The sequence below is a fragment of the Bacillus sp. 22483 genome (assembly GCF_052044605.1).
GTDB lineage: Bacteria > Bacillota > Bacilli > Bacillales > Bacillaceae > Bacillus > Bacillus altitudinis.
In genome coordinates this window covers 115,344-230,686 of the sequence record NZ_JBQENU010000004.1, presented here as the reverse complement: position 1 = coordinate 230,686, position 115,343 = coordinate 115,344, and the positions used below count along the sequence as shown (strand labels likewise).

The following is a 115,343-nucleotide window of genomic DNA, read 5'->3' as shown; positions in this document are numbered from 1 at the left end:
AGTGCCTCATCTACTTGATCTGACAGCATCGTGAGCAGCCCATCTGCTTGAGCCGCTTGTTTTTCTAACTCTTCTCTTGGACACGGCTCATCCTCGCTCGTCCACATGTCAATATGAGCGACTTCTTTTAATGGTGTAAGTGTTGTTTCATCAAGCTTTCTTGTGATATAGACATACGGTTTCGTCAAGAAGAACACTCCTTTGGTTGATTTCTTTAAGCATAACGAAAAACGCCTCAAGAGAAAAGAGACGTTTCGTCTGTTCACTGAAACTTCAAATCAGCGGATTGATGAATCCATCCAACAGGAGGAATGAGATGCCCACCGCTGCGCATGGCACTCAATTCTTGAAACACCTTGAGAAAATATTCGTAGCGATTCGCATCATTTAAAACGTAATCTAATCGTTCTTCATAATAAGATTTTTCATTTTCTCCTGACATATAATAACCTTCGACAATTTCAAAATAATGAAGCGGAAACAGAAGACGGCTGTACAGCAGACGCTTTGAAAATGATGAAAGAGGCGTGACCTGCTCATATTGCTGCAAAAAGGAAAATCCCTCTTCAATTAAATCCTCCTTATGCTGGACAAAGGTTTCTCTTAAATATTCCGCGATATCTCTTGTTGGATGGTCAAATACCCAGTCAACAGGTAAACGAAGCGGCTGCTCATGTGGCCAGGTCATACGTGAAAAGCGCTGATGACAAACAGTACCTGAATCACATTCTTTCGGTTCATCATCAAGCTCTGTATCCACTAAATATTGAATAGCATTTTCCGTTAATCCGAGATAATACGGAAAGGATTCAATAAATTTCTTTTCAAATCGTTCAAGTGGTTTTTGATGCATTTGCTGCATCCAAAAGCCTTCCAGCTGGTCTAACCGTTTTGCCCATAATTCCTTCCAAGCTCCGACACGTTTTGTTTCAGACACCTCATAAGGAAACCCTCTCCCTCTGACATGAAAAGCCGCCAGCTCTGGTGCGTGCTGAAATGAGCGGCTTGTAACCCGCGGTGCTGCCTTTAATAGAGCGTACAGTTCTTTTCCATGGGTAAAAGTCGGTTTCTCTTCGTTTGTTAATTCAAACACGGCAACGTATGGGTCACCGTCATTCAGTAAATACTGACTGATATGATAAAGCTCTGTGAGTTCTTCTTCTCGCAAATGAGAAACGGGAACAATGATGAAGAGAGCTTTCGCCGTTTGAAAGCTCTGATAACTGCCATATGGCATAAATTGACGCACATCAATACCAAATGTGTGATAAATGGTTTCTTTCATGATTTCACCTGCGTTCATAAAATCAGTCTCTTATCATATCGTAGTCGCAGGTTGAGGGATTTATGAATACTATTTATTATCCGAAGCTTTTTCACACGTTGTGGACAAATTACGAGGATTGGGTGAGGAACATGCCGCATCATCATGAGATGAACGAAGTAGAAAAAACAGCAAGACGCCGTTTACAAGAACGAGGCGTAACCATTCAAGATATAGCAGACCTTGTCTTCTTTTTACAGGAAAAATATCATCCTGGCTTAGACATGACAGAGTGCATCCACAATGTGGAACGTGTCATCGCAAAACGTGAAGTCCAAAATGCCATCTTAACAGGCGTTGAACTAGATGTTCTCGCTGAGCAAAAAAAGCTGACAGAACCGCTGCAATCCATTCTTGAAACAGATGAAAGTCTATATGGTGTGGATGAAATTTTATCCTTTGCCATCGTTAATATTTATGGCTCCATCGGCTTTACGAATTACGGATATATCGATAAAGAAAAACCAGGGATTCTCGGGAAACTCAACGATAAATCCTCAGGCGAATGCCACACCTTTTTAGATGACATTGTCGGTGCTATTGCTGCGGCAGCATCAAGCAGACTGGCACATAGTGCGAGAAATGCAGAATAAAGAAAAAGAGGACGCGCGCGTAACGCTTGTCCTCTTTTTTATAGTGAAATTAATGTTATTCAAAATTCCCCCTTTTTAAGCTCTAACATCTAATAGTTTTTAGCGTTTTGTATGTTTCTTAGAATAATCTTTTTAAAATTGAAAACAATTCAAAAACGCACAATAGACTACAAACAGTATTAGTCAACTGTCAAGCTATTACAACATTAAAGAATATTCCTACCTGATATTCTTTAATAATTTATTTTCTTCTGTAAGCCTCTCTATCACAAAGTTATTATATTTTTCTGGATACTTATTTCTACCTGTAGTTAAGATAATTTGAAAAGTCGAGGATTTACCTTCATTAACATTTGCAACTTCATCAATTAATGACATACATTTAATTAAGTTTTCTTCATCTATCCCTAAATTTTCTGGTGTATCAATTAGTAAGAACTTTGGAAATGGAACATTTATAGATTCAAGAGACAATTTTATTAATGTTAAATAGTATAAAAATCTCCGTGGAACATAGGAACTTGCTTGTCTATATGTGCCTCCATTAATAATTGGCATATAATTCTCATCTAACTCCACTCTGTTTACTTGATTATCAGCTTTTTTCATAAGATTACTATAGATAGCTTCGAATTCAGTTTTTTGCTTGCCTATCAGTTCACTTGCAATTTTCTCCATCTTTTTCAACTTCAAATCTAACTTTTCTAGTTTCCCTCTACCCTTAGTATATTCTTTTTTTATTTCGTAATATTGTTTTATTATATTAAGTCTTTGCTCACTAATTTGTAGATTGTTTTTAACTTCTAACAACCTATCATTTACAGTATTTAACTCGATATCATTTGAGGTATTTTTAATATCATCTTTAACCTCTAATAGTTTATCTTTGAGTTTGTCTCTATCTATTTCTAAATTTATTAATTTCTCTTTTGAATATTTAAGCTCTTCTTCACAAGATTTAATCGCTGCTTCAATTGTCTCTACCGATTTTTGCTTTGATTTGAGAATTGCTAGGTATTCATCAGCACTATAAAAAAATTTTTCATATTCACTCTCATCAATTGGATGTCCACAAATACAGTGATTTTCCCTTCTTTGTACATTCCTCAGACAACTTGGACAAGTATTAGGAGAGAAAATATTTAGCTCTTCATGTGCTAGAATAATTTTTTTAATTTGTGTAACTTCCAGTACTAAATCACTTCTTAACTTTTGAAGATTGTTTAGTTCTATTGTAGTCGCCTTAATACTTGATTCCAATTCAGTTATTGAGTTATCTCTATTAAACTTCTTTATTCGGAGCTTTTCAATAAAGCTATCAAATTGAACAAGGTTATATTCTGATTGTTTTAAATTTCTCCTAAATAAATCTAATTTTTCAATTTGTGTTTTTAGTTGAGCAACTTCATTTATAGCATCTTCTAGATTTATCTCTCTAACTCTATACTTCATCCGAGCTGCCATTTCTTCATAATTCTCTAACGTAGTTTTCAAAGTATTTGTCTCACGTTCTGTATGGTTATACTCGCCAATTAAAGCATAATAATCAGAAAACTGATACCCCACTAATAATTCAAATATTACTTTTCTAACAGCAATTGAATCAGATATAAAATTGCTCTCATTCCTATGTTCTTTATAAATCTTTTGGTCACTCGTATCTTGGTCATAATGAATAAGACGAAACAAATCGGAAAAACTAATCTTAAATTTCCTAGTCCCTTGATAAATCTCGCATACCTTAATTCCAAGTTGCTCAAGTATCCAATCAGAGAAAGTTAAATCATCCTTTTTAGAAATCGCTTTCCTATTTAAAACAAAACTTGATTCTGTTCCATTGCCTTTGACAAAAATAATATTATTATTGGATGGATTAAAATACCTTGTGACTTCATAATCAACACCATTTAGAGTAATTATTAGTAAAACATAATTATTTGTGTCGTTGTATATTTCAATATGATTTTCTTTATTGTTCTTAAAATCAAATTGCTTAACGTACATTCCTAACCCATAACTAACCAAAGAACTAAAAGTTGTTTTACCTGCTCCATTTTCTGCTTCTACTATTTGAAGCCCTCTTTTCAACTCTCTAGATGAATAATGATATTTATCTCCTTTATAAATAATCCTCTTTAAAGCTAACTCTCCCATACTCTCACTCCATTTTCCTCGTATAACCTTTCTAATAATGTTAAAGTTTTAAGCATTTTCAGTCGTGGAATTGCTTCCTTAATTTTATTAATGTTAGAAATTTCAACGCTAAAAAGATCAGACCTTAAAAATTTTCTCGAGATATTTTTTTTATTAATCCAAATATCAACCGTACGTCTTTTCTCATTTTTGGACATATTTACATATCCATTAGCTTCAAGAGTAAATAAAATTGAAGCAACAAGTTTCAAGTTTAATCTACTCTTAATATATGTGATTCTCAAAATCTCCAAATCATCTCTTTTTAAGTGTTGTTGACTATTATGATATTTTAAAAAAATCTCTAATATTGAATTATTTGAAATAAAAGGTAACAAATAATTTAGTTTTCGATAGTCAGTCCACTTAGATTTACTATTATTACAATCATATGTATCTAATAGAATTAATATATTATAAGTAATGAAATTATAATCTTCGTCTTTAGCAAACATTATTCTTTTTTTTACGTCCAAATTTTGTTTTTCATAAACATAATTGTTATTTTTGTCTTTTTTCATATTCACATCACCTATCAAAAGAAAGATAACAGCTATCAAAAAGTTCTAAGATAGTGTTTTTTAAAGTATCTTTATTCTTAAAAGGGTAAGCAAAATCTTTTGATTTTTCATCTATATGACCGCTTGCGAAAATAGAAATCTCTTCTACCCAAATATCAACTTGTTCGGGGCTAACAACTTCTGTATCAATTGATTCTAGTATTTCTAATAATTTTTCTTCACAAGCCTCAAATATCCGATACTGATAAGCACTTTTCTCCCTACTATCTATTTTCTCTAACTCAAGTTTTACAGCACCAATTTTCCTTGCATACATATCTAGTTTTTTCGGGTTATATTTTGGAGCGACACCTTCAATTTTTTCTTTCAAATTTCTGTTATCAGAAGGTTCTATTTTTTCCCACTGTGCATACACTGGGTCATTTCTTTTATAATTATGTGTGGCAACTTCAAGTAGAACTCTTCTAACTTCAGAATCAGTAATTAATCGACCTAATAAATCTTTAACATTTTGTCTTTTCTCAAAGAGATCCAATAATGCAGAAATAACATATGATTCCTTTCCATTTAAGTTTGCAGTATTATAAAATCTTTGAGTAGATATATCTTTGATCAGTGTTTTCTCTAACTCTGCTTCATTTTCTTGTTCGAATTTCCAGTCAATTTTATCTAGAAACGCTATCCATAATTCATCTGACATTTCCTTTAATTGAGTTAAAAAACCGCTCTCTTTTTTACCCTCATATTGAATTTTATATTCATGTAATAATACAATTTTCACAATGTTTAATAAATTATCCTCATAATAATTCTTTTCAATAAGCAATTCAATAATCGGCTTTTTAGGCATTTCTAAATTTAATTTCTTAGTATATTGTGAATTATTTTCTTTACCTATTTTTACATTTGTATAAAAACATAAAGTTAATCCTTCTGATTCATATTGAAACCAACAATCTAAAAAGCTTATCATACTATTTTTCACTTCATTTGACATAAAACTAAAAGAGTTTTTAGAATCATAGTTCTTATCTCCTTCTGATATCTCTTCTACAACACCATCATTAATAAACTTCAAATAAACATCATCCAGATACTCTGTTGCAGAATATACTACTGCTTTTTCTGAAACATTCATTTTGTCAAGTAATAATTTTATTGCCCTTAATCGCTGTAGTCTAAACCCTTTCCCTTGAGCACCAACTTCTCTTTTTATAACATTCATCCATTTACACCCTTTAGCGTTAGTTCTTTTTACACTTCGACATTATACACCAATTACCTCCAATTTTTTCAAAAAAATGAAAAATAAAAACACACAGCTACTTTGATTCAGTATAACTGTGTGTTTTTTATTGAAAAAGTATGAGTAATGTAAGGAGATTTCCAAATTATTTCAATATTAGTGTGAATTTCACTCCACTCTTTACGCTTGTCCTCTTTTCATTAAGATAATCGTTCAATCCACTCAGATAATGAATCAATGACATAGGTTGGCTGTTTGTCATATTTCTGAAGCAGCTCTTTTGTCGTGACGCCTGTATGGACAAGCAGTGTATCCATCCCTGCATTCATCCCTGCCATAATATCGGTATCATAGTTATCGCCCACCATGAGCGTCTCTGACACATCTGTCCCGAGCACCCGCATGGCCTGTTCCATAATGATAGACTCTGGCTTTCCGATAAATGTTGGCTGCACTGTTGTTGTAACCGTCAGCACAGATGTTAACGATCCATTTCCAGGTAACAGCCCTCTTTCTGTCGGAATGGCAATATCTCCATTTGTTGAAACAAATTGTGCACCTTGACGGATCGCAATGGCTCCTACCGCTAGTTTTTCATATGTAATACCGCGGTCTATTCCAACGACAACGAAATCAGCGTCTTCTTGACCAAACGACAAGCCTTTTTCTTCGATGGCCTGCTGAATTCCTTCTTCTCCGATCACATACACCGAGGCATCTTTCTTTTGTTCTGCGATATAGTTTGCCGTCGCCATACTTGTTGTAAAGACTTGTTCTTCCGTTGCTGGAATATCGAATGAAACCAGTTTCTCTGCTACTTGCTTCGGCGTGCGTGAAGAGTTATTCGTGACAAACAAATAAGGGATGTTCAACTCATTTAACTTGTGAACAAATTGCCCCGCCTCTTCAATCTTTTCTGTTCCTTTATACATCGTCCCGTCTAAATCAATTAAATAGCCTTTGTATTTCATGCTGCATACAACTCCAATGGTTTATTTAAACGCTGATACTGGTCCAAGCTCCTGCTCCAAGTAAGTGCGAATTCGATTCGGGAAGACTTGCAGCGCCTGTTCTACCTCACTGATGACCTGCAACAAATCGTGATGAACCACTTCTTGGTATTGCTGAACAAGTGTTTTACGGCACGAGACCAGTTTTTTCAGGTGAGTGCCTTCTTCTGTTGGTACAACCTTTTCGTCCACAAGAATATCCATGATGTCGTCATAGCTTCCCGGGTCCCGCATGATAAAGCCGTCAATCATATCATTTCCTGTATCAAGAATACATTCGACGAGCAAATGAACAATTCGTTCCAGCGCTTTTTTTTCTAAAGGGCTTGACCATGTTTGATGACTGCGCATCAAATCATATTGCTCCTCAAAAAAACGTAATGTCTCTTCAATCTTCTTTCTGTCTACGAAATACATCATGACGCTCCCCTTTGCGTTATTTTCTAATCCGCTTTAAGACAAAATAGGCACAGCCAAAATTACAGTATTCATAAATGTATTCATCGAGTGTACTGATTTTTGTATCGAATGTGGCCTTTTGGTTTTGGTCATCAAAAAACCCCTTCAGCCTAAGCTGGTTGTAGCCCCAATCCCCCACAATATAATCATACTTATTTAAAATATCTGAGTACCTTGCTTTAAACGCTTCCTCATCAAAGCCGTCTTTGATTTCTCTGACAAGATCAAAGGTAGCATTCTGAATGACGATCATCTTCTCACCTCTTTTTAAACGATCCATCTTTAATGATAATTCATTGGAACAACTCCATCAATTGCTAAAGCATGTTTTTTCCGATTTAGCCGAAGCTAAAGAAAAAAGGAGGTCACATTTATGATGAAACAACTCACAGCCACTATTCTCCTATGCATGCTTTTAGGCGGGTGCGGCTTTCAATCAGGCATGAACCGGCAAGTGGATGAAGATTCTTCCAGCAAGACAATCCGCCTGTCTGATCGTCATGAAGGAAATAATTCCAACATGCCAGAAGCAGATACGAATCGAGCAGGCTATGTTCGTTATCAGCGCCAGCAAGTAACCGATCAAAAGGAAAGAACCCCTGCTTTAAATCGTGAGCACCTTGCCCACGTGATTACAAGTTTAGCCATCCAGCTGCCAAATATAAAGGATGCAGCAACACTTGTCACAGACGAGGATGCCCTCATTGTGTATCGAACAGGCAACAAAAACCGAGATGAATCAGCCGATCAAGTGAAAAAAACAGCGGTTTCTGTTCTCCCTCGTTATTATCATGTGTACGTCTCTGATAACCCAGAGCACTTTCAATCCATTGCCAATTTTTCACGTCTTCAAACCAATTCACGTGATTTTGATCAAATTTTAACAAAAACGATTCAACAAATGAAATACTCTCCTCAAGGCGGAGATATTTCAACGAAAGAAGATGCCAATGGCATGACGAATTCCGATCGGACCATGAGACGAAACGCACCTTACGGCCAAAATTAATACGAGAAAAAACGCCAGAGAGCTCTGGCGTTTTCTTTGTTATGCTTGCGCCTGACGCTTCTTAGACGCTTCGTTTACTTGTTCGTCTGCATGATAAGAAGAACGGACAAGCGGTCCAGCTTCACAGTGGCTAAAGCCTTTTGACATGGCAATTTCCTTCAGCTCTGCAAACTCATCTGGATGGTAGTATTTTTGCACTTTCAAATGCTTTTTCGACGGTTGTAAATACTGACCAATTGCCATGATGTCAACGTTATTGGCAAGAAGATCATCCATAACTTCAATGATTTCTTCCTTCGTTTCACCAAGTCCAATCATAATGCTTGATTTCGTTGGAATGTCAGGCTGCATTTCTTTTGCACGACGCAAGAATTCCAATGAACGATCGTATGTAGCCCGTGCACGAACTCTTGGTGTTAACCTGCGTACTGTTTCAATATTGTGATTTAAAATATCAGGGCGTGTATCCATTAACGTTTTCAAATTATCATAATTGCCACCCATGTCTGAAGGGAGAACTTCAATTGTTGTGAATGGACTTTTTCTTCTAATGGCACGAACAGTTTCAGCAAATACGCCTGCTCCGCCATCTTTTTGGTCATCCCTTGCAACCGCTGTTATCACAGCGTGCTTTAAATTCATCAAAGCCACTGAATCTGCCACGCGTTCTGGCTCTTGCAAGTCTAATTCAGTAGGAAGTCCGGTTTTCACCGCACAGAAACGGCATGCGCGCGTACAAACAGATCCGAGGATCATAAATGTAGCAGTTCTTCTCACTGCCCAGCATTCGTGAATATTCGGACATTTCGCTTCCTCACAAACGGTATGCAGGTTGTTTTCCCGCATCATTTTTTTCAAACCGGTATAGTTTTCATTCGTATTCAGCTTAATTTTAAGCCAGTCCGGTTTTCTTACGTGCTCTTCCTTCTTTGCCAATTCCATCATCTCCATATGAATTCGTTAAAGGTGCATATACAATCATCTTCCTGCTATATACGATGGATGCAGCTATTGCCGCAAAAAATTGAATCTTCGGCCTAAGGCCTTTTCTTTAGACACTTTAACATAGTACAGATTGAACAACAAGGGAATGAGCTGCAAAAATACCCAAAAGACTCCTAAAATAACAGAAGAAAATTACTAACATTTTCTTCTTATGAAATAACGTGATCAAACCACACTAAACGGTAGAAGAGATGTTCGAAGAAAGGAGATGGACGTTTGTGAAAGTGGTTTTAGCGATCATCATCGCTCTTTCAATGATTCCCGCATCAGTCCAAGCACAAGGGGCAAACAAACAGCCTGATGAATTAAAACAGCGAATGGCACTGTATGAAAAGATCGCCATCACCACACAGGTCCCGTGGTATGTACTTGCTGCGGTTGATCAGTATGAACACAATATACGCAAAAGCAGAAGAGATTTACCCAAACAAACAGGTGTGATTGGTATCTACATTCCCCGGGAAATGTGGATAGGACCAGAAAATCCAAATAAGCAGGATACCTCTCCATTAAGCATTAAAGTTTTTGACGGTATTGGGCTTGATGGAAATGGGGATGGAAAAGCAGAAATCGATAACGATGAAGATGTCCTGTTCACGTTTGCTCAATACTTGCTCCATTACGGCAGCAGCATCGACCAATTAAAAATCGCGCTGTGGGATTATTACGGACGTGATCAAACCGTTGGAATCATTTCATCTTTTATGAAGCTCTATAAGCATTACGGCCATCTTGACCTTGGTAAGCATGCGTTTCCTCTTCCGGTTGGCGCTGACTACAGCTACAGGAGTACATGGGGTGATGCGAGAGGCTTTGGAGGCAGAAGAATTCATGAGGGCACTGATCTTTTTGCTCATTACGGTCTTCCTGTTCGTGCGACATCGTACGGCGTGATTGAAATGAAAGGCTGGAACCGCTTTGGCGGCTGGCGAATCGGCATTCGAGATATTCATAATCATTATCATTATTTTGCCCACTTAAATGGCTTTGCAAAAGGACTCAAAGCTGGGCAGATTGTAGAACCTGGTCAAGTCATTGGATCAGTCGGAAGCTCCGGTTACGGTCCACCTGGCACAGCAGGAAAATTTCCGCCACACCTTCATTACGGCATGTATAAAGACAATGGACGAACTGAATGGTCGTTTGATCCTTACCCTCATTTAAGGGCATGGGAAAGAGCCGAACGGAAACGTCGTTAAATCAAAGGAGAAGTTTAGCGATACCGCTTGCTTCTCCTTTTGATATGTATCAACATTTCCCCGGTCATCACTTGTCTACTGTTACTTCTTATGCTTCTCTTTCAATCCTAAAACTAAAAAAAGAATACCCATGATGAAAAAAAGGAGATACACAACTGTTACTTCGAGTGGAATCATGTCAAACATCCCTCTAAATAAGTCGACACTCAAACTGTCACTCCCAGCTAATAATATCGATGCTGACATATATTTAGCACTAAATACAATGGCAAATACCAAAAAACAAAACCCGCTTACTTGAATTTTCTTCATATCAATCAAATCCTCCTCTCACTTTCATAACTGACGATCGTGAAAAATCAGTCTTCAGGATAGCTTCCACTATTCAGAAAAGGAAAACAATGAACATTTATCATGGCACGTGATCCGTATGGAATCAAGTGGTTAATTAGGATAAGATGAACAGATCACATGAAAAAAAGTCTAAGCATGGCAACCAATGAAAGATTACTTCACAAAGAGTTAGGGGGTTGTTTTTTGAAAAGAGGAATGACCTTTACCATTCCAAATGAATACGGAGTCTTCCTTGGAGAAGTGCTAAAACCGATCGACATCACCAAATTCAGCTGGCGAATCGATACCGAAGACTCGAATATACTAGTTGATGGCGAAAAAGATGAAGAACTTTTTCCTGAAGGTAAAACAGAAATGGACGGTATAGAACTCAAACACCTCATTGAAAACAAGACGTATTATATGATTTTCGCCGATTTACAAGCATATCCAAAAGGGACATTGTCTCATATTAAGACCTATGAAGAATTTATTGAAAGCCAATGCGAGCTTGTTCTTTTAGTGACCGATTGCTCCTATGTCACGATCTATTGCAAAAATAAGGGAACACTCGAATGGCTATACAAGAATGCAGTTGAATGTGGATTTGAAGACGTGACCTATATCACCGATGAAAATGATGCAAGGACAAGACTGTCTGTTTCGTAACAACAAAACGTTCATCACAAAAACACTATATGCAATCACAGCGTATGAAAAAAACAGCCCAATTCGTCCATTGGGCTGTTATTCTTTCTTCTCCTTTTTCTCTGGCAGAACAATCGATGGAGCGCCTGAATTTGTTCCGCTTCCATTATAATAATCTGGGACATCTCCTTGAACGGCTTGGATGGAGACAGGCACGGAATTTTTGACGACGATGGTTTCTGAGGCGAACGGGATGATGACTCTCACCTTCACCTCAATGAGCACACTAATATCAATCAAGGCATTGTTGATGCCATAAGGCTTAATGTTTTTTTCAACGTCCGTATGCGGGTCACCAATGACACTGAAGCGTACAGGTACTTTTGGTCCTAGGTTGGCGATAAGTGCATTTCCGGACGCTTGCCCAAGCGGAATGTTATATATAATGCCGTCATGTCCATCTGTTTGATCCTTTAATGCTTCTTTTGCATCTTTTTGAAAATTCCCCTTTTCAATGTCCTCTAGATTTTTTTGAAGGTGACGTGACAGGTCAGCCATTGCTTTCGATGTTGCTTGCGCATTGAAGTCGATAGTTGTCACTTTTCCGTTCTCACTTGTATTCATCACAACCATATCTTTCATATTCTCCTGATCATCTGCAAAATCCTGAACAGAATATTGGATGAGATGATTGGCGATTCGTTCTGTTTCTAGTTCAGCAATGTGAATCAACGTTGGTTTAATGGAACGATTGATGAAGAATAGACTAATGACAGTTGAGAGCACAAAAAATAATATGGCAAGCAGCATGACATAACGAAATGGCAGAGGGCCCTTTTTATAGGGGCGATAACGGCGGTTCAATCTCAATAAAAAATCCCCCCTTCTCCATTACAAGTGTATGCAGACAGGCGGGGGGATAGGAATCATCTGTTCATTTTATTTCACCATTTTTAATAATGCATCTCTTCCAATTGTGCCAGCATGAATGCCGAGCGACTCAGCGGCATATGTCACAGATTCTAAAGGTGCATCCAGCAATTGCTCGATGGTTCTTACACCGACTGCTCTTCCTGCGATGATTCCTCTATCTGCAAGCTTTTCATTTAGGAGCCCGACATCAAGTGCACCGCACATAATATAACCATGCTCATTTGTCACTGCCATGAAATTGGTCTTTGGCAGTTTGACGGTGACGGCTGTAAAGGAATGGCCATCAATTGTAATAGGTGTTAAATTCACCATATCCCTTCACTCCCTTCAACACAATCTATGTGAAGGGAGGGCAAGTGTTGTTAGGCTGGAGCGGATTTCACTTTGCGTCCTTCAATCGCCAGCTCAGGACATCACGCAAAAATTCCGGCATGAAATATTCAATGTGTTCATGGTCACGTATATGAGGAAAAAGAGAGCCAAGTGTATACATATCCACTGTGCCAACCGTATAGGAATCATCTTCTTTGACGAGTTGATCGTTTACATAGACATCTTTTACTCGTTTGGTTTCGCCCTCTTCTAATGAATAAGTCAGACCGCTGTATAGCATTTTCCCCATCAGTTCGCCTCTAAAGCCAAAGCCTTTGATGCGTAGCTGTTCCATTTTTTCTTCACAGCCACGAGACACTGTTTCGATCAATTGCTTCCCAGTAAGTGTCACCCTGATTGGATTAATGGGATGTGGGCATATCCGGTGAATGTCCTCTCTTGTGACGATGCCAGCCTCTAATGAATCAAGCACCATCCCTGCATTCATCATGCCGATATCTGCCTCGCACCATTCTCTAATGGCATCTGTTAAAAGCTGCGGAAGCTGGGAGTCATCAAACCACTTTGTTTCGAGCTTTGATTCAATGGATGTCACTTTTTCCTGCATGAGTGACTTCGCTCTTCTTTCAGCTTTCTGTAAAGTCGTGATCGCTTCATCGGATTCACTGATCAGCTGGTCGACTGATTGCACCGTCGCTTTTTTCTCGATGAGCTCGCTACTCGCTGTATCAATGGTCAGCTCGACACAGCCAATATAATGCCCATACTTTTCAGCACATGCAAGAAGAACTCCATTGTCCATCTCGCCCTGTTCTAAAAGATGATGCGTATGTGAGCCTAAGATGATGTCGATTTCCGGGAAGTCATGGGCTACCTCTCGATCATGGATGATGCCTAGATGGGAAAGAAGAACAATGACATCGGCTTGTCCTTTCACTTCTTGCAGCATTTCCCGTATGCTCTCAAATGGGTCTGTAATGTCCCAGCCCAGCTTTTCATAGACAGGTGTATACGCAATGGTCACCCCTAAGACGGCAATCTTCAGGCCATTTTTCAATGTGATCACTTCATAAGGCTTTGCCCACGATGGCCTTTTGCCTTTTTCAAATAAATTAGATAAAATCACCGGGAATTGCGCGTCTTTGTACAATTGGTCGAGCTGCTCATGAGGCAGCGTAATGCCTTCATTATTACCAATTGTGACGCCATCATAGCCAAGCTGATTGAGGAGTTTGACATTCACTTTTCCATAATCCGCTTCTGATACAAGGTTTACTCGATCCATATGATCGCCAATATCAAATAAGAGCATCTGATCGTGAACTTGACGCTTTTCTTCAATATAAGCTGCGATTTTTGGCCAATTTTCAAAGTGGCTGTGCAAGTCGTTTGTATGATATAACCATAGCTTCTGCAGCATGTTGATCTCTCCCTCAAGTTGTCACTGAACCGTCTCGTTCAAGTTGAAAGCCGCAGCTCTCGTTTAACTAAATAAATCTAACTGCTTCGGGGATAAGCTTGAATACGTCAAATCCAGCAAATCAATCATTTGCTGGCCATTCGTCGCCGCATCTCCGCCTGAGTTATTATTAAATACGACATATACATCTTTCGACTGCTGATGCAGGATGTCGAGGTTCTTTTTCCATTCCTTTAGTTCAGCTTCATTATATAAATATAAGTAACGAACTTCACGCCAGTTCTCATGATCTGCCGGGTGAAGCCAGCCTTGTTTATTTCTTCCGTGGAAACGGACCAATGTTTTGTCACGGTGTGTGGCTTTTATGACTGGCGGTATAGACCCTTCTCCGACTTGCGGTTCATCACAGACGGAATGAATCCACCCTTCTTTCTCCATAAAGGATAAGGTTTGTTCATAAAACTCGTCTGAAAACCAAGTCCGGTTTCGGAATTCAAGTGCACAAGGAATATCCCCCATCTTCTCCTTACACCATCTTAAATAGTGGACGTGCTCCTTTTTGCAATCAAACCATGGTGGAAATTGAAACAGAACCATCGCCAGTTTCCCTGCTCGAATGAGAGGAGTCAGTGAAAGAATAAAGGCATCAAACATTTCTTCCTTTGAAGCAAACGGGATCTCGCCTCTTTGATGCCCGGTCATTCCTTGATATGCTTTCACGACAAATTGAAAGGCGTCTGGCGTATCTTTTATCCATTTTTCATGGTTGCGCTCAGGCTGAACAGCATAAAAGCTTGCATCCAGTTCCACAATGGGAAACGTTGATGCGTAGTGAAACAGCTTTTGAGAGCTGCCGATTCTCGGCGGGTACAGACTGTCATGATCTCCCCAGCCAGTTAATCCGATATAAATCATCTATCTCACCTCTTGCCACTTGCTTGTCTAAACGGATTTTCCCATTGAAAGTCTTTGTTTCTTGGGATACCCATCTTTCTGAAAGAAATTCTTCTGTCTACAACATATCATATTTACCCATTTTTCTGAATGAAGATGACTGATGTGACGTGATTTTGCCCTGCCATCTTTTTTGTGATATTACATCACAACTTTCTATCTAAATTGAATGGAGCTGATAACATAAAATTGATATCAGAGACTTTGACAGCGATTGTCCATTTTTTTATTCATCTTCACCAAAGGCTTCAGCTCTAAAAAAAAAGGAGAATGTGTGGATATGAACATTGTCGATCATCATGTTGAAGCATTGCAAAAAGTGGCCCAAAAAATTCATCAGCCTGTCTATTTGATCAATCAGTATGGACGTATTCTTTTCACCTCACCCCAAGGTATGACAAATCCAGATTGGATACAAATGTTCCGCTTGTTTCACAGTACGCAACAGCATTATTTTTCTATGGTTCATTCAAAAGAAAGCGTTTCTGTTTTTCCTATCTATATAAACGAACAAGCTTATGATTATTTAGTCGTTCCCGCCTTCATTCATCCTCAAGACGACATGGGGCTGCATTTGATAATTGAACAAGCTGTACATGCCATGTCCATTTCACGCATCAAACAACATGCCAGCAAGCAATCGACAGAGCGAGCCAAAAATGAATGGTTTCGCAAATGGATGGAGGGGACGATTTCCTCAGAGCAAGATGTTGCCTGTCTGGCACGCATGTTTGGATTAAACACAACGATTCCCTATTTATGTATCGTCTCTCAACTTGATCAGAACAGTCATTTCAGTTGTTTCCTTAAGCAGCAAACCCTTGTAGATGATGTGTTTGCTTTACTTGAAAGCACCCTTTCGCACTGTCCATATCCCGCCTTTCTTTTTGTCAAAGGTGATATCGGCATCTTCCTTATAGAAGAGACTGGCGGCTGGCTGGCAATGAACAAATCGATCTGCTCTTTTTTAAAACAAATGCAGATCCTTATTAAACAGCATGTGAATACCACCATTTCCTTTGGTGTAAGCTTAAGCGGTTATCTTATCACCGATCTGCCAAAAGGATTCAGTGAAGCTGCCCATGCTCTGCAATCAGGCCAGCTCTCATTACGAGCTGAATATATTCAGTTCTATCAAGCAAAAGATGTGTCAGATTTACTGAAGCTCATCCCACCAAAAGATTTAACAACATTCTATGAGCGGTACCTCCACCCATTATATGAACAATCACAAGTCGATCCAAACCTTCTCCACACCTTATCTGTTTATGTCGAAACACATTGCCATATTTCAGAAACAGCCAAACGTTTATCTGTTCATCGCAACACCGTGATATATCGACTGGAGAAATGTGAAGAACTGCTCCAGATCAGCCTAAAAGATCCTGATGCAACATTGCGTTTGCGATTAGCTTTGCGGATTCAAAAGCACCTTTCAGCCGATTCCAATTGAATCTTTTTTTCTTACGCCTCATATATTTTGGAGGAGAAATGTGAATGACAAGGAGTGGTGTCAAATGGATGAGGAGATTCGTCACATCCCGCAACCGATTCGAGACGATGGGGCCGGCGCAACCGATTTAGGCCCGCGAGACGTTCTGCGTGATATGGAGAACCCAGATATGTTCGTTCCCCCTAAAACGGATGCGGGGACGATTCCTAATTTAAAATTTTCATATTCTGATACACATATGCACTTGAATCATGGCGGCTGGTCGAGGGAAATTACCGAGCGAGAGCTGCCTGTTTCAACAACGATTGCTGGTGTGAACATGCGGCTTACGCGCGGAGGTGTTCGTGAGCTTCATTGGCATAAGCAGGCGGAATGGGCATATATGATTTTAGGCAAAGCCCGGATCACATCTGTAGATGCAGAAGGACGGAATATGATCGCTGATGTAGAAGAAGGAGACTTGTGGTATTTCCCACCCGGTATTCCGCACTCCATTCAAGGTCTTGAGGATGGCTGTGAGTTTCTCCTTGTGTTTGATGATGGTGCTTTTTCTGAATTTGATACGTTCACCATCACAGACTGGTTTGCTCATACACCAAAAGACATTCTTTCTGCTAATTTCGGCGTGCCAATCAAGCTGTTTGATCACATTCCACATAAACAACGCTATATGTTTCAAGGCTCTTCACCGGCATCCATTGAAAGCCAAACAGTCTCTAATCCATACGGCGGCATCAAACCGCCATTTACCCACCAGCTCCTTCGTCAAAAACCAATCGTGACCTCTGGGGGAACAGTGCGAATCGTCGACTCACGCAATTTTCCAGTATCTAAAACCATTGCTGCTGCACTTGTGGAGGTAAAACCTGGCGGGATGAGAGAAATGCACTGGCACCCGAATAATGATGAGTGGCAATACTATTTAACCGGTACAGCCAAAATGACGGTTTTTGGAGCAGGCGGGACAGCTCGCACCTTTAATTACAGAGCAGGTGATGTTGGTTATGTTCCTTTCGGGATGGGGCATTACATACAAAATATTGGGCAAACGAGCCTTTGGTTTCTAGAAATGTTTAAAAGCGATCGATTTGCTGATATTTCATTGAACCAATGGATGGCCTTAACCCCTCCTCAATTAGTGAAGGAGCATTTGCATGTAGACGATGCATTGATTCATGCGTTGCATAAAGAAAAATCACCAGTCGTGAAGTATGAGCGATAACGAAAAAAACCGATCCATTTGTGCTGATCGTTTTTTTCTATGCTGTCTTTACGATACGGCATGGGAATGTTGCTGCGCTTTTTTCGCCCATAAAATAGAAGCAATGAAACTCATACAAAGCACCAGCGTTCCAAACATAAATGGCAGCTCAATATTCACATCAAATAAAATACCCGCAAGACTTGGCCCGACGATATTCGCAAGGCTCATAAAGGAGGTATTGAGGCCGCCTGCTACCCCCTGCTGATTCCCTGCCATTTTAGATAGTAATGTATTGAGAGCTGGACGAACAAACGAGGTGGCCGATAAAAACAAAATGGAGCCCGTAAAAATCAGCCAAAAGGAAGGGGCAAAGCGGCAGGCGATCAGCATAAACGCCGCAGCTAAAAGGGCATAACGAACGACTCGCATTTCGCCAAATCGTTTCACAAAGGTATTCACTAAAGCACCTTGAACGATGACACCCGCAAGTCCAGCTACCGTAATGACAAATGCAATATCCTTCGGTGTAAAGCCATGTTTTTGGTCCACATATAAGCCAAAGATCGATTCAAAATGAATGATTCCGAAATTCAAAACAAAGGCCAAGATAAACAAAAAACCGTATGGTGTTTTTAAAGCCTGAATCATCTGCGTAAAAGGATTGAAATGAAGCTCTTTATTCAATCGTGCTTCTTCCTGCTTTTGCTTTGTTAAAGTTTCAGGTAAGAACAAGAAAGACAACAGCGTCGACAGGGCTGCAAAGGAACCAGCGATGAGGAAAGGAAAAGCAATCCCAAACTCAACCAAATAGCCGCCTACGCCTGGTCCAATGACAAAGCCTAACGTCATTGCTGCACTAAATAGCCCCATTCCTTTCCCTCGATCCTTCTCACTTGTGATATCAGCGATGTATGCAAACATGGCGGGCATGAGTAAAGCTCCGGCAGCACCACCAAAAAACCGAGACACAAACAGCATCCAAAGCTGATCCGCAAATGCAAAAATAAACTGGGCAATCGTAAAGCCGGCAATCCCGGCAATAATCAATTTTCTGCGTCCAAATCGATCAGTCAGCGCTCCAGCGACGGGTGATAAAGCAAATTGTGTGAGGCCAGTTGCAGCAACGAGGAAACCAAGTGTTTTCCCAGTTGCGCCAAAGGCTTCAATATAACTTGGCATGACAGGAACGATCAGACCAAATCCAAGCATGGCAATAAAAATATTGAGCATCAAAATGTACAATCTGCCCATTTTTTTCATATTAAAACCTCTTTCTTCAAAATAAATGAAAATGATGACAAAAATGATAAGAACTTCTTCAGTATAGCGATATCGCTCTCTATAAGTCTAGTTTTTCAAAAAACAGCGTTTTTTCCCAAATAAAAAATACCCGCTGGTGGCGAGTATTTCGAGAATCCCTTTTTTATTCAGCTTGTTCATAGATGGAAAGAGCCGCCTGTAACCCAGCGCCACAATTGATGGCTGCGCCGTATTTCATCAAGATGGCTTCAAGGCCTGCTAAAACAAATAGAATATTTTCCTTTCGGCAGCTATAGCCCATTGAGCCAATTCTCCATATCCGTCCTGCAAGAGGCCCAAATGAACTCGCAATTTCAATTCCAAAATGATGAAGAAGATCAGCCCGGACCGCTTCTCCGTCGATATCACTTGGAATGACGATACACGTCACGACCGGCATTTTGCAGTCTGGATCACCAAATAATTCAAGCCCCATCGCTTCAAGTCCTGCCATTAAAGCCTTTTCATGAAACAAGTGGCGCTGAAAACGTTCCTCCAGACCTTCCTCTAGCACAAGTCGAACCCCTTCTCTCAGTGCATAAAGCATCGTTGTCGCTTCTGTATGATGATTTAACCGCCTCGGGCTCCAATAATCTTGCAGCTGGCTTAGATCAAAGTAATTGCTTTTGATTGGAGAAATGTCTACCTGTTTTTGCAGTTCGTCCTGTGTTGCAATCCCTTTTTCTACTTTCTTTCTCGATTGTACGACGTCTGCCACTCGTTCATTATATGTGATCGGTGACATCCCTGATGGAACAGACAAGCATTTCTGCGAGCCCCCAATTGCCGCATCGATTTTCCATTCGTCTACCTTGACCTCGACACCACCAATTGTCGCCACAGCGTCTACAATAAAAAGCGCATCAAGCGCTCGGCATGCTTCACCAATTTTCTCAAGCGGCTGTAATCTTCCGGTAGATGTTTCACCATGAACCATCGCAACAATTTTCGGCTTGACTTGATGCATCTCTGCGATGATGTCGTCTTGCTTAAAAACCGTTCCCCATTCACATTCCATTGTATGTACCTCAGCACCATAGCGCTGCCCAATTTCAATCAGCAAATGACCGAAGCGTCCAAAGACCGGAACAAGCATCACATCTCCGGGCTCGATCACACTGGCAAGCACAGCTTCAAGTCCTGAGCGGGACGTCCCATCAATTGGATAAGCCCATTCATTTTCTGTTTGAAAAAGTGATCGTAATAAGGTCATCGTTTCATTCATGATCTCTGTAAATGCAGGATCAAATTGACCAAGAATTGGTGTACTCATCACTCGAAGGACTCTCGGATCTACTTCGACAGGTCCTGGTGTCATAATGGTTCTAGTAGGTGTGTGTAGTTCTTTCACGTTATCCATCCTCTCCCTTGCTGTGTCCATCCTTATATGCCCACTTATACAGCAATGCTGATAAAATAGCAATCTCTTTTCTTACGAATTGGTTACATAAAATTTACGATAAATCCATTTATTTCTTTATGGCAATATGATAGAACTAAAGAGTATACATTCCCTATGAAGGAGGAAATAGAATGAAAAGATCTTTATTTGGAACTGTGGCCGCCGGAATCATGATTTTCGGTACATTTGCCGCTCCGCTGCCTCCCGCTGCAAATGCTCAAGGCTTTACTCTGAATGAACCGAGTCAAACCATCACCTTTTCCCCGTTACAGCTACAAACCGAAACATCTGCTCAACATGCGAAAACAACCGCTTCAAGTCAAATTGATTCCTATTACCAATCTGCTGCTGGCAAATCTGGGCCTGCTCTTAAGAAAGCATTACACGATATTATTGATGATCATACGCAGCTATCCTACAGCCAGGTTTGGGATGCATTAAAGAAAACGGATGAAGATCCAAAAAATCCAAGCAATGTGCTTTTGCTCTATAGCGGTATCTCCAGGTCAAAGCAAGCAAATGGAGGAAACGTGGGACAGTGGAACCGGGAGCATGTGTGGGCTAAATCTCACGGCAATTTTGGGACGAGCCAGGGACCTGGTACAGATCTCCATCACCTTCGGGCAACAGACGTACAAACGAATAGCACACGAGGAAATTTAGATTTTGATATAGGCGGAAATGAATACAAGGGAGCGCCGGGCAACTTCTACGACAGCGACTCATTTGAACCTCATAGCCGGGTGAAAGGAGATGTAGCAAGAATGCTCTTTTATATGGCCGTCCGATATGAAGGCGATGATCGTTTCCCAGATTTAGAATTGAACAACAAAGTGAATAATGGAAGCGCCCCTCTTCACGGCAAAATGTCTGTCCTATTGAAATGGCACAAGCAAGATCCAGTCGATCAAATCGAACGGAATCGTAACGAAATCATCTATCAAACGTACCAGCACAATCGCAATCCTTTTATTGATCACCCTGAATGGGTAAGCGATATTTGGGAATAAAAAAGAGAGGCACTGCTATGAACAAGCAGTGCCTCTTTCCATTACTATCTCTATAAAAGATGATCATACAACATCAAACACACTTCTCATCTTATAAAGATTCTGATCATTATGTTATGTTTATTCCCCAAATTTACTAATAATAATTCTTTCTACATTGCGATCTAAACAGAAAAATTCTATTTTGATATCATGCTTTGAATCCTTATAGCCTAAAATTTCATATCCCTGATCGTCATTTCTACGATAATAGTTTTCACCTAGATAATTATAGATATCTTTTTTAGTTGAATGAATATTTAGTGTGTTGTTTATATTACTTTGATTATTTTCTAAAGAGATTGCCACTATTTCTTTTCTATTATTCACTTTGAAATAATTTGAATTTGAAGTTTTAATCCACTCGTTTTCACTATAGTTTCTCTTTATTAATCCCAACTTCAATTCTCCCACCTTTAATTCAGTAAGATTTGTACTTTTTACTTTAAGAAAAGAGATGTGGTTTTTAAGTGGTTGAATGAAGAACAAGCCAATGATGATGATGAAAATAAAGATGATATATATGATAATTTTTTTCATATCAGTTCCTTCCATAAATGATTATATAATGAAACAATATAACATAAATATCATATTTAAATTTACTGTATAAATATTTAAGAAAAATCTAATCTAATAAAAAAACACCTTGCATAAGGTGTTTTTTTACTTTAGCGGACAGACGAGACAATAATCAAGGCTCTCTGATTTTTTCTCAAGCTTATAATACATACAGCAAGTCTTTCGATTTGATGTGTCTAGCAAACTTTCATCTAAATTTAAGCTGTGCTGAAAAGGATTTTGCTTCACTCCGAAAAGATCACCCGATGCCTTCTTCAGAAACAAATAATCCTCCCGTACGCGCTCTTTCATTTTAGGCTCTTCCGTTTCTCGCATCATGCTACGGTAAAGAGAATTGATACGTACCGCTACATTTTCCCATAAAATCGAATACGGAAGTCTTGAAGTACGTTTCAATACATCTAAAAGAGGTGTGACACACTGCGTAAATAGCATGCGGACGACCTGCTCTCTCCACTCATGACGATCTCCTTCTAACTGAACAAATGAACAGAGCGTTTCATCTAGCTCAATTTTGCGATCTTCTCTAAAGACACACGCCTCTGGTGAAAACCGGTAGACAGCATCATACATCGTCATCAAGTACAAAGTAGAACTAACAGCTAAATAGGCATAGCGTTTTGAAAACATGGACGCCGCCACTGCTATATTCGGTGCATGCATCGCTTCCTTTTCAGCTTCTAATAAACGTCTGATAGATGCTTCTGAAAAAAGCGCAGCAAGTGTGCGATCAGATGTCATTGGTCCATTTGTGATGTGTACCCCGAAATCAAGTAATTCTCTCTCAACCCACTCTGGCTTCATATCAAAACCCCCATCTTTCGTTTAACGATTTCGCTGTTGATATAACAAATAAATAAAGAACGGTGCACCAATTGCCGCCGTAAAAACACCTGCCGGGACATCTAACGGGAGAAAAGCCGTTCTCGCAACTAAGTCTGCCAGCATGACGAGAATACTTCCAACAAGCGCAGATGCTGGAACAAGCGCAATAAAGGAACGACCGATGATCATCCGTGCAACATGCGGCGCCATCAGTCCAACAAATTCAATACCACCTGCGAATGCAACGGCAATACCGGCTAATGTCACACTCATCAGTAGAAAGAATAACCGCTTCGCCTGAACCTTGACCCCGAGACCTGTTGCAAGATCATCTCCAAGCTCCTTCACATTCATCGTTCTTGCCAGCACCATGACAATCGGTAAAATAATCAATACCCAAGGAAGCATTGCGATGACGTCCTTCATTGTAGAACCATATAAACTGCCCGTCAGCCAGATGTATGACTTGGTCGTGGTCATCGTATCGCTGAGCACAAGAGTAAACGTCACACACGCCTTCATAATGGCGGAAATCCCAATCCCCATCAAGACGAGCGTGATCGGCTTGACGCCTTTTTTCCATGAAAGCAAATAAATCAGGCATGATACCGCAAAAGCGCCTGCAATTGCCCACAACGACTGATAAGCAATAGGCACAGTGCCCATCCAAAAGACGATGAACATAATGGCGCCAAACGACGCACCGCTCGTAATTCCTATGATGTCAGGCGATGCAAGCGGATTTCGAATGAGACCTTGTAAAATAAGCCCCGATACCGCAAGTGCCGCTCCCACTAAAACCGCAAGCAGGGTCCTTGGAATCCTCAACGTATTTAATACAAACGTATTTCCCTCACCTTGTCCGAAGATATGCAGCAGCACATCAGTAGGCGGAATAAAGCGGCTGCCCATACAAAGGCTCAGAATAAATAAACCAAAGGCAACGCCTGTCAATAATAGTAAAATCAAAAATGTCCGCTTTGAAAATTGAAATGAAATGCGCCCGCCCTTTGAACGCACTGTATATGTTTTAGCCACCTGTCTTCAACCCCTTGCGCACGAGATAAACAAATAGAGGCGCTCCTGCAATTGCCGTCATGACACCAATCGGTACTTCCTGCGGCATGATCAGAAAACGAGCGGCAAGATCTGCGACAAGTAAAAGCGACGCCCCTACAACGGCACAATACGGCAGTACCCAGCGGTGGTCAGGTCCAACAAGCTTTTTCACAATATGCGGCACAAGAAAACCAACAAATCCAATGGATCCTGCGACAGCGACGGAACCTCCTGCTAAAAAGACGACAAGTACCCCCATCGTCATCTTCAAAAGCAACGTACGTTGGCCAAGCCCTTTCGCAATATCATCACCCGATAAAAGGACATTGATCGAGCGGCCAAGAAGCAGCGCCACCACAGTCGCCCCAAGAATATAAGGCAGCACAGGCAGCAGCATATCTATACTTCTTCCTGACACTGAACCAGCCATCCAGAACAGGATGCTTTGAATGGACTGTTCATTCACGATTAAAAGTCCTTGAGTAAAGGACGCAAACAGAGCAGATATCGCAGCACCTGCGAGTACAATTTTGACCGGTGTCAGTCCGTCTCTTCCAATGGAGCCTAGAAGAAAGACGAGCATACCTGCAATGGCAGCGCCTAAAAAGGCCGTCCACATATAACCTGTTAACGACTCGGTAGAAAAGAAAACAATCGAAATCACAATAAAAAAGAGTCCACCTGCATTAATACCTAAAAGATCTGGTGCAGCCAGCGGATTTCTCGTCAATGCCTGCATGAGTGCACCTGAAATCGCTAGACTTGATCCAACAACCGTCGCAATTAAAGCTCTTGATAATCTGGATGTCATGACAATCACACTGTTTGGATCTGACTCATCAAACTGAAGAAACGCATGGATGGTGGCTTTGAGGGAAATTGAGGTTTGCCCAAGAGAAATACTGAGCATAAAAAAGACCAACATCAACACGATGAATCCAGCAAATAGCAGTGCCTTGCTCGAATCCTTTTTTAATAAACTTCTCATCTGATTCCCGCTTTCAATCTGTTATGGAAAAAGGAGAAAATGGTTTTCCACATTTTCTCCTCTGCTACACTTATTTATCAAGCCCTAGACGATCATAAATATCATCAAGCATCATGTTTGCAGCGGTGATACCGCCAGCCATGTTCCAAGTGATTTCATCGACTTTATGCACTTGTTTCGCTTTCACTGCGTCAAGCTGCTTCCATAAAGGATGACTTGTCCACTCTTTATATGCTTTTTCAACTGCTTTATCCTGATCATCCATGAAGTAATAGATCACATCTGCATCCATTTGTGGAATGCTCTCTTTGTCTGTAAGTGTAATGATATCTTGCTTTTTATCTTTGACATTTTTAGGACCTTCAAAGCCTAGCTCTGTTAAAATTGAACCTGCAAACCCAGTTTGATAGATTCTTGCATGATCTGCACGGAAGTTCACCACAGACACACTCATTGGCCAGTTTTTAATGTCTTTCTTTGCTTTTTCTTTGAAGTCAGCGACACGGTCATCCCACTTCGTCAGCAATTCTTTTGATTTGTCTTGCTTGTTTAACGCTTCACCCATTAAATTCACTGTGTCTTTAAAAGTGAACACTGTTTCTGTTGCAACAGTTGGAGCGATTTCTTTCAGCTGATCAAAAATTTGCTCATGACGGATTTTTGATGCAATGATCAAATCTGGCTTCAGCTTTTCAATTTCTTCTAAGTTTGGTTGTGTTTCCTGCCCAACAATTTTGACACCCTTTAAATCATCTCTTAAATATTTATACGTAGGTGCTTCAAGCCAAGATTCTACAACACCCACTGGTTTAATGCCCATAGCGACGGCTGCATCTGTTGCTCCTTGATACAACGTCACCACACGTTTAGGCGATCCTTTAATTTCAGTTGAACCGATAGCGCTTTCAACGGTTCTTGTTTTCTCATTACTATCTGACTTGCCTTCACTGCTATTACTGCCACAAGCCGCAAGTAATACGATGGAGAGCACAACTAATAGCGACCAAAAAGATTTTTTGAACATGTACCTCACCTATCCATTCTATATGTAGTCATATCGTTTGATAACGATTCTCATTATCACACTATGATTTTATCATAGAAAAGGATGGTGTCAATGTAAATTTTTAAGAAAAAGGTAGAGTGTTGACTAGTTGTTCAGGTTAATTGGAACTTTTCCACATTTGGATGGTACGCCCAATCTTTTTTCCCGATTCTAGTAAAATGGACAAATGAGTATGGTTTTCTATCACTTGGTAAACAGATTGATTTTTCACCTGTTGATTTGGAAGCGCCAGATATGGATGAAATTTGTCTACGTCGTATAACTCATCCTCGCTTCCAACAAACATGCCATAAGGCTGGTCCAGCCTTGCAAATTGTTTTTGAGGTGCAGATGGCGTTAAGGCAAGAGACATATTGATGGTAATGCCTGTTAAAAGAAGTGGATCTTGTGCAATCACCCATGCTGGGTAGTGAAATCGTACAGCTTCTGAATGCCCCATCAGCCTTCCTTTTGTCATCGCAGATAGCACGAATTTCCAAACTTGAACTGTGGCAAAAGGGACTTGATTAGACTTTGCTGTGTCAGATTTGTAGCCAAATTCAGGAGCAATAAAAAAGTAACCGTCTACTTTTCTTTTTTCATCCCAAGATAGATATTGAAGCAGCAATCCAGCTCCAGAGGAATGACCACAAAGATAAAGTGCTCCTTCGTGCTGCTGTTTGATGACATCCACAACTTGCGAAATATCTTGCCACACGTCAGTGACTTTGGGTGTATCCCCCTTCTTTCCTTCAGAATATCCGTGGCCTCTCAAATCCAGCAAAAACACATTCACGTGAAAATCATGTTGCAATGTATAGGCGATATGCTCATAACCAGCCAAGCTGTGAGCGCCTCCGCCATGAATGATGATCACATTGGTCTGCGTGTTTGTTTCTGATAAAAACGGATAATAAGCAAGACGTATGCCGTCATGTGATTGAATGAACTGTCTTTCTGGAATAGCTACAGGAGCTACTTCCTGCATACTTGTAAATGAGAACGGTTCTGTTTCGTTCATAATTAACTTTTGATCCTCCAATTAGACACGAGAATGGCTAGAGCATTGCTGGCCATCCTCATGTTCGCATCCTATTTTGTCATATCCCTCAAAGGGAACGTCTTACTCTCAATAATGGCGACAATTTGTTTTAACGCTTGGTTCGCTTCGGGAATAGGGAAGACAGGAAAGACGTGATTCATTTTTGGGTATTCGATATAGTTGATGGGAACACCCTGCTTGTCTGCCATCTCTTTGAATTTCCGGGCATCTGGGAGAAAGAATTCATGAGTGCCAATAAAAACAGAAATTCGTCCTAACGATTTGATTTCTCCATAGATTGGACTGATCAAATGATGTGTTTCATCTGTATCACCTGCATAGGCTTTGCCCGATTCGATTAGTAAATCTAGGTTGAGCATTGGCTCTTTTGGAACCATTTTAGCGATATCAGGATTACTTAATGTCACATCAAGCCATGGTGATAATAGAAGAATGTTTCCAGGCTGCGGGAGACCTTTTTTCGCTAAGTATTGAGCAAAGGCCAACGATAAACCGCCTCCAGCAGAATCACCCATGATGACGATTTTTTCTGGTGTTCCTTTTTCTAAAAGAGCTTGGTAAACTGGGAGAACACTCTCGATTGCATCCATATATTGATGATTCGGTGCTTTTGGATAAACTGGCACATACACCGTACTATTTAATTGCTTCGTCAATCGATCCAAGAAACGCCAATGCCATACGAGCGGCTGCTCAATATAGCCTCCTCCATGTAAAAATAGCACCTGATGATCATCTGGCTGCACATCTGATTTCAACATGTACGTATCGACTGAAAACGTGCTGCTTTTGGTGATGTGATATTTCTTTTTCAACTTCTCAGGCAGCACATAAGGTAATTGATTCGCCATTCTTCGTTCCTCTAAATACCCCTCAACATTCAGTTTCTTCTTTGTAAGTACAAGTAACCATTCAACAAACAAACTTTGAATACTTCGCATACGATCGACCCCTATAGATAGAATGATGACAATCAATGTCTAGGAAAAGAATGGTTTCTCTTTTTCTAAAGCATAACATAAGAACTTGTGAATCCGTTAACTGCTTTGGACAGAATACTTTTTCTATACATCTATTCATTTATGAACACCTGTCTATTTACATTATATTTTCTAGATCCATCATCATCAATTGTCAATCTTTCAATCATTGTTCATTAATCAACACATATTCAAAAACTGTTCATTTAAACACAAAAAAGACGAGTGTTGACCACTCGTCCTTCTTCTTCCTCACTTCACTTCCTCATGCTCATGAGCAGTATCTCTTTTGCTCGCGATAAAGAGTGCACAGGTCATCGCAAGAATGGCCAATGCCCACCAGAATGTCGATACGGCCTGTTCATGATCAATGATAATCAAACGGATGACAGCTGTGATGCCAATATAAATGAAATAGCGAAGCGGAAAATGAAAGTTGGATTTAAAGTATTTAATAATTAAGGCGATAAATTCAAAATACATAAAGAAGATCAGCAGCTCGCCAAGCATTCCATAATAGCTTTCTCCTTTGTTAAACAATGTTTTATAGACGAATTGCACGATGTACCATGTTTCACTAATTAAGAGTACGCTTAGAGCAATCGCTAGAAAGAACAGGCAGATATTCAGAAGGGCTTGCAGAAGATCAGGTACCTTTTGGAAATTGTTGAATCGTTTCATCAGATTGTTTCCCCATTCCATGATGTTGTTTTTGCTCTCTACATTTTGGTATTCCAAAATCGCAGTACGATGTAGTAGGTATCGTGTTTTTCTACACTTTCAAACTGTCCATGCATTCGGGACATCATCCGCTTGATGCTTCGTTCCCCGAGTCCATTGCTTTCCGGTATGATGTCTGTCTTTTTTATCGCATTGCTCACATGGATTTCAAAGACATCTTGGTCGGATAAAAAAGTGATCTGAATGTCCTTTTCAGGATCTGCGTATTTACGTAAGTTAGACATCACATTATCAAATACTCTGCCAAGCTCCTCGACATTCACATTAATATAGCTATCCGGCATTTCGCCTACAATATGGACCGTGAAATTCTCCTGATGCAGCAGGGCGACCTGATCTGATAGAAGATCATAAATCACTTCTTTCACTGCAACGGTTTCAAGCTCTGACTCGTGATCTTTATCTAGCAGGAAATAGGCAAATAGATTGTCAGACAGATTCTTTAATTGTAGGGCTTTTCCATACGCACTCGCTATATATTGCTCCTTGCGGGTATCCGCTAGAGCCTCCTCTTTTTTCGCAAATTCCAGATTCATGATGAGTGATGTCAGCGGGGTCCTCATATCATGCGACATTTCGGTCACTAAACTGCGGCTCTCTTCCTGCAGATTATCAATGGCATGAAGCTTGTCCAAAAAGGCTGTTCTTAAATCCTCAATGCTCTTTGCAATCATGGCCAATTCATCATGCCCCTTCACTGTCATCTCATAATCGAGCTCACCGCCTTCAAGAATATGAATCTCTTCACGGATCGTTTGCAAGTAACGTAGGCTTCGGCGAATGCCAACAAGCACAATCAGGAGAAAAATGAGTGTTGCACCAAGCAGTTCTAGTGTAAAGGCGAGATCGTGATATCGAGAGGAGTAAAACCCGTCTACCATAACCCTACCTTCTCCGTCGCTAAATTGAACCGGGTAAGAATGACGCTTTGCGTAGTCGGTCTCCTTTTCTTTCCCATAGGCCGATTCGTCAGCGACAGAGTAAATCGAGTCATATTGAAGCACTTCATCTTTGTAAACAGTGAGATTAATATAATCTTCTTTCTTCACCCACTCACCGAATGCTTTTCGATCCGTTGAAGTCAGCTCATGTTCTGAAACGTAGCGGCTGAATGTTTGAATGTATCTAGCAGATTCTTCCTTATAGTACTCATCCGAACTTAAATATCCTTCAATCAGGTGATCAGTGATCTTTTGCAGTGTCAAAAAGACAACACCACTTACGATAGTAGCGACCAAAATGAGCAGTGACAGCTTTTTGGTCAGCGTATATTTACGATGTGCCAAACCGGTATCCTCTCCCCCATTCTGTTTTGATATACACGGGACGAGCCGGGTCATCTTCAATTTTGGCACGCAGCTTTCGGATATGCACCATGACCGTATTGTTTGAACAATAAAAATAAGGCTGGCCCCACACGCTTTCATAAATATTTTGAGCAGAAAATATTTTGTTTCGTTTGTTCATGAGCAGTTTTAATATCCGATATTCTAAATCAGATAACTTGATTTGCTGCCCACTTTTCCACACTTCATTAAATTCCTCACTCACCCTCAGGCTACCACCAACTAAATAGGTTTCTTCCTGTTCCTTTTTTTCCTGATAGATGGTATATCTGCGCAATTGCGCCATGACCCTAGCGTGAAGCTCCTCTTCTGAAAAAGGTTTTGTCATATAATCATCTCCGCCAGCGAGTAATCCTTCTGTTTTATCCAATGTACTTGATCTGGCTGTCAGAAATAAAATGGGAACATTTGAGGAGGCTCTTATTTGCTGGCACGTTTCTATACCGGAGATACCTGGCATCATGACATCCAAAATCACCAAATCCAGCGAATCATCTATAACATGCAATGCCTGCTTGCCATTCATGGCTCTCAGCACCTCATACCCTGCACGTGTCAGAGATTCCTGCAAAAGATCACCGATCTCCTGATCATCCTCTACAACTAATATTCGATGGGTCATGTCTCAATCACCTCATCCTTCATGATGTTCATTTTTATATGTTATTACTATATATCATCTAGCTATGTGAAAAGATACACCATAAATCTTAAGTGTTTATGAATATGATCAATTGCCATCAAGTTGTCACATTTATTTTCAAAAAATTGGATCTTCATAAATGATTAAGAATTGACCTGTATATTGATTCATTGAAGGATTTATCTTTAGATCCAATACACGAAAAGGAGCATTGATATGAATGTAAGCAAGGTAGAACACGGACAACCAATGAGTCTCAAAGAACGGGTGCATTTTTTGGACATTGTACGAGGATTCGCCTTAATGGGGATTATTTTGGTCAACTATTTTTTGATTGTGGATTCGGTCAAGGGATTTGAGATGGAGTCTAATGATGGTTTTCACCACATTGTGAATTGGTTTGCCTCGGGGAAATTCATTACGTTATTTTCTTTTCTATTCGGGGTTGGTTTTATGATATTTATGGATCGAGCCGCTCAAAAGGTGGACAGCCCGAACAAGTTGTTTGCTCGCAGATTAACCATTCTCTTAGGGATCGGTCTTCTGCATGTCACGTTTGTATGGATTGGAGATATTTTAACCTATTATGCTGTCGCGGGCTTTTTACTGCTTTTCTTTTACAAACGCACAGCCAAAACCATCCAGTACTGGCTCATCACACTCTTTGTGATTCAATTGCTCACGCCTCTTTTCACCATGCTGCTCAATACCATCAGTACAGGATCATCAGGCAAGCCTGATTTTGCCGATTTTGAATTGACCAGTCACAACAGTCTGACTTATTTAGCATCGATAGGTGACCGGTGGACGGATATGTTCACGATGGCTTCGAGCTCATTTTCCACCGTCTATTCCATGTTCTTCATGTTTTTACTTGGTGTGTATTTTGTGAAAATGTCGTTTTTCAAAAACATGGAGACGAAAAAAGCGATTTGGAATCGTATTTGGATGATTTGTACAATTGCTTTTCTTATCACACTAGCCAGTACGATTATGACGGCGGTCAACTCTTTTGGAAATACGCCATGGATGAACATTGTCTCTGCACTTGAGCAAAATGGGGGATTGACTGGCAGTATGTTTTATATGAGTTCACTTGCGATGCTGTTTCTGCACATTCCTCAGCTGCGAGGTGCTTTAATGGTGTTCACCAAAGTCGGACGAATGTCCCTGACCTGTTATTTGCTACACTCCATTATTGGCACAATGCTATTTCTCAAGTACGGAGCTGGACTTGCCGATCATCTTTCACCGGCTGGCACGTTCTTCATGGCTATTGGCGTGTATGCCTTCCTTGTCCTTTTCAGTACGTTATGGTTAAAGCGATTTAAGTCTGGACCGATGGAATTTATCTGGCGTCAGCTGACGTATGGAAAGGTCAATGACCAATCGAAAACAAATACATTTCAGGCGGCGAAATAATAAAAAAAGGCGAATTACGACAGTTCGCCTTTTTTCATGTGTTGAGTTTTTTGTGATTCAGATACAATCCGTTCATTTTTAATATTGATCCATCATTTCTTGCAATTGAGTCAAATAACTCTCTTTTAATTCATCTGGGTATTCAATTTTGATATGTTTCCCAAATGAGATCAAATAGTGAGTCATATACGATAATTCTTCTTGGTTGTACCCACCCACTATATAAGGCGTATCATCAATGGTCTCCAATCTCATATTCGGATAATGATTCTTCAAAAACTTCTCTTTCCCTTGTTCCGTTAATCGACATTTAAAAGAGATATCATGATAAGTTTTTTCGTACTCGAGCTGCAGTGCTTTTAATTCTTCCTTCGTAAAGGTGTCTTTCGTTTCTTCTTCGATCATCATGTCCGTCATACAATCACATCTGTAGACGCCCCACTTTTTATTCTGAACATCATATGCTTCGGTGAACCAAATCCCATTTCGATAAAACAACTCAAGAAATTGTAGCCTGATCCTTTTATGTTCATATTGAGTGTATGTCATCTTCACGATTTGATCTTCCATCATTGCCTGCAATATCAAATCCAAATGATTTTGTTCACTCACTGGCGCGACATGATAGTAATGAATCACATCCAAAATCTCCGTGATCCGATGTTTTCTCTCATCAGACATTGTAGCAAACAGTTTTTGGCGAATTTGTGAGTAAGACTTTTTAAACGGTGTTGCTGACAACAGATCTAAGGCTTTAAGAGCGAAAAAAATGGCTTGAACTTCATCTATTTGAAAATAGATCGGAACCAATGGAGATTGATTCACGAGCCGATATCCTCCATGTCTGCCATTTTCAACATAAAAAGCTAAGCCCATGGACTCTAGCTCTTCCATATCTCTTAAAGCCGTACGTTTAGAAATGCCAAATTCGGATTGTAAGTCCTTTAACTGAAAAGAGTGTTTATCGCTTAAAAAAATAAGTTCTTGGTTTAATCGTTCTGATTTTTTCATTTGCCTTCCCTCTTAAAAGGTGACTTCTTTTGTCACCTTTATCATTTATACTCAGCTTATCAAAAGAAAAGGAGCATGTATATGCAAACATTAATCATTAACGCGCACCCAGATTTCACTCATCGAGAAAGTTATTCAAACAAACTGCAAACACTTTTTTTAAAACAGTTTAAAGAAAGATTTCCTCATGAGGAGCCTACCATTTTACATTTATATGGAACTGAAATTCCTCGTATCGAAAAAGACCAGCTGCTAGGACTTTGGGATAAGCAAGCATCTGAACAATCATTAACAGCTGCTGAAGAAAAAATCGCCGCTGCTTCATCTGCTCTATTGGCTCAATTCAAAGCACATCATCGAATTGTGATTGTATCACCTGTTCATAATTTCAATGTGACGTCACGTATGAAAGATTATATAGATAATATCTTCATTGCTAGAGAAACGTTCAAATATACAGAAAATGGTTCAGTTGGTCTGATGACTGACGATTATCGTGTACTTTTGCTTCAAGCAAGTGGCTCAATTTTCACAAATAACGATCGGTACACACCACTGGAATTTTCATATTATTATCTAAAGGAAATATTCCAAAACTTGATGGGCTTTCAACAATTTCATATTGTCCGGGCACAAGGAACAGCGATTTTAGATCAAAGGACTATCTTACAATCTGCATCTGATGATATGACGAAAACCTTAGATGCGTTTTATGCACCTCGTTAACCTTTATTTTTTCAAGACCCAGAACGAAAAATTTTGCTCACTTGTCATCATTCTCATTTTTTCGTTTTGGGGTGACTCCTATCTGCTAGTACAAATATTATTGATGACTAATGCTGCCGTTTCACTCGGATGGCTAAGAGGGAAATGGTGGCCATACGGAACAAAATCAACCTTCCCAAGATGCGATGGCGCAGAATAGCCTCTGTCATACTCCCCCCAAATTATGTGTAAGTTATCCTTTGTGACTTCTTTAAAGTCACCTTGATCGGTTTCCAGTAATAAATGGTTAAGCTGAACCGTCGTATTTAAAATTCTAGGAGAAGTAAAGCTGTTTCTGATTTTTTCAATATAATGTTTAGGGATGCTCTCCGTGCTTTCAAACAAACCATTTCTTAATACATAACGCTCTATCAAATGAGTCGTTGCCAATCTTAATGTCCATTTGTTCAGAAATTGAGGAACATGAAGTGATTTTGCCTTTTGTTTAGCAACAGGCGGCTGAAGTAAAGTGATGGAATACTTCTTATCTATGTACCCTTGCCCCAAAGCTTCTAGAAGAATATACGCACCGAATGAATGGCCGATTAGATGTGCACCATTCGTCGCTTTTTCTATTACTTTTTTCACTACATTCAAATAGATATCTAGAAGATGTTTCTCTCGTTTAAATGGAGAACGCCCCAAACCAGGAAGGTCCAAAATCCATACAGGTTGACCTGTTTTCTCATGAAGCTCTTGTGCTAAAGGAAATAAATCTTCTCCATCACTCAATAAACCATGTAATAAAATAAACGGCTTCCCTGCTCCTTGTAATTGGTAAAGGGTGTTATTATCGCATAATGTTCGTTTAAATAAATGTTGGTGTTCACTATTTTGAGCCATCATTCGATAATCTAGATCAGCTACTACAGCAGGGAAAAATGTCATGACACTCGTCTTCTTAAACCAATCTTCTCCCATTATTTTTTTCACTGAAACATTTGAGAACGTTCGTTTTGTCATAAAATTCAATCCGTCAGAAGGAATGTTTGTGAGTTTACTTACACCACTATTCATGATAGCTTTCATCAGTGGCATTGGGACAGAGATGTTTGGCGTCCTCATATTCATACTTTCTGACATCATACTTAATAGTCCAGCAACATTCCGATCGTGCTCTTTGTCTTCAACAAGTGTATATGTTTGAATAGCCGGCTGCTCCAACTTGAAAACCTGTACAATAAACTTCGCAAACTCATCGTTTGAAATAAGTGGTAACCGATAGTCCTTACCTCCAGGAATCACCGGCATGAGCCCTCTTCGCATACTCTTTACAAGCAAACCCAATCCTGCAATTTGCTCTGTACTCCCTGTTTGACTACTACCAACGACAGTTGGCGGATTAATGACAGAAAGCGGATAACCTACTGCTGATGCCTGTTGACGAATATAAAGATCTGCTAAAAACTTTGTTTTCTCATAAGGATTTTTTATTTTCAAGTACTCGTTTCCTTCTTCAAACACGTCGATGGCAATCTTGCTATTTTGATCATCAAAGGGGCTCATATAACCGACAACATGAATCAATTGCTGCAAGCCCTTCAATTGATGAATACTTTTAGCTAACTCACTAATGTGTTTGGCGCCATTTAAAAAGACAGAAGCTGCCTCTTTACTGGTTGCTTGAATATCCATCGGGCCTCCTGCATGAATGATCACATCCGTCTTCAATACCCTCTCTTTATCTTCAGGACTTAGACCTAAATCTATTTTCGTCAAATCACCTTCAACAAAGTGCATCACTGACTCTTTTAAAATACCTCTTTCTTGAAAAATGCGTGTTGCTTTACTTTTTGACCTTACTAAAAGAAGAATGTTCACATCCTCTTTCGCTAATTCCTCGACTAATTGCTTCCCAATAAAGCCCGTTCCACCCGTTAAAAATACTGTTTTCATGTGAAATCTCCTTTTTAGTACTAATCAGTACTAATTTGATGTAAAAAAAATGCTTCTTTATCGAAGCAAGTTAAATAAATGATCTGCTGTTTTTGTGATGACAGTTGCATCCTTCAATGTTTCTGAAATAAATAACGCTCCTTCAAGATTTGTCATAAAAAGTGATGCCACCTCATCAATCTGAATCGAATCTCTGAATTCCCCGTTCTCTACACCTTGTTTCAGTAATAGAGAAACTTTCTCTTGTAATCCTGTGAAAAAAAGACCTATTTTTTCTTTTATATGTGTGGCCTGTGCAGGACTTTGAATATAAAGAGTAATAAATGGACAGCCACCCTTATACTCTCTCGACTGAACGCCTTGTGATAATTGCTTTAAAAACATTTGGGTACGATCTTCAACTGAAAATTGGGTCTGAGAAATTACGTCGTCTATTGCGGATTGATACATGTCAATCCAATAATCAACGACCCCTTCTAATAATTCTTCCTTATTAGAAAAGTGATAATACACATTAGACTTTGATACTTTGCTTACACGTACCAATTCATCCATACTTGTATAAGCAAACCCTTTTTCCAAAAATAATGTTGCAGCTACTTCAAGCACACGTTTTTGATTCATTAATTTTATCTTTGTCATAATCAGAACTATACAGTACTAATTTGAATGTGGCAAGTATTTATTTTGAATAAAGTTGATCTGAACCTCGAAGTTGTTAGCGGCCTTAAAGGTAAAATCATTTCTCCTTTAAAAGGTTCAAAACAAATGTTGTGAGAGAGTATTTCAGAGAAGTTTATAAAAGACATGCATTGAGCATAGCCATGCTGTAAACGTTTTGAATAAGAACTATGTATGGGAAAGGTTAAGACATTCTAGTATAAAAAACAACCGCAGACACGTATCTCCATGTCACCCAAAAATTGAGGACCAAAGAAATTGTATCTGCGGTATGTTCAATAATTAAATTTTGTGGGCGCTTTGTGGGTGCTTAATATAAATATAACGTCTAAACACCTTTAATCCCCGCTATATCAACGGTTAACCAATCGAACCTTCCATCTCAAACTTAATCAAACGGTTCATTTCAACGGCGTATTCCATTGGCAGTTCTTTTGTGAATGGCTCGATGAAGCCCATGACGATCATTTCTGTTGCTTCTTCTTCAGAAATTCCGCGGCTCATCAAGTAGAATAGCTGCTCTTCTGATACTTTTGATACCTTCGCTTCGTGCTCTAATGAAATGTTGTCGTTTAAGATTTCATTATAAGGAATCGTATCAGATGTTGATTTGTTATCCATGATGAGTGTGTCACACTCGATGTTTGAGCGTGCACCCTCTGCTTTGCGTCCGAAGTGTACGATTCCACGGTATGTGACTTTACCGCCTTGTTTGGAAATCGATTTCGATACGATCGTTGAAGATGTGTTTGGTGCAAGGTGAATCATTTTTGCACCTGCATCTTGGTGCTGACCTTTACCTGCTAGGGCAATACTTAATGTCATACCACGAGCGCCTTCACCTTTTAAGATGACAGCTGGGTATTTCATTGTCAGCTTAGAACCGATGTTTCCATCAATCCATTCCATTGTTGCATTCTCTTCACATACTGTACGTTTTGTCACAAGGTTGAAGACGTTGTTTGCCCAGTTTTGAATCGTTGTATAACGGCAGTAGCCGCCTTTTTTCACGATGATTTCAACAACCGCACTATGAAGTGAGTTTGTTGTGTAAACTGGAGCTGTACAACCTTCTACGTAATGCACGTGTGCGCCTTCATCAACGATGATCAGTGTACGTTCGAACTGACCCATGTTCTCAGAGTTGATTCGGAAGTATGCTTGAAGTGGTGTATCTACTTTTACGCCTTTTGGTACGTAGATGAATGAACCACCAGACCATACAGCCGAGTTAAGCGCAGCAAATTTGTTGTCAGTCGGAGGAATGACTTTTGCCCAGTGCTCACGGAAGATGTCTTCGTTCTCTTTTAATGCACTGTCTGTATCTTTAAACACAATGCCTAGATCTTCAAGATCTTGCTTCATGTTGTGATACACAACTTCAGATTCATACTGAGCAGATACACCAGCTAAGTACTTTTGCTCTGCTTCAGGGATTCCAAGCTTATCAAAGGTTTGTTTGATTTCTTCTGGTACTTCATCCCAAGAACGCTCAGAGCGTTCTGATGGTTTTACGTAGTACGTAATTTCATCAAAGTTTAATGCATTTAAATCTCCGCCCCATTGTGGCATCGGCATGTTGTAAAAGTGCTCAAGAGATTTCAAACGGAAGTCGAGCATCCACTGAGGCTCTTCTTTCATACGAGAAATTTCTTCAACGATCTCTTTTGTCAGTCCGCGCTCTGAACGGAAAATGGAAACGTCTTTATCAGAAAAGCCGTATTTATATTCACCAACATCTGGCATTTTTTTAGCCATCCATTTTCACTCCAATCTTATGATTTGCCGTTATCTTCGGCAGATGCGCCTTTTTCAAGCGCCTTCCAGGATAATGTTGCACATTTGATGCGTGCCGGGAATTTTGCGACTCCCTGCAGCGCCTCAATGTCACCAAGATCAATGGAATCGTCGTATTCTTTTCCTAGCATCATATCGGAGAAAATCTGAGACATTTTCAAAGCTGTTTCAATATCTTTCCCTTTAATCGCCTGCGTCATCATAGAGGCAGATGCCATCGAAATCGAGCATCCTTCTCCTTCAAATTTCGCATCGATGACTTTTTCGTCTTCGATTTTCATCGTGAGACGAATGCGGTCACCACACGTAGGGTTGTTCATATCGACGACAATGCTGTCGTTTAACACACCTTTGTTTCTCGGATTTTTATAATGATCCATAATCACTTGTCTGTACAGTGTGTCTAAGTTTACATTAAAAGACATTCGTAAAATACTCCTTTGTCTTACGGAGCGCTGCCATGAGCTCGTCAATCTCCTCTTCTGTATTGTACAGATAGAAGCTTGCTCTTGCAGTCGCTGATACACCAAGCCATTTCATGAGCGGCTGTGCACAGTGATGTCCAGCACGAATGGCGACACCTTCCGTATCTAGAACAGTTGAGGCATCATGAGGATGGACGTCGTCTAAGTTAAACGTCACAAGTCCAGCTCGGTGCTGCGGTCCGTAAACCGTGGCACCTTCAAGCTCCTTAAAGCGCTCAAGTGCATAAGTCGCAAGCTGATGCTCGTAACGGCTGACTTCCTCCATTCCGATGTCATTTAAGAAATCAATCGCTTTTCCGAGCCCAATTGCTCCTGCAATAATCGGTGTTCCCGCTTCAAATTTCCACGGCAGCTCTTTCCATGTAGAATCATATAGATCCACAAAGTCGATCATTTCACCGCCAAACTCAGCAGGCTCCATATTATTCAAAAGGTCCTTCTTCCCGTAAAGAACACCAATGCCAGTCGGTCCACACATTTTATGCCCAGAGAAGGCGAAAAAGTCGCAATCCAAGTCCTGAACATCAATTTGCATGTGAGGGGTGCTCTGGGCACCATCGACGACGATAATTGCACCGTGATCGTGAGCAATCTTTGCGATGTCTTTAATTGGGTTGATGGTTCCTAATACGTTTGAGACATGTGTGACAGCAACGATTTTCGTTTGATGTGTGATGGTTTGCTTCACATCTTCAAGCGACAGCGTGCCGTCTTCCTGTAACGGAATATATTTCAATGTGGCGCCAGTTGCTTTTGCTGCCTGCTGCCAAGGGATGATATTCGCATGATGTTCCATATGCGTAATGACGATCTCATCGCCTTCTTTGAGGTTTGCTCTTGCATAGCTGATTGCCACTGTGTTTAGTGCGGTTGTTGTACCTCTAGTAAAAATAATCTCCTGGACAGAAGAAGCACCAATGAATGCTCGAACTTTCTCTCTTGCACCCTCGTATGCGTCCGTTGCTTTTGTGCCAAGGGTATGAACACCCCGGTGGACGTTCGAGTTGTAAGACCGGTAATACTCATTCATTGCATCAATGACAACTCGTGGTTTTTGAGATGTCGCTGCACTGTCCAAATACACCAAATCATGTCCGTTCACTTGCTGATGAAGGATTGGAAACTGCTCACGAACGTCTTTGATATTCATTATTTTACTTTCCTTTCAATCACAGAAACGAGCTGCTTTTTAACTCCTTCAATCGGCAGTTCTTTGACGACTGGATTTAAGAAGCCATAAATGACAAGTCTTTCTGCATCTTCTTTGGAAATCCCACGGCTCATGAGGTAATAGAGTTGAATTGGATCAACACGCCCAACAGAAGCAGCGTGTCCTGCTGTTACATCATCTTCATCGATTAAAAGAATTGGGTTAGCGTCACCGCGTGCTTTCTCACTCAGCATGAGAACACGAGATTCTTGCTCCGCATTTGATTTCGTTGCGCCATGCTCGATTTTACCAATCCCGTTAAAGATAGAAGATGCTTGATCCTTCATGACACCATGCTTCAAGATATACCCTTCAGAGTTTTTACCGAAGTGGATGATGCTTGTTGTGAAGTTTTCCGTTTGATTCCCGCGGCCAACAACAACTGATTTTGTATCACCGAATGTACCGTCGCCCATAAGCTTCGTGATGTTTTCAGACACGACATCTCCATCATTCATCAGGCCAAGTGCCCATTCGATTTTACTGTCACGACCATTTGCCATACCACGTCTATTCACATAGACTGTCACACCTTCTGCAAGGTTATCCACTGCACCGTAAGTGACGCGGGCATTTGCACCCGTGAAGACTTCAGACACGATATTGAAGATCGCTTCTTCTGGTGTTGCCGTACTGATGTAGTTTTCGACATATGTCACAGCACTATGATCGTCTGCTACAACGATGACATGGTTGAACAACGTTGTTTCGTCATTTTCATGAAGATAAACGGCTTGAATTGGTGCTTCAAGCTCTACGTTTTTCGGTACATAGAGGAAAGCTCCGCCATTCACTAAAGCAGCATGTAGAGCTGTTAGTTTGTGCTCATCCACTTTCACTGCATCTGTCATGAAATATTTCTTCACTAGGTCTCCATGTTCGCGAATCGCTGTATGGATATCAGTGAAGATCACGCCTTTGTCTTTTGCTTCCGTAGAAAGAGACAAGTATGCTGGCGTTTGATCACGCTGAATGTAGACTGTCTTATCTGTGTCCTCTAAATCAATAAGAGACTTCACTTCTTCAGGAAGCTCTTCTAAAGATCCAAATGGCGCACTTTCGACTGTATGCTGTTTGAAATTGGTTAAATTCCATTTAGAAATATTCGTTTTGTCAGGCTTTGGCATTGGAAGGTCTTCTGCTTTTTCAAGAGCCTGTAAGCGAAGGGAACTCATCCATGCCGGTTCCTGATGCTTCTCGGAGAAGCTTTTGACATAATCTTGATCTACTGATAATTTCGTTTCTAATGTCATCAATAATCCTCCTAACGCTTACGCTTCTTGACCAACAGTTTCGTCTTCAATTCCTAACTCTTTTTTAATCCAGTCATAACCTTCTGCTTCTAGACGCTGCGCGAGTTCTGGTCCGCCAGATTTCACAATACGTCCTTGCATCATGACATGAACGTGATCTGGTGTGATGTAGTTCAATAAACGCTGATAGTGAGTGATCATTAAGCAGCCGAAGCTTTCGCCGCGCATTTTATTAATTCCTTTAGAAACAACTTTCAGCGCATCGATATCAAGACCAGAATCGATTTCGTCAAGAATGGCGATTTTTGGTTCAATCATCATTAATTGAAGAATTTCGTTGCGTTTTTTCTCCCCGCCTGAGAAACCTTCGTTTAGGTAGCGTTGTGCCATATCTGGGTCCATTTCAAGGAATTCCATGTTTTCGTCCATTTTGCGGATGAATTTCATGAGAGAGATTTCATCGCCTTCTTCTCTGCGTGCGTTAATAGCCGAACGAAGGAAGTCTGCATTTGTCACACCACTAATTTCAGATGGATATTGCATTGCAAGGAAAAGACCCGCTTGAGCGCGCTCATCTACTTCCATTTCAAGAACATCTTCGCCATCAAGCAAGATGCTGCCTTTTGTCACTTCATACTTAGGGTGGCCCATGATAGCAGCAGATAAAGTAGATTTACCTGTTCCGTTTGGTCCCATTACTGCGTGGAATTCTCCACCTTTTATTTCTAGGTTTACACCTTTTAAGATTTCTTTCCCTTCAATCTCAACGTGCAAGTCCTTAATTGTTAATGTCGAAGCAGTCATATATCGATACCTCCAAAATAATCATTATTCTCAATTTATTCTCATTCTAATTTTATAACAAATTAAAAGTGAATACAACACATTCACGACAAGCGTGAGAGGATGCTCTCAAAATTCTAACAAAAAATACAGGTAGATAAAAGGATTTATGTCGAAAAGACTGTTTTCATAAAGAAAGGACGGGAAACTATTCTCCCCGTCCCTTAGCTATTTAATAGCCTTGTATATTCATTTTTGCGAGCTGCCTTTTCTCATCTCGATAGGACTGCTCTCGTTTATATTCCACTTTCATCCTTAAGTCATGGTCTCTTTCGTACTCTGCATAGCTCATGCCATGAGATTGATGCATGGCCTTTTCCATCTCGGCGGTATAATCCAATCCCAGTGTACTATGGTCCGAACAAATAATAAACCATTCCCTTCTTTGAGTGTAGCTTTATTGTATCAAAGGCACGCTGCTTCACTCAAAAGGGATATAGCGCGCTATGCTGGCATATTTTCTCACACAATCGGCTGAGAACGACTCAACTCCCTGAGATGGATAAATACCATCTTATCCTTCCCTTAATGCGTCTGTCCTCCAAATTCGTCAATACATTGCTGAACAACTGTGATGCCTTGACTTAGCGCAGCACCGCCGCCAAACGCTGCCGCCACACTGACGACCTCTAGCAAATTCTCTTCTGTTGCGCCTTGATCGAGCGCTCCCTTTGTATGATAGATCATGCAATATTCATCCTGTGCATGAATGCTGATGCCGAGGGCAATCATTTGTTTTTCTTTTTGTGTTAATGAATCGCTCTGGAAGCACTGCTCCGTAAATTCATTGAATTTCTTGCCAAACACCGGCATTTTCTTCTGAAATTCACCCATTGCCGTTTTATAATCCGTCAGTGATTGCTGCATCGATCCGCTCATATGTTGTTCATTCATCTTCATTCCATCCCTTCAGGTCATTTGTTCGTTTTTATTATGAGCGAGATTTGAAAAAATACACAAAAAAACCTCGCTTTCATGAAAGCGAGGTTGCAGATGATTGACAAAGGGCTAAAATGATCTTTATTTTACCCCTTTGTCTTCTTTTTGTTATTCAGATACAGGCAATACTGCACCATCATACTTTTTGTCGATGAATTCTTTGATTTTATCAGAGTGAAGAACTTCCATTAATACCTTGATCTTCTCTGATTTTTCGTCACCTTTGCGAACAGCGACGATGTTTGCATACGGGTTGTTTTTCGTTTGCTCAAGTTCAATTGAATCTTTTTTCGGATTCAATTTATTTTGGATCGCATAGTTAACGTTAATAAATACTGCATCGCCTTCACTGTTTTCATAAGCTTTCGCTGTTAGTTCAGGAGCGATTTTTTTGAATTTTAGGTTCTTCGGGTTTTCTTTGATGTTTTTGACTGTTGCGTTGATTGTATCTACTTTTGGATCAAGCTTGATCACACCAGCATTTTGTAATAGGGCAAGCATACGTCCTTGCTCAGCTACGTTGTTTGTCATGATGATCGTGCCGCCGTTTGGAATATCTTTTACTGATTTGTATTTCTTAGAGTAGATACCGAAAGGCTCAAGGTGAACGGCACCAGCACTCACTAAGTTGTAATCTTTGTTTGATTTATTTTCTTCGTTTAAGTAAGGGATATGTTGGAAAAAGTTCGCATCCACTTCTTTTTCAGCTAATGCTTTGTTGTACATTTTATAATCGCTCAGTACTTTCACTTTTAGATCGTAGCCTTTTTCTTTTAGAAGTGGTTTTGCTTCTTCAAGAATCTCGGCATGTGGTGTTTTTGAAGCGGCAACCGTGATGGTTTTGTTATCGCTTGCGTTATTTGATGAACCGCAAGCAGCTAAAATGCCTGCAAATGCTAGAAATAGTGCACTTAAAATCAATTTCTTCATGAATAATTCCTCCCTTAACGTTTATCAATTTTATTTGTAATCAAATCACCGATTATTTGAATGATAAAGACGATGATTAGAATAAACACAGTGGCTACAAGTGTGACATCTGTATTACCAGATTGGTATCCTTCTACATAAGCAAGGTCACCCAGTCCGCCTGCTCCAATTGCACCTGCAATCGCAGTAGAGCCAATCAGAGCAATCGCTGTTACAGTAATTCCTGAAATAAGGGCTGGCAGTGATTCTGGCAGCAATACTTTGAAAATAATGGTCGACGTTTTTGCTCCCATAGATCGTGCTGCTTCAATGACTCCTTTGTCTACTTCACGCAGTGCAATTTCAACAAGACGTGCGTAGAAAGGAGCTGAGCCAATGACAAGGGCTGGTAATGCTGCATTTGGGCCTAATATCGTGCCCATAATTAGTTTAGTAAATCCTAATAATAGAATGATTAATATGATAAAGGGAATCGATCTGAAAATGTTGACGACTGCGCCGATGACAGCATTAATTGGTTTGTTTTCCCACAAACCGCCTTTACTTGTCAAAAAGAGCAACAGCCCAAGGATGATGCCGATCACAAAAGCAAACGCTAATGCAATGAGTGTCATATAGACCGTTTCACCCGTCGCGTTCCAAATAACCTCTAGATCAACGTTCGGAAACCATTTCTCAAACATGTGTCATCACCTCGATTTCAACCTGTTTGCTTTGGATATAGGCGATGGCTTTTTCAACTTCGTTCTCGTCTCCATTAATATGGATAAAGAGTGTTCCAAACGCGCCTTCCTGCGTTTGAGAAATCTTTCCTTGCAGGATGTTCACATCGACCTTGAAGGATCGAATGATTTCCGTGATCAACGGCTGTTCGGCAGAATCTCCGATAAAGGACAACCGGACGACCTGACCTTCTTTTACTCTCTCTAGGACGTGCTCGATTGTTTCTTTTGCTTCTTCTGGTTCAGCAAGCTGTTTCACGAATCGTTTCGTCATTTCTTCTTTCGGCTGTCTGAAGACACGTAATACTTCGCCTTCTTCGACAATACGGCCATTTTCCATCACCGCCACACGATGACAAATTTTGCGAATGACGTGCATTTCGTGTGTGATCAATACAATGGTGAGTCCTAGTCGTTTATTAATATCGGCTAAAAGCTCAAGGATGGAATCCGTTGTTTGTGGATCAAGCGCAGATGTCGCTTCGTCACATAGCAGAACTTTTGGGTCATTCGCTAATGCTCTCGCAATCCCTACACGCTGCTTTTGTCCGCCGCTGAGCTGAGAAGGATATGCATTTTCTTTTCCTTCTAAACCGACCAATTTAATCAGTTCGTTTGCACGAGCTCTCCGTTTTGACGTTGGTACACCTGCGATCTCGAGCGGGAACATAATATTTTGTCTCACTGTTCTTGACCAGAGCAAGTTAAAGTGCTGGAAAATCATGCTGATTTCTTGTCTTGCTTTCCGAAGTTTCGCATTCGATACTTCATTGATTCGGTTGCCTGCCACTTCAACGATTCCTTCTGTTGGCAGCTCCAGACCGTTTAATAGGCGAATCAGGGAGCTTTTCCCTGCGCCGCTATACCCGATAATTCCGAATATTTCACCTTTATCGATATCCAAGTTGACGTCTTTCACGGCATCAACATTTCCGCTTTTTGAATGATACGTTTTTGATACATTCTGTAAATGGATCACAGTCTGTTCACCTGCTTTCTTGCTGAATCTATAGGTTGCCATCACATACGTTCAATTATTCTTCTGACTGTTATGACGCTAGCCTGACGCAAGGTCAGTAAAAAAGACCTAACTGCAACGCAAGCAGAAAGGCCTTTTATATCAAATACGCCTTTCTCTCATCTTTCAAAGCGTTGCGGCTTTGAGTGAATTGGCACCAATTTCAGCTATGCTGACGGTTGCCGGGTTTCATAGGGCACGTCCCTCCACCTCTCTTAATAAGAGAAAATATGTTGTTTTATGTGATGTTCATGTTTTTACTAACGTAGAATATCATGCTATCTGAGATATGTCAACGCTGTAAATCGCTAATTTCCAAGTAAACGACTACGTTATCATTTTTCGAAAAAAACCGTTCGTCAGCCAAAGTACCGCTTCTAGTCTAAGAAGTGCTCGAAATGAGCCTTTCACTTTCACTTGTCCTCTGCTGATCAGCTGCTGTAAGGACATGTCTCCATCTAATAATTGCAAAATCTCTTTTCGCTCACCATAAAAGATGAGATCCGATAACTCAATTGCAGGTAGTTTCTTCACTTCACCACGTTCATCCACAATCAATGTACAAGAGTCCGTTTCCGCCTCAAATGTAATCTTCAAGGATGATGATGAGAGCAACGGCTTTAACAATAATCGCTGCCCTGCACTTCCATGGGCTTTCACATTTTCCACATGTATAACCTCCCTGTCATTTGGTTATACATAACATTTCTCTACAAACATCGGCTTGTCCTTTATAAATAGCTCGACAAATTTTCAAATGAATTGCTTGAAATATGACAAAAAACCGCTTTATTTAGCGGTTTCAATCATTTCGTGAAGATATGGAACGGAGTGAAAGGCATAGCCTTTTTGCACGATTTCACCCTTTTTAAACAGGAGAAAGCAAGGGACACTTTCGATCTCAAATGCTTTTGCAAAACTTGGCGAGTAATTTAAGTTATTTTCATAAAAAGGAACTTCCGGCTGCATGGCATCAACCACTGCCAGCATCTTCTTTGCCAGCTGGCATGTTCCGCAAAATGGTGTATATAAGTACAAAAGAAATAAATCGCCCTCTATCTCCTTGAATTCATGCTCTTCAATCTCTTTCATATACGTCACCCTTATAAATATTTCGAATGAACATCAATGTTTGCAGCTAATAGAATAGATGCAATGTGGGCTGACGGTGAAGCGGCCACTTCGCGGTACGTTCTGTCGACAAAAAGATGCAGTGCTTCAGGGAATTCTTTTCGGAATTGCTTCCGCAGTTTGTCGCCAGCATCGTCACTGTCTGCTAATATGTAAACGTCTTTCCCGAATAAATCGTCCACAAGCTGATCCAGCTTCGATGTACTGATCGTGCCATTGGTGCAAATGATGGTAACAGGTTCACTTATGACTTCTTTTAGCTTCTGTTTATCTGATTTACCTTCTACAATGATGACCTTTTCTATCTCGACATTCATCACGATCACCCGGCCCTTTTGACGTTGATTCACTTCTTCCTTAGATTACAATCTTTCATTCGGGTTGTAAAGATTGGGCACTTGATCAACAAAAAGGCTGTAGCATTCACTCACTACAGCCTTATCTGTGATTAGCACCAGCCATTTTCATCGTCACAGTCTACATATTTTTCAGTCCCATGGGTCAACGTATCTGACAGACGATAAAAACGGTTTTGATCATAGGAATAACCTGATTTTAATTCATATTGATTTTCACTAATCATCGTGCCAATCTCTTCGTTTTGATGGTAAAGCACCATGCCGCTCTCTTTGAATCGTCCAGTGACATGCTCTGTTATATCCACCTGTTCTTTTTGAAAAGACAAATTGGACACCCCCCATAAAGGTAGAGTGTCCAATTTCACATGAATTAGTCTTCTTTTGTCATTTCTTCATATTGCTCAGCAGTCATTAAGTTCTCGATTTCAGATGCATCCGCTGGCTCTACTACGATCATCCAAGCTTTTTCGTATGGAGAGTCGTTGACGAACTCTGGGCTGTCATCAAGCTCGTCGTTTACTTCAACGATTGTGCCGTTAATCGGTGCGTATAGTTCAGAAACTGTTTTGACTGATTCTACACTTCCGAAAGGCTCGTCCGCTGTGATTTTGTCTCCTACTTCAGGAAGCTCAACGAACACGATATCCCCTAGCTCAGATTGAGCAAAATGCGTAATACCGATACGCACCTTATCTCCTTCTACTTTGACCCATTCGTGTTCTTCTGAATAACGTAAATCTTTTGGTGTGCTCATTTCATACCCCTCCAGTCTTTTCTTACAATCTATATTGAAGATACCACAATCTGAATGAAAGTTACATCATTTCCAGACGCTTTTAAATGTATCTTCATTAAATCCAACTGTCACTCGTTTGCCGTCTGTTGTAATTGGACGCTTGATCAGCATTCCATTAGACGCAAGTAATTCAAGCTGCTCGTCCTCTGACATTGCAGGAAGTTTATCTTTCAGCTGCAGCTCTCTGTATTTCTGACCGCTCGTATTAAAGAATTTCTTCAGCTCTAAACCGCTTTTTTCGTAAAGGGCTTTTAATGTGTCTTTATCAGGCGTCTCTTCGACGATATGTATGCTGTTGATGTCTTTATTGTGTTCTTCCAGCCATTTCTTTGCTTTTCGGCATGTACCGCAAGATGGGTATTCGTAAAAATCTAAAGCCACCATTTTCACCTCCTGCAAATAGTGACAACATTTTATCACAAAACATGTTAAAAACCTAAATGTATGCTTACAAAAAGGTGCGACATGATATCCGCACCTTTTAAGCCGTCTTATACGATATATTTCTCTGCTTCAAAGATTCGTTTCGCCACCTCACGCTTTTTCGCAATGACATTCATTGGTGTGAATCTTGTCAGCTTGCGAAGGGCTGACAGACTCATACGGAGTGAATCTCCTTCTTCCATGGCAATCAATGATTCTTTCGCATGAGCTTCAATCTTTAAAAAGGCTTCCTGTGTGAAAATTTGTGTATACGCAAGCTTTTGTGCATTTTTTTCTGCGCCTGATGCAGCAATTGCTTTTTCCGTACGCAAGACCGCCGACTCAGCAGCAAAGAGTTCATTGACGATATCTGCTATATTCACAAGGATTTCTTGCTCTTTATCTAATGCTTTTCCATACTTCATCGCCGCCATTCCAGATACCATTAAGGCGATCTTTTTCGCATGGGAAAGTAAGTATTTCTCTTGATCAAGCGGCTGATCACCCGGCTCTTCCGGCATCATCATCATCAGCTCTTCCTGCAGGGTTTGCGCTTTTTGAAGAAGCGGAAGCTCTCCTTTCATCGCTTTCTTCAAGAATGTGCCTGGCACAAGCAATCGGTTAATTTCGTTCGTTCCTTCAAAAATACGGTTAATTCGTGAGTCGCGATAGGCTCTTTCGACTTCGTATTCTTGCATGAAACCATATCCGCCGTGAATCTGCACACCTTCATCCACAATGTAATCGAGCGTTTCAGAGCCAAGCACTTTACAAAGAGAGCATTCAATCGCATATTCTGCGATGGATTGCGCAATTTGTTTCCCATCCTTTTGCTCCTCGTCACTTAACAGACCCATTCTTTGTTCAAATAACCCGACTGTGCGGTATACAGCACTTTCCATGGCATAGAGCTTTGCCGACATGTTGGCTGCTTTTTCGCCAATTAAGCTAAATTGAGAAATTGGTGTTTTAAACTGCTTACGCTGATTGGCATACTCTGCCGATAATTGAATGACTCGTTTTGATGCACCGATTGTCCCTACAGCCAGCTTATAGCGTCCAATGTTTAAAATGTTAAAGGCAATGACATGACCTCTGCCTGCTTCACCAAGCAAATTCTCCTTTGGCACTTCGGCATCTTCAAGGATTAACGTTCTCGTCGAGGAGCCTTTAATGCCCATCTTTTTCTCTTCAGGTCCTGTTTTGACTCCAGGAAAATCCTTTTCTACGATGAAAGCAGAGAAGTGTTCACCATCAATCTTCGCATACACGACAAACACATCGGCAAATGCGGAGTTTGTGATCCATTGTTTTTCCCCATTGAGGACATAATGTGTTCCAGCTTCATTCAGGACTGCCGTTGTTTTCGCACCTAGCGCATCAGAACCTGACCCTGGCTCTGTTAGGGCATATGCCGCAATTGTTTCTCCAGAGGCGAGTCCTGGCAGGTACTTTTCCTTTTGCGATTGATTGCCGAACAGCACGATCGGCAAAGAACCGATCCCGACATGGGCGCCGTAAGAAAGAGAGAAGCTGCCTGCTCTTGCAAATTTTTCAGTAATGATGGCTGAGCTGATTTTATCTAGCCCCAGCCCGCCAAATTCCTCAGGAACATCCGCACCAAGCAGGCCAAGCTCTCCAGCCTTTTTCAAGAGACGAACAGAATGCTCGAATTCATGATTTTCAATTTGATCGATGTGCGGAACGACATCTTGTAAAATGTAATCTTCTGTTGTTTTCCCGATCATTTGATGTTCATCAGAGAAATCCTCTGGTGTAAAGATATGCTCATAATTCGTCTCATCAATTAAGAAACTGCCACCCTTTTTTACATCTTCCATTGCTTTCATCCTGTTTTCCCCCTTTAGATCAATTCAAAAATGCCTGCCGCTCCCATGCCCCCGCCGATACACATCGTCACAATACCAAATTGTTCATTTCGCCGTTTCATTTCATGTATGAGTGACAGCGTGAGTTTCGTTCCTGTACAGCCTAGCGGATGTCCTAAGGCAATGGCGCCGCCGTTGACATTTACCTTCTCTTCATCGATCCCTAAATGACGAATGACTTGAATCGCCTGAGAAGCAAATGCTTCATTCAATTCAAACAGCCCGATGTCCTTCAGCTCTAGACCAGCGATTTTCAGTGCACGCGGAATGGCTTCAACCGGCCCAATTCCCATGACTTCAGGTGGTACACCGCCAACAGCAAACGCCCTGAACTTGGCAAGCGGCTGAAGAGAAAGAGAAGATGCTTTTTCGCGATCCATCATCATGACACATGCCGCTCCATCACTCGTCTGCGAAGAGTTTCCTGCAGTCACTGTGCCTTTTGTTGAGAAGGCAGGTCGTAACGTTGAGAGAACCTCCTCTGTTGTGCCCGCTCTGACACCTTCATCTTGTGAGAACGTAAATTGGCGTTCTTCTAGTTGATACTGCTCTCCTACCCGTCTTTCTGTCACATCAACGGGAACAATTTCATCTGAAAATTTCCCTTCTTGAAGTGCCTTTGCTGCCTTTTGATGGCTCCTCACCGCAAAAGCATCTTGATCTTGCCTTGTGACCTGATACTTTTGCGCCACTTGCTCCGCTGTGTGGCCCATGCTCATATAGTATTCGGGCGCTTGCTCTGCCAAAAGAGCGTTTGGACGAATGGAGTGACCCATCATTGGGACTTGCGACATCGATTCGACGCCTCCGGCTAAAATGGTTTCTGCCTGCCCAAGCATAATTCGTTCACCTGCATAAGCAATTGACTGCAGACCAGAAGAGCAATAGCGGTTAATGGTGATAGCAGGTACTGTATATGGCAAACCTGCTAATGCCCCGATATTCCGGGCCACATTCAGCCCTTGCTCTGCTTCTGGTGTCGCACATCCGATGATTAAATCATCGATTGTTCCATCATAATCACCGGCACGCTTTAGCGTTTCTTTTACACACAATGCGCCCATATCATCAGGTCTGACATCTTTTAATGATCCTTTTTTGGCTTTCCCTACTGGTGTTCTTGCGCCAGCTACAATCACTGCTTCTCTCATTTTGACTCCCCCCTAGTTACGTAAAGGTTTTCCTTTAACGAGCATGTGCTGCATGCGTGCCTGAGATTTGACTTCCCCTACAAGACTTAAAAAGGCTTCTCTTTCAAGCTCTAATAAGTATTGTTCATCCACCTCTGTACCAAATGGCAATTTGCCGCCAGAAATGACATGCGCTAGTTTTTTCGCAATGGTCATGTCATGGTCTGAAATGTATCCAGACAATCTCATGTTTTCAGCAGCCAGCACCATTGCTGCGTAGCCTGTTTCCCCCATCACGGGCACCTTTCGCTTCAGAGGTGCACGATAACCCGCTTCATCAAGAGAAAGAACGAGTTGTTTCGCATCATGGATTAAATGATCACCATTCATGCTGATCCGGTCATTCACTCGGAGCATCTTCATATCACGCGCTTCCTCTGCTGATGTAGATACCTTTGCCATCGCAATGGCTTCAAAGGTTTGTAGCGTAGCATCTTGGATCGCAGTTGCTGATGGCTTTTCCGCTCCTTGCAGATGGCGAATATAGAGTTCCTTGTTTCCGCCTCCGCCCGGTATGAGTCCGACCCCCGCTTCGACAAGCCCCATATACGTTTCACTGGACGCTTGGATAGCGGCTGCTGGTAGACAAAGCTCCGTCCCTCCGCCAAGTGTCATACCAAATGGTGCAGCCACAACTGGACGGTCACTATACTTCACCTTCATCATCGCCTGCTGGAACCTGCGAATGACAAAATCAATTTCAAAGAAGTTGTCGTCCTGTGCTTCCATTAAAATTAAGGCGAGATTCGCACCAACACAGAAGTTCTTTCCTTGGTTACCGATGACCAGCCCTTTATAATTCTTTTCCGTTTCATCTACAGCACGATTGATCATATCAATGACATCAAGCCCAATGGCATTACTTTTCGAATGAAATTCAAGCAAGGCAACATCATCCCCGATATCGATCAAGCTTGCACCCGTATTTTTAAAAATGACATCGTGTTTCTTTTTCAATCTAGCTAACGAAATATTCTTGTCGTTTCCCTTTTCCTGTTCATAAGCACCATTCTGATAAAATGCACGGTCTCCTTCGGCATTTTCTTGATAGAACGTGTCATGTCCTTCTGAAAGCATATCTTGCACCCACGACGGGATGCTGTGCCCTTCCGCTTCCATTCGACTGACGGCTTTTTTCACGCCAATCGCATCCCACAGCTCGAACGGACCATGCTGCCAGCCAAATCCCCATTTCATGGCGTTATCGATGGACTGAATATCATCCGCAATGTCGCCTTTTAGATGAGCTGAATAAAGAAGAACAGGTGCGGTCATATTCCAAAGCAATTGCCCAGCACGGCCATCTTGATAAATAAGCGCTTTCAATTTCGCTTTTGTCCCCTTTTGCTGCTTGGCAATGTCAATGCCCGGATCCTTCAGCTTTGTCCGTTCTCCGTATGTGAGTGTGACAGGATCAAGCTCTAAAATGGTCTTTCCGTTTTTTTGATAAAATCCTTGCCCTGCTTTGCTGCCGATCCACCCTTTTTCGAGCATTCTTTCCATAAACTCAGGCAGCTGAAAAATATCTTTTTCCTTTCCTTCTACCTGTTCATACACATTGCGGGCTACATGAGAAAATGTGTCGAGTCCCACCACATCAAGTGTGCGGAAGGTCGCACTTTTCGGTCTGCCAATGAGTGGACCTGTAACAGAATCGACCTCTCCGATCGTGTATTTGTTCTCAAGCATTTCACGCACTGTGACAAGAAGCCCATAAGTGCCAATTCGGTTGGCAATAAAGTTCGGTGTATCTTTTGCTTCGACCACACCCTTGCCAAGTACATCTTCACCAAATGTTTTCATATATGAGAGTACTTCTGGATCTGTTTCTTGAATAGGAATTACTTCTAACAGCTTTAAATAACGAGCTGGGTTAAAAAAGTGAGTGCCTAAAAAGTGGCGTTTAAAATCAGCTGATCGGCCTTCTGCCATTTTTTCAACAGAAATACCGGATGTATTGCTGGATACGATGCTGCCTTCTTTGCGGTGTTCGTCGATGAGAGAGAATACGTGTTGTTTAATGCTGAGCTTTTCAGTGACGACTTCAATGATCCAGTCAGCATCGTGTAATAAGGAAAGGTGATCTGTGAGATTTCCGGGTGTGATGTATGATAGGTTTTTGGCTGAAGTAAGAGGTGCTGGCTTTTGCTTTAACAATTTTTTCATTGCGTCTTGGCTTAATCTATTCCGAACACTAGGGTGATCAAGCGTTAGCTTTTTTGCCGTTTCTTCCTTTGTCAGTTCATGTGGCACAATATCTAGCAATGTTACTGGTATCCCGATATTGGCTAGATGTGCAGCAATGCCTGAGCCCATGACACCTGAACCAATGACAGCCGCCTTGCGAATATGTTTGCCCATAAATATCCCCCTAAACATTTTGAATGAACAGTCATTCATTTTTTGTCCAAAAAAAAGCAATGCCTCTTTCTTTATCTTAAAAGATTTTCCGAAACAGTTCAATAGCAGATTTCAAAAATTTACACATTCTCATGCGTCTTTCTTTACAGCGTATGAATTAAAGACGAGGGGGAATTGTAAGAATGGAGGTGATGTCCACATGTCTCGTTTGCAAAAGAACCCATCAAAAGCAGGCGTAAGTGCTGCAAGTGTGAAAGGAAACGCAGGTCCATCACAAGAAGCAGACCTAGGCGGTAAAAAGACCAGTCAAAATCAGCAATATAAAAAGAAATCGTAAGGAGGAACACATCTTGAACAACCAGCAAATGAATATGCCCCCACAGGTAATTTCAGTAAAGGATTCCTTGTACCTAGAGGATATGCTCAACTGGAATTTGATCGCGATGAAAAAAGCCCACTTTATGGCCGAGCATTGTCAGGATCAAACATTGAAACAAGAACTCAATCAAGTGGGTCAAATGCACCATCAGCATTACACACAAATACTTCAACATTTAGGCAGCTCAGGGCAAGGCCAGTCTTCTGGCTTTATGCAATAGGAGGTAACAGACATGGAACAGCAAAACCAACAAAAAATCGGGAATCCACAAACGCCGGTTCCAACAACAACAAACATGAACGATCGCGACTTTGTCACAGACCTTTTGTCGACTGAAAAATATATGACAAGCGGATATAACACAGCGCTCAATGAATTCAGCCATGAATCTCTTTACCAAGATATTCAGCGAATTGCGCTAGAAACACAAAAAACGCAAAGACATTTATATGATGTCATGTTCAAATATGGCTGGTACTCTGTCGAAGCCGCTGACCAGCAGAAACTCCAGCAGGCACATCAAAAGTTCCAGCAAACACTGACAGATCAATCACCGTACGGATCATCACCCATGTCATAAAGAAAAACTGCCAGCTCATACTGGCAGTTTTTTAACGGTCTTTATTGGCACGATGAGCTTCATTTAATTGCTTGATCCGCTGAATCGTTTCTTTGATGTCTTCTTTTGCCTCTGGATACGTGTCATTAAAATGCTTGGCTAAAGGCGGCATGCTTTTGGCAATATGAGAATAGATGATCCACTGCGAGACATCTCTTTTCAGTTCCTCATTCGTTTCACCAAGCAGCAGCTCTGTATATTTATCAAGCAGGCCTTCGAGCTTTTCATCTAATTCATTTCCCATTTGTATTCCGCTCCTTTTTTCAGAAAAAAGCCTGACTCTGCGTGTAACAGATGTCAGGCTTTTCACATACGATTATCTTGCAGCAAGAAATGTCTCAGCTTGTGCCTGTTGGACAATACAGCGTCCTCTGCCGTGCGGAATACATAACGGTGTTCCGAATAAAGGATCTGTTGTTACTTGGCAGTTCATATCAAAGACATTTTTCACAAGATCACAGTTAATGACAGTTTCCGGTCTTCCTTCTGCATAAATTGACTTGTCTTTAATGGCCACAAGGTGATGCGCATATCTGCAAGCGAGATTGAGGTCATGCAGAACCATGACAATCGTGCGCTGCTCTTTTTCATTTAAATCAAAAAGAAGATCCAGGATTTCAATTTGGTGCGTCATGTCTAAATACGTTGTTGGCTCATCTAATAGAATAATATCCGTCTCCTGTGCCAATGTCATCGCAATCCATGCACGCTGCCTTTGTCCACCTGATAATGAATCAACCGTTCGATCAGCAAGGTCTTCCATCTTCGTTGACTTCAGTGCGCGATTTACCGCTTCTTCATCTTGCTTTGACCATTGCTTCAGCCAATTTTGATAAGGATATCGCCCTTGCTTGACGAGTTGATGTACCGTTAACCCTTCTGGCGCTTCCGGTCCTTGCGGAAGAATGGCGAGCTGTTTCGCCACTTCCTTTGTTGGTAATTTGGCAATGGAATGACCTTCAAGCAGGACAGAACCACCCATTGGCTTCATGAGACGGGCCAAAGAGCGAAGTAGCGTGGATTTACCGCATCCATTGCTGCCAATAAATACTGTGATTTCACCCTTAGGGATTGACACATTTAGTTCGTCTATGATCATTGTTTCTCCGTAGCCTAAGCTTAAACCTTCAGTAGAAATGGCACTCATTCCGCTCAAACGCTCCTTTTCTCATCCAAATTTTTTATATTGAATATCGTCTATGTAGACGTCAAAGATCACTTATCTCAATTTAGTGTATCAGATTTAAGTGATCTTGAAAATCATTTTCAATTAAAAAATGAGAAAGTCTCGTTTACTTTTTCTTTTCGAATGCACGTTTTGTCCCATCTTCGAGCTTGATATCGACTCGTATCCGCTGATAATCATCATCTAAATTAAAAGCAGATAATAATTCATTGACATATGTTTCATTCAGCTTTGCACTAGGAATCGACATATCATTGAGCTTCATCTTCATTTCACGTAAAGCTTCTTCCCCTTCATAGCGGACACCATTCATATGATCTCGAATCAGTGCTTCTTCTCTTCCACCAGCTTGACGATAGGTAGCTTCATATAATTCGCTTTTTTGTCCATATTGTACGTGCAATTGCAAATGCTGAAATGGCAGTTCCTTCATTTGAACAGCTGACAGACTTTCAGCTTCTGCTTCATGTGGATGTTGTATTGGTTCGATTGAACGACAGCCAGACAGCATAAAGAACAGCACTCCTAGCAGTCCCGCCTTCTTCCAGCACATCATGTGTTTCCTCCTATTTCATAGCATCGTTTTTTATTCTTCTCCAAGCCCCTTTTGGTTATTCAATAAAACAGCAGACTATGGTAGATTAAAACAAAAAGGAGAACCGGAAGATGAATAAAACAGCCATTGTGACTGGTGCCAACAGCGGTTTCGGAAAGCTCATCACACTGCGTCTCGCTCAGCAAGGGTACACTGTGATTGCTGGCGTAAGACAGGAAACCAATGCAAAAAAGCTTGCCGAAGAAGTAAAGAACGCCGCTTTATCCGAATCAATACATATTGAAGCATTAGATGTGACAGATACACAGTCCATTCAAGCATTTCAAAAAAGGCTTAATGCCTATGCTCCCATTCACCTGCTTGTGAACAATGCGGGAACGGCCTATGCTGGTTTTGCTGAAGAGGTGCCTGTTGATCAGTACCGAGAGCAATTCGAAGTGAATGTCTTTGGTGTGATGGAAATGACACAAGCAGTCCTTCCGTTGATGACGAGCGGTGCAAAAATATTGAATATGAGCAGTATCAGCGGACTCATGGGAATGCCCGCACTCTCTCCATATGTATCGTCAAAGTTTGCGCTAGAGGGCTATACAGAGAGTTTGCGAATTGAGCTGGCTGCGTTTGGCATTCAGGCCGCTTTGATTGAGCCGGGTTCTTTCCAAACGAACATTTGGAACACCTCCATGAATGAGCAAATGACGCCGCCCGCAGAAGGTTCTAAATACACAGCTATTTATCAAAAGATGATGTCCTATATAGAGGCGCAAAAAAACAACTATGGAGATCCCGGTGAAGTTGCAGAGCTTGTGGTTTCGCTTGCAGAGAAGAAGCGGCTAAAGAAGCTAAGGTATCTTGTGGGGAAAGGTGTTCGGCTTTCATTCATAGCAAAGCAGCTCCTGCCTTGGAATGTATGGGAAAACATTATTTTACGGACACTATCTTCAAAAAAATAGGCACAAAAAAACAGGTGGATCGATTATCCACCTGTTTTCTTTTATTCGTTATCAGACTGCCCAAGGGTAATATCAAGATTTTTGTTCTTTCCATCACGAATGACAGTCATTGTCGTTTTATCGCCAATTTTTGTTTCTTTATAAAGGATTTCTTTCAGCTGTGAGCTGTTCGCCACATCTTTTCCTTTGAACTTGATGATGACATCTCCAGACTTCAAGCCTGCTTTTTGTGCAGGAGATCCTTTTGAAACATCTTTTACATAGATGCCTTTACCGATTTGTTTATCAAATAGGCCAAGTGTATTTTCCTGATACGTTTCAGGCACTTGCTCAAGGTCAATCATTTGTACGCCAAGGTAAGGACGTTCGACTTTTCCATTTTTTAATAGCTGATCTACGATCGGTTTGACATCGTTACTTGGGATCGCAAATCCGAGTGATTCTACTCCGCTTTCGCTAATTTTCAAGCTGTTGATGCCGATGACTTGACCGTCTGTATTGATCAGCGGACCGCCACTGTTTCCAGGGTTAATGGCTGCATCTGTTTGAAGCACATTCATCTCAACAGTTCCAGATGATGTATTGGCTTCAACGGTACGATCGAGACCACTAATAATCCCTTCTGTTACTGTACCAGAGAACTGCGCACCGAGCGGGTTCCCGATTGCAATGACTTTGTCTCCAGCACGAAGCTTAGAAGAATCTCCAAAGCTTGCAACTTTATCAATGCCGTCAGCATTTATTTCCACGACAGCTAAATCTGTCATTACGTCACTGCCGACAAGCTTCGCATCTTTTGTTTTTCCATCGTATAGTGTGACCTTTAATTTATTGGCACCCTCGACTACATGGTTATTTGTGATAATGTATGCTTTTTTGCCATCTTTTTTGAAGATGACACCAGAACCCGTTCCAGCTTCTGCTTCAGTTGAATCACCGCTAAGACCGAACGAGTTTTGTGTAGATTGATAGTTTGAGACCCCTACAATCGTCGGCTCTAAATCTTCTACCATATCAGCAACATTCGTCGCATTGGTGATTTGTTTTGTTGAGAAATTTTCAGATGAAGCCGGTTCGCTTGATGCTGTTTGGGTTTGAGTGTTTGCCGCTGTATCTTGTGACTGCGGTAAAAGCGGTGTAATGCCAAGCACAAGACCGCCACCAATAATCCCTCCAAGAATCGGACTCAGCCATGCAGCCTTCCGTTTTTTCTCCTTTTTAGACGAACGGTCATCAATCACTTGAGGAGACCCGTTTGACACCCTCTCCTGAGAGGCAGATGCTTCGTTTTCATGGTGGTGAAAAACGAGTTCTTTCTCTTTTTCTGGTTCTTCTATTTGTTTCTCATTCTCTTGATGTGCGTGTTCTTGATCATTCATCTTTTTCTCTTCATCTTCTCTTCGGAAATCCATCGCTTGCACTCCTTTGCATCATTTTCATGAAATGCTTCATTCATATGTCTAGACAGGACTCATGTCCTCTTAATGGCAATATCATTGAAAAATTCTTTATGACAATATGTCAAATTATATAATACTTATTCATAGAAAAAAAGCAAGGTGCGCACATTGGTGAAAAGCACCTATTCATTAGCCTTTTGTCTATGCCCTTTTTTCCCTTGAGCTTATCATAAACAAACATTATGGGATAATGATGAGAAGAATATGTGAAATTGTGAAAAAAGCGTGTGATTGTTGACATGCCGCCTTTGTATCCCGTTATAATGACGTTGAGAGGATGTGGAAGACTTTGTCGTACACCATTTATTTAGTTGAAGATGAGCAGAATTTAAATGAACTGTTGACCAAATATTTAGAGAGTGAAAATTGGAATGTTTCCTCTTTTTTAACCGGAGAAGCGGCACGCAAAGCAATGAACAAGCCCCCGCATCTATGGATTTTAGATATTATGCTGCCTGATACAGACGGCTACACACTCATTAAAGAAATCAAAGCAGCCTCGCCTGACGTACCGGTTATTTTTATTTCGGCACGTGATGCAGATATTGATCGTGTGCTTGGCTTAGAACTTGGGAGCAGTGATTATATTGCGAAACCCTTTCTCCCGCGCGAGCTGATCATCCGCGTGCAAAAGCTGCTGGAGCTTGTATATAAAAACAGTGACACACCGCAGCAAAGCGTCACACCCGTTTCTTCCTATATCATTCATGAGGACGTAAGAGAGGTGTATGAAGGAGATCAGCTGATTAACTTAACGTCTAAGGAATTTGATTTGCTGCTCTTATTTACCCATCATCAAGGACATGCCTTTTCCCGGGAAGATATCCTCGTTAAGATCTGGGGGCACGATTACTTCGGGACAGATCGTGTGGTCGATGATCTTGTCAGACGGCTGCGCAAAAAAATGCCTGACTTAAAAGTCGAGACCATTTATGGATTTGGCTATAGGATGCTAAAGGGATGAAGAACAAACCACTCGCTTTTCAAATTTGGGTTGTCATCTCTGGCATTTTACTCACCATCTCGATTGTCCTGATCATTTTATTTTCAAATACATTACGCAGCTTTTTTACGAATGAAATTTATAAAAACATCGAAAACGAGCAGCAAGTGTTAACAGAATACCCTCTGAATCGAGACGGCTCACCAAAGTCGACACCAGAAAACCGATCGGTTCAGCACATTCTGATTCCGTCAGATGAATTAAATCAAATGGCTCAGTTTTTCCCGCATGCCTTTATTGAAAAAGTGCAGTCCTTTGTTAAAAAACAAAAAAGCGCAACAAAACGCTATTCTGAAGAAGTGAATGGTCAGCATATCTTTTTTGTGATCAAAAAAGTCTCAACAGGCAATACACAATATATTCTCTTGTCATATGCACCCGATTCTTATCGAGATGACTTGTCCTTTACACTGTTTAAACAGCTGATTTTCATCTTAGGAACGGTTATTGTACTAAGCTGGATTCCATCGATTTGGCTCGCCCGCTACTTATCACGTCCAATCGTCGCGTTTGAAAAGCACGTCAAGCGCATTGCACAAGAAGACTGGGACGATCCTGTGATTGTTGACCGGCAAGATGAAATTGGCAAACTGGGGCATACGATTGAAGAAATGAGACAAAAGCTCATTCAAAAGGACGAAACAGAACGAACGCTTTTGCAAAATATATCACACGACTTAAAAACACCTGTGATGGTCATCCGCGGTTATACGCAGTCTATTAAAGATGGAATTTTCCCTAAAGGAGATCTTGAACAAACGGTGGAAGTGATTGAAGGCGAAGCGGAAAAGCTTGAGAAGAAAATCAAAGATTTGCTGTATTTAACAAAGCTTGATTATTTATCAAAACAACATCCGGCGCATTCTCCCTTCCTTGTGAGTAATACAATGCTGGAAGTGGTTGACCGTTTACGCTGGTCGAAAAATGAATTGCAGTGGAACGTGGACTTAGATGATGAGGCTGCACTTGAAGGCGATCCAGAACAATGGAGCAAATTATTTGAAAATGTATTAGAAAATCAACTGCGTTACGCAAAAAGTAAAATTGATATTCATATGAAGCAGGAAGAGGATCAAATTCGCATCGTCATTCGTAATGATGGCCCTCCAATTGAAGAACACATGCTATCCAGCCTATACGAACCTTTTAGTAAGGGAAAAAAGGGCGAATTCGGCATTGGATTAAGCATTGTCAAACGAATTCTTTCAATGCATCAAGCGTCCATATCAATTGAAAATGATGAACTAGGTGTACGCTATACGATCACTGTTCCAAAGAAGAGGCTGTAGGTTTTACACCGCAGTCTTTTTTTATATGAATGAATACCCATTGAAATCACGGTATGTGGCTTTGATCTTCTTGCCAGCTTGATACATCCATTTCTTTTCAATGGTTGTCTCTTTCGGCATTTTGACTTTTTCTACTTGAATTCCTTTTGCTTTCAAGCGTCTAATCATATCATCAATTTCTCTCATGGAACATCATCCTTTCACATTTTTTGACCGGTTGGTCACCTTACTTTATAATATAAAGAATTACACTGTAAAAAACAAGTTACAATCTGATTAATTTTTGAAAAGTTTTGTCGTTTATGACCGATAAGTCACATCTCTTTGCGCACGTTTCCTAAGACATTTGTCTCTCGGTAAGAAAGGATGACATTCATATTGAAAAAGAAAGAAAAAATGATTATTGAGGCTGGTATGAAGTTATTTGCCAGCAAAGGCTATAATACAACGTCTGTTCAGGAAATTGCAGATGAATGCCACATGTCAAAGGGTGCGTTTTACCTTTATTTCAAATCGAAAGAAGCACTGCTTATTTCGATCTTGCATTACTATTACGATAAGGTATTTACCCGGATTCATGAGGTTCAAACAGAGGGCGGCACACCAAAAGAGGCCTACCGGAAACAGCTCACTGTCTATTACGATAATATTTTGCAGCAAAAAGATTTTATTAAAATGCAGCTAAGCGACAGGGCGCTCCCATTGAACGAAGAAACACAGCAGCTCGCAAAGCAAATTCGACTTGCGACGATTCAGTTGCACATTGATAACATTAAGCAAGTGTATGGAGATGCAGCCATTCCTTATATGGCTGATCTATGTTTAACGATTGAGGGCATGAGTCACGTTTACTTTGAGCTTGCCATTTTATATGATTTTCAGCTCGAAGCAGAGGAGCTTGCCGCAACAATGATTCACCGTATCGATGATCTAATGGGCGGTATGATGAAGCGCAATGACCATCCACTCATTTCTGTGGACCAAGCAAGCGACTGGTTCGGCCCGATTTATGAACGATCATTTGACCCGCTCACAGAATCACTATTAAAAGAATTAAGAGAACTGGCAGAAGCACATTATGAAGTGAAAGACGAGCCAGATTTATTTGAAGCGCTTGGCATTTTAGAAAATGAGTTAAACAAACAAAAACCAAGACAAGTCATCGTCAAAGGCATGCTTTACCAATTGAAATTATACACACCACTTCAGCCGGTCTCAGGCTCCTTATTACGCATTTTAAAAGAAGATCATTTATAAAACCCAGGGCTTGGTTGCCCTGGGTTTATGATTGTGACAAACAATCAAACTTCTTTTCTGATTTCAGGGAGTTTCCATTAAAAAAACCAGAGGCACAGAGGCCTCTGGTTTTTATTTTGCTTTCGGTGTCACCATTTCTTCTGGTTTCACAAACTCTTCAAACTGCTCTTCTGTTAATAGCTCTAATTGAAGGGCAGCTTCTTTTAACGTTAAACCTTCTTTGTGCGCAAGCTTCGCAATTTTCGCTGCATTTTCATATCCGATGTGCGGGTTCAGTGCCGTCACAAGCATCAATGAATTATTCAGGTTTTTCTCGATTGTTTCTAGGTTTGGTTCAATTCCAACGGCACACTTGTCATGGAATGAGTTCATGCCGTCAGCAAGCAATTCAACTGACTGCAAGAAGTTATAGATGATGACCGGCTTAAATACGTTCAGCTCGAAGTTTCCTTGGCTTGCGGCAAAACCGATCGTTGCATCATTCCCCATGATTTGTGCGGCAACCATTGTTAAAGCTTCACTTTGAGTTGGGTTGACTTTTCCTGGCATAATGGAGCTGCCTGGCTCATTTTCAGGAATGATCAATTCACCAATTCCGCAGCGAGGACCACTTGCAAGCCATCTCACATCATTGGCAATTTTCATTAAGTCAGCTGCAAGAGCTTTAAGCGCACCGTGTGCATATGTGATTTCATCATGGCTTGTGAGCGCATGGAATTTATTTGGTGAAGAATTGAACGTTTGACCTGTTAACTGGCTGATTTCTTCTGCCACGTATTTGCCAAACTCAGGATGTGCGTTAATTCCTGTCCCAACAGCTGTTCCGCCAATCGCAAGTTCTCTCATTTTTTCAGTAGATTCTAAAATCATTTCTTTTGAACGGTCAAGCATGTACACCCAGCCGCTAATCTCTTGGCCAACTGTAAGTGGTGTTGCATCTTGCAAATGCGTACGGCCAATTTTCACGATTTCTTGGTATGCTTTTGCTTTCTCATCAAGCGTCGCTCTTAACTGGTCAATCGCAGGCAATAGCTTTTTGTACACAGCTAAAACAGCTGCCACGTGCATAGCCGTTGGGAATGTATCATTTGAGCTTTGGCTACGGTTGACATCGTCATTCGGGTGAATGCTGAATTCACTATTTTTATCTTTCAAGTAAGCAGTTGCTCTATTTGCAACGACTTCGTTCATGTTCATGTTACTTTGTGTTCCACTTCCTGTTTGCCATACAACAAGCGGGAAATGCTCGTCATATTTTCCACTGATGATGTCATCACATACAGCAGCAATCGCTTCTGCTTTTTCACTTTCTAAGTTGCCAAGACGTTCGTTGGCAATCGCTGTGCTACGTTTCAAAATTGCAAACGCATTCACAACTTCCTTTGGCATTTTCTCAGAACCGATTTTGAAATTTTCTTTGCTTCGTTGTGTTTGTGCACCCCAGAACTTGTCCTTTGGCACCTTGATTTCGCCCATTGTATCTTTTTCGATTCTAAATTCTGTCATTATGTATCCCTCCATAGCTTCATCACTCAACTCTATTCTATACAAAAAACGAAAATCCTTTAAGCGTTTTCAATTAAAATTTTATCTTTATTTTAATTTTAGTTCAATATAAACACGAACATCTTTGGAATATTTGTATTTCGGATTGGTTTTTCCGTAATCTTTTGACGTATAGGTCACCTCATAATGCTTGTCAAACGACTGTAGAATACGGTCGATCTCCTCTTTTGTTCCTGCTAAACGAATTTGCGCCATCTTCTTTCCTCCAACACCGTGATTCTTTCATATACCACAAAATAATAAAACACAGAATATTGTTTTTTCAAGCAGGTAATGCTAAGAAAAAGAAATTGAGGCGGGTGATCCTTTTGAATCAAACTCCATTGAAAGAGCACTTATACGATAATCTCTCTGTCATTCTCCCTCAGTTAAAGGACATGGATGATTTGATCCATGAGAAAAAAACATTGCCTCATGGACAGGTTGTCTACTATTTATACATTAAAGAAATGAACGAAGCGATGCAGATTCAATCCTTCTTAAAGCTGCTATTGCAAGATCATGCCTCTCTAACAAAAGAGAAGCTAGAATCCAATTTATCGATGATGACTACCCGTACGGTAAAAACCTCTGAAGAACTAGTAGATGCTATTTTCCAAGGACATTGTGTCGTACTGATTAACGGATTTCAACATGCTTATATTTTAGAAACACACGGAACGAAGAAACGCAATTTAGGAGATGCTACGTCTGAAACCGTCGTAAGAGGACCAAAAATTGGTTTCATTGAAGATATCAACACGAACTTAGCTCTCGTCAGACAGCGTTTGAAAAACCCTGATCTCAAAACAGTAGACATGAAAATCGGTGAAAAGAAATACACCCAAGTATCGATCATGTACATTGATGGTATCGTTGAGCCCTCTGTTTTAAAAGAGGTAAAAAAGCGTCTCAAACAAGTCACGATTGATGATATTCAAGACTCTGGCATTCTTGAGGAGCTCATTGAAGACAATGTGTATTCTCCTTTTCCGCAAATTCAAAACACAGAACGGCCTGATAAAGTGGCATCTGCTTTAAACAATGGGCGCGTCGCCATCTTTGTTGATCATTCGCCTTTTATCTTAATTGTGCCTGCTTCCCTTGCGATAATTATGCAGTCACCTGATGATTATTATGAAAGATGGATCGCCGCCTCTCTTATTCGTTTGCTGCGTTTTACGTCCATCTTTCTCACATTGTTTTTATCAGCCATTTATATTGCCCTTGTGTCCTTCCATCAAGGTCTTTTGCCCACAACTTTAGCTATTTCCATCTCAAGCACACGAGAGAATGTCCCCTTTCCTCCTATTGTGGAAGCACTCATCATGGAAATGACCATTGAGCTGCTGCGAGAGGCTGGGTTAAGGCTTCCTAATCCACTTGGACAAACAATCGGACTTGTGGGCGGTGTTGTCATTGGGCAGGCAGCCGTACAAGCCCATATCGTTAGCTCCATTATGGTCATTATTGTTAGCGTCATTGCACTTGCATCCTTTACCTTTCCTCAATATGGAATGGGGATATCATTTCGTGTCCTTCGATTTGTATCCATGTTTACTGCAGCTGCATTCGGTTTATATGGACTTGTCCTGTTTATGCTCGTCTTACTCACTCATTTGACAAGACAAAAAAGCTTTGGCACCCCATATTTTTCACCAGATTTTGTTTTCAGTTATAAAAATGAGGACAATTCCATCATCAGATTGCCTTTGAAAAATCAAAAGAAAGGGGAACGACATGGTCAATCATAAAGAGTCGATCACAAGCTATCAGGCAAGTGCCATTATCGCCAATACCACGCTAGGCGCAAGTATGATGATTCTGCCAAGATCAATGGCTCAAGCTGCGCAAACACCTGACGGCTGGATTGCACTCTTACTCATGAGTGTGATATACATTGTGTTCATTTTTGTCAATGTGCTCATGATGAAAAAGGTTTCCTTTTCTTCCTACTATGACTATACAAAAGAAGGGCTTGGGAAATGGATTGGCTCACTTGCCAACCTGTTGATTATTATTTACTTTCTCGGCGTTGCCAGCTATGAAGTACGGGCTATGTCTGAGATGGTGAAATTCTTTCTACTTCAAAACACACCTGTAGCGGTGACGATGATCAGCTTTATTTTGGTTGGTTTTTACCTTGTGATTGGGGGGATTGGTGATTTTGCCCGACTGTGCCCTTTTTTTCTGATTGTCACACTCATCATCTTATTTGTAGCCTACGGACTTAGTGTACAAGAGTTTAAGCTCGATAACCTACGGCCAGTTTTAGGAGAGGGCATTTCCCCTGTTTTCAATTCCTTGAATGCTTCGGCCATTTCGTTTGTCGGCATTGAAATGATGCTTTTCATGCCTGCCTATATGAATACGCAAAAACACACTTTTGCATATGGCTCCATCGGCTTTTTGATTCCTGCGATCATCTATATTTTCACCTATATTCTTGTGGTTGGTGCGCTCACGGTGAAAGAAACGGCGACTCTGACGTGGCCGACCATTGCCTTATTTCAATCATTTGATATTCAGGGGATTTTTATTGAACGGATTGAATCCTTTTTGCTGATTGTTTGGCTTGTCCAGCTTTATACGAGCTTTGTAGGATATACGTTTTTTGCTACGATAGGAGTCATCAAATTGACTAAATTCCCTAAAAAAATCGCGCTCGCCTTGATGGGCATTGTGATCTTCTTTGCCGCTCTTTTCCCAAAAGATGTTGATACGGTCCGAGACTATTTAACCTACGTAAACAACTTGTTCTTTCTTCTATTTGGTATACTCCCGTTTCTTTTATTTATCATCGTATTTTTCAAAAGGAGGCGGAAAACAGCATGAAAAAGAAAGCGGTTCTTGCGCTCTTCTCACTGATTCTATTATGCGGGTGCTGGGATAGTACAAATATCGAGGAGCTCAACATGGCAATTGGATTTGCTGTAGATAAAGGAGATGACGGACATAAATTGAAGCTGTCTATGCAGGTGCTCGTTCCGCAAAAAATTGAGCAAGAATCAAGCGTGAAAGATCCGACGAAGATTATTGAAACAAGCGGTGATTCCATACACCAAATTTTTCGTACGACGGCCCTAAAAACACACCGCATTTTTGCTCAGCAGCTGAGGGTTTATTTGTTTTCTCAAGACCTTATCAATGAAAATAATTTCGATTTGGTCATCAATCAATTCATTCGGGACAATGAAACACGAAGAGGAAGCCTTGTCTTTATGGCTTCTGAGAAGCCTGGAGATATGTTGAAAATCAATGACGACGGCCAGCCTGCCGCTTCCACCTTATACGATATTTCTTCGAATACAAAAACGACCATTCGTATGTTCAAGCCCGTTTCCTTAGGAGATATTTCTTCTGCTATGCAAAACAACGTATCCTTTGCCATTCCGAAAGTCACTGTCAGTCAGGGAAAATTAATGCTGGACGGCGCCTCGATTATTCAGAACAAACGATTTCTCACCAACATTTCTCCTTTAGCAGTGCAGTCTTACAACCTGTTGACTGGAGACGCTAAAGGCGGAGTGATTGAATTCCAATATGAACATAGCATTTATTCTTTTGAGATCTTTAAAATCAAACACAACATCGACACCCATAAAGCAGCCAGTGGCAAATATGAATTTGATGTGTCAGTTGAACTCGATGGAAGATTGTCTGAGGATTGGAATGAACGAGAAAACGCATTTAATGAAAAATATCTCCAAGAAATTGAGAAAGTCGTGGCACATCGACTTGAGGAAAATGTAAAAGATTTTATCGGGGAATTACAGCATGAGATCAAAGCAGATATTTGTGGATTTTATCAAAAAGCGAGTATTGCCTATCCGAAGGAATTCCGAAAAGAAGCAAAACATTGGGATGACATTTTTAGTGAATCCGATATTCGTTACAAGGTAAATGTGAAAATCCGTGACTTCGGGACTAAGGGCGCAACACAATCCTTATAGAGTATGTTAAAATGGTAAGAAAAAAAGGGTGTCAATCATGAAACGAGCTTTACTTTCGGCCGGCATTCTATTTTTGATTCTAGGAATACTTCTGTTAGTCGTGGTATTCATGCAATCAAAAGAAGATTTCTTCATTGAAGCCGACAGCTTTTCAAGCACATTTTTGATCGTGATTTATTATGGACAAACCCCTGCGCTCCTTCTGATTGGAGGCGGTTTATTTGTTGGACTTTCACAGATCATTGATTTGCAAGAGAAAAAAGCGGCAGTGGCAAAGGAAAGCGTCAAACTGCTTTCCGAGTTGAAGAAAACCCTGGAAGACAAATCGGCCGAGGAGCAGGAGGCTTTTCCAGTTCCTGAGCTCCATCAACTATCCGAACGTCCAATCACAGGACAGAAGGACTAATTTTGCGCATGTTCCAGCAGCTTTCATTTGAAAGCTGTTTTTTTATTGAATCAGCTTATGGCGATGTGCATACACGGCTGCTTGTGTGCGGTCTTCTACATCGAGCTTGGAAAGAATGTTGGTAATATGCGTCTTGACTGTTTTGATGGTAATAAACAATTCCTCAGCAATGACCTTATTCGATTTCCCATCGGCAATCAGCTTTAATATTTCCATCTCTCTTGCGGTTAACGAATCGTGCAGAATGGACCCATTTGATGAATGGCGGAGTTTGTTCATGACCTTTCCAGCTACTTTTGATTCAAGTCTTGGTTCGCCGATACTCGCAGACCTGATGGCATCAGCAATTTCTCCTGCTTTCGATGTTTTTAAAAGATAGCTTAATGCACCAGCCTCAATAACTGGATACACTTTATCATCATCAATAAAGCTCGTCAGTACAATAATCCGAGCATCCTCTATTTCTTGACAAATTCTTTTCGTTGCTTCGATGCCATCCATGCCTTCCATAACAAGGTCCATTAAAATCACGTCTGGCTTTAATTCAACCGCTAGTTCTACACCTTTTTGTCCATCTGACGCTTCACCGATGACTTCAATATCCGCCTGTGCCTCTAAAAAAGCAGCAAGACCCATTCTCACCATTTCGTGATCGTCAATTAAAAGCACTCGAATCATCGAACGTTCTCTCCTTTTCCTTCATCAAAAATGGGAACCTTCACATCAATTTGTGTGCCTTTTCCCTCAAATGACATAATCTCTGCGACACCGCCTACTTCACTTGTTCTTTCTCGTATCGATTCAAGTCCGTAGGAAGCAGTCTTCACATGATCTGTTTGAAAACCAATCCCGTTGTCGATAATTTTCAACTGAACTTGACGGTTCCGAATAAGCAGACGTACTGTCACCTTTGTCGCCTTTGCATGCCTAAACACATTGGAAAGGGCTTCTTGCACAATTCGGAACAGATGGTCCTCCACCCCTTTAGACAGCGGAGCATCATCTTCTATTTCCCAATCAATATCAATTGGCTGCTTTGCCTGAAATTCATTGAGTAGCTCAATCAAGCCTTTTTTCAAGTCTTTTCCTTCAAGGGTGATCGGTCTTAAATGCAGGAGGAGTGCACGCATCTCATTTTGTGCATCGCCAGCCATTCGTTCCACAAGACGCATTTGCTTTAAAATCTTTTCATCCTTTTCCTTCATCCCTTCAAGAATCGCAGACGTCATCATCGAAATGGCGAATAGCTGCTGGCTGACTGCATCATGCAGCTCACGCGCTAGACGCTGACGCTCTTCTGAGACAACCGATTTTTTCATTTGAACCTGCCATTCAGCTCGCTCATTTGAAAGCTTTTGTAAGGAGGCTACTTGCCCTTCCACTCGTTTCGCCATTTCATTTAATTGATCTGCCGCCAAACCAATTTCATCATCACCTAGAGAAGGCAGTCTATAGGCAAAATTCCCATTTTCAAACTTCAAAATCGACTCTACAAGCTGATCCAGCCGCTTCTTATGCTGATAGCCAAACACATGCCCCGCTGATACACCAATGGCGAGACTAATAATGAGTAAAATACAAAAAAACGGGATGCCGAACCACCGCGTAGACAGCAAAATCATGGGATCAAGCTGGTAATAAAAAAACATCGGGAGTGTCGTCATGATGACAACACCAAGCGAGATACCGACTGCAAGACGAACAGATTGCCACTGGATGCCTAAATGCAGTTTCCTCATAAGTACCTCACATCCACATCCCCAATCAGGAGAGAAATGGAGATTTTCACTTTTCGCTTACTCTCATCATAATCATTTGTCATGACATACACTTTACTGCCGAACCCGCTTCTTTTTTCATCAATGATTTTCATATCACCAATCGCAGCCGAAGCACTCACACATACTTCAATATCCTGAGGTACATAAATATCGACATCTCCGATGAGCCCACTAATGACGATCGTGCTCTCTTCCTCAGCAATGATTGCCTTTGATAAGTCGATTTTGACATCGCCAATAAAACCTGAAATGGTCAAATCGCTTAATTGAAATGGTTTTTTCATCAGCCTGACTTCACCGATAAAGAAATCATGCTCCTTGCGCGGCTTCGTCTGGCTTTTTGTTTTCTTCTGATCGCCCTCTTTTTCAAGATTGACTTTCAGTGAAGGCTTTCCATCGTCTGATGAATCCTTTTTATCGACATCAAAAACAGGTTTGTTTTTCAATAAACGATAGCCCGCATAGATCAAAAAGGCAGCAAATAAATACCCAGTCAAACTAAACGTGATATTTAGTAGAAACTTCAAGAAGAGAAAGCCTGCAAAAATATAGGAAACCGAACCGAGCCAACGTTTAGATCGAGAGTGCAGCCAATAACCAGCTAGAGCAAAAAACACTGGCCAAAATAGGTCTGCCCCAATCCCAATAATTTTGAGAAAAAGATTTATACCGAAAATCACCACAATGATGCCTAAAATTTGATTTCTAGAAAAACGCAGTTGACTCGCCTCCTTCCTTTTTACGTTTGTTTACCGCAATTTTAAGTTTCCGCTTGTCATCTCAATATCGACTAAGTGTGTCCCTTTCCCATGCGTGCCTGTAAAACCTCGGCCTTCACTATCCGCTTGGTCAAAATCATACGAATGATCAATACGTCCACTCGTTTTTTTCACTTGGACTTTGAAATCTCCCTCATCTGGCAAGTTAAATTTCGCACTGCCTGATGTCATGTGAAAGTCGACTGGTGAATCAATTGTATCAAAGCTTGCTGTCAGCCTGCCGCTTGTCATGCCTAATTGCAGCTTTCCTTTTACATCTTGAATATCAGCACGACCAGAAGTGGCACCAATATCACTTTCCTTCGCATCAATATGAGACACTGAAAGTCTGCCAGAAGTCGCTTTGATTTCCACACGATTTGCTGAGAAATTCTCAGCTGTGAGGTTTCCGCTCGTTGATTTGAGCGTCACATCTTGAAGAGACAGCTTTCCTTCGCCATTTACTTCGCTCACGCCGATTCCACCTGTTATTTTCACATCTTTATGATAATCTGTTGGAATTTTGACTAAGAGTTCTCCTTTTTCAAATGCAGAGAAAAACAAAAATCCTTTATTTTCAGCACGGACTTTGAATGTTCCGCCTGTTTGTTCCGCATACATTTTCCCTTTTCCATTCACAACCATCACAGAAATATCCGAACGATCTTCCGGCTTCACCTTGATGCGAAATCCAGAAAGAGAGATATCTAATTGTTCAACCTCATCCTTTTTCGCTGAAGCTGTTGTGACCGCTTTATCACGAGAAAAGCTCAAATGAAAGAGATCTCCATTTTTGAAAAGCATCCCAATCATCAAAAAAACACCAACAAGTATACAAATTAGACCAATGAACCGTTTCATTTATATCATCCCTTTATCCTTTGACCTTTTTATTATAAGGAAAAGCGAAACAGAAAGAAATCAAATAACGGAAGAAAAATCCTGTTTTTCTTCCGTTTTGACACATTTCCATTAGTTTGCCGGCTGTTTCTCAAGCTGCTTTGATCGCTTAAGCTTTTGCCATTCCTTTTCAACCTCATCAGCGTAATCAAGATGAGCATATGCACCCTGATCGCCAAATTGTGCATAACTGCCCGCTTTTGTCTCCATTTCCTCTATACGGTTCTCCATGCGTAGAAATTCTTTATAAGCACTTTCACTATCAACCTTATTCATAGATTCATTCATATGCTGCTTTGCCTGTGCGGCATTGGCTCTTGCAATCAGCGCTTGCTTCTTGTCTTTAACATCACGCAGCTTTGTTTCTAGATGCTGCAACTGTTCTTTCAGCTCTTTCAGCTGTTTAACAGATTGCTGATAGGCTTCTTGATATTCGTTGTGCTTTTCTTCAAAATACTTCATTTCAGTCAGTGCTTTCCGTGCAAGTTCTTCTTCTCCTGCATGAAACGCCAGCTCCGCCTGTTTCTTTCGCTTATCAGCAAATGCTTCTGTTTCTTCTGCTTTTCTCAAGAAACCTTGCTGAATGGTTTGCTGTTTAATGATCGCATGTTTCGCTTTGGCAATATCGTCCTCCATATCACGAACATATTGATTCAGCATGACACGCGGATTCTCCAGTTTATCTAAGCCTTCATTGACTGTTGCAACAATCATATCACGTACTCTTCTTAATACCATTTCATATTCCTCCCTTTATTTTTTCTTTAAAAAGTCTTCCCATTCTTGATCAAATGACGTGTGCATAGATTCTTCCATGTTCGGTGCCGTGTTTGGCTCCATATATGTTGTTCTGCCGGATGATTCCTTTGCAGATTCACCATTGATCATCTTCCAGCCAAAGTAGAGAAGTACTCCAGCAAACGCGATTCCGAGTAAAAATGGCAGCGACTGTGCGACGAGCAATACACCGATAATAGAGAGTATGACCCCTGTTGTTTTACTGCCTTTATCATATTTTTTGACACCTACATAAATGAGCCACGCCCCAATCAAAGTCGGGATCAGCCCGCCCAATGAACCACCAAAGAAGATGGATAAACCGATAAACATCAGGATTGAACCGATGATGGTTTTACTTGTGATTTTCATCTTCATGCCTCCTTTCTTGCTCCTTGCTTTAACTATAGTCAAAAAAGGAAGCCGACAAAACGTGTCGTAGATTGATCTTTGATTGCGACCAGAGTCGTAACATGGCTCAGACTGAACGGTTGAATCTATAGAAAAAGCACTCTTCGACTAGAAGAGTGCTCAGATTATTGACAAAGGGCTAAAATGAACTTGATTTTAGCCCTTTGTCTTCTTTTCAACGTGATAGAAAACCTTTGCAGTCTAGGAAGAACGAGTACTGGCGCAGAGCGAATTGGACATTCGTGAGCACCGGCACGCAGGACTGACAAAGAATGCGAGGGTTTGTCTACACGCTGAACACTCTTCGACTAGAAGAGTGCTTTTCCTCATTAAGAACGAAACACATCTGCACTTCGTTCATATTCAACATCTGCTTCACCGAGCCGATGATTCACAATACGGGCGGCAGCAAATAAATAATCGGATAGACGGTTCACATATGTGAGCGTAACTGCTGGAATTTCCTCCTGCTTTGCGAGTGTCACAATATGCCGCTCGGCTCTCCTGACGACTGTTCGCGCTACATGTAAGAGGGCAGCACCTTCCTGGCCCCCAGGTAAAATAAATTTAGTCAGTGGCGCGGCTTCTTCTACATACACGTCCATTCGCTTTTCAAGGACTGTGACAGATTCTTCTTTTAACTTGCCTTCTTTCGGTGGTTTCACCGCTGCTAAATCACCGCCGCAGTCAAACAGTTCATGCTGAATGACCATCAGCTCAGATAGAATATCTTGAAACAATTCGCCATGCTGCCTTAAGTTTGCATGGGCTAGTCCAATCAAACTATTCGCCTCATCTAATGTACCGTACGCTTCTACTCTTGCGTCATCTTTATCAGCCCGCCCGCCAATCAAGCCTGTTTGACCTTGATCTCCGGTTTTTGTATAAAGTTTCATTGAGGTTCCCCCTTATCCGTTGCTTATTCCTTTTAGTATACCCTGAAGTGGAAAAAATGTATTTGTTTTACTAAAGTCACTGTGATTTAAATATAAAATCATGAATCCCTAAAAAAAAGTGAACCAACCGGTTCACTTTTTCATGGCATTCAATGTATGAAGAAGATGCTTCACTTTCAGTCTGACTCTTTCATGTAAATGAGCAGTATGCTCCTTTTCGTCTGCATTGGCAGCAGCGATACAAAGATGATGTACCTGGATACTTGTCTCTTGTTTAATGAAGTGCATCAGCTCGCCCATTAGCTGGACAGACGCACCATCTGATATCGTTCCTTTCAGCACAAGCCAAACGGACAGCTCTCCTTCTTGATGCATCCCATAAAGAAGGACATCGTCCTCGTCATCTTCAGCGGCGTATTGCTTTGGCCCATCAGATTGACCAAGAAATAAGTACCCTTCCTCATCATCCAGCATGTCATGGAGTGCTTCAGTTCCCGTGCCAAGGGACCGTGTCCAAAAGAAACCCCCGCTTTTCTCATGTGATGAAAGGATGCGCAATGGCTGATGAGTAGAAAATGTCATTCCGTTTGCGCCATATGTTTTCCACCCATCCGCTAAGTTCAGCCTTGAATGTTCAGAGATGGACGCAGGTTCAATTACCAGCTGAGGGTTTGCCCGCAGTGGATGTTGGAGAGGTGTTACATTTGTTTCATACACCCGGTTCACCCGTTCGGTGGTCAACACATGATGCGGTTCTCCCAGCATGTCCGTCTTTCCTTCATTCAGCAAAAGCAGACGGTCACAATACAAACTGGCAATGTTCACATCATGAAACACACCGATCACCGTTAAGTTAGAGGAAACCGTCTCTTGTTTAATCAAATCGAGTAACTCTTTTTGATAAGCTAAATCAAGAAAACTGGTTGGTTCATCCAGCAATAAATAGTCAGGGCACTGAGCCAGCGCTTGAGCTAAGTAAACCCGCTGCTGTTCTCCACCGCTTAACTCATGGATGGATTGATCCTTAAATTGAGCAATATCTGTTTGGTCCATCACCTTGCTGACAATCTCGATATCTTCTTTTGTAACAGATTGTAGCCACCCTTTCTGATAAGGATAACGCCCAAACTGGACCGTTTCTTCCACTGTAAATGAAAAGGCTTGATCGGTCTTCTGGGGAAGAACCGCCAATTTTTGCGCAAGTGCCTTTGGCCGGTAGGATTGAACTGGATGGCCATCTAGTGTTACTTGGCCGCTCTCAGGTGCTAAAATACATGCGATCATTTTAAGTAGCGTTGTCTTACCGCTCCCATTCGGACCAAGGATGCCGAGGAATTCCCCTCGCTCCACTTCAAAACTCACGCCGTGAATGACCTCTTTTTCACCATATCCTCCTCTAACTTCCTTCACTTGAATCATAGATGCGTCCCTCCTCTATATCTGCGGATGAGGATGATGCCAAAGACAGGAGCACCAATTAACGCCGTAATGATGCCAATAGGCAATTCAGTCGGTTCAATGATCGTACGGGAGAGCACATCTGCTAGAACGAGAAAAGAAGCACCATTCAGCATCGACAAAGGCAGCAAATGACGATGATCCGTAATGGATAAAAGACGGATAAAATGTGGAATCACCAGTCCTACAAATCCGATCGTTCCTGACACAGCCACCGCACTTCCAGTCAGAATCGAACCAGCAAGCAACACCACATATTTGCTCCGTTTCACATGAACCCCTAACAGTTTTGCCTTTTCTTCGCCATATGTCATCACATTTAAATCTCTTCCCATCAAGATCAATGCAAATGTACCAATGAGGAAAAAAGGAAGGAAAAGAGCAATATATCGCCAGCCTCTCATAGACACACTGCCTAGAAGCCAATGAATAATCTCTTTTAAATCATCACCTGTTAACGCAATCATTAATGAAATGAGGGCTCCTAAAAAAGAGCTAAAGATGACCCCCGTCAAAATTAAAGAAGAAATGCTCATTCCTCGGTGAACCATACGGGCAAAAAAGAGGACGAGACATAGTGTGACAAGCGCTGTTGTCATACTCAAAAAAGGCAGTGTAAAACTGCCAAGCAAAGGAAACTGCAAACTGAAAAACAATGTGGCTACAGCCCCCACAGATGCCCCTTGAGATACCCCAAGTGTATAAGGGTCAGCGAGAGGATTTTTTAATAAACCTTGAAAGGCTGCACCAGATAACGCCAGAGCTGCTCCGACTAACGCCGCTAATATCACTCTCGGCAGTCGGATATTCATCATAATATTGCGGTCAATTACATCAATGGTTCCGGCCTGAATTCCAAATACTTCATGAACAAAGATCCGAAGTATAGAAGGAATGGGAATCCCTAAACTGCCAAATGAGATTCCCATTCCAATACTCACGACAAGAAGTAAAGCACTTGCTGTGTATGCGATGATGATTTTATTTGAACGTGTCAGGATAGATGCTTTTCGCAAGAGCCTCCACTCCTTCAACCAATCGCGGTCCCGGTCGTGATGCCAGATCCGTATTCAATTGAAAGACTTGTTTTTCTTTGACTGCTTTGATCGCCTTCCAGCCGTCTCTTTTTTTCAGATCAGCTAAACTTGCGCCATCAATCGTAACGATGGCATCAGGATTTCGTTTAATAATTGATTCTTCCGTCATTTGCACCCAGCCTGTTTGGTCGCCAGCAGCATTTTTTGCATGAATGACAGACAACATTTCGTCCATAAACGTTTGTTTACCTGTTGTATAAATTTCAGGCGCACCTGATACTTCGACAAAAACTGTTTTTTGTTTGTCTTTGGAGATGGATTCTGCTTGTTTTTTGATGTCATTCAGTTTTGATTTCATCTCGTCTACAAGCTTCGTTGATGCCTCTTTTACGCCAGCTGCTTCACCAATCATATTAATAGACTTATACACATCTTTGAAGGAAGCTGCATCATTAACAGTCAGCACTTGAATACCTGCATCTTCAAGCTGTTTAAATCCGTCTTTTGAACTCATTTGTGATGCATGTGCTAAGACAAGATCAGGTTTTAAGGAAATAACCTTCTCTACATTGAAATCAAGACCGCCAATCTTCTCCACCTTTTCTACTTCCTTTGGATAGTTGTCAAAGTCTGATCTACCTACGATTTTATCTCCAAGGCCAAGGGCATAGGCAACCTCTGTATTACTTGGAATTAACGAAACAATTCGTTTAGGCTGTTCTTTGATTTCAACGGTTTTACCAGCTGCATCTTTGATGGATACAGGAAATGCCGTAGCCGCTGTCTCTTTAGGCTTTGAACTGTTTGTTTTTTGGTCCGTTTCCGCACCTGCACACCCTGCTAAAACACCGATCACAAGTAACAATGATAGCCAAATACCAGTTAACTTCTTCATCAATAAACCCCCTGCTTTATGTACTGCTTGACGTCATCTCTTTCGTCAATTCTTTTCTAATTTCGGGAATATTATACTACAGAGCAGATAGGTTGTATATGTGATTCAGAATACGTCTTGTCTGTCCTTATAAAAGAAAAACAGCCTTTGACGTGGCTGTTTTCACTTCCGCTATTGGTTGATATGTTCACCATTAATGACAACTTTCTGAAATGAAGGAGATACTGCATGTTCCAATGAAAGAGGGTACGTGACATCGTCAATGACACAGTCTTTCATTTTAAAGTGTGTGACCGGGGAATGTGAGTATGCGACGATCTTGACACCATATCGTCCTCCGCTGCTTTTTAACCCTTCTACTTCAATATGACGGACTACAGGCCTATGCGGACCGGCATCCCCTTCCTCATACATCATGTCGATACAGACCACCTCATGCTTTAAGCTTTTCACTAGATTGTTTTTAAAATAGATGTGTTCAATGGTACCGCCCCTGACAGAGTTGGTCTTAATGCGCAATGCCCTGTCGAGGTTCGGACTGTCCATGACATTATCCTCTGCATATACATACTTGACGCCTCCAGAGATTTCACTCCCGATCGTTACTCCGCCATGACCATCACGCATCGTATTTCTACGAATGACGATGTTTTCAGATGGAACACCGATTCTCCGGCCGTCCTCATTTCTGCCCGATTTAATGGCAATACAATCATCGCCATTATCAAAATAACAATCTTCAATGAGCACATGTCGGCACGACTCTGGATTCACACCATCTGTATTTGGGCCATGACCGATGATATTCACCCCACGGACGATGACGTTTTCACTTAACACCGGATGGACTTGCCACATCGGTGAATCCTTTACGGTTACTCCTTCAATGAGAATGTTTTGGCAATTGTATGGCTGGATAAAGCTTGATCTTAAATAATGGCCTTCGCCAAACACTCTTTCTTCCACTGGTATTCTTTTTTCAGCCATTTCAAAAAGAAGCTGACGATCCCGATCTTGAGAGGGTTGACCATTTGTTCCATACTTCCAAGGCCACCAGTGGTGTTCATCCCCTCTCCCATCCAGCGTGCCTGCTCCTGTAATCGCGATGTTTTCTGCATGATGGGCATAAATAAGTGGTGAATAATTATAAAGCTCAATTCCTTCATATCTTGTTAGAACAAGCGGGAGATAATCACGTGTATCTTGGCTGAAGGTCACATAGGCGTTTTCATGAAGATGAAGCTCTACATTGCTTTTCAATTCTAGAGCGCCTGTCAAAAATGTCCCTTCAGGAATCAGTACACGCCCTCCTTTCAAACGATGTGCATCATCGATGGCAGACTGAATAGCATTTGTCGAAAGCTCTATCCCTTTGTTATCTGCACCATAATGAATGACATTGAATTCACGATCTGGGAACTTTGGCGCTTTTATCTGCTTTAACACCTGATCTATGCCATTTGTTTCTTTGTCTTTTTTCCCTTGCTTTGCTAAACGTGCGAGTCCAATTCCTGTTAGTACTGTTCCTGCTGTCACATACATCAAATTCCGTTTTTTAGACATTTCCTCATCCCCCAGACGTCTTAAAGTGTCACACCTGTTTTAAAAATGGCCAGCTCTCTAAAATTGTTTTTTTCATGATTTAACAGTTTTCCACTCGCCACATCAATCACCGTAGCAATGAATTTCTCTAGCACCACATCTTCTGGTACATCTTCAAGCAATTCCCCCGCATTAAAGTCGATCCAATGTTTTTTTGTTTCATATAAAGCGGTATTGGTCGATACCTTCATCGTTGGAACAAATGTGCCAAACGGTGTGCCTCTGCCTGTTGTAAAGAGGACGAGCTGACAGCCAGACGCTGCGAGAGCAGATGAAGCAACCAAATCATTCCCAGGCGCACTTAATAAATTCAATCCTTTTCGTTTTAGCAGCTCCCCGTATGTTAAAACATCCTTTACAACGGAAGTACCCGCTTTTTGTGTGCAGCCGAGAGATTTATCTTCTAATGTCGAAATTCCTCCTGCTTTATTTCCCGGGGAAGGATTTTCATATACTGGCTGTCGATGATCCATAAAGTATTGTTTAAAATCATTGATCATCTGCACAATATTGTCGAATGTCGCTTTAGATTCCGCTCTCTCCATTAAGATCGTTTCAGCCCCGAACATTTCCGGCACTTCTGTTAAGACGGTGGTTCCGCCTTGAGCCACAATAAAATCGGACAGTCTACCTAAAAGTGGATTTGCGGTAATGCCTGAAAACCCATCTGATCCTCCGCATTTCAAGCCAATTTTCAGCTCAGATAACGGAATGTCTTCACGCTGATCTTCTTTCGCTGCGTCATAAATTTCCTTGAGTAAAGCGACACCTGTCTCAATCTCATCCCCTACTTCTTGGCTTCTTAAAAATTTCACCCTCGTCTGGTCATACTCCCCTAATGTAGCTTTAAAATCCTCAATGTCATTGTTTTCACAGCCAAGCCCTAGAACGAGAACCCCTCCAGCATTTGGGTGCTTTACGGCATTTTGTAAGATGGTTTTTGTGTTTTCATGATCATCCCCAAGTTGTGAGCATCCATAATTGTGTTTTAATACTAACGCCGTTTCAAAAGGATGGATGCTTCCCCCCATTTCAGCGGTAAATATTTGAATGATTTGATCGGCAATGCCATTGACACACCCAACTGTCGGGACAATCCAAAGCTCATTTCGTATACCACTTGCGCCATTTTTTCGTTTATACCCTTTGAATGTCAGATTCGTTTTTTCATAGGGGTTTTCTGTTAAAGAAGGTCGGTATTCGTAATCGAGCTTACCTGATAGATTCGTTTTGATATTGTGCGTATGCACCCATTCTCCAGTCGAAATCGCAGTGGATGCATGACCAATGGGGTAGCCATATTTGATGATATTCTCTTTTTCTTTGATCTCAGCCAATGCAAATTTATGACCTTTAGCAACGGTTTCTTTTAAAATGATTGTATGACCTTGGTGCTGAAGCTCTTCGCCTTGCTCAAGCACTTTTAAAGCGATGCCAACATTATCTGAAGGATGAATCACAACAAAGTCTCTCATGCCTTCTCCCCCTGACTTTCATATTGAAGTATTTGGTGAACAGCAGCTCTCATGCCATTTTCATGTATGCAGGTGAGCTGCTCGGCTACTGCATCCTTCAGCCCTGCGATCCTCGTCAAATCCATCCCCCATAAAACTTCGTTTGAAAGAAGTTGATCGACCATTAATTCATAGGAATGGTCCACTTCCTCCCATGCTCCCTTCATGAATGCCATCACAGACTCATCATCCTTTATTTGATCTGCATGGACTTGATAAAAATAAATCAAACTGCTCAGTGAGAACATAAGCTTCGTAGGCAACTGTTTTTTTAGCTCTATATAATCTAGAAGAGACGGGAGAATACGCGCCCGAAATTTAGATACACCATTTAAGGCAATATCGAGTAATTGATGTTTGACAAAAGGGTTGCAGAATCGATCCCAAACGGATTGTGTATAAAGAAGTAGCTCTTCTTCAGGAAGTGGCAAACTTGGCAACACTTCCTTCTCAAGCATGCGGCGAATGAACACACCAACATGCTCATCATCCACCGCTTTTTTGACAGTGTCCAAGCCACATGCATATGCAATCGGCACCATCGCTGTATGTGCACCGTTTAAAATGCGAACCTTGCTCATACGATAGGGAGCGATATCTTCCACAAAAAGTACGTTTAACCCTGCTTCTTGAAAAGGAAGCTCTTTTTGAACAAACGAAGGTGCTTCAATGACAAACAGGTGATAATATTCTGCCGTGACAAGCAATTCATCGATATACCCCTCTTCTTTTTGAACAGTCTCCGCTGCTTTCCGAGAAAATCCTGGGACAATCCGATCAACTAACGTATTACAGAACGTGTTGGCTTCCTTGACCCAAGCCACAAAATCAGGCGGAAGATTCCACTCAGCTGCCATAGTGATCACATATTCTCTTAATCGATCACCGTTTTGTTCAATCAATTCACAAGGTAAGATGATCAAGCCCTTTTTCTCATCTCCAGAAAAAGCTTTAAAGCGGTGATACAAGAAGGCTGTCAGCTTTCCTGGAAAACTTGCTTGCGGCCGATCTTCTAATCGGTCCTCTTTTCTTAACACAAGTCCTGCCTCTGTTGTATTAGAAAAGACAAAGCGCACATCAGGACTTTCCGCTACATGTAAAAAGGCTTCATAATCTGTATACGTGCTGATTCCCCTGCTGATGGATTGAATGACGATCCGTTCGTTCATTTCTTTTTGGTCATGAAACCCTTGAATACATAAAGTGTACAAACCATCTTGTTCATTTAGAGCGGTCACTGATCCTTTTCGAGGAGGAACAACCACTGCTCTTCCTTTAAAATCTGTACAGTCGTTTAGCTTCTGGATCTGCCAATTCATAAATCCCCGCATAAAGTTCCCTTCGCCAATTTGTAGAATGGTTTCAGGATATTCAGCCACTGGGTACACATCTTTGGATAATCGTCTCAAACGCTTTTCCTCCCCACATTTTTTGCACACGTGAACATTTTCATTTAAAAGATGCTGATTACTGCACCTTTTTTACTGAATCTCTAATCATCAGCTCTGTGTGGACATACACTTTTTCCAGATGATCGTCTTCTTGCTTTTCACCGTTGATGACTGAAAGGATGGCTTCTGCTCCAAGCGCACACATTTTTTCAATTGGCTTTTTGACTGTTGTGAGGGCAGGCGTTGTATAAGATGAAAATGAAATATCATCAAAACCGATAATAGAGAGATCATCAGGACACCTTTTACCTTTTGCAAACAATGCATTCATCGCACCAATCGCCATGTCATCGTTTGAACAAAAAAGGGCAGTTGGTGGATCATCAAGAGTGAGTAAGGCTTCCATTGATTCATAGCCGCTCTTCATATGATAGTCGCCTGTGATCATGTATTCTTTCTTCATAGGTACATGATGGTCAATGAGTGCTTGCAAAAAACCAGCTTTTCTTTCCTGTGTGGATTTAAACCCTTCTTTCCCTTCAATAATGGCAATTTGTTTATGCCCTTGCTGAATGAAATAGTGTGCAGCTTGGTATGCCCCTTCACCATCATCCGCTAATATATTCATCACTCGATTACTTTCTACACGGCGATTCAGTACAATAATGGGAATGCCCTGCTTTTTCACATGATGGATAAACGCTTCATCATGCTCGCTTTGGCTCATGAGCAAAATACCATCATACCGCTGTTTATGAATGGTTGTGTAATCGTGAAAATCGTCAATTCCTCTTACAACCAAATGATAGTTTTCTGTTATCACACTGTTGACGCCTTTTAATGCATCAACAAAGAAACTTGAGGATGTGCCTTCTGTTAAACTCGTAAAAAACAGACCAATTGTAAATGATTTTTGTGAGACAAGGCCTCTGGCATGGACATTCGGTGAGTAATTCAGCTGTTTTGCAATCGACAAGATGTTTTGTTTTGTTTTCTCTTTAATAAAAGGACTATTATTCAAAGCCCTTGATACTGTGGTATGAGAAACGTTTGCCAATTTTGCTATATCTTTGATTGTGACTGTCATGCTATTCCGCCTTTTATGATTTTTTATCATCTTATCATAAAAACGCTTTCATATTCTTGCTTTTTGTTCATATCATCTTGCTTTTATGCGGAAGCTCATTTGCCCGTTCAAATTGAAAATACTGCTTTGCATTTTCATAGCTGATTCCTTTTACCATTCCCCCTAGCAAATTGAGATCATTAGGGGCTTCACCTTTTTCCACCCAATCTCCAATGATGTCACATAACAGTCTACGGAAATATTCATGTCTTGTGTAAGACAGGAAGCTTCGTGAATCTGTCAGCATCCCAATAAATCGGCTGATCAGTCCGATACTGGAAAGTGCCATCATCTGCTCTGTCATTCCCTGCTTTGTATCATTAAACCACCAGGCTGTTCCATGTTGCATTTTCCCAGGAGTTTTTCCATCTTGAAAACTTCCAGCTATTGTTGAAATCACCACATTGTCCCTTGGATTCAAGGAATAGAGGATGGTTTTTGGTAATGCATGTGCTTGTTCTAACCGATCTAATACGCGGCAAAGGGGTTTTGCAATGTCTTCATCATTCATTGCATCATATCCGGTATCTGGTCCAAGCCGCTCAAACATTTTGGAATTGTTGTTTCTGAGCGCATTGATATGAAGCTGCATCGCCCATCCCCGCTGAGCATAAGCCTGACCGAGTTCAATGAATGTGTGCGTTTTAAATTGAACCTTCTCCTTTTCCGTCAATGGATGTCCAGACATTCTTTTATGAAAAATGATCGTAGCTTCTTCTTCCGTCGTGTCTTCGTACGTCATTTCGTTGATGGCATGATCTGAAATCAAACAGCCCTGTTCATGAAAGAAATCGATTCGCATATGAAGTGCTTTTATGAAGTCTTGATAGGATTCGATCTGGATAGATGAAACCTCCGCCAGCTGATGAACATACTCGATAAACAAGCCATTTGTGATATCTAATGCCTTATCTGGCCGAAACCCTGGCAGCACTTGCACAGAAAAGCCTTCTTCCCGCAGTTGTTGGTGATAAATCAACGAATCAACCGGATCGTCTGTCGTCACAACCGTTTCAACATTTGATTTCACAATGAAATCTCTCGCACCAAATCCGTCTCCTTGCAACTTTTCATTTACTTTTTTCCAGATGATGTCTGCGCTTTCTTCATTCAACAGTTCTTCGACATCAAAATATCGTCTTAGCTCTAGATGGGTCCAGTGATAGAGAGGATTTCCAATCGTCATCGGAACGGTTTTCGCCCATGCTAAAAATTTCTCATAATCTGAGGCATCTCCTGTGATATGTGTTTCAGGTATCCCATTTGCTCTCATGGCGCGCCATTTGTAATGATCCCCGTAAAGCCATGCTTCGGTTATATTTTGGAACGTTTTATTTTCATAGATTTCTTTTGGACTTAAATGACAATGGTAATCAATAATCGGAAGGTTCTTTGCAAACTCATGGTATAGCTTTTCCGCCGTTTGACTATTTAATAAAAACTGCTCATCTAAAAAGGCTTTCATCAAACTCCCCCATCTCTTATAATGATGAAAATCAATTTGTTCACGTTAACAATTTTATTGTAATCGTTTACAAAATCGATTTCAATCCTAAAACAAGAAAAAACGATCTCCTTTAGAAAAGAAAATCGTTTTTTGGCTATTTTACAGATGGTGTTTTCTTTAGGATAATCGCAATAGTTGTTCCTTGACCTAATTCACTTTCTACTTGAATATCGCCATCGTGCAGCAAGACAAGCTCTTTTGCAATCGCCAGTCCTAATCCTGTTCCATTTGTTGGATCATTCGTATTTGTCCCTCTATAGTAACGATTAAATAAATGATCTACCGTTTCTTGCGCCATTCCGCGTCCGTTATCTTTCATTTCGATCCGAACTTCATCATTTGTTTCAGATAGAACAGCTTGAATAAGAGTACCTTTCTGGTTATGCTTCACTGCGTTTGCCAGCAGGTTCTCAATGACTCGTCTAAACCAGGCTTTATCGATCTCAAATATGACACCCTCTGTTTGATCTTCAAAGGATGACATATAATCTTCAGAAAGCGTGCTTCTTGAAAACTCGTCCATAATGGAGGCTAAAAATTCACCAAGCTCAACAGGTTTTCGATTAATAGGCAATGCACCATTTTTCAATCGATACGTGAGGTTTAAATCCTCAATCAAGGTCGACATGTATTCTGATTTCTCACGAATGACTTGTCCCATTTCCATGACTTCTTCCTTGGACCATTGGTATTGATCTGATTCTAGCATTAATCCATAGCCGTAAATCGTGCTAAGAGGCGTTTTTAGATCATGAGACAGCCCTGCGATCCATTCTTCCCTTGTGGTTTGAATTTTTCTTCGGTTTGCTTCATTCTCTTTTAACGTATTGGTGAGCTGATCCATTGTTTTGAGGATATCCTCAAACAGCCGATACTCTCGCTTAATACGGCCCTTTTTATTTTTACTTACTGGAATACCTTTTCTATTTGTTGGCTCCTGCAATTTATTTCTTGATAAGAAAATCAGCCAGCGGATAATGTGATAGATCGGTAGCCCATAGCGATAAGAGTACCATAATGTCATAACGATAATAATCGTGAGCGCAAGACCTGCAATCAAAAGCGTTGTATATTGGTTTAAAGCCTCTGTCTCTTTATCATAAAGCTCGTCTGGGCTGTATACTTTGTTTGGCACCGAAACAATCATATACAGATCTTTATTCACTCTGATATAAGACAGGTCACTTCTAAACTCCCAAGGCTTTGATTGATACTTGAGCAGTTCAACATCCGTTACGTTATTTTTCAAATTATTTTTGGCTCGGATACCTTTTAAGTATTTTCCTTCTTCATTAAACAGATGCACCGATCCATTCATTCTTTTCAAAAATTCTTTTGTTTCAACTGAATATTGAGACAATGCAGCCAGATTTTTTTCATGCTGCTTGAGATAATTGGCTACCTTTGTGCTGTTCGTTTTAAATCCATATAAGACGATAAAGCTTTCTTGATCAATCTCAATTGGCCAGAAGTACATCTTGTAATCTTTAAATTGTCTTTTTTCAAAGATCTTGATCATTTCATCCTTTTGATAGGATGTTGGAATGTTTTTAGGGAGTTGATAGCTATAGACGTTGCGTTTTTTGGAATCAATCACTTGTAGCCAGCCATCACGTTTTTCCACTGCTTGTTTGAGCTGATCATCGGCTTCCATTTTTCCATCCTCGTTAAAATAAAGCCAGCTCATGAGTGTATCTCCATCTGCCTTCGTTAAACCAGTTTCAGTCATATTCTCATAGCGCTTTTGAAAATAAAGATTTTCAGAGAATGTTTGCCCGATCGTTAGAATGACAATGACAATAAACATTTGTCCCACAAAGTGAAAGAAAAGTTTTGTTCGTAAATTCATAAACTATTGAAGAACCTTCACAGGTTGGGGAATGAACTTATAGCCCATACCACGGATCGTCACAATATATTCAGGCTGACTTGGATCTAACTCTATCTTTTCTCTCAGCTTTCGGATATGAACCATGACGGTGTTGTTGTCACCATATGACGGAACACCCCATACTTTCTCATAGATTTGATCTTTTGAAAGTACCACATTCGGATGGTCACAAAAATACTTCAGCAAGGACAAAAGCTGAGCTGAGCAAGCCGTCACCTTTCCCCTTACTTTCAACTCTGCTGCATGAGGATGGTACGAGAAATGAGCATATTCATATTGACTGTGCGCTTCTTCCTGCTCCTCCTGTAAGGAGATATAAGTTCGGTTTAAGTGCGCCTTAATTCTAGCTACTAGCTCTAACGGATTAAATGGCTTTGTGATGTAATCGTCTGCACCTTGTGCAAATCCAGTCAATTTGTCTACATCAGACGTTCTTGCTGTTAAATAGAAAATCGGTGCCTTCGTCATTTTCCTGATGTCAGGCAGAACATCAAAGCCTGACTTACCGGGCATCATCACATCTAGAAGTAAGAGGTGGATGTCCTCGTTTTTGACAATATCTAATGCTTCATCTGCATGATAGGCTTTATAAATATGTTGAAACCCTTCTTTTTTTAATACGCGTTCAACCATTTTTACAATTGCTTCTTCGTCATCTGCAATCAATATTTTTGCTGTTTCCACGCATCTCTTTCCTTTCTAGCTATGATCTCTAACCGTATATTACCATTGTCCAAAGTAAAAAAGTACCTCTTTTCTGCATAAAAGCGAAAAAAGATCAACTGGAGAAAATGGCATAACAAGGTAATATCAAAAAATGCAAAAAAACCCGGTCATACATACCGAGTTTTTTGTCCATCTATTATCCGTTCACAGCTTCAAGCTTTCTTTCATGATTCATTAAGTCATATGTTAAACAGATCGGCTTATTCGTTCTCGGATCAAGAACAATTTCTGCATCGATGTGGAACACCTGACTGAGCACCTCTTTTGTCATGACCTCATGAGGCGTACCATCTTTAATGACTTTCCCTTGATTGAGGGCAATCATGTAATGTGAAAAGCGTGCAGCATGATTCAGGTCATGAATCACCATCAGCACCGTTCTGCCCTGCTCTCTGTTTAAGCGTTCTAATAGCTGAAGGATCTCCAGCTGATGAGCAAGATCTAAATACGTCGTTGGTTCGTCTAATAAAAGCAGCTCTGTTTCCTGAGCAAGTGCCATCGCAATCCATACCCGCTGACGCTGTCCACCGGAGAGTGCTTCAATTGGCCGGTCATGAAATGCAATCATTCCCGTCTCCTCAAGTGCCCATCTGATGATTCGTTTGTCCTCATTTGATAAGCGGCCAAATCCATTTTGATGTGGGAAACGTCCATATGACACAAGCTCATAAACGGTCAGACCACTTGGGGCTTCAGGCGTCTGCGGTAAGATAGCCATTTGTTTTGAAATTTCTTTTGTTGGTGTTTGATGGATAGCCTGGCCATTTAAATAAACAGCACCTTGATGGGACTTCATAATACGAGACATTGTTTTTAAAATCGTTGACTTCCCGCACCCATTCGGCCCAATTAATGTGGTCACCTTGCCTTTTGGGATGCTGATATTTAAATCGTCTACAATCAAACGGTCATGATAGCCAATACAAAGCTTTTCTGTTTCAAGTGATTTCATCTGTTGTACTCTCCTTCCTCATTAGTTCGTTTTCATCAATAAGTAAATGAAGTAAGGTGCGCCTAAAGCAGAAACGACAAGTCCAACGGGCACCTCTGATGGAGCAAGTATGACACGCCCAAGTGTATCTGCAAGTAATAACAGCAGTGCACCAATCATAGCGGACGCCGGTATCATTCCTTGATGTTTCGGTCCAACTAGCTTTCTTGCGAGGTGTGGTGCCGCTAACCCTAGGAACGATATACTCCCTGCAACAGCGACACTTGCACCGGCTAATGCAACTGCAATCAGCATGAGAAAACTTCTTTCTTTATGAACTGAAATCCCTAAGCCATAAGATATCTGGTCACCCAAATTCATGATATTTAAGTAGCGTGCCCTCACCATCGCTAATACAAGAAAAATCAGCATCCACGGCACGACTGATAAGACATATGTCCAGCTTGAGCCCCAAATACTTCCTGACAGCCACACAATGGCTTGGTTAAAATCATTTGGGCTCATCTTTAATTGAATGACCACAATTGCTGCCGAAAATGCAGCATTGATCCCAATACCAGTTAAAATCAATCGAACAGGCGTAATGCCCTTTTTCCACGCTAGCACATAAATGAGAAATGCAGCAAAGGCTGCACCTGCGAAAGCGAAAAGCGGCAGTACAAATATCGTAAAATCACCTAAGTTCGACATCGAGCCCTGAAAGGCAAAGATAAACAAAACAACCGCAAAACCTGCACCCGCATTTACACCTAGAATGCCGGGATCAGCTAAACCATTTTGAGAAACACCTTGCCAAATGGCACCTGATACAGCGATAGAAGCGCCAACAAGTAAAGCGATGACCATCCTTGGAAGTCTGAACTCGAATAATACAAGCTCATCCATTTCACTTCCGAGTCCAAAAAATGTTTTGAATGTATCCATCGGAGAAATCCTTATCTCTCCGGTATTTAAACTAATCAGGAACACAGCCACGATGGCTAAAAAGATCATGACCATCGTTCGTTTGTATTTCTTTTTCTTTGCCTGCTGCACCATTTCCATTTAAATTCCGCTCCTTTCACGTCTCGCTAAATATAAGAAGAAAGGAACGCCTATAATGGCTGTAATGGCACCAACTGGCGTTTCAAACGGCGCATTGACAAGCCTTGCCGCAATGTCTGCATAAATGAGCAAAATAGCCCCTAAAATAGCTGAGCAAGGGATAATCCAGCGATAGTCAACGCCGACCAAGAAACGCGTAACATGAGGAATCACAAGCCCGATAAAGCCAATAGAACCTGCAACTGACACGGCTGCACCTGTTAAAAGGATCACGACCAATATGCCAAGTACCTTGACTGTTCGTGTATATTGTCCAAGCCCTTTTGCTAATTCATCACCTAAGCTTAAAACCGTGATGGAGCGGGCAAGAATCATTGCGATGATCAGTCCTACAACCGCAACTGGAATGATGATCTTAATATTGCTCCAATTTACCCCAGCCACACCGCCTGCGTACCAAAAACTCATATCTTGCGCGACGTCAAATCGAATGGCAATCGCTGAGGAAATTGAGCTTAAAAGTGCGCCAACAGCCGTACCGGCTAATGCGAGTTTCACAGGAGTAAGCCCCCCTTTTGAAAGGGTTCCAACCCCAAATACAATAGAAGCACCGAGTGCGGCACCCAAAAATGACCAAAGAATTAATGTAAAAGAAGATTGGCCTGGGAAAAAAGCAAACGCAATGGCAATCGCAAATGCAGAGCCATTTGTCACACCCATGATTTCAGGAGACGCAAGCGCATTTCTTGTCATGCCTTGCATGATGGCACCCGATACTGCTAAAAAGGCACCGACAAGTGCGGCACCAACTGTACGCGGCAGCCTCAGTTCCCTAATGATTTGATGTGAGGTTTGTTGTGAGTCAAAATGAAAGACGGCTTCCCATACCGTGTGTAAATGAATGTTTGCCGCTCCTAGCGATACTGATAAAAAAAGACCGAATGCTAAAGCAATGATTCCTATGATGACAACAGCTGCTGTACCAAAAGGCTTTGTCACAATATCTATCGCATCATCTTTAGCTGACAGCTGTTTATTCGATTGTGAGCCCAAAACCAGTCTCTTCCTTTCCGTTCATATCTATTCGTTATTAGTGATAATGATTATCAATCTCGGAGTCTAGTATATCACTTTCTTCACGTTTTGAAATCCTTGTTCTGATAAATTTCTTTATTTTCATCAAAAAACCGGGAGAATTTCACCATTTTCATTTTGGTCATAAAATAGCCGATGCATTTTTTCTTCTATCATGTTAAGATATAATCGCGAATGAGAATCATTATCATAAACAATTGAATAGGAGCGAACTTTTGTGAAAAAACGAACTGGACTTCTTTTGATTTCCTTCATGACCCTTATGATTTTTACTGCTGCTTGCGGCAGCACTTCCAATAAAGAATCGGGAGCCAAAAAAAATGACACGATCACCTATCAAGATGTAAAGGGTGAAGTGAAACTGCCTCAAAACCCACAACGAATTGTGCTTCTGGCGGAAAGCTATTACGGGGATCTCGTCACACTCGGCAAAACCCCAATTGCTGCCACTGCGCCCATCTTTAAAAACCCTTTCTATAAAGGGAAAACAGATGGAGTGAAAAATCTCGGAAAATCTCCCTCTGTTGAGAAAGTAGCCTCTTTGAAGCCAGATATGATCATTGCTTGGGGAGAAGATGAGAAATTTGATCAATACAAAAAAATTGCACCTACAGTTGCCATTCAATACAATCAATATTCCTTTAAAGACCAGCTAAAAGAATTCGGTAAAATGACAGGCACATCAAAAAAAGCAACGGATTGGATCACAAAATGGGATGCCAAAATTGCTGAAGTGAAACCAAAAGTAACAAAAGCTGTAGGAAACAAAACCGTTTCGATCGTATCACCATTCGATAAGGGCATTTACATTTTCGGTAACACTTTTGCACGCGGTGGTGAAATCATTTATGACGAGCTGAAATTAAAAGCTCCGAAGGCCGTCCAAAAAGAAGCCATCGACAGTGGTGTCGGTTATGCAAACATTTCTCTTGAAAAGCTTCCAGAATTTGCAGGCGATTATATTTTCACAAGCCCATGGAGCGGTTCAAAAAGTAATGGCGATCAGGTGTATAAAAGCAGCATCTGGGCATCACTTCCTGCTGTCCAAAACAAACGCGTATTTGAAACAGATACAGTCGGTTACTTCTTTAATGACCCTGTGTCACTAGAAGGTCAGCTCGAATTTATTGTGGATCGATTAACATCTGCCTCATAAAAAAATACGTTTCTCCAATGCTGGAGAAACGTATTTCTTAAACTGTACCTTTGGCAAATTTTTTGGACATGAATGGGTATAGTAAAATGCCAACTAAGAACAATCCAATACCAAGACCAAATGTTTTTAAATCAGCTGTGCCTGAAATAATGACCCAAGCGGAATACCCCATGGCCACAAGCGCAATGATCCCGTCTCTTGTCCGATTTCCTTTTTGGAGCTCATATGTGTCACCTTGCATGATGACCTTAAAGCTGTAGATCGACGACACGATATACGGAATGAGATACGCAAGTGTCGCTGATGTTGTTAAGAAAGTAAAGGCTTCATTAATCGTACGTGACATGACTGAGAAAATAAACAGCTGTGACATGATATTTGTGACAGTCAAAGCAAAAACAGGGCTCCCCTTTTTGTTTGTTTTCGCAAACACTGCTGGGAAATCGCCAGCTTTTGCTGCTTGATAAGGGACTTCAGAACCAAGCAAAATCCAGCCAAGCATCGAACCAAATAAACAAATGATCGCAAGAAGTGCCATGACAATTCCGCCAGCCGGTCCGATAATCAGCTGAAGCACGTCTACGAATGGTTTATCAGAACCTTGCAATTGATCATGCGGCAGAACGCCCATTGTAATCAAGGTAATAATCATATAAATAGACAGTGCAATTAAAAGTCCTGTAATCGTCGCACGTTTGACATCACGTTGCGAGGAGGCTCTTCCTGATAAAATGACAGCAGATTCAATGCCGATAAATGCCCATAGTGTGGAAATGGCCGCATGATGAATTTGGCCTCCAAGTCCGAGCACTCCTTCACCACTTGCTGCTTCAACAGGGAAGTAATAATGTTCAAATAATGCTGTTTGGAATGCAAATAAGCCTGCGACAATAAAAAGGACGAATCCAAGCACCTTTGAAAAGGTCGTAATAAAATTCAGCTTACTTGCTGCGCTTAAGCTTGTAATTAAAATCGTATGAGTCCCCCATAGAAGGATTGTACATACGATAAACGTTGTGAGCTGACCAAGTGTGATCGATTCTTTTCCAAAAGTAAAGACCTCCGTTTTCACGGTTAAAATTGGGAAAAAGGTTGTTAAATAACCGGCTAGGCTTGTGATAATGGCGACATTACTAATCCAGCTTGCCACCCAATATCCCCAAACCATTGTAAAACCGGCTGCTTTTCCTTTTTTCGGATCCTTAAAAAGCGCTCTTGCATAGCTTTGTGGTCCAGCTGTCAGCTGCGGTTTATGAATGGACAAATGTCCAAACACAAAGGCAATCATCAGTACGCCGCCACCTGTGACAAGCCATGCCATCGTCACACCTAAAGGACTTGCATGCTGGGCAAGTGTACTAGGCAGCATAAAGATGCCTGAACCTACCATATTTCCGACGACAAAAGCCGTCAATAACCAAAAACCCCATTTTTTTGTCTGTTCCATTTTCGTACCTCCGTTATATTCACTTTGGACCAGACCCGGCAGTATCTTCATTGATATATTTGTGAAGCAATGACTTGCATTCTTTATGTTCATGTTGGGTCACTTTCTTACCAGCATACCCTTTTCTTAGGCAATCAGAACATAAAAAAAAGCCTGAACAAAAGTCCATGCTTTTCAAAACATACACCTTGATCTCCGGATAGCCCTCCACGCTTCAAAGACGTGGCAGTCCTGCATTTGTTCAATGCAGACCCAGCATAAAGAAAGTTGGAGCTCTCTCTACACTTCGGCGCTGATGCCTTTTTTCTCATGATCAACGATTCCATCTCTCCCATGAGTGACTCATCATCCGCGCAACCTCTACCTCACTGAGACATAGCGTGAGGATTTCTATTCATTTTTACTACACGAAGATTATCAAACATTCTCATATCTGTCAAAGGGAAAAACATAGAAAAAAGGCAGAGAAATGATTCTCCGCCTTTCTGTCAGCTTATTGATGGTTGTTTTTCTTCTTTTGGACAGCTTCCTGAAGCGGATCGCCTGCTAGTTCTTTACTTGCTTCTTCTAACAGCTGATCTACCTGCTGATGGTCTTTCTCGCTTTTCGCCTTTTTATCCTTTTGGAAAAATGACATCGCTATTTACCCCCTTTTCTTAAAATGCCTTTGCCTGTTTAATTTGTGCTACAGCGCTCAGCATTATACAAAGAGGAGCGGTTCATTCATCGTGAAAGGTCTGTCTCATTTTTTGCAAATATGTTAGAAAGGTTTTTAAGTCTTCCTCTGTGAAGTCTGACATCATATGCTGAATTACCTTTCCAAAAAGACGTGTATGCTTTTCGTAAATAGCCAGCCCTTTTTCCGTGGCTTCTAGCCGGACAAGGGAATGATCGTCCTTGTCCCTTTCTCTCTGAATGTAGCCTTGCTCACATAATTTATTGAGGGCAATAGAAGCGGCACCTGGGTTGAGAGAGAGTCTTTGTTTGAGCTCTTCAGCATGTGATACTTTTCCTTGTATCAATATAGAAAGAGCATATATCTGTGGAGGCGTGATGTCTTTTTCTAACTCAAGTAACTTGCGGTTTAATTTACGGCTGACTTCATAATGTACAAGAACAATTTCTTTTAAAATGTCTGCATTACTCATCCGAATCGCATCCTTATCGTTAGTGTCAACATGACTTCCTTCTTATTATAGAATGTTTTTCCAAACAGCCAACTATTTTATCCCATTTTTCTTTAGAAATAAGCCTTGCTGAATGGATTCACCCTTGATATAGTGAGTACTTGAACAAAAAACAGAACAGGAGTACGCATCATGACAGGAAAAACACATATTATGGGCGGAATTGCCGCCTCCACAGCCGTCGCCTATTATTACGGATTCGAACCAGTGACGATGGCTGCTGCAGGATCAGTAGGTGCCCTCATCCCAGATCTATGTCATACAAAAAGCAAAATCGGCAGGAAATTCCCGCTCCTTTCCACACTGATCAGTAGTGTGTTCGGGCACCGCACCTTTACACATAGTTTATTATTTCTGCTGATCATTTATTTTATTGCGACAACATACATTCCAAATGACAGCCTCAGTACCGGGTTACTAGTTGGGATGGCAAGCCACCTCATCCTTGATGCAGGCACAGTGAACGGTATTAAGTTTTTGTTCCCCGCAACCATAAAAGTACGTCTCCCCTTTTATGTCAAAACAGGCAGCACAGGAGAACAAGTCGTACTAGCTGCTCTGACCATTGTCACCTGCTATTACATGGCTGTCATTTGCGGAATATCCATCCCATTGCCGTTTTAGAAAAAGAAAAAAGAGTTTTGCAAAAAAGCAGGATATGAATTGATCATTCCTCATTTTTTTAGTAGTTTTAAGATAAGTGTTTTTGCCTTGCAGCTGAATACAGAATGGTGAGGAGCTACATAAATGAAAGCGTTTTTCAAAAATCACTGGTTTTTAGTGTACTCCATCCTCTTTATGTGGATGAAAACATACATCATTTATCAATTCGGATTTCATATACGAACGGCCAATCTGTTTCACGAGTGGCTGCTTTTGATCAATCCACTTAGCTTTTTGCTCCCTTTGTTTGGGATTGCTCTTTTCTTAAATGAAACGAAACAAAAGGTCTTTTTATTGACCACAAATTTTATTTTGACAGCCATTTTGATATCGAATACGATCTTTTACGGTTTTTATATTGATTTCATTACCATTCCTGTCTTATTTCAAGCAAAGAACATGGGAGATATGGGCAGCAGTATGACTGAATTGTTTCATCCGCTATTTATACTCATGCTGATTGATTTTGTTGTGCTGGCATGGCTCTTAAAACGGAAACCGTTATCACCAAAAGCGTCTTTTAAGACGATCAAAACATACTATGTGGTTTGCTGCAGTTTTCTATTGTTCCATGTCAGCTCAGCCATGATGGATCACCCTCGATTTTTGACAAGCTCATATGATCGAGAAGTCATTGTACGCAACCTTGGGCTGTTTCAATTCCATTTGTATGACGGTGCCGCTCAAACAGCACGTATTGGTCAAAAAGCCTTTGCTGACGAAGATACACTTTCAACAGTGGCAAACTACACAAAAGCTGATTACAGTGCTCCGAATGAAGACTACTTTGGACTTGCTAAAGGCAAAAATGTCGTGTTCATTTCACTTGAATCAACGCAGCAATTTGTCATGAATCAAAAGGTGAATGGACAATATATCACACCATTTTTAAATCAACTTGCCAAAAAAAGCTTCTATTTTGATGAATTTTATCAGCAGACAGAGCAAGGCAAAACGTCGGACTCAGAGTTTATCGTCGCAAACTCCCTTTATCCATCTAGCAGTGGCGCTGTCTTTTTCACAGCGAGTGACAACGAATATGACACACTGTACAAGCAATTGAAAAAAGAGAATTATCAATCCGTCCAATTTCATGCGAATAATAAAACGTTCTGGAATCGTGATGTGATGTATGAATCTCTTGGGATTGACCGCTTTTATGATGTCGATTCATTTGATGTCAATGAACAGAATTCGACTGGCTGGGGCTTAAAGGATATCGACTTTTTTGACCAATCCATTGATTATTTAAAAAAGCTGAAGGCGCCTTATTACAGCACGTTTATTACCTTAACCAATCACTTCCCATTTGAAATTGATCCAAAGGATCAGTTCATTGATGAATACGATTCGACTAGCACCATTTTAAACCGCTATGTGACCACCGTCCGCTATCAAGATGAAGCCATCAAAAGGTTCTTTGAACGAATGAAAGAAGAAGGACTATATGAAAATACAATGTTTGTCCTGATGGGAGACCACTATGGCATTTCAGAAGCACATCATGAGGCAATGGCAGAGCTACTGAAGCAGGATGAAATCACACCGTTTGATGCGGTTAAACTGCAGCGGGTCCCTTTTTTGATTTACATTCCTGGGGTGACAGACGAGGCCCCTCAAACCATTTCTGAAACAGCCGGTCAAATGGATGTCAAACCGACACTTCTTCATTTACTCGGCATTGAATCAAAAGATGCCATTCAATTTGGAAATGACCTTTTCTCCAATGAGCGTACACCGTTTGCTGTGCTAAGAAATGGAAACTTTATTACGGATGATTATCTTTATACAAAGAACACGTGCTATGATCAAAAAACAAAACAACCTGTTGAAGAAGATGAAGTATGCCAGCCTTATATAGAAAAAGCCAATAAAGAGCTGTCTCTATCAGATAAAGTGATCAACGGGAACTTACTACGTTTTTATCAGCATTAAAAGCTGCCCTCTGGCGGCTTTTTCTTTTCTCTTTTCCTGAAAACCTATGAATGGTCAAATAAGTTTGATTATAATAAAGGATACACATGATGTTGAATGATAAAGAGGTGTGATCATGAAATATTTATTCTTAACCTACGTCACCATCTGTTTGCTCCTGACTGGGTGTCAAACGGAGTCGACGTCATCAGATCAAAGCAAAAAAACAGAACTTGTGATTTCAGCGGCGGCAAGCCTGCAGGATGCTTTGAAAGAGATTGAATCTGCCTATGAAGATGATCATCCAAACGTGAAACTCACGAATAATTTCGGGTCATCAGGTGCATTGAAGCAGCAAATCGCTCAAGGAGCAAAAGCGGATCTCTTCTTCTCAGCAGCTGAAGAGCCTTTTGATAACCTTGTTCAATCTGGCGACATCGATCAGGATCATACAAAGGATGCCATACAAAATGAGCTTGTTCTCATCGTGCCAAAAGAAGGTTCCTCTTCTATCAAAACCTTCCGCGATGTTCAGCACATAAAAGGAAAGATAGCGCTTGGCACACCTGAATCTGTTCCTGCTGGTACATATGCAAAAGAGATTTTCACAAAACTGAATATATGGGACCAAGTGAAACAGAACGCTGTCTATGGCAAGGATGTTCGTCAAGTATTAAACTATGTCGAAACAGGAAATGTGGAAGCTGGTGTCGTGTATAAGACGGACGCGCTCGTTTCTCGCAAAGTAAAGATAGTAGATGAGGCAAATCAGGACATGCATTCCCCCATCATTTATCCAGTTGGCATTGTCAAACAGACCGAACATATGAAGGAAGCGAAAGCATTTTTTCAATATCTCCAATCAGATCCAGCCGCAGCGATTTTTAAAAAGTACGGCTTTCAAGTGAAATAATGCCGATGCTGACCGAAGATTTTCTTTCACCTATCTGGCTGTCCGTACAAGTGGCTGCTTTCAGCGGGTTATTGGCTGTCGTTTTAGGAACGTCCATTGGTTTTTGGATGGCGCGTACATCTTTCAAAGGAAAAATGATCGTGGAAACGCTCCTCATGATGCCGCTTGTCCTGCCGCCAACGGTCGTAGGATTTCTGCTGCTCGTCGTGTTCGGAAAGCACAGTGTGATTGGACAAGCCATTGAATGGATCTTCCATCAGCCTGTCATCTTCACTTATTGGGCAGCGGTCATTGCATCGACGGTTGTCGCATTCCCACTCATGTATCAATCAGCAAAAGCTGGTTTTTCTACGATTGAGTCAGACATTGAAGGTGCTGCAAAAGTTGATGGTGCGCATTCTTTCCAGGTCTTTGCCTATATTACCGTCCCACTCGCACTGCCATCTCTTCTCTCTGGTGCGGTTCTAAGTTTTGCAAGGGCCTTAGGAGAATTTGGAGCGACTTTAATGTTCGCCGGCAACATTCCTGGGAAAACGCAAACCCTCCCAACAGCCATCTATGTGGCGATTGATTCTGGACGAATGGAACTTGCGTGGGCTTGGACCATTTGTATTGTGATCTTGTCTTTTCTCATGCTGTTGGCTGTGCGCCGAAGCAGGACTTAAAAAATCCCCTTCTCAAAAAGAGAAAGGGGATTCAGATTGTTGACAAAGGGCTAAAATGAACTTGATTTTAGCCCTTTGTCTTTTTTCAGCGTGATAGAAAACCTTTGCTAGTCTAGGAAGCACCAGTACTCACTGACAAAATATGCGAGGGTTTGTCTACACGCAAAGGGGATTTTATATTTATTCAAACCCAACCGTCATCGTTTCTGGATTAGACCCGACACGTTCATTATTATTAAGTGCATTGATTTTTTCCATGTCTTCTTGTGAAAGCTCGAAGTCAAAAATGTCGGCATTTTGTTTAATGCGTTCTTCATTGATTGATTTTGGAATGGTGACAACGCCGCTTTGCAGATCCCAACGCAAGATCACTTGAGCCACAGATTTGTTGTATTGTGCTGCAATTTCCTTTAATACGTCATGATCCAAAAGCTTTCCTTGCATCAGCGGAGACCATGCTTCAATTTGAATGCCTTTTTCTTTCGCATATTGTCGTAATTCGACAAGTGTCAGTTTTGGATGAAACTCCACTTGGTTCACCGCTGGAACAACCTCCGCATCTTTTAACAGCTCTTCTAAATGCTGCACATAGAAGTTGCTGACACCAATCGCTCTTACTTTTCCATCTTTATAAAGCTTCTCAAGCGCACGCCATGTCTCTTTAAATGTATCTGCATTTGGTCCAGGCCAATGAATCAAATAGAGGTCTAAGTAATCAAGACCGAGCCGGTTTAAGCTTGCATCGAATGCAGCGAGTGCTTTGTCATATCCTTGATCTGTGTTCCATACTTTTGACGTAATGAACAATTCTTCTCTTTTGACGCCAGATTCTTTAATGGCTTTCCCTACGCCTGTCTCGTTTTTATAAACGGCAGCCGTATCAATGCTGCGATAACCGTTTCGTATGGCTGCTTTGACGGCATCAACCACTTGGTTGCCGTCCTCCACTTTGAATACACCTAAACCAAACCATGGCATTTCTACTCCGTTATTTAGTGTTACGGTATCATTCAAGCTTTTGACCATGTTAACAACCACCTTTTCATAGATTCCATCTTTTTCATTATCTCATGTTGCGTTTGAAAACTCTATTATCAGGCGTTTCTCTTCGCTTCAATCGCTAACAGCAAAGCACCTGTCATACCTGCCTTGTCCTCAAGTCCAGGAGAGACAATGTATGTATCAAGCGGCCGGCATGTCGACATAATCATTGACATACGCAGCCAGCTTCTCTCGAATGAGCGGAAATAGCTGTTTTTGCTTCATGACGCCTCCACCCATTATGATTCGCTCTGGGCTTAATATCAGCGTGTATTGCATTAATGCCTGTGCTAAATAATCTGCTTCAAGAGACCAAACTTCTTCTTCTTCGGTAAGCTCTTTAGCCGGCTTCCCCCACCTTGCCTCAATAGCTGGTCCTGCCGCCAGTCCTTCTAAGCAAGTACCATGCGCCGGGCAGACACCTGCAAACTGATCTGATTCATGCTGCCTGACCAGGATGTGTCCCATCTCTGGATGTGAGTGACCGTGGAGAAGCTCATTTTTCACAACAGCCCCGGCACCAATCCCCGTACCGACCGTGATATACAGACAGCTGCTTAGCCCTTTGGCGGCCCCTTTTGTCAGTTCACCTAATGCTGCGGCATTGACATCTGTCGTAAAGGACACCGGTACGCCTAATTGTTTCTCCAGCTCAGGTATAAACGGGTAATGTTTCCATTCAACTTTCGGCGTATTCATGATGTAACCGTAAGAAGGATCGTCTTTCTGGACACAAATCGGTCCAAAGGAACCGACCCCTAATGCTGCAATTTCATGTTGCTGAAAAAAAGGAATAAGTGATTGGATGGTTTTTTCCGGGTGCTCTGTTGGAATGGTTAATTCCTCTATGATATCCCCATGCTCATTGCCAATGGCACAGCAGAACTTTGTCCCACCAGCTTCAATCGCTCCGTAATATGTCATCCTGCATCTCCCCCTGCTCGTCTCTTTTTTTCATCATAAAACATAGGGGAGAAGATGACAACATCATGTATTGGTCAGTAAGACTGCTTCCATGTCATTGATATACTCCCTTAAATGATGGGCAATATCACGATTGATTTCGCCATTTTCATATAAGGTTTGGATTTCATTACGAATCGTCTGTACGGCTTGGAAGTTAAGCTCTTTCTTCTTCCGGTCAAACGTACGATCCTTTTGCTGGAAGAAAGAAGGACCATGTTCACAGCGGAAAATTACTTGATTGTAAAACCCAATGACTTGATGACACGTTTGTTGATTGTCTTCGGTCATATGGTGCTTAATAGAATCCACCGCAGCTTCAGCCGTTTTCTTACGGATTTGTTTATACGATTCCTCGTTTTCTAATATGCCGCTTGAAATACGCTGATGCGGACGCCACAATTGAAGCCATTGTAGTAAGCGCAGAAACTTCACTTTTGAGAAACGAATTTTAAAGGAGTTGGAATAGAGCATTTCCAGCTCATGAAATCTCTCTTGCAGCTCATACGCTTCTTCTTTGTCGATTTTCTCTTCCTCGATCAACTGCTGAAGTTTCATCTGTTCTGCTTTAATGCCGTGCAGTCTGATTTTTCTCTCTTGTTTTCTCATACCAAACTGGTACGGTTCCCGCTGAATATTTCTCAGCTTCATTCGGTAATCATTGATGAGTGCAAGGGAGACTTCTCGATTGTCTTCATTCATTCCTTCTTTTAGTGTTTTAATGGCACTTCTCAGCAGCTTCCGTTTCGCGTGCTGAATCTTTGTATCTAAGTCCACATCCACTTGCTTATCTTTTTTCTCCGATAAAATAGGCAGCAGCACACTCGCTAAAATGAGTGTACATAAAATGACGCCTGCTGCGAGGAAAATAATTAAATGGCGCTCAGGAAATGGTGATCCGTCTGCAAGCGTAAACGGGATGGAGAAAGCACCCGCTAATGTAACAGCACCACGAACACCAGAGAATGTCATCAGCATGGAAGCACGCAGCTTCGGTTTTTTCGCGTTCTTCTTTTTCGATACACTCCAGTTCCCTGCCCAGAACAGCCATACCCATAGGAATCTGAGAATCATCAGACAGAATGTAATGATTAAAATGTAACTGATGACCTGCATATTATTAAAGGCTTCATCTTGGAAAATGACGGTCGATACATCAGGAATTTGTAACCCAAGTAAAACGAAAACAAGGCCATTTAAAATAAATAAAATAATATTCCACGTGTTTGAAGAAGCAATTTGCAGTTTTGCTAAATTCGCTTCCATTCGGTCTTGCTCGATGGCATGTGTCACACCACCGGCAACAACGGCTAAAATGCCGGAAACGCCAATTTCTTCCGCTGCTAAATAAATCACAAACGGCGTGAGGATTTGCAGGATGATGTGCATTGTGACATCGTCCATGCCTAAACGGCGGAGAAAATAGCGAAAACGAATGATAAAAAACGACAGAATAAATCCAGTCAATAATCCGCCAGCAGCAATAAGAACAAAGCTAAAGGATGCCTCTGCAATGGAAAATGCCCCTGTAACCGTTGCAGCAATAGCAAATTTAAAGGCAACAAGTCCTGACGCATCGTTCATCAGCCCTTCGCCTTCCAGCAGTCTCATGATCCCCTTCGGCATATTCACACGGCTGGAAAGGGCACTTACAGCAACGACATCTGTCGGTGATAAAATCGCTGCAAGCGCAAATGCAGCTGGAAGTGGTATGCTTGGAATCATCCAATGGATGGTATATCCTGCGACAATAACTGTCGCAAATACGAGCCCTAAAGCTAATAGAAGAATGGGTGCTCTTAATTTCCACAGCTCGTCCCTTGGGGTACGCTTCCCATCATTAAATAACAGCGGTGCAATGAATAAAACGAAGAATAGCTCAGGATTTAAAGAAATATGTAAACCTGAAGGAAAAGCTGCGACCAATATCCCTAAACCCACTTGGATTAATGGAACTGGAATAAAGGGCAGAAAACGATTGATAATATTAGATGATGCAATGAGTGCTAGTAGTACGAGCACTGCCAAAAATATCTCCACTAGTACATGTCCCTCCCATTTCATTTTTTCCGTCATGTTTTGCTTACATGCAAAGATGTGTTCATTTCTTTCTGATCCATCCGTTCGGTCATGAGCGTTTCTTTAGTATCCCGCAAAAAGCGAAACCAACACATAACAATCCATCTAGGCAAAAAAAGACTGAATCTACATATTCAGTCAAATGACAACATTTTCATCTCATGTATTGTTCCAATGATGAATAAAGAACCTACTTTTATTTTACACGAAAACAGCTTGACCTGCTGACATCAAGCTCGAATAACACATAAAAAAAAGAGCGACCCATCGCCCTCTTTTCGTTTTACCCTTTATTTAAAAAATAAGACCTAGCGGGAAGCCGCCATTTGAATAAGTAGGAACAAACCCTGCATATAACGAGGATGACAAACAGCAGATATAAAGCAAACTCTCCTTGCGCTAAGCCGAGTCCGACGAGTAAGCCTCCAAGGGCTGCCCATACTGCGTAAATCTCTGCTTTTAGCACAAGTGGCTTTCGTCCTGCTAATAAATCACGCACAATGCCGCCGCCGCTTCCAGTCAAAATGGCTGCCACAATGACCGCACTGAGCGGGAGCTCTCTTTGTACAGCAAATAATGCACCTTGAATCGCAAACGCTGCTAAACCGATCGCATCCGAGAAATTCCCCCACGTGCTCCAGTGCTTGAGCAAAAGCTTTGGAAATAGAAACACGATCGTAATGGATACAAGGGCAATGGTAAACATTTTGCCCTGCGACCATAAAGCAGACACCGGAAGACCAATTAATAGATTCCGAATCGCTCCACCGCCAAATGCTGTGACAATCCCTAAAATGTACACACCAAGAATATCGTACTCTTCTTCCATTGCGACAATCGCACCACTAATGGCGAATGCCACAATGCCAATAATACTTAACACTTCCCATGCCATTTTCCGCTTATCTCCTTACCATTGTCTGATCATCTAACACTCTCCCCTTAATGTATATCTGACACAAATGAAAAGCAATACAAATTTTCTTTAAATTTTACCTTTTTGCAAAAATAAAAAATAGCCTGCTTTTAAGCAGGCTATCTCCTCAATCTTCTTTTGCATTTAAAAGCAGCATACTAATGATGATCAGAATAAATGCAATGAGAGCTAAGAGTGGAATGGTGATAAAACCAAACCAGTTCAGATAATCAACGGAACAAGGAATACCGCTTAGACAAGGACGAATCGATGCAAAGCCTGGAATCTTTTGTTCCATATAATGATAGATGGAAAAGCAAGCACCAATCCCGGCCAAAGGGAGAACGTAGTACTTCACTTTGACATCGCCACGGAATGTAGCAATTCCAAGTAAAAGCACAAGCGGATACATGAAAATGCGCTGAAACCAGCACATATCACATGGAATAAACTTCTTTACTTCACTTAAATACAGGCTGCTCATCGTCGCCACAATCGAGACGATCCAAGCGCTGTATAAGTAAATCAGTTTATTCTTCATGATTTTTTCCCTTTCAGCTCTTGATCAATTAATTCTTTGATTTCATCGTAGTCATAAAAGTTTTGTACTTGTTTATTGTTAATGAAAATAGTTGGTGTTGCATTTACTTTGTATTGATTCACCAGCTGATCATCTGTGTTCAGCTGTGGCTGATATGTTTTCTTTGATAGGTTATCTTTCAGCTTGTCCGTATCAATTTTCGTTGTCTTCTTCGCCAATTCGGTGAGCTTTGCTGGCGTTACCCATTCTGCTTCACTATCTGGTTGTGCGTTGTAGACCGCTTCATGAAATGCCCAGAAGTTTTTCGGATCTTCTTTCCACACTTCTTCAGAAGCCAGTGCTGCTAATACCGCACCGTTCCCATGAACAGGCAGTGGTAAGTTAATAAATGAGAAGGATACATCGCCATTATCTATGTAGTCTGCTTTCAATTTTGGGAAAATGTCTGTCTCAAATGATTTACATGATGGACATTTGTAGTCCCCAAACTCGACAACTTGCACTTTTGCCTTTTGATCTCCCATGACAGGCTGTCCTTTAATAGACGGCTTACTGTCGACTGTTTGTGCTTCTTTGCTGTTGTTGTTACCGATCACAACGAAAATACCGATGAGAAGAGCTGCAATGATGGTTAATATAACTGCAAACTTGATGGATGAAGATTGATTATTTTTTTTACTCACAAAAGCACCTACCTTATCTTTTTCATTCATTCCTTCACAAAGAAAAAGGATAACAGCTCAGGAAAATGCCATTATCCAACTTCTTCTATTTTAACAAGAGGGGGTCTATTATGAAAGACGCTATTCATGAATTTTTCCTTACAATTTTATTTCATGACCCTCATCGCATTTAAAACAGCCAGTACAGTGACACCAACATCCGAGAAGACGGCTTCCCACATCGTGGCAATACCGAATGCACCAAGTATGAGAAAGACGGCTTTCACCCCAAGAGCAAACGCAATATTCTGCCATACGATGGCTCTCGTTCTTTTAGCGACAGCAATAGCTTCCGCTACCTTCGATGGCTGATCTGTCATAATCACAATATCAGCCGCTTCAACTGCTGCATCTGAACCAAGTCCACCCATGGCAATACCTATATCCGCTCTTGCCAAAACCGGTGTATCGTTTATGCCGTCCCCAACAAACAATAACTTTTCTTGAGATGCTTTTTTCTCATACATATCTTCGATTTTGGCGACTTTATCCTGTGGCAATAATTCAGTGTGAACCTCGTCAATGCCGATCTGCTGTGCGACTGCATTTCCTACTTGCGCAGCATCCCCTGTAAGCATCACAGTTTGAATACCCGCAGCTTTTAGAGAAGATATCGCTTCAACTGCATCGTCTTTTACTTCATCTGCAATCAAGATAGATCCCGCAAACTCACCGTCTATTGCTAAATACACAACCGTTCCGCTTCGTTTTTCTTTTTCAAAAGCAATGCCCTCTCGTTCCATAAGGCGATGGTTACCTGCCAATACATGAGCTCCGCGAATTGTCGCTTTGATCCCATGCCCCGCAATATCCTCGTAAGATTCGATCTGGCTCTCATCAAGAGACGCCCCGTAAGCCGCCTTAATCGATTCTGCAATCGGATGCGAAGAATGCGCTTCTGCCAGCGCTGCAAAAGAAAGCAATTCCTCTTCTGACCATTTCTCATTCGCTGCTTCGATATGAGTGACTGTAAAGTTCCCTTTTGTCAAAGTACCTGTTTTATCAAACACCGCATAGCGCACAGAGTTTAAGGCTTCTAAGTAATTACTGCCTTTCACTAAAATGCCTCGTTTTGATGCGGCACCAATTCCGCCAAAGAAACCTAATGGAATGGATACAACGAGAGCACATGGACACGAAATGACAAGAAAGACAAGTGCCCGGTACACCCAATCAGACAATTGAGCTGATGGGATGAGAAGCGGTGGTACAAAGGCAAGCAATAAAGCTAGCACGACCACAGCAGGTGTATAATATTTAGCGAACTTTGTGATAAAGTTTTCTGTCTGCGCTTTACGGCTGCTTGCATTTTCGACTAAATCCAAAATCTTCGTAACCGCTGACTCACTGAGCTCTTTTTGCACTTCAATTTCAAGAATGCCGTTTTGGTTCACAAATCCAGCAAGCACTTCTTTTCCTGCTTCCACATCTCTTGGAACAGACTCCCCAGTTAGTGCAGAGGTATCCACAAGAGAATAACCGTCTATCACACGTCCATCCAAAGGAATTTTTTCACCTGGTTTAACGACAATACGGTCACCAGCTTTGACTTCTTCCGGCTTTACCTTTTTTGTTTCTTGTCCCACTTTGAGGTTTGCGTATTCTGGACGGATATTCATTAATTCGCTAATTGATTTTCTAGAGCGATTCACAGCTGCCCCTTGGAACAGTTCTCCAATTTGGTAAAACAGCATGACTGCCAGTGCCTCAGGATACTGCTGAATCACAAAAGCACCAACTGTAGCTATGGTCATTAAGAAGTTCTCATCAAATACTTGACCGCGCACAATATTTTTCAATGCTTTCAAGACAACATCTCCGCCAACTAGTAAATATGCGGCGAAAAACATGATGAACTTCAGTAAGCCATTGTCAGGTATAAAATAAGCCGCCGTTCCAATGACTGCACCACCAATTAATTTCAGTACAATCGTTTTTAAATTCTTTGTTCCATGATCGTGATCGTGGTGATGTCCTTCTTCTTTTGGTGATACACTCACATGAGGTTCAATGGACTGAACGGTTTTTTCAATACGCTTTGACATCGCTTCTTGTGCATCAGCATGTGTCACAGTTAATGTACCCGTCGCAAAATTAATTGAGCAGGCTTCCACTCCTTCGAGTTTGCTGACACCTGTTTCAATTTTACGTGCACAGTTTCCACAATCGAGACCGCTTAATACGTATTCATCCTTCATCTTTTTCATGTTCTCACCTTTTTCTATATAAGTAGCCTTCCCTGATTCAATCAAACCTATCAGCTGCTGTAGATATTATATATGAGCACATATTCATATATTGAATTACCCTTATTATATGAGGAGTTCTTACAAACTGTCAATCATTTATAAGCAAATGTTTGAGATTTTTCGTATTCAAGGATGTCACGTGAATTTTCAATAATCCATGCTCATGTCCCCTCTTCGTTGCATAACATAAAAACGATCGCTAGATGGGAATATTCAGTATTTCTCTTTACAAAAGAAGGACATACGATTAGAATAAGATAAAAGTTTCCTCAAGGAAACAAATTAGCGTTAGAGAATCATTTCATCCTTTAGTCAAAATTATTAAATGTATGCATATATTTTTAGGAAACGCAATTGATGATCGAAAGGGGCCTTAAGAGATGTCATATGCTTTAACAATCGACCGCCTGTATGTCTCATACCACGGACAGGATGCACTAGAAAACGTCTCTCTTTCCATACAGGAAGGAACGATGACTGGAATCATTGGTCCAAATGGTGCTGGTAAATCGACTTTATTGAAAGCATGTTTGGATTTAATTGAAAAGGATCAAGGCGACATTCGTTTTTTTGAACAACCCTTTAAACAAGTGAGAAAACAGATCGCCTATGTACCGCAAAGAAATGATCTAGACTGGACGTTTCCTATCCATGTGCTGGATACCGTACTGCTTGGCACATACCCAAAGCTCGGATTGATCAAACGACCGAAAAAAGAAGACCGTGCCTATGCGTACCATTGCTTAGAAAAGGTCGGGATGCAGGACTTTGCCAAAAGACAGATTGGGGAATTATCTGGCGGTCAGCAGCAGCGTGTCTTCCTTGCACGAGCACTCGCTCAAAACGCACAGCTCTTTTGTTTAGATGAACCATTTGTCGGAATTGATATGGCAAGTGAAGAAACGATGATCGGCATTTTGAAGGAATTACGAGATGAAGGAAAAACCATTCTGGTCGTCCACCATGACTTAAGTAAAGCCGATGATTACTTCAGCCATCTCGTTCTTCTAAATAAGAAGCTGGTCAAAGCAGGGCCTGTCGATGATATTCTTCGTCCTGAGGTCATGCTCCAAGCATACGAAACACAGCTGCCATTTTTAAAATCAGCAGGAGGAGAAGCGTAATGGAATTCTTAACCGGACTTTTTGAATATGCGTTTTTACAAAAAGCGTTATTTACATCCGTTATGGTAGGGATCATCTGCGGCGTCATTGGCTGCTTTATCATATTACGGGGAATGGCTTTGATGGGAGATGCGATTTCACACGCTGTACTTCCAGGTGTTGCCATCTCTTATATGCTCGGCATTAACTTTTTCTTTGGTGCGGTTCTAACTGGTGTACTAACAGCCATCGGCATCGGATATGTCAGTCAAAACAGCCGTATTAAAAATGATTCTGCCATCGGGATCGTATTCACTGCTTTTTTTTCTATTGGGATCATTTTGATTACATTTTTGAAAAGTTCCAGCGATTTATATCATATCTTGTTTGGAAACGTACTAGCCGTTCGTTCATCTGATATGTGGATCACGCTTGGCATCGGCATTTTCATTTTGCTGGCTGTCATTGTTTTCTACAAAGAACTGCTCATTAGTTCATTTGATCCAGTGATTTCTTCCGTTTACGGTTTACCGAATCGCATGATCCATTATTTCCTCATGACCTTATTGACCTTAGTGACCGTGGCATCCCTGCAAACTGTAGGTATTATTCTTGTTGTTGCAATGCTTATTACACCAGCTGCCACCGCTTATTTACTGACAGACCGGCTATGGATCATGATTTATTTATCTGCTTTTTTTGGAGCAGTTTCAGCCGTCGTAGGACTTGGGCTCAGCTTTACGTATAACTTGTCGTCTGGTGCTTCCATTGTGCTGGTCGCGACCATATTATTCGGCAGTGCCTTTATCTTTTCACCGAAACAAGGGATATTGTGGAGATCCTTAAAATCGAAGCGAAAACGAACACAGTTAAAAAAGGAAGCGTCTATGTAAAAGGAGGACATATATGAAGAAGGTATTAGCAATCCGTTTGGCCGCAGTATGTATTGCCCTTTTGGTCATCGCAGGCTGTTCTACTCAGCAAAAAAGTTCCGGAAAAGATGACGGTAAATTAAAAGTTGTCACGACCTACTCCATTCTTTATGACATTGTGAAGGAAGTAGGAGGACAGCATGTCTCTATTCACAGCATTGTTCCCATTGGTACAGACCCACATGAATTTGACCCACTGCCAAAGGATGTTCAGTATACGACGGATGCAGACCTTGTTCTATCTAATGGCTTGAACCTTGAAACAGGAAATGGCTGGTTTCAAAAACTGCTTGAATCGAGCGGAAAGGACGGGGATGATGCACCTGTAGCCGAGCTAAGTAAAGGCGTCAAAGTGAAGCATTTGTCTTCAAAAGGGCTTGAAAGCCAGCAGGACCCACACGCATGGCTGAATGTCGAGAATGGGATTCTTTATGCGCAAAATGCCAGAGATGCGCTCATTCAAGCAGATCCTGAGCATAAAGAGGATTACGAGAAAAATGCTGAAATCTATATCAAAAAACTTCGAACGCTTCACGATGAAGCAAAAGACAAGTTTGATCAACTGCCAAAAGACAAAAAACTCCTTGTCACAAGCGAAGGGGCATTCAAATATTTTGCGGATGCGTATGGACTGAAAGCCGGCTACATTTGGGAGATCAACACAGAAAGTGAAGGAACACCTGGACAAATGAAGCGCATCATTCATTTTGTCAAAGACCATCAAGTTCCTGCCCTTTTTCTTGAAACAAGTGTAGATAAGCGCAGCCTTGAAAGCCTATCTGAGGAAACCGGAGTTCCGATTAAGGGGAAAGTATTTACGGACTCTATTGGTAAAGAAGGTGAAGATGGGGACAGCTACTATAAGATGATGAAATGGAATATTGACACCATTTATAAAGGACTGTCATCATAAGAAAAGACAGGTGGAGTAAATCCGCCTATCTTTTTTGTCATCCTGCTATATTCTCCGGGTGTTTTTTCGGCCAAATGACGTAGCTGATGCTAATGACGAAATCAATGGCTAAGACCATCCCCCACACACTGACAAGCTGCATCAGAGATTCCGTTCGTTCTGGTGCTTGGATGAGATAGGTCAATCCATATAACAGCCCCGCCCCGATGACATAAGAGATGAAATGACGTATCCAGCCCACCATTTCATACAAAGACCGCTCCTTCCCGTACTTTGGTTTTCCCTTCGGCTTAGGGCCTCCTGCAAAACGATAAGCAAACTTAGCATCCGCCCATTTCACCATTTGATGTCCAAAGGCCAGACTCACTCCAATATAAACAGCCGCAAGCCCGTGAATGACGCTCGCCACAGCCCCTTGCTTTAAATCTATATAAGTAGCCGCAAGAAGGATGAGATCTAAAACCGGCGTACAGACAAGAAAGAAAGCACCCCATTTCTTCTGTTTAAACACATAACGCAGTGTTAAGCCCATAAGAATAAACAGCCAAAAACCAATTTCACATGCCACAATCAATAAACCGACCAATTTCCCCACATCCTTTTTAACACGATTGTATTAAATAAAAAATAACACAACTGTGTTAAAAAAACAATAGCTGTGCTAAAATCAAGGTATGCCAAAAATCGTCGATCACCATAAACAAAAACAAAAGGTCGCTCAAGCTGCTATGAGAGTGATTAAACAAGAGGGATTGGAAAGCGCTTCTGTACGAAAAATAGCCGTTGAAGCTGGCATTTCAGCCGGCTCTATGCGTCATTATTTTTCCACACAGCAAGAATTATTTCTATTCTCCATGAATTTAATTCAGGAAAGAGTGAAGGAGCGAATTGCTAAGCTTCCATTAAACGGTTCAACAGAGGAAAATGTATTCACATTATTGGAGCAGGTTCTTCCACTAGACGAAGAACGAATATTTGAAATGGAGGTGTGGCAGGCTTTTACAGTCAAGGCACTGACTGAACCAGATTTACAGCCGCTCAATGCAAAGATGTATGACGAGCTTTTTCAAACTGTTCAATTTTGCTTAATGAAATTGAAAGAGGATGAGCTACTGCTAGATCATGTCGATCTTTTATTAGAAACTGAGCGGCTTTATGCGGTCATCAATGGGCTTGCATTGAATGGAATCGTACAGCCCCATCGTTTACCGCCTCAGCTCATGCGCTCCGTGCTACAGATGCATCTTCAATCCATCACAAATAAAGACATGCCCTCCTTATAGAGAGCATGTCTTCAGATTGTTGACAAAGGGCTAAAATGAACTTTATTTTAGCCCTTTGTCTTCTTTTCAGCGTGATAGAAAACCTTTGCAGTCTAGGAAGGACGAGCATTGGCGTGGAACGAAGTTGACATTCGTGAGCACCGAAGCGCAGGACTGACACCGAATGCGAGGGTTTGTCTACACGTTGAGACATGCCCTCCTTATAGAAAGCATGTCTTTTTTAATCTTCCATAAAAATACGTTTCGCCTCGTAATAAAGCACCTGTACAAATTTCTTCACATTGATACGTGTGTGCTCTTCTCTTCCACTTTTCTCTTTTGTGAGTTCACTCATTTTCTTACGCACAATGGTAAAATCGAAAAATTTTGATGCATAGTTTTCAAAGGTTGGGTGAGAAAAATCGGTTAACCCGAGCGAGGCGATGTGTTTCAATGATTGGTTGATCGCACGTCTTACCCGCTGTTCCGCTGCTTTTGCTTCTCTTGCGATGTCTGCTGATGTAAAAGGTTCGTTTAATTTATCCTCTGTGATGCCAGTGAAAATTACTTTTAATGAAGGAAAAGAGTCGTGCTGATCGGCATGTAACGCTAAATACTGATCTGTGAAAAGAATCATATCTAGTAAATCCTTAGACCCTTTTTCGCCGACAATCCCAAGCTCCGCCAGCAAAAACTGACCTGCCTCTGCAAGACTTTTCCCACGCTGCTTCGTTTTCGTGGTCTGTCCGCGCTGCTGGAACTGCATGACCGATTTGAGCGAATGCTGAATATTTTCAATTGAGTGCTCTAAATGCAGACGTTCAATCATGAGGTGGAGCACACTTAAGACCTCTACCCGATTGATCGGCTTTGTCACATAATACTCGACACCGAGCGTATATGCCTGGCCGATGAGTTCCTTTGTTTCTACCTGTGACAGCATTAAATATTTCCCATGAAATTCATCCTTGATCGCTCGAATCGTCTCAAGACCGTCCCTTTCCGGCATCAGAAGATCAATACACAAGATATCAATATGCAAATCATTTAAGTAGCTCGCTGTTACTTCAGCACCATCCTCTGCTTCCCCTGCCACAATGCCAAGCTCTTCATCTTCAATGAGCTGTGCCAGTGAAGAACGAACGGCTTCATCATCATCAACAATAAAAAATCTCATCTCCCATTCCCCTCTTTTCTGCTGACTTGATCAATTGGTATCGTTAAAGTGAACATCGTTTGTTGATTTGGGATACTCTTCATTTCAACACTTCCGCCAAGCTTCTCGGCTGTGTCTTTCACATAGGAAAGACCGATGCCGCTTGATGGGTTCCCGGCTTGGTCGTATTTTAAAGTGAAGCCCGGTTTAAAGATCACATGATGGTTACGCTCTTTAATGCCTGGACCGTTGTCACTGATTTGAAAAATTACATCATTCTCTTTCCGCGAAATGGATAGTGATACCTCTCCATTTACTGGAATCGCTTCAACGGCATTGGATACAATGTTATTTAATAAAGATAGAATGGTATACACATGATAAGCAGGGTGCTGTCCTTCTTCATCATAATGAAAAACGATGTGTTTTTTAAGAGATTCCGCGTAATTTTCATGGATACGAATCACAAGTCCAGCGATATGAGCAGGACTTGCATACTCCTGAAAGTTTTCCTCATGAATCAGTTTTGATAAGGCAGAAAAAATCCGCTGATTATCCTTTTTGATTTCGTGTACCTCACCTGCAATTTGCAGGGCTGTTTTTCCGAGTTTTTTCAAATCTAATGATTCCGTATCCTTTGCATGATGCAGAGATTGATACAATTGATATGAAGTAGCTGTAATGTGCTCAGCATGTGCAAGGGTTTTATAAAAATATGTAGATTCCGTATAAAGATTCGACAGCAGCATCAACAGGTGTTCCTTTTCCTTCTTCATTTGGCGCTCTCTCGCCTGTTCTTCGTATAATCGAATCATCGTATAACAAGCCAATACGAAAAAGCTTCTGAAAATCGCCAATACAAATAGTTGAAACAGCGTTCTCACTGTTAAAATTTCATCAATGGCTCCCCTGAGTGCAATCATTTCGACTACACTTGCACATAGTTCCATGATAATCCCTGTCGCCCCAATGAGCCAAGGCTTATCACGGAAACGTCTGACCTGTAATACATAAAAAAGCGTACCATAGACGACGTAATACAGCAGGGAAGGAAATCTTAAAGAAACGGCCTCTTCCAGCGCTAAGTGGCCTGACACAGCGGTATCAAGAAGCACCCGGAATGCAAACACTGATCCCCCCGCAATGATGCCGCTTGCCCATGCCGGGAATTTTTTCATTTGAAGCAGGATAAAGAAAAAGACAACGGTTCCAAAGCTGACCCGAAAGCTATCCTCAAATGGATAAAATTTCAGCTCTCCCCCAATCGGAGTCAGAACAATGAGCATGATAATTAAATAAGGCTCTGTATTCAACCATTTTTTCAGTAGATTCAAACGCAGTCACATCCCTAATAATTGACGATAGTATACTATGTGAGCTTCAGAAAAACAAACAGTCCATGAAAAAACGCACACCGGACATTTGTCGGTGTGCGCTTCTCATGATGCCGCTTAATCTTCTAAACGATCCTTTTCTAAAAGTGATGCGCCAGCAATACCTGGTTTCGTCATTTCAAAAGGATTTAAGATGATATCAAGCTCTTCCTCTGATAACACATCATTTTGCAGACAAAGCTCACGTACAGATACGCCTGTAAGTATCGCTTCTCTCGCAATTCGTGCAGCAGCTTCATAACCAATATGCGGATTGACCGCCGTCATGACACCAGCACTCTTTTCTACATATTCTTTTAATCTCGATTCATCTGCTTTTAGGTCACGCAAGCAGTTATCGACAAAGGATTCAAATACATTTTTCATCATGCTGAGAGACTGTAGTAAGTTGAATATTAAAACTGGCTCCATGACGTTCAGTTCAAGCTGACCAGCCTCTGATGCAAGACAGATCGTGTGGTCATTTCCAATGACTTGGAATGCCACTTGGTTCATGACCTCAGGCATCACTGGGTTAACTTTCCCTGGCATGATAGATGAACCTGGCTGTCTCGGTGGCAAGTGCAGCTCACCAAATCCTGCTCTTGGACCTGAAGCCATCAAACGAATATCGTTTGCCATTTTGGACATATTCATCATACATACTTTCAGTGCAGCTGATACTTCTGTATAAGCATCTGTATTTTGCGTAGCATCGACCAAATCTTCTGCTCCAACTAACGGCAATCCGCTAATGTCAGCTAGATAACCAACGACCTGGCGAATATATTTAGGATCAGCATTCAGTCCTGTTCCAACTGCAGTTGCGCCCATATTGACTTCATATAAATGCTGTCTAGACTGCTTGATTCGTTTAATATCACGAGCAAGAACCTTTGCATATGCACTAAACTCTTGACCAAGTCTGATTGGAACAGCGTCCTGAAGATGCGTACGTCCCATTTTGATGACATGATCGAATTCTTGCGCTTTTTCTGTCATGACTTGATGCATGTTTTCCATCGTATAAAGTAGTTTTTCAATCATATTCAATGTTGAAATATGAATCGCTGTTGGGAAAACGTCGTTTGTTGACTGCGACATGTTCACATGCGTGTTTGGACTTAGCTCAGTATAAGCGCCTTTTTCCTTTCCTAGTAGTTCAAGCGCTCTGTTTGCAATGACTTCATTGGCATTCATATTCATTGAAGTGCCAGCCCCGCCTTGAATTGGATCGACAATAAATTGATTGTTCCATTTTCCTTCAATAACCTCATCTGCTGCTTGAACAATTTTTTCTCCAAGACCAGCATATAGTCGCTTTGTATCCATATTTGCAAGTGCGGCTGCCTTTTTGACAATCCCTAATGCTTTGATGAGTTCCTCATGAACATGGTAGCCAGTAATTGGAAAGTTCTCTACTGCACGTAATGTTTGAATTCCATAATACGCTTGAGTGTCTACTTCCTTTTCACCTAGAAAGTCTCGTTCGATTCGAACTTGCTTGTCCTGTAGCTTCGTCATTTGAAAAGATCTCCTTTTACGCTGCTTTTGTTTGTTGTTTTAATTCCTCAATATACTTCTTCGATTTCTCTTGATCAAACACTTTTTCCCACTTAGACATGACAATGGCTGCAAGTGAGTTACCAAATACGTTAACAGTTGTACGAACCATGTCAAGGATACGGTCGATCCCAACGATGAAGGCAAGTCCTTCAAGTGGAAGTCCCATTGCTCCAAGTGTTGTGATGACAACAACGATCGATGCACCTGGTACACCAGCCATTCCTTTTGATGTGAG

General features: G+C 41.2%; 118 protein-coding genes, 1 pseudogene and 2 riboswitches (2 of these 121 cut by a window edge). Of the genes and pseudogenes, 29 read left to right on the top strand and 90 right to left on the bottom strand.

All coding sequences use genetic code 11. The features are described 5' to 3' along the window. Positions 1-188, bottom strand: the 5' portion of a protein-coding gene (locus ACTJJQ_RS08380; protein WP_017367983.1) for a 2-hydroxyacid dehydrogenase. The gene continues 781 nt to the left of window position 1, outside the view; the window shows 188 of its 969 coding nt (coding positions 1-188); its start codon is at positions 186-188; its stop codon lies beyond the left edge, outside the window. Positions 189-262: 74 nt separating this feature from the next. Next, positions 263-1,303 (bottom strand): spore coat putative kinase YutH, encoded by a 1,041-nt coding sequence (yutH, locus tag ACTJJQ_RS08375; protein WP_007500419.1) that lies wholly within the window; start codon positions 1,301-1,303, stop codon positions 263-265. A gap of 113 nt (positions 1,304-1,416) precedes the next feature. Here yutH and ACTJJQ_RS08370 point away from each other — a divergent pair, with 113 nt between their 5' ends. Continuing rightward, on the top strand, positions 1,417-1,917 hold the full coding sequence (locus ACTJJQ_RS08370; protein WP_024719755.1) for a phosphatidylglycerophosphatase A family protein: 501 nt from the start codon (positions 1,417-1,419) through the stop codon (positions 1,915-1,917). 219 nt (positions 1,918-2,136) lie between these two features. Here ACTJJQ_RS08370 and ACTJJQ_RS08365 read toward each other — a convergent pair whose 3' ends face one another. From ACTJJQ_RS08365 to ACTJJQ_RS08340, 6 genes are all read right to left on the bottom strand, one after another. Next, entirely contained in the window at positions 2,137-4,071 is a 1,935-nt protein-coding gene (locus ACTJJQ_RS08365; RefSeq protein WP_440600106.1) for a hypothetical protein, read from the bottom strand. Continuing rightward, a complete protein-coding gene (locus tag ACTJJQ_RS08360; protein ID WP_017367986.1) occupies positions 4,059-4,631 on the bottom strand; it encodes a hypothetical protein in 573 nt (190 codons plus the stop codon). The genes ACTJJQ_RS08365 and ACTJJQ_RS08360 overlap by 13 nt, the downstream gene beginning before the upstream one ends. 7 nt (positions 4,632-4,638) lie before the next feature. Next, positions 4,639-5,856, bottom strand: a complete 1,218-nt coding sequence (locus ACTJJQ_RS08355) for a hypothetical protein (protein ID WP_017367987.1) — start codon at positions 5,854-5,856, stop codon at positions 4,639-4,641. Between the two features lie 221 nt (positions 5,857-6,077). Continuing rightward, entirely contained in the window at positions 6,078-6,848 is a 771-nt protein-coding gene (locus ACTJJQ_RS08350; RefSeq protein ID WP_008346835.1) for a TIGR01457 family HAD-type hydrolase, read from the bottom strand. Positions 6,849-6,869: 21 nt separating this feature from the next. Continuing rightward, positions 6,870-7,304, bottom strand: coding sequence for a DUF86 domain-containing protein (locus ACTJJQ_RS08345; protein ID WP_024719757.1), 435 nt, complete (start codon positions 7,302-7,304; stop codon positions 6,870-6,872). 19 nt (positions 7,305-7,323) lie between these two features. Then, positions 7,324-7,599: a YutD family protein gene (locus tag ACTJJQ_RS08340; protein ID WP_008346837.1), complete on the bottom strand. Its 276-nt coding sequence runs from the start codon at positions 7,597-7,599 to the stop codon at positions 7,324-7,326. 120 nt (positions 7,600-7,719) lie between these two features. On the opposite strand from ACTJJQ_RS08340, the gene ACTJJQ_RS08335 reads away from it, so the two are divergent. After that, positions 7,720-8,355, top strand: coding sequence for a YhcN/YlaJ family sporulation lipoprotein (locus ACTJJQ_RS08335; RefSeq protein ID WP_007500413.1), 636 nt, complete (start codon positions 7,720-7,722; stop codon positions 8,353-8,355). 39 nt (positions 8,356-8,394) lie between these two features. Here the strand turns inward: ACTJJQ_RS08335 and lipA are convergent, their stop codons facing one another. Further along, entirely contained in the window at positions 8,395-9,291 is an 897-nt protein-coding gene (lipA, locus tag ACTJJQ_RS08330; RefSeq protein ID WP_008360456.1) for a lipoyl synthase, read from the bottom strand. Positions 9,292-9,614: 323 nt separating this feature from the next. Between lipA and ACTJJQ_RS08325 the strand changes: the two genes are divergently transcribed. After that, positions 9,615-10,559 carry a M23 family metallopeptidase gene (locus ACTJJQ_RS08325; protein ID WP_440600124.1) on the top strand — a complete coding sequence of 315 codons (945 nt, stop codon included), beginning with the start codon at positions 9,615-9,617 and terminating at the stop codon, positions 10,557-10,559. A gap of 81 nt (positions 10,560-10,640) precedes the next feature. Here ACTJJQ_RS08325 and ACTJJQ_RS08320 read toward each other — a convergent pair whose 3' ends face one another. Continuing rightward, positions 10,641-10,871 carry a hypothetical protein gene (locus ACTJJQ_RS08320; protein WP_440600105.1) on the bottom strand — a complete coding sequence of 77 codons (231 nt, stop codon included), beginning with the start codon at positions 10,869-10,871 and terminating at the stop codon, positions 10,641-10,643. Positions 10,872-11,096: 225 nt separating this feature from the next. On the opposite strand from ACTJJQ_RS08320, the gene ACTJJQ_RS08315 reads away from it, so the two are divergent. Continuing rightward, on the top strand, positions 11,097-11,561 hold the full coding sequence (locus ACTJJQ_RS08315) for a DUF2691 family protein (protein ID WP_135009719.1): 465 nt from the start codon (positions 11,097-11,099) through the stop codon (positions 11,559-11,561). Positions 11,562-11,639: 78 nt separating this feature from the next. Here the strand turns inward: ACTJJQ_RS08315 and yunB are convergent, their stop codons facing one another. From yunB to ACTJJQ_RS08295, 4 genes are all read right to left on the bottom strand, one after another. Beyond that, entirely contained in the window at positions 11,640-12,410 is a 771-nt protein-coding gene (gene yunB / locus ACTJJQ_RS08310; RefSeq protein ID WP_216896130.1) for a sporulation protein YunB, read from the bottom strand. Positions 12,411-12,479: 69 nt separating this feature from the next. Then, positions 12,480-12,785 (bottom strand): YunC family protein, encoded by a 306-nt coding sequence (locus ACTJJQ_RS08305; protein ID WP_007500404.1) that lies wholly within the window; start codon positions 12,783-12,785, stop codon positions 12,480-12,482. A 67-nt stretch (positions 12,786-12,852) separates the two neighbouring features. Next, complete coding sequence (locus tag ACTJJQ_RS08300; protein ID WP_440600104.1) at positions 12,853-14,226, bottom strand: bifunctional metallophosphatase/5'-nucleotidase; 1,374 nt, start codon at positions 14,224-14,226, stop codon at positions 12,853-12,855. A 63-nt stretch (positions 14,227-14,289) separates the two neighbouring features. After that, positions 14,290-15,141 (bottom strand): DUF72 domain-containing protein, encoded by an 852-nt coding sequence (locus ACTJJQ_RS08295; protein WP_007500400.1) that lies wholly within the window; start codon positions 15,139-15,141, stop codon positions 14,290-14,292. Positions 15,142-15,460: 319 nt separating this feature from the next. On the opposite strand from ACTJJQ_RS08295, the gene ACTJJQ_RS08290 reads away from it, so the two are divergent. Beyond that, positions 15,461-16,633: a PucR family transcriptional regulator gene (locus ACTJJQ_RS08290; RefSeq protein WP_335364567.1), complete on the top strand. Its 1,173-nt coding sequence runs from the start codon at positions 15,461-15,463 to the stop codon at positions 16,631-16,633. Between the two features lie 64 nt (positions 16,634-16,697). Beyond that, positions 16,698-17,855, top strand: coding sequence for an oxalate decarboxylase family bicupin (locus tag ACTJJQ_RS08285; protein ID WP_406886246.1), 1,158 nt, complete (start codon positions 16,698-16,700; stop codon positions 17,853-17,855). A 48-nt stretch (positions 17,856-17,903) separates the two neighbouring features. On the opposite strand, the gene ACTJJQ_RS08280 is transcribed toward ACTJJQ_RS08285, so the two are convergent. Next, complete coding sequence (locus tag ACTJJQ_RS08280; RefSeq protein ID WP_160758024.1) at positions 17,904-19,097, bottom strand: MFS transporter; 1,194 nt, start codon at positions 19,095-19,097, stop codon at positions 17,904-17,906. Between the two features lie 163 nt (positions 19,098-19,260). Next, positions 19,261-20,496 (bottom strand): pyridoxal-phosphate-dependent aminotransferase family protein, encoded by a 1,236-nt coding sequence (locus tag ACTJJQ_RS08275; RefSeq protein ID WP_058213685.1) that lies wholly within the window; start codon positions 20,494-20,496, stop codon positions 19,261-19,263. Between the two features lie 173 nt (positions 20,497-20,669). Between ACTJJQ_RS08275 and ACTJJQ_RS08270 the strand changes: the two genes are divergently transcribed. After that, the gene (locus tag ACTJJQ_RS08270) at positions 20,670-21,548 is read left to right on the top strand and encodes an endonuclease I family protein (RefSeq protein ID WP_017367997.1); all 879 of its coding nucleotides are present in this window, start codon (positions 20,670-20,672) and stop codon (positions 21,546-21,548) included. 120 nt (positions 21,549-21,668) lie between these two features. Here the strand turns inward: ACTJJQ_RS08270 and ACTJJQ_RS08265 are convergent, their stop codons facing one another. From ACTJJQ_RS08265 to ACTJJQ_RS08220, 10 genes are all read right to left on the bottom strand, one after another. Next, positions 21,669-22,127 (bottom strand): hypothetical protein, encoded by a 459-nt coding sequence (locus tag ACTJJQ_RS08265; RefSeq protein ID WP_234823378.1) that lies wholly within the window; start codon positions 22,125-22,127, stop codon positions 21,669-21,671. 126 nt (positions 22,128-22,253) lie between these two features. Continuing rightward, positions 22,254-22,973: an IucA/IucC family C-terminal-domain containing protein gene (locus tag ACTJJQ_RS08260; protein ID WP_113747021.1), complete on the bottom strand. Its 720-nt coding sequence runs from the start codon at positions 22,971-22,973 to the stop codon at positions 22,254-22,256. A gap of 21 nt (positions 22,974-22,994) precedes the next feature. Next, positions 22,995-24,032, bottom strand: a complete 1,038-nt coding sequence (locus ACTJJQ_RS08255) for a FecCD family ABC transporter permease (protein WP_039168968.1) — start codon at positions 24,030-24,032, stop codon at positions 22,995-22,997. After that, complete coding sequence (locus ACTJJQ_RS08250; RefSeq protein WP_008346988.1) at positions 24,025-25,041, bottom strand: FecCD family ABC transporter permease; 1,017 nt, start codon at positions 25,039-25,041, stop codon at positions 24,025-24,027. Before ACTJJQ_RS08250 ends, ACTJJQ_RS08255 begins: the two co-directional genes overlap by 8 nt. A 70-nt stretch (positions 25,042-25,111) precedes the next feature. Next, positions 25,112-26,065, bottom strand: a complete 954-nt coding sequence (locus ACTJJQ_RS08245; RefSeq protein WP_007500381.1) for an ABC transporter substrate-binding protein — start codon at positions 26,063-26,065, stop codon at positions 25,112-25,114. A gap of 139 nt (positions 26,066-26,204) precedes the next feature. Then, entirely contained in the window at positions 26,205-27,107 is a 903-nt protein-coding gene (locus tag ACTJJQ_RS08240) for an alpha/beta hydrolase (RefSeq protein WP_008346992.1), read from the bottom strand. Between the two features lie 71 nt (positions 27,108-27,178). Further along, positions 27,179-28,090 carry an alpha/beta hydrolase gene (locus ACTJJQ_RS08235; RefSeq protein ID WP_440147895.1) on the bottom strand — a complete coding sequence of 304 codons (912 nt, stop codon included), beginning with the start codon at positions 28,088-28,090 and terminating at the stop codon, positions 27,179-27,181. Positions 28,091-28,381: 291 nt separating this feature from the next. Further along, entirely contained in the window at positions 28,382-28,810 is a 429-nt protein-coding gene (psiE, locus tag ACTJJQ_RS08230) for a phosphate-starvation-inducible protein PsiE (RefSeq protein ID WP_008346998.1), read from the bottom strand. A 38-nt stretch (positions 28,811-28,848) separates the two neighbouring features. Then, positions 28,849-30,156, bottom strand: coding sequence for a HAMP domain-containing sensor histidine kinase (locus tag ACTJJQ_RS08225; protein WP_050826588.1), 1,308 nt, complete (start codon positions 30,154-30,156; stop codon positions 28,849-28,851). Continuing rightward, on the bottom strand, positions 30,143-30,838 hold the full coding sequence (locus ACTJJQ_RS08220) for a response regulator transcription factor (protein ID WP_440600103.1): 696 nt from the start codon (positions 30,836-30,838) through the stop codon (positions 30,143-30,145). Before ACTJJQ_RS08220 ends, ACTJJQ_RS08225 begins: the two co-directional genes overlap by 14 nt. Positions 30,839-31,075: 237 nt before the next feature. Here ACTJJQ_RS08220 and ACTJJQ_RS08215 point away from each other — a divergent pair, with 237 nt between their 5' ends. Further along, positions 31,076-32,281: a DUF418 domain-containing protein gene (locus ACTJJQ_RS08215; protein ID WP_440600102.1), complete on the top strand. Its 1,206-nt coding sequence runs from the start codon at positions 31,076-31,078 to the stop codon at positions 32,279-32,281. Positions 32,282-32,359: 78 nt separating this feature from the next. On the opposite strand, the gene ACTJJQ_RS08210 is transcribed toward ACTJJQ_RS08215, so the two are convergent. Beyond that, on the bottom strand, positions 32,360-33,292 hold the full coding sequence (locus tag ACTJJQ_RS08210; protein ID WP_242731019.1) for a helix-turn-helix transcriptional regulator: 933 nt from the start codon (positions 33,290-33,292) through the stop codon (positions 32,360-32,362). Positions 33,293-33,373: 81 nt separating this feature from the next. On the opposite strand from ACTJJQ_RS08210, the gene ACTJJQ_RS08205 reads away from it, so the two are divergent. Next, on the top strand, positions 33,374-34,018 hold the full coding sequence (locus ACTJJQ_RS08205) for an FMN-dependent NADH-azoreductase (protein ID WP_242731021.1): 645 nt from the start codon (positions 33,374-33,376) through the stop codon (positions 34,016-34,018). 78 nt (positions 34,019-34,096) lie between these two features. On the opposite strand, the gene ACTJJQ_RS08200 is transcribed toward ACTJJQ_RS08205, so the two are convergent. The 21 genes from ACTJJQ_RS08200 to ACTJJQ_RS08100 all read right to left on the bottom strand — a co-directional run bounded on the left by ACTJJQ_RS08200 (position 34,097) and on the right by ACTJJQ_RS08100 (position 53,980). Further along, on the bottom strand, positions 34,097-35,953 hold the full coding sequence (locus ACTJJQ_RS08200) for an alpha/beta fold hydrolase (RefSeq protein ID WP_242731023.1): 1,857 nt from the start codon (positions 35,951-35,953) through the stop codon (positions 34,097-34,099). Between the two features lie 57 nt (positions 35,954-36,010). Next, the gene (locus ACTJJQ_RS08195; RefSeq protein ID WP_242731025.1) at positions 36,011-36,577 is read right to left on the bottom strand and encodes a TetR/AcrR family transcriptional regulator; all 567 of its coding nucleotides are present in this window, start codon (positions 36,575-36,577) and stop codon (positions 36,011-36,013) included. Positions 36,578-36,994: 417 nt separating this feature from the next. Beyond that, positions 36,995-38,392 (bottom strand): Fe-S cluster assembly protein SufB, encoded by a 1,398-nt coding sequence (gene sufB, locus ACTJJQ_RS08190; protein WP_007500362.1) that lies wholly within the window; start codon positions 38,390-38,392, stop codon positions 36,995-36,997. Positions 38,393-38,409: 17 nt separating this feature from the next. Beyond that, positions 38,410-38,856, bottom strand: coding sequence for a Fe-S cluster assembly sulfur transfer protein SufU (sufU, locus tag ACTJJQ_RS08185; RefSeq protein WP_008347017.1), 447 nt, complete (start codon positions 38,854-38,856; stop codon positions 38,410-38,412). Next, the gene (locus ACTJJQ_RS08180) at positions 38,846-40,066 is read right to left on the bottom strand and encodes a cysteine desulfurase (protein ID WP_008347019.1); all 1,221 of its coding nucleotides are present in this window, start codon (positions 40,064-40,066) and stop codon (positions 38,846-38,848) included. Before ACTJJQ_RS08180 ends, sufU begins: the two co-directional genes overlap by 11 nt. Continuing rightward, entirely contained in the window at positions 40,066-41,379 is a 1,314-nt protein-coding gene (gene sufD / locus ACTJJQ_RS08175; protein ID WP_008347022.1) for a Fe-S cluster assembly protein SufD, read from the bottom strand. The genes ACTJJQ_RS08180 and sufD overlap by 1 nt, the downstream gene beginning before the upstream one ends. An 18-nt stretch (positions 41,380-41,397) precedes the next feature. Next, positions 41,398-42,183 carry a Fe-S cluster assembly ATPase SufC gene (sufC, locus tag ACTJJQ_RS08170; RefSeq protein ID WP_007500355.1) on the bottom strand — a complete coding sequence of 262 codons (786 nt, stop codon included), beginning with the start codon at positions 42,181-42,183 and terminating at the stop codon, positions 41,398-41,400. A 211-nt stretch (positions 42,184-42,394) separates the two neighbouring features. Next, the gene (locus ACTJJQ_RS08165) at positions 42,395-42,532 is read right to left on the bottom strand and encodes a hypothetical protein (protein WP_008347025.1); all 138 of its coding nucleotides are present in this window, start codon (positions 42,530-42,532) and stop codon (positions 42,395-42,397) included. Between the two features lie 215 nt (positions 42,533-42,747). Beyond that, positions 42,748-43,116 carry a carboxymuconolactone decarboxylase family protein gene (locus tag ACTJJQ_RS08160; RefSeq protein ID WP_003212803.1) on the bottom strand — a complete coding sequence of 123 codons (369 nt, stop codon included), beginning with the start codon at positions 43,114-43,116 and terminating at the stop codon, positions 42,748-42,750. A gap of 153 nt (positions 43,117-43,269) precedes the next feature. After that, a complete protein-coding gene (gene metQ, locus ACTJJQ_RS08155; protein ID WP_007500351.1) occupies positions 43,270-44,091 on the bottom strand; it encodes a methionine ABC transporter substrate-binding lipoprotein MetQ in 822 nt (273 codons plus the stop codon). 14 nt (positions 44,092-44,105) lie between these two features. Beyond that, positions 44,106-44,774: a methionine ABC transporter permease gene (locus ACTJJQ_RS08150; RefSeq protein ID WP_056408307.1), complete on the bottom strand. Its 669-nt coding sequence runs from the start codon at positions 44,772-44,774 to the stop codon at positions 44,106-44,108. Beyond that, the gene (locus ACTJJQ_RS08145; RefSeq protein WP_024719778.1) at positions 44,767-45,792 is read right to left on the bottom strand and encodes a methionine ABC transporter ATP-binding protein; all 1,026 of its coding nucleotides are present in this window, start codon (positions 45,790-45,792) and stop codon (positions 44,767-44,769) included. The genes ACTJJQ_RS08150 and ACTJJQ_RS08145 overlap by 8 nt, the downstream gene beginning before the upstream one ends. Before the next feature lie 155 nt (positions 45,793-45,947). Then, positions 45,948-46,056, bottom strand: a riboswitch (SAM riboswitch). Between the two features lie 102 nt (positions 46,057-46,158). Continuing rightward, complete coding sequence (locus ACTJJQ_RS08140) at positions 46,159-46,500, bottom strand: SCP2 sterol-binding domain-containing protein (RefSeq protein ID WP_008347033.1); 342 nt, start codon at positions 46,498-46,500, stop codon at positions 46,159-46,161. Positions 46,501-46,620: 120 nt separating this feature from the next. Continuing rightward, entirely contained in the window at positions 46,621-46,923 is a 303-nt protein-coding gene (locus ACTJJQ_RS08135; RefSeq protein ID WP_242731027.1) for a thioredoxin family protein, read from the bottom strand. Between the two features lie 11 nt (positions 46,924-46,934). Then, positions 46,935-47,279 carry a toprim domain-containing protein gene (locus tag ACTJJQ_RS08130; RefSeq protein ID WP_008347035.1) on the bottom strand — a complete coding sequence of 115 codons (345 nt, stop codon included), beginning with the start codon at positions 47,277-47,279 and terminating at the stop codon, positions 46,935-46,937. 131 nt (positions 47,280-47,410) lie between these two features. Continuing rightward, complete coding sequence (locus ACTJJQ_RS08125; RefSeq protein WP_008347037.1) at positions 47,411-47,647, bottom strand: YusG family protein; 237 nt, start codon at positions 47,645-47,647, stop codon at positions 47,411-47,413. Positions 47,648-47,691: 44 nt separating this feature from the next. Further along, the gene (gene gcvH / locus ACTJJQ_RS08120) at positions 47,692-48,075 is read right to left on the bottom strand and encodes a glycine cleavage system protein GcvH (protein WP_008347039.1); all 384 of its coding nucleotides are present in this window, start codon (positions 48,073-48,075) and stop codon (positions 47,692-47,694) included. Between the two features lie 66 nt (positions 48,076-48,141). Then, positions 48,142-48,498, bottom strand: coding sequence for an arsenate reductase family protein (locus ACTJJQ_RS08115; RefSeq protein ID WP_029575395.1), 357 nt, complete (start codon positions 48,496-48,498; stop codon positions 48,142-48,144). A gap of 110 nt (positions 48,499-48,608) precedes the next feature. After that, on the bottom strand, positions 48,609-50,390 hold the full coding sequence (locus tag ACTJJQ_RS08110; RefSeq protein ID WP_052320613.1) for an acyl-CoA dehydrogenase family protein: 1,782 nt from the start codon (positions 50,388-50,390) through the stop codon (positions 48,609-48,611). Between the two features lie 14 nt (positions 50,391-50,404). Next, a complete protein-coding gene (locus ACTJJQ_RS08105) occupies positions 50,405-51,580 on the bottom strand; it encodes an acetyl-CoA C-acetyltransferase (RefSeq protein WP_242731029.1) in 1,176 nt (391 codons plus the stop codon). Positions 51,581-51,592: 12 nt separating this feature from the next. Beyond that, entirely contained in the window at positions 51,593-53,980 is a 2,388-nt protein-coding gene (locus tag ACTJJQ_RS08100) for a 3-hydroxyacyl-CoA dehydrogenase/enoyl-CoA hydratase family protein (protein WP_178929905.1), read from the bottom strand. A 199-nt stretch (positions 53,981-54,179) separates the two neighbouring features. Here ACTJJQ_RS08100 and ACTJJQ_RS08095 point away from each other — a divergent pair, with 199 nt between their 5' ends. From ACTJJQ_RS08095 to ACTJJQ_RS08085, 3 genes are read left to right on the top strand one after another with little or no spacing between them, the layout of a single operon-like run. Continuing rightward, complete coding sequence (locus ACTJJQ_RS08095; RefSeq protein ID WP_008347049.1) at positions 54,180-54,317, top strand: YuzL family protein; 138 nt, start codon at positions 54,180-54,182, stop codon at positions 54,315-54,317. Between the two features lie 10 nt (positions 54,318-54,327). Then, positions 54,328-54,579, top strand: a complete 252-nt coding sequence (locus tag ACTJJQ_RS08090) for a hypothetical protein (RefSeq protein WP_060698253.1) — start codon at positions 54,328-54,330, stop codon at positions 54,577-54,579. 12 nt (positions 54,580-54,591) lie between these two features. After that, a complete protein-coding gene (locus ACTJJQ_RS08085; protein WP_007500333.1) occupies positions 54,592-54,939 on the top strand; it encodes a spore coat protein in 348 nt (115 codons plus the stop codon). A gap of 31 nt (positions 54,940-54,970) precedes the next feature. Here ACTJJQ_RS08085 and ACTJJQ_RS08080 read toward each other — a convergent pair whose 3' ends face one another. The 3 genes from ACTJJQ_RS08080 to ACTJJQ_RS08070 form a co-directional block, all read right to left on the bottom strand. Continuing rightward, a complete protein-coding gene (locus tag ACTJJQ_RS08080; protein WP_017359282.1) occupies positions 54,971-55,222 on the bottom strand; it encodes a YusU family protein in 252 nt (83 codons plus the stop codon). A gap of 72 nt (positions 55,223-55,294) precedes the next feature. Beyond that, complete coding sequence (locus ACTJJQ_RS08075) at positions 55,295-56,125, bottom strand: ABC transporter ATP-binding protein (RefSeq protein WP_008347057.1); 831 nt, start codon at positions 56,123-56,125, stop codon at positions 55,295-55,297. A 145-nt stretch (positions 56,126-56,270) separates the two neighbouring features. Then, positions 56,271-56,717, bottom strand: a complete 447-nt coding sequence (locus tag ACTJJQ_RS08070; RefSeq protein ID WP_171465740.1) for a YusW family protein — start codon at positions 56,715-56,717, stop codon at positions 56,271-56,273. Between the two features lie 113 nt (positions 56,718-56,830). Here ACTJJQ_RS08070 and ACTJJQ_RS08065 point away from each other — a divergent pair, with 113 nt between their 5' ends. Then, positions 56,831-57,673: an oxidoreductase gene (locus ACTJJQ_RS08065; protein ID WP_017368022.1), complete on the top strand. Its 843-nt coding sequence runs from the start codon at positions 56,831-56,833 to the stop codon at positions 57,671-57,673. 41 nt (positions 57,674-57,714) lie between these two features. Here the strand turns inward: ACTJJQ_RS08065 and ACTJJQ_RS08060 are convergent, their stop codons facing one another. Next, positions 57,715-59,085, bottom strand: a complete 1,371-nt coding sequence (locus ACTJJQ_RS08060; protein ID WP_017359279.1) for a S1C family serine protease — start codon at positions 59,083-59,085, stop codon at positions 57,715-57,717. A 337-nt stretch (positions 59,086-59,422) separates the two neighbouring features. Here ACTJJQ_RS08060 and ACTJJQ_RS08055 point away from each other — a divergent pair, with 337 nt between their 5' ends. After that, positions 59,423-60,097, top strand: a complete 675-nt coding sequence (locus tag ACTJJQ_RS08055) for a response regulator transcription factor (protein WP_058213630.1) — start codon at positions 59,423-59,425, stop codon at positions 60,095-60,097. Then, entirely contained in the window at positions 60,094-61,425 is a 1,332-nt protein-coding gene (locus ACTJJQ_RS08050) for a HAMP domain-containing sensor histidine kinase (protein ID WP_440600101.1), read from the top strand. Before ACTJJQ_RS08055 ends, ACTJJQ_RS08050 begins: the two co-directional genes overlap by 4 nt. Positions 61,426-61,446: 21 nt before the next feature. Here ACTJJQ_RS08050 and spxO read toward each other — a convergent pair whose 3' ends face one another. Next, positions 61,447-61,611: an anti-adapter protein SpxO gene (gene spxO / locus ACTJJQ_RS08045; protein WP_008347070.1), complete on the bottom strand. Its 165-nt coding sequence runs from the start codon at positions 61,609-61,611 to the stop codon at positions 61,447-61,449. A 192-nt stretch (positions 61,612-61,803) separates the two neighbouring features. On the opposite strand from spxO, the gene ACTJJQ_RS08040 reads away from it, so the two are divergent. Then, positions 61,804-62,682 (top strand): TetR/AcrR family transcriptional regulator, encoded by an 879-nt coding sequence (locus ACTJJQ_RS08040; RefSeq protein WP_017359276.1) that lies wholly within the window; start codon positions 61,804-61,806, stop codon positions 62,680-62,682. A 111-nt stretch (positions 62,683-62,793) separates the two neighbouring features. Here the strand turns inward: ACTJJQ_RS08040 and fumC are convergent, their stop codons facing one another. Then, a complete protein-coding gene (fumC, locus tag ACTJJQ_RS08035) occupies positions 62,794-64,188 on the bottom strand; it encodes a class II fumarate hydratase (RefSeq protein WP_050826600.1) in 1,395 nt (464 codons plus the stop codon). Between the two features lie 87 nt (positions 64,189-64,275). After that, positions 64,276-64,443: a YvzF family protein gene (locus tag ACTJJQ_RS08030; RefSeq protein ID WP_003213147.1), complete on the bottom strand. Its 168-nt coding sequence runs from the start codon at positions 64,441-64,443 to the stop codon at positions 64,276-64,278. Positions 64,444-64,556: 113 nt separating this feature from the next. Between ACTJJQ_RS08030 and ACTJJQ_RS08025 the strand changes: the two genes are divergently transcribed. Genes ACTJJQ_RS08025 through ACTJJQ_RS08010 form a run of 4 tightly spaced genes read left to right on the top strand, consistent with a single transcriptional unit; the run spans position 64,557 to position 68,586 of the window. Beyond that, positions 64,557-65,981: a spore germination protein gene (locus ACTJJQ_RS08025; protein WP_284565182.1), complete on the top strand. Its 1,425-nt coding sequence runs from the start codon at positions 64,557-64,559 to the stop codon at positions 65,979-65,981. Next, a complete protein-coding gene (locus ACTJJQ_RS08020) occupies positions 65,968-67,062 on the top strand; it encodes a GerAB/ArcD/ProY family transporter (protein ID WP_249670067.1) in 1,095 nt (364 codons plus the stop codon). The genes ACTJJQ_RS08025 and ACTJJQ_RS08020 overlap by 14 nt, the downstream gene beginning before the upstream one ends. Beyond that, positions 67,059-68,180 carry a Ger(x)C family spore germination protein gene (locus ACTJJQ_RS08015; RefSeq protein WP_135009696.1) on the top strand — a complete coding sequence of 374 codons (1,122 nt, stop codon included), beginning with the start codon at positions 67,059-67,061 and terminating at the stop codon, positions 68,178-68,180. The genes ACTJJQ_RS08020 and ACTJJQ_RS08015 overlap by 4 nt, the downstream gene beginning before the upstream one ends. 37 nt (positions 68,181-68,217) lie before the next feature. Further along, positions 68,218-68,586 carry a hypothetical protein gene (locus ACTJJQ_RS08010; protein ID WP_041091878.1) on the top strand — a complete coding sequence of 123 codons (369 nt, stop codon included), beginning with the start codon at positions 68,218-68,220 and terminating at the stop codon, positions 68,584-68,586. 42 nt (positions 68,587-68,628) lie between these two features. On the opposite strand, the gene ACTJJQ_RS08005 is transcribed toward ACTJJQ_RS08010, so the two are convergent. The 20 genes from ACTJJQ_RS08005 to ACTJJQ_RS07910 all read right to left on the bottom strand — a co-directional run bounded on the left by ACTJJQ_RS08005 (position 68,629) and on the right by ACTJJQ_RS07910 (position 90,305). Further along, on the bottom strand, positions 68,629-69,264 hold the full coding sequence (locus tag ACTJJQ_RS08005) for a response regulator (protein WP_007500305.1): 636 nt from the start codon (positions 69,262-69,264) through the stop codon (positions 68,629-68,631). Further along, positions 69,261-70,325 carry a two-component system sensor histidine kinase LiaS gene (liaS, locus tag ACTJJQ_RS08000; RefSeq protein WP_007500303.1) on the bottom strand — a complete coding sequence of 355 codons (1,065 nt, stop codon included), beginning with the start codon at positions 70,323-70,325 and terminating at the stop codon, positions 69,261-69,263. The genes ACTJJQ_RS08005 and liaS overlap by 4 nt, the downstream gene beginning before the upstream one ends. Next, positions 70,322-71,086 (bottom strand): cell wall-active antibiotics response protein LiaF, encoded by a 765-nt coding sequence (gene liaF / locus ACTJJQ_RS07995; RefSeq protein WP_242732097.1) that lies wholly within the window; start codon positions 71,084-71,086, stop codon positions 70,322-70,324. The genes liaS and liaF overlap by 4 nt, the downstream gene beginning before the upstream one ends. Positions 71,087-71,116: 30 nt before the next feature. Further along, positions 71,117-71,986 (bottom strand): LiaG family protein, encoded by an 870-nt coding sequence (gene liaG, locus ACTJJQ_RS07990; protein ID WP_045034575.1) that lies wholly within the window; start codon positions 71,984-71,986, stop codon positions 71,117-71,119. Between the two features lie 111 nt (positions 71,987-72,097). Further along, positions 72,098-72,763: a stress responsive protein LiaH gene (gene liaH, locus ACTJJQ_RS07985; RefSeq protein WP_254505914.1), complete on the bottom strand. Its 666-nt coding sequence runs from the start codon at positions 72,761-72,763 to the stop codon at positions 72,098-72,100. Positions 72,764-72,778: 15 nt separating this feature from the next. After that, positions 72,779-73,174 carry a hypothetical protein gene (locus tag ACTJJQ_RS07980; RefSeq protein WP_024719792.1) on the bottom strand — a complete coding sequence of 132 codons (396 nt, stop codon included), beginning with the start codon at positions 73,172-73,174 and terminating at the stop codon, positions 72,779-72,781. Between the two features lie 368 nt (positions 73,175-73,542). After that, a complete protein-coding gene (locus ACTJJQ_RS07975; protein ID WP_045034576.1) occupies positions 73,543-74,109 on the bottom strand; it encodes a cob(I)yrinic acid a,c-diamide adenosyltransferase in 567 nt (188 codons plus the stop codon). 132 nt (positions 74,110-74,241) lie between these two features. Continuing rightward, the gene (locus tag ACTJJQ_RS07970; RefSeq protein ID WP_242731044.1) at positions 74,242-75,528 is read right to left on the bottom strand and encodes a heme ABC transporter ATP-binding protein; all 1,287 of its coding nucleotides are present in this window, start codon (positions 75,526-75,528) and stop codon (positions 74,242-74,244) included. Beyond that, positions 75,525-76,583: a FecCD family ABC transporter permease gene (locus ACTJJQ_RS07965; protein ID WP_242731047.1), complete on the bottom strand. Its 1,059-nt coding sequence runs from the start codon at positions 76,581-76,583 to the stop codon at positions 75,525-75,527. The genes ACTJJQ_RS07970 and ACTJJQ_RS07965 overlap by 4 nt, the downstream gene beginning before the upstream one ends. Further along, a complete protein-coding gene (locus ACTJJQ_RS07960; protein ID WP_242731049.1) occupies positions 76,549-77,499 on the bottom strand; it encodes an ABC transporter substrate-binding protein in 951 nt (316 codons plus the stop codon). The genes ACTJJQ_RS07965 and ACTJJQ_RS07960 overlap by 35 nt, the downstream gene beginning before the upstream one ends. A 171-nt stretch (positions 77,500-77,670) precedes the next feature. Beyond that, a complete protein-coding gene (locus tag ACTJJQ_RS07955) occupies positions 77,671-79,062 on the bottom strand; it encodes a glycoside hydrolase family 28 protein (RefSeq protein ID WP_242731051.1) in 1,392 nt (463 codons plus the stop codon). Positions 79,063-79,082: 20 nt separating this feature from the next. After that, positions 79,083-80,576: a UxaA family hydrolase gene (locus ACTJJQ_RS07950; RefSeq protein ID WP_242731053.1), complete on the bottom strand. Its 1,494-nt coding sequence runs from the start codon at positions 80,574-80,576 to the stop codon at positions 79,083-79,085. Then, complete coding sequence (locus ACTJJQ_RS07945; protein ID WP_242731055.1) at positions 80,573-82,024, bottom strand: tagaturonate reductase; 1,452 nt, start codon at positions 82,022-82,024, stop codon at positions 80,573-80,575. The genes ACTJJQ_RS07950 and ACTJJQ_RS07945 overlap by 4 nt, the downstream gene beginning before the upstream one ends. A 58-nt stretch (positions 82,025-82,082) precedes the next feature. After that, on the bottom strand, positions 82,083-83,093 hold the full coding sequence (locus tag ACTJJQ_RS07940) for a LacI family DNA-binding transcriptional regulator (RefSeq protein ID WP_242731057.1): 1,011 nt from the start codon (positions 83,091-83,093) through the stop codon (positions 82,083-82,085). A 67-nt stretch (positions 83,094-83,160) separates the two neighbouring features. After that, entirely contained in the window at positions 83,161-84,597 is a 1,437-nt protein-coding gene (uxaC, locus tag ACTJJQ_RS07935) for a glucuronate isomerase (protein WP_440600100.1), read from the bottom strand. Between the two features lie 136 nt (positions 84,598-84,733). Further along, positions 84,734-86,488: a HAMP domain-containing sensor histidine kinase gene (locus tag ACTJJQ_RS07930; RefSeq protein WP_045034584.1), complete on the bottom strand. Its 1,755-nt coding sequence runs from the start codon at positions 86,486-86,488 to the stop codon at positions 84,734-84,736. A 3-nt stretch (positions 86,489-86,491) separates the two neighbouring features. After that, on the bottom strand, positions 86,492-87,214 hold the full coding sequence (locus ACTJJQ_RS07925; RefSeq protein ID WP_017359250.1) for a response regulator transcription factor: 723 nt from the start codon (positions 87,212-87,214) through the stop codon (positions 86,492-86,494). Positions 87,215-87,392: 178 nt separating this feature from the next. Then, on the bottom strand, positions 87,393-88,208 hold the full coding sequence (locus ACTJJQ_RS07920; RefSeq protein WP_017368048.1) for an ABC transporter ATP-binding protein: 816 nt from the start codon (positions 88,206-88,208) through the stop codon (positions 87,393-87,395). 21 nt (positions 88,209-88,229) lie between these two features. Then, positions 88,230-89,252, bottom strand: a complete 1,023-nt coding sequence (locus ACTJJQ_RS07915; protein ID WP_007500263.1) for a FecCD family ABC transporter permease — start codon at positions 89,250-89,252, stop codon at positions 88,230-88,232. After that, positions 89,253-90,305 carry a FecCD family ABC transporter permease gene (locus ACTJJQ_RS07910; protein WP_144626112.1) on the bottom strand — a complete coding sequence of 351 codons (1,053 nt, stop codon included), beginning with the start codon at positions 90,303-90,305 and terminating at the stop codon, positions 89,253-89,255. Positions 90,306-90,564: 259 nt separating this feature from the next. Here ACTJJQ_RS07910 and ACTJJQ_RS07905 point away from each other — a divergent pair, with 259 nt between their 5' ends. Beyond that, positions 90,565-91,503: an ABC transporter substrate-binding protein gene (locus ACTJJQ_RS07905; protein ID WP_349925060.1), complete on the top strand. Its 939-nt coding sequence runs from the start codon at positions 90,565-90,567 to the stop codon at positions 91,501-91,503. Between the two features lie 37 nt (positions 91,504-91,540). Here ACTJJQ_RS07905 and ACTJJQ_RS07900 read toward each other — a convergent pair whose 3' ends face one another. The 3 genes from ACTJJQ_RS07900 to ACTJJQ_RS07890 form a co-directional block, all read right to left on the bottom strand. Then, positions 91,541-92,950 carry an amino acid permease gene (locus ACTJJQ_RS07900; protein WP_241511470.1) on the bottom strand — a complete coding sequence of 470 codons (1,410 nt, stop codon included), beginning with the start codon at positions 92,948-92,950 and terminating at the stop codon, positions 91,541-91,543. A 192-nt stretch (positions 92,951-93,142) separates the two neighbouring features. Further along, positions 93,143-93,321, bottom strand: a riboswitch (Lysine riboswitch). A 122-nt stretch (positions 93,322-93,443) separates the two neighbouring features. Continuing rightward, entirely contained in the window at positions 93,444-93,587 is a 144-nt protein-coding gene (sspJ, locus tag ACTJJQ_RS07895) for a small acid-soluble spore protein SspJ (protein ID WP_008347117.1), read from the bottom strand. 82 nt (positions 93,588-93,669) lie between these two features. Beyond that, entirely contained in the window at positions 93,670-94,098 is a 429-nt protein-coding gene (locus ACTJJQ_RS07890; RefSeq protein WP_007500254.1) for a MarR family winged helix-turn-helix transcriptional regulator, read from the bottom strand. 171 nt (positions 94,099-94,269) lie between these two features. Here ACTJJQ_RS07890 and ACTJJQ_RS07885 point away from each other — a divergent pair, with 171 nt between their 5' ends. From ACTJJQ_RS07885 to modB, 4 genes are all read left to right on the top strand, one after another. Then, entirely contained in the window at positions 94,270-94,761 is a 492-nt protein-coding gene (locus ACTJJQ_RS07885; RefSeq protein WP_007500253.1) for a metal-dependent hydrolase, read from the top strand. Between the two features lie 123 nt (positions 94,762-94,884). After that, the gene (locus tag ACTJJQ_RS07880; protein WP_025207970.1) at positions 94,885-96,735 is read left to right on the top strand and encodes an LTA synthase family protein; all 1,851 of its coding nucleotides are present in this window, start codon (positions 94,885-94,887) and stop codon (positions 96,733-96,735) included. 115 nt (positions 96,736-96,850) lie between these two features. Beyond that, positions 96,851-97,627: a molybdate ABC transporter substrate-binding protein gene (modA, locus tag ACTJJQ_RS07875; RefSeq protein ID WP_025207971.1), complete on the top strand. Its 777-nt coding sequence runs from the start codon at positions 96,851-96,853 to the stop codon at positions 97,625-97,627. Then, a complete protein-coding gene (gene modB / locus ACTJJQ_RS07870; protein WP_008347121.1) occupies positions 97,627-98,292 on the top strand; it encodes a molybdate ABC transporter permease subunit in 666 nt (221 codons plus the stop codon). Before modA ends, modB begins: the two co-directional genes overlap by 1 nt. A 180-nt stretch (positions 98,293-98,472) precedes the next feature. Here the strand turns inward: modB and ACTJJQ_RS07865 are convergent, their stop codons facing one another. The 7 genes and pseudogenes from ACTJJQ_RS07865 to ACTJJQ_RS07835 form a co-directional block, all read right to left on the bottom strand. Further along, complete coding sequence (locus tag ACTJJQ_RS07865; protein ID WP_017359243.1) at positions 98,473-99,318, bottom strand: aldo/keto reductase; 846 nt, start codon at positions 99,316-99,318, stop codon at positions 98,473-98,475. A 68-nt stretch (positions 99,319-99,386) separates the two neighbouring features. After that, positions 99,387-100,257 (bottom strand): annotated as a pseudogene (locus ACTJJQ_RS07860) (ROK family protein). 63 nt (positions 100,258-100,320) lie between these two features. Then, a complete protein-coding gene (locus tag ACTJJQ_RS07855) occupies positions 100,321-102,336 on the bottom strand; it encodes a Na+/H+ antiporter (protein ID WP_039963778.1) in 2,016 nt (671 codons plus the stop codon). A gap of 322 nt (positions 102,337-102,658) precedes the next feature. Next, positions 102,659-103,270, bottom strand: coding sequence for a trimeric intracellular cation channel family protein (locus tag ACTJJQ_RS07850; protein ID WP_041507768.1), 612 nt, complete (start codon positions 103,268-103,270; stop codon positions 102,659-102,661). A 148-nt stretch (positions 103,271-103,418) separates the two neighbouring features. Continuing rightward, on the bottom strand, positions 103,419-103,832 hold the full coding sequence (locus tag ACTJJQ_RS07845) for a disulfide oxidoreductase (protein ID WP_007500241.1): 414 nt from the start codon (positions 103,830-103,832) through the stop codon (positions 103,419-103,421). Continuing rightward, positions 103,829-104,545, bottom strand: a complete 717-nt coding sequence (locus ACTJJQ_RS07840) for a DsbA family protein (RefSeq protein WP_440600099.1) — start codon at positions 104,543-104,545, stop codon at positions 103,829-103,831. Before ACTJJQ_RS07840 ends, ACTJJQ_RS07845 begins: the two co-directional genes overlap by 4 nt. A 116-nt stretch (positions 104,546-104,661) precedes the next feature. Further along, positions 104,662-106,761, bottom strand: coding sequence for a heavy metal translocating P-type ATPase (locus ACTJJQ_RS07835; protein WP_440600098.1), 2,100 nt, complete (start codon positions 106,759-106,761; stop codon positions 104,662-104,664). Positions 106,762-107,183: 422 nt separating this feature from the next. Here ACTJJQ_RS07835 and ACTJJQ_RS07830 point away from each other — a divergent pair, with 422 nt between their 5' ends. From ACTJJQ_RS07830 to ACTJJQ_RS07820, 3 genes are read left to right on the top strand one after another with little or no spacing between them, the layout of a single operon-like run. Continuing rightward, on the top strand, positions 107,184-107,927 hold the full coding sequence (locus ACTJJQ_RS07830; RefSeq protein ID WP_440600097.1) for a metal ABC transporter ATP-binding protein: 744 nt from the start codon (positions 107,184-107,186) through the stop codon (positions 107,925-107,927). Beyond that, complete coding sequence (locus tag ACTJJQ_RS07825; protein WP_007500236.1) at positions 107,927-108,799, top strand: metal ABC transporter permease; 873 nt, start codon at positions 107,927-107,929, stop codon at positions 108,797-108,799. The genes ACTJJQ_RS07830 and ACTJJQ_RS07825 overlap by 1 nt, the downstream gene beginning before the upstream one ends. 13 nt (positions 108,800-108,812) lie before the next feature. Next, positions 108,813-109,751, top strand: coding sequence for a metal ABC transporter solute-binding protein, Zn/Mn family (locus ACTJJQ_RS07820; RefSeq protein WP_203085411.1), 939 nt, complete (start codon positions 108,813-108,815; stop codon positions 109,749-109,751). Positions 109,752-109,788: 37 nt separating this feature from the next. Here the strand turns inward: ACTJJQ_RS07820 and ACTJJQ_RS07815 are convergent, their stop codons facing one another. After that, positions 109,789-110,337: a hypothetical protein gene (locus ACTJJQ_RS07815; protein WP_156061046.1), complete on the bottom strand. Its 549-nt coding sequence runs from the start codon at positions 110,335-110,337 to the stop codon at positions 109,789-109,791. Between the two features lie 88 nt (positions 110,338-110,425). Here ACTJJQ_RS07815 and ACTJJQ_RS07810 point away from each other — a divergent pair, with 88 nt between their 5' ends. Continuing rightward, complete coding sequence (locus ACTJJQ_RS07810; protein ID WP_440600096.1) at positions 110,426-111,034, top strand: TetR/AcrR family transcriptional regulator; 609 nt, start codon at positions 110,426-110,428, stop codon at positions 111,032-111,034. Between the two features lie 220 nt (positions 111,035-111,254). Here ACTJJQ_RS07810 and ACTJJQ_RS07805 read toward each other — a convergent pair whose 3' ends face one another. The 4 genes from ACTJJQ_RS07805 to ACTJJQ_RS07790 form a co-directional block, all read right to left on the bottom strand. Next, positions 111,255-112,190, bottom strand: a complete 936-nt coding sequence (locus ACTJJQ_RS07805) for a response regulator (protein WP_050826612.1) — start codon at positions 112,188-112,190, stop codon at positions 111,255-111,257. Next, a complete protein-coding gene (locus ACTJJQ_RS07800; protein WP_017368058.1) occupies positions 112,187-113,503 on the bottom strand; it encodes an ATP-binding protein in 1,317 nt (438 codons plus the stop codon). Before ACTJJQ_RS07800 ends, ACTJJQ_RS07805 begins: the two co-directional genes overlap by 4 nt. Before the next feature lie 117 nt (positions 113,504-113,620). Further along, on the bottom strand, positions 113,621-115,066 hold the full coding sequence (gene aspA, locus ACTJJQ_RS07795) for an aspartate ammonia-lyase (protein ID WP_007500224.1): 1,446 nt from the start codon (positions 115,064-115,066) through the stop codon (positions 113,621-113,623). 16 nt (positions 115,067-115,082) lie between these two features. Next, on the bottom strand, positions 115,083-115,343 hold the 3' end of the coding sequence (locus ACTJJQ_RS07790) for a cation:dicarboxylate symporter family transporter (RefSeq protein WP_007500222.1). Its footprint extends 1,017 nt past the window's final position; only the last 261 of its 1,278 coding nucleotides appear in the window; the start codon falls outside the window, past its right edge; its stop codon occupies positions 115,083-115,085.

What these genes read in the sequence shown, in the direction of transcription:
- ACTJJQ_RS08070 (WP_171465740.1), bottom strand. Translation starts at nt 56,717, where the DNA reads ATGTGCTGGAAGAAGGCGGGACTGCTAGGAGTGCTGTTCTTTATGCTG.
- ACTJJQ_RS08020 (WP_249670067.1), top strand. Translation starts at nt 65,968, where the DNA reads ATGGTCAATCATAAAGAGTCGATCACAAGCTATCAGGCAAGTGCCATT.
- ACTJJQ_RS08215 (WP_440600102.1), top strand. Translation starts at nt 31,076, where the DNA reads ATGAATGTAAGCAAGGTAGAACACGGACAACCAATGAGTCTCAAAGAA.
- ACTJJQ_RS07975 (WP_045034576.1), bottom strand. Translation starts at nt 74,109, where the DNA reads ATGAAACTTTATACAAAAACCGGAGATCAAGGTCAAACAGGCTTGATT.
- liaH (WP_254505914.1), bottom strand. Translation starts at nt 72,763, where the DNA reads ATGGTATTAAGAAGAGTACGTGATATGATTGTTGCAACAGTCAATGAA.
- sufU (WP_008347017.1), bottom strand. Translation starts at nt 38,856, where the DNA reads ATGTCTTTTAATGTAAACTTAGACACACTGTACAGACAAGTGATTATG.
- uxaC (WP_440600100.1), bottom strand. Translation starts at nt 84,597, where the DNA reads ATGAAAGCCTTTTTAGATGAGCAGTTTTTATTAAATAGTCAAACGGCG.
- aspA (WP_007500224.1), bottom strand. Translation starts at nt 115,066, where the DNA reads ATGACGAAGCTACAGGACAAGCAAGTTCGAATCGAACGAGACTTTCTA.
- ACTJJQ_RS07890 (WP_007500254.1), bottom strand. Translation starts at nt 94,098, where the DNA reads ATGAGTAATGCAGACATTTTAAAAGAAATTGTTCTTGTACATTATGAA.
- ACTJJQ_RS08010 (WP_041091878.1), top strand. Translation starts at nt 68,218, where the DNA reads ATGAAACGAGCTTTACTTTCGGCCGGCATTCTATTTTTGATTCTAGGA.
- ACTJJQ_RS08355 (WP_017367987.1), bottom strand. Translation starts at nt 5,856, where the DNA reads ATGAATGTTATAAAAAGAGAAGTTGGTGCTCAAGGGAAAGGGTTTAGA.
- liaS (WP_007500303.1), bottom strand. Translation starts at nt 70,325, where the DNA reads ATGAGGAAACTGCATTTAGGCATCCAGTGGCAATCTGTTCGTCTTGCA.
- ACTJJQ_RS07920 (WP_017368048.1), bottom strand. Translation starts at nt 88,208, where the DNA reads ATGAAATCACTTGAAACAGAAAAGCTTTGTATTGGCTATCATGACCGT.
- ACTJJQ_RS08200 (WP_242731023.1), bottom strand. Translation starts at nt 35,953, where the DNA reads ATGAAAACAGTATTTTTAACGGGTGGAACGGGCTTTATTGGGAAGCAA.
- ACTJJQ_RS08180 (WP_008347019.1), bottom strand. Translation starts at nt 40,066, where the DNA reads ATGAATATCAAAGACGTTCGTGAGCAGTTTCCAATCCTTCATCAGCAA.
- ACTJJQ_RS07880 (WP_025207970.1), top strand. Translation starts at nt 94,885, where the DNA reads ATGAAAGCGTTTTTCAAAAATCACTGGTTTTTAGTGTACTCCATCCTC.
- ACTJJQ_RS07865 (WP_017359243.1), bottom strand. Translation starts at nt 99,318, where the DNA reads ATGGTCAAAAGCTTGAATGATACCGTAACACTAAATAACGGAGTAGAA.
- ACTJJQ_RS07900 (WP_241511470.1), bottom strand. Translation starts at nt 92,950, where the DNA reads ATGGAACAGACAAAAAAATGGGGTTTTTGGTTATTGACGGCTTTTGTC.
- ACTJJQ_RS07930 (WP_045034584.1), bottom strand. Translation starts at nt 86,488, where the DNA reads ATGAATTTACGAACAAAACTTTTCTTTCACTTTGTGGGACAAATGTTT.
- ACTJJQ_RS08275 (WP_058213685.1), bottom strand. Translation starts at nt 20,496, where the DNA reads ATGGATAACGTGAAAGAACTACACACACCTACTAGAACCATTATGACA.
- ACTJJQ_RS07960 (WP_242731049.1), bottom strand. Translation starts at nt 77,499, where the DNA reads ATGAAGAAGTTAACTGGTATTTGGCTATCATTGTTACTTGTGATCGGT.
- ACTJJQ_RS07810 (WP_440600096.1), top strand. Translation starts at nt 110,426, where the DNA reads ATGCCAAAAATCGTCGATCACCATAAACAAAAACAAAAGGTCGCTCAA.
- ACTJJQ_RS08165 (WP_008347025.1), bottom strand. Translation starts at nt 42,532, where the DNA reads ATGCATCAATCTCATGGCATGAGCTATGCAGAGTACGAAAGAGACCAT.
- ACTJJQ_RS08210 (WP_242731019.1), bottom strand. Translation starts at nt 33,292, where the DNA reads ATGAAAAAATCAGAACGATTAAACCAAGAACTTATTTTTTTAAGCGAT.
- ACTJJQ_RS08150 (WP_056408307.1), bottom strand. Translation starts at nt 44,774, where the DNA reads ATGTTTGAGAAATGGTTTCCGAACGTTGATCTAGAGGTTATTTGGAAC.
- ACTJJQ_RS08050 (WP_440600101.1), top strand. Translation starts at nt 60,094, where the DNA reads ATGAAGAACAAACCACTCGCTTTTCAAATTTGGGTTGTCATCTCTGGC.
- sufD (WP_008347022.1), bottom strand. Translation starts at nt 41,379, where the DNA reads ATGACATTAGAAACGAAATTATCAGTAGATCAAGATTATGTCAAAAGC.
- ACTJJQ_RS08340 (WP_008346837.1), bottom strand. Translation starts at nt 7,599, where the DNA reads ATGATCGTCATTCAGAATGCTACCTTTGATCTTGTCAGAGAAATCAAA.
- ACTJJQ_RS08080 (WP_017359282.1), bottom strand. Translation starts at nt 55,222, where the DNA reads ATGGGAAATGAATTAGATGAAAAGCTCGAAGGCCTGCTTGATAAATAT.
- ACTJJQ_RS08195 (WP_242731025.1), bottom strand. Translation starts at nt 36,577, where the DNA reads ATGAATCAAAAACGTGTGCTTGAAGTAGCTGCAACATTATTTTTGGAA.
- ACTJJQ_RS08285 (WP_406886246.1), top strand. Translation starts at nt 16,698, where the DNA reads ATGGATGAGGAGATTCGTCACATCCCGCAACCGATTCGAGACGATGGG.
- modA (WP_025207971.1), top strand. Translation starts at nt 96,851, where the DNA reads ATGAAATATTTATTCTTAACCTACGTCACCATCTGTTTGCTCCTGACT.
- ACTJJQ_RS07840 (WP_440600099.1), bottom strand. Translation starts at nt 104,545, where the DNA reads ATGAATGAAAAAGATAAGGTAGGTGCTTTTGTGAGTAAAAAAAATAAT.
- ACTJJQ_RS08105 (WP_242731029.1), bottom strand. Translation starts at nt 51,580, where the DNA reads ATGAGAGAAGCAGTGATTGTAGCTGGCGCAAGAACACCAGTAGGGAAA.
- ACTJJQ_RS08350 (WP_008346835.1), bottom strand. Translation starts at nt 6,848, where the DNA reads ATGAAATACAAAGGCTATTTAATTGATTTAGACGGGACGATGTATAAA.
- sufC (WP_007500355.1), bottom strand. Translation starts at nt 42,183, where the DNA reads ATGACTGCTTCGACATTAACAATTAAGGACTTGCACGTTGAGATTGAA.
- ACTJJQ_RS07820 (WP_203085411.1), top strand. Translation starts at nt 108,813, where the DNA reads ATGAAGAAGGTATTAGCAATCCGTTTGGCCGCAGTATGTATTGCCCTT.
- ACTJJQ_RS07940 (WP_242731057.1), bottom strand. Translation starts at nt 83,093, where the DNA reads ATGACAGTCACAATCAAAGATATAGCAAAATTGGCAAACGTTTCTCAT.
- ACTJJQ_RS08240 (WP_008346992.1), bottom strand. Translation starts at nt 27,107, where the DNA reads ATGAACGAAACAGAACCGTTCTCATTTACAAGTATGCAGGAAGTAGCT.
- ACTJJQ_RS08100 (WP_178929905.1), bottom strand. Translation starts at nt 53,980, where the DNA reads ATGGGCAAACATATTCGCAAGGCGGCTGTCATTGGTTCAGGTGTCATG.
- ACTJJQ_RS08095 (WP_008347049.1), top strand. Translation starts at nt 54,180, where the DNA reads ATGTCTCGTTTGCAAAAGAACCCATCAAAAGCAGGCGTAAGTGCTGCA.
- ACTJJQ_RS07915 (WP_007500263.1), bottom strand. Translation starts at nt 89,252, where the DNA reads ATGGAAATGGTGCAGCAGGCAAAGAAAAAGAAATACAAACGAACGATG.
- ACTJJQ_RS08205 (WP_242731021.1), top strand. Translation starts at nt 33,374, where the DNA reads ATGCAAACATTAATCATTAACGCGCACCCAGATTTCACTCATCGAGAA.
- ACTJJQ_RS08015 (WP_135009696.1), top strand. Translation starts at nt 67,059, where the DNA reads ATGAAAAAGAAAGCGGTTCTTGCGCTCTTCTCACTGATTCTATTATGC.
- ACTJJQ_RS08220 (WP_440600103.1), bottom strand. Translation starts at nt 30,838, where the DNA reads ATGACCCATCGAATATTAGTTGTAGAGGATGATCAGGAGATCGGTGAT.
- ACTJJQ_RS08030 (WP_003213147.1), bottom strand. Translation starts at nt 64,443, where the DNA reads ATGGCGCAAATTCGTTTAGCAGGAACAAAAGAGGAGATCGACCGTATT.
- ACTJJQ_RS08060 (WP_017359279.1), bottom strand. Translation starts at nt 59,085, where the DNA reads ATGGATTTCCGAAGAGAAGATGAAGAGAAAAAGATGAATGATCAAGAA.
- ACTJJQ_RS08270 (WP_017367997.1), top strand. Translation starts at nt 20,670, where the DNA reads ATGAAAAGATCTTTATTTGGAACTGTGGCCGCCGGAATCATGATTTTC.
- ACTJJQ_RS08300 (WP_440600104.1), bottom strand. Translation starts at nt 14,226, where the DNA reads ATGCTGCAGAAGCTATGGTTATATCATACAAACGACTTGCACAGCCAC.
- ACTJJQ_RS08345 (WP_024719757.1), bottom strand. Translation starts at nt 7,304, where the DNA reads ATGTATTTCGTAGACAGAAAGAAGATTGAAGAGACATTACGTTTTTTT.
- ACTJJQ_RS08365 (WP_440600106.1), bottom strand. Translation starts at nt 4,071, where the DNA reads ATGGGAGAGTTAGCTTTAAAGAGGATTATTTATAAAGGAGATAAATAT.
- ACTJJQ_RS08005 (WP_007500305.1), bottom strand. Translation starts at nt 69,264, where the DNA reads ATGATTCGAGTGCTTTTAATTGACGATCACGAAATGGTGAGAATGGGT.
- ACTJJQ_RS07850 (WP_041507768.1), bottom strand. Translation starts at nt 103,270, where the DNA reads ATGGCATGGGAAGTGTTAAGTATTATTGGCATTGTGGCATTCGCCATT.
- ACTJJQ_RS08265 (WP_234823378.1), bottom strand. Translation starts at nt 22,127, where the DNA reads ATGAAAAAAATTATCATATATATCATCTTTATTTTCATCATCATCATT.
- ACTJJQ_RS08135 (WP_242731027.1), bottom strand. Translation starts at nt 46,923, where the DNA reads ATGAAAGAGATTGAAGAGCATGAATTCAAGGAGATAGAGGGCGATTTA.
- ACTJJQ_RS07845 (WP_007500241.1), bottom strand. Translation starts at nt 103,832, where the DNA reads ATGAAGAATAAACTGATTTACTTATACAGCGCTTGGATCGTCTCGATT.
- ACTJJQ_RS08110 (WP_052320613.1), bottom strand. Translation starts at nt 50,390, where the DNA reads ATGAAAGCAATGGAAGATGTAAAAAAGGGTGGCAGTTTCTTAATTGAT.
- ACTJJQ_RS07950 (WP_242731053.1), bottom strand. Translation starts at nt 80,576, where the DNA reads ATGAGAGACTTTGTTGTGATTCATCCTTCAGATAATGTTGGCATCGCT.
- ACTJJQ_RS07825 (WP_007500236.1), top strand. Translation starts at nt 107,927, where the DNA reads ATGGAATTCTTAACCGGACTTTTTGAATATGCGTTTTTACAAAAAGCG.
- ACTJJQ_RS08250 (WP_008346988.1), bottom strand. Translation starts at nt 25,041, where the DNA reads ATGAGAAGTTTATTAAAAAAGGATTCGAGCAAGGCACTGCTATTTGCT.
- ACTJJQ_RS08075 (WP_008347057.1), bottom strand. Translation starts at nt 56,125, where the DNA reads ATGAGTGCCATTTCTACTGAAGGTTTAAGCTTAGGCTACGGAGAAACA.
- ACTJJQ_RS07980 (WP_024719792.1), bottom strand. Translation starts at nt 73,174, where the DNA reads ATGAAAATCACAAGTAAAACCATCATCGGTTCAATCCTGATGTTTATC.
- fumC (WP_050826600.1), bottom strand. Translation starts at nt 64,188, where the DNA reads ATGACAGAATTTAGAATCGAAAAAGATACAATGGGCGAAATCAAGGTG.
- ACTJJQ_RS08130 (WP_008347035.1), bottom strand. Translation starts at nt 47,279, where the DNA reads ATGAATGTCGAGATAGAAAAGGTCATCATTGTAGAAGGTAAATCAGAT.
- ACTJJQ_RS08245 (WP_007500381.1), bottom strand. Translation starts at nt 26,065, where the DNA reads ATGTTCAAAAAATCTTTTTGGTCGCTATTAGTTGTGCTCTCCATCGTA.
- liaG (WP_045034575.1), bottom strand. Translation starts at nt 71,986, where the DNA reads ATGAAACGGTTCATTGGTCTAATTTGTATACTTGTTGGTGTTTTTTTG.
- ACTJJQ_RS08280 (WP_160758024.1), bottom strand. Translation starts at nt 19,097, where the DNA reads ATGAAAAAAATGGGCAGATTGTACATTTTGATGCTCAATATTTTTATT.
- modB (WP_008347121.1), top strand. Translation starts at nt 97,627, where the DNA reads ATGCCGATGCTGACCGAAGATTTTCTTTCACCTATCTGGCTGTCCGTA.
- spxO (WP_008347070.1), bottom strand. Translation starts at nt 61,611, where the DNA reads ATGAGAGAAATTGATGATATGATTAGACGCTTGAAAGCAAAAGGAATT.
- ACTJJQ_RS07885 (WP_007500253.1), top strand. Translation starts at nt 94,270, where the DNA reads ATGACAGGAAAAACACATATTATGGGCGGAATTGCCGCCTCCACAGCC.
- ACTJJQ_RS08360 (WP_017367986.1), bottom strand. Translation starts at nt 4,631, where the DNA reads ATGAAAAAAGACAAAAATAACAATTATGTTTATGAAAAACAAAATTTG.
- ACTJJQ_RS08325 (WP_440600124.1), top strand. Translation starts at nt 9,615, where the DNA reads ATGATTCCCGCATCAGTCCAAGCACAAGGGGCAAACAAACAGCCTGAT.
- ACTJJQ_RS07830 (WP_440600097.1), top strand. Translation starts at nt 107,184, where the DNA reads ATGTCATATGCTTTAACAATCGACCGCCTGTATGTCTCATACCACGGA.
- ACTJJQ_RS08295 (WP_007500400.1), bottom strand. Translation starts at nt 15,141, where the DNA reads ATGATTTATATCGGATTAACTGGCTGGGGAGATCATGACAGTCTGTAC.
- yutH (WP_007500419.1), bottom strand. Translation starts at nt 1,303, where the DNA reads ATGAACGCAGGTGAAATCATGAAAGAAACCATTTATCACACATTTGGT.
- ACTJJQ_RS08370 (WP_024719755.1), top strand. Translation starts at nt 1,417, where the DNA reads ATGCCGCATCATCATGAGATGAACGAAGTAGAAAAAACAGCAAGACGC.
- ACTJJQ_RS07955 (WP_242731051.1), bottom strand. Translation starts at nt 79,062, where the DNA reads ATGTCTAAAAAACGGAATTTGATGTATGTGACAGCAGGAACAGTACTA.
- ACTJJQ_RS08290 (WP_335364567.1), top strand. Translation starts at nt 15,461, where the DNA reads ATGAACATTGTCGATCATCATGTTGAAGCATTGCAAAAAGTGGCCCAA.
- sufB (WP_007500362.1), bottom strand. Translation starts at nt 38,392, where the DNA reads ATGGCTAAAAAAATGCCAGATGTTGGTGAATATAAATACGGCTTTTCT.
- gcvH (WP_008347039.1), bottom strand. Translation starts at nt 48,075, where the DNA reads ATGAGCACACCAAAAGATTTACGTTATTCAGAAGAACACGAATGGGTC.
- ACTJJQ_RS07970 (WP_242731044.1), bottom strand. Translation starts at nt 75,528, where the DNA reads ATGATTCAAGTGAAGGAAGTTAGAGGAGGATATGGTGAAAAAGAGGTC.
- ACTJJQ_RS08320 (WP_440600105.1), bottom strand. Translation starts at nt 10,871, where the DNA reads ATGAAGAAAATTCAAGTAAGCGGGTTTTGTTTTTTGGTATTTGCCATT.
- sspJ (WP_008347117.1), bottom strand. Translation starts at nt 93,587, where the DNA reads ATGTCATTTTTCCAAAAGGATAAAAAGGCGAAAAGCGAGAAAGACCAT.
- ACTJJQ_RS08160 (WP_003212803.1), bottom strand. Translation starts at nt 43,116, where the DNA reads ATGAATGAACAACATATGAGCGGATCGATGCAGCAATCACTGACGGAT.
- ACTJJQ_RS07805 (WP_050826612.1), bottom strand. Translation starts at nt 112,190, where the DNA reads ATGAGATTTTTTATTGTTGATGATGATGAAGCCGTTCGTTCTTCACTG.
- ACTJJQ_RS08260 (WP_113747021.1), bottom strand. Translation starts at nt 22,973, where the DNA reads ATGAAGCCAGAGTGGGTTGAGAGAGAATTACTTGATTTCGGGGTACAC.
- ACTJJQ_RS08065 (WP_017368022.1), top strand. Translation starts at nt 56,831, where the DNA reads ATGAATAAAACAGCCATTGTGACTGGTGCCAACAGCGGTTTCGGAAAG.
- psiE (WP_008346998.1), bottom strand. Translation starts at nt 28,810, where the DNA reads ATGAAACGATTCAACAATTTCCAAAAGGTACCTGATCTTCTGCAAGCC.
- ACTJJQ_RS08235 (WP_440147895.1), bottom strand. Translation starts at nt 28,090, where the DNA reads ATGCGAAGTATTCAAAGTTTGTTTGTTGAATGGTTACTTGTACTTACA.
- ACTJJQ_RS08085 (WP_007500333.1), top strand. Translation starts at nt 54,592, where the DNA reads ATGGAACAGCAAAACCAACAAAAAATCGGGAATCCACAAACGCCGGTT.
- metQ (WP_007500351.1), bottom strand. Translation starts at nt 44,091, where the DNA reads ATGAAGAAATTGATTTTAAGTGCACTATTTCTAGCATTTGCAGGCATT.
- ACTJJQ_RS08305 (WP_007500404.1), bottom strand. Translation starts at nt 12,785, where the DNA reads ATGGTGAATTTAACACCTATTACAATTGATGGCCATTCCTTTACAGCC.
- ACTJJQ_RS07835 (WP_440600098.1), bottom strand. Translation starts at nt 106,761, where the DNA reads ATGAAAAAGATGAAGGATGAATACGTATTAAGCGGTCTCGATTGTGGA.
- ACTJJQ_RS08335 (WP_007500413.1), top strand. Translation starts at nt 7,720, where the DNA reads ATGATGAAACAACTCACAGCCACTATTCTCCTATGCATGCTTTTAGGC.